The sequence below is a fragment of the Pseudomonas sp. RIT-To-2 genome (assembly GCF_029623465.1).
Lineage (GTDB): Bacteria > Pseudomonadota > Gammaproteobacteria > Pseudomonadales > Pseudomonadaceae > Aquipseudomonas > Aquipseudomonas silvicola.
The window spans coordinates 1-115343 of record NZ_JAPYKM010000016.1 but is presented as its reverse complement, the minus strand read 5'-3'; the positions used below and the strand labels follow the sequence as shown (position 1 = coordinate 115343).

Annotated in this window: 102 protein-coding genes (1 of these 102 running past the window's edge); 60 read left to right on the top strand and 42 right to left on the bottom strand. The window is 64.2% G+C overall.

The annotated features are described in order from the left end of the window. Together purL and QBK88_RS16390 are read left to right on the top strand one after the other, a co-directional pair. Positions 1 to 2031 carry the 3' portion of a phosphoribosylformylglycinamidine synthase gene (purL, locus tag QBK88_RS16395; RefSeq protein ID WP_277962855.1) on the top strand. It extends 1866 nt beyond the left edge of the window, so only the last 2031 of its 3897 coding nucleotides appear in the window; the start codon falls outside the window, past its left edge; the stop codon is at positions 2029 to 2031. 4 nt (positions 2032 to 2035) lie between these two features. Beyond that, positions 2036 to 2347, top strand: a complete 312-nt coding sequence (locus QBK88_RS16390) for a Nif3-like dinuclear metal center hexameric protein (protein WP_277962854.1) — start codon at positions 2036 to 2038, stop codon at positions 2345 to 2347. Between the two features lie 26 nt (positions 2348 to 2373). Here the strand turns inward: QBK88_RS16390 and QBK88_RS16385 are convergent, their stop codons facing one another. From QBK88_RS16385 to QBK88_RS16370, 4 genes are all read right to left on the bottom strand, one after another. Then, complete coding sequence (locus tag QBK88_RS16385; RefSeq protein WP_277962853.1) at positions 2374 to 6669, bottom strand: hemagglutinin repeat-containing protein; 4296 nt, start codon at positions 6667 to 6669, stop codon at positions 2374 to 2376. Positions 6670 to 6693: 24 nt separating this feature from the next. Continuing rightward, a complete protein-coding gene (locus QBK88_RS16380; RefSeq protein ID WP_277962852.1) occupies positions 6694 to 8319 on the bottom strand; it encodes a ShlB/FhaC/HecB family hemolysin secretion/activation protein in 1626 nt (541 codons plus the stop codon). A 152-nt stretch (positions 8320 to 8471) separates the two neighbouring features. Continuing rightward, positions 8472 to 9056, bottom strand: coding sequence for a L,D-transpeptidase family protein (locus QBK88_RS16375; RefSeq protein ID WP_268145088.1), 585 nt, complete (start codon positions 9054 to 9056; stop codon positions 8472 to 8474). A 64-nt stretch (positions 9057 to 9120) separates the two neighbouring features. Then, positions 9121 to 9672, bottom strand: coding sequence for an NUDIX hydrolase (locus QBK88_RS16370; protein WP_277962851.1), 552 nt, complete (start codon positions 9670 to 9672; stop codon positions 9121 to 9123). A 117-nt stretch (positions 9673 to 9789) separates the two neighbouring features. Between QBK88_RS16370 and QBK88_RS16365 the strand changes: the two genes are divergently transcribed. The 5 genes from QBK88_RS16365 (at position 9790) to purT (ending at position 12931) form a co-directional block, all read left to right on the top strand. Further along, positions 9790 to 10389: a CoA pyrophosphatase gene (locus QBK88_RS16365; protein WP_268145086.1), complete on the top strand. Its 600-nt coding sequence runs from the start codon at positions 9790 to 9792 to the stop codon at positions 10387 to 10389. 42 nt (positions 10390 to 10431) lie between these two features. Continuing rightward, positions 10432 to 10956: a gamma carbonic anhydrase family protein gene (locus QBK88_RS16360; protein ID WP_268145084.1), complete on the top strand. Its 525-nt coding sequence runs from the start codon at positions 10432 to 10434 to the stop codon at positions 10954 to 10956. Continuing rightward, complete coding sequence (locus tag QBK88_RS16355) at positions 10956 to 11156, top strand: DUF1289 domain-containing protein (protein WP_176570009.1); 201 nt, start codon at positions 10956 to 10958, stop codon at positions 11154 to 11156. Before QBK88_RS16360 ends, QBK88_RS16355 begins: the two co-directional genes overlap by 1 nt. 53 nt (positions 11157 to 11209) lie before the next feature. Beyond that, complete coding sequence (locus QBK88_RS16350) at positions 11210 to 11677, top strand: preQ0 transporter (RefSeq protein ID WP_277962850.1); 468 nt, start codon at positions 11210 to 11212, stop codon at positions 11675 to 11677. Between the two features lie 72 nt (positions 11678 to 11749). Then, entirely contained in the window at positions 11750 to 12931 is a 1182-nt protein-coding gene (gene purT, locus QBK88_RS16345) for a formate-dependent phosphoribosylglycinamide formyltransferase (RefSeq protein ID WP_158154826.1), read from the top strand. 45 nt (positions 12932 to 12976) lie between these two features. Here purT and QBK88_RS16340 read toward each other — a convergent pair whose 3' ends face one another. From QBK88_RS16340 to QBK88_RS16330, 3 genes are all read right to left on the bottom strand, one after another. Further along, on the bottom strand, positions 12977 to 14290 hold the full coding sequence (locus QBK88_RS16340) for an MFS transporter (protein WP_277962849.1): 1314 nt from the start codon (positions 14288 to 14290) through the stop codon (positions 12977 to 12979). A 210-nt stretch (positions 14291 to 14500) separates the two neighbouring features. Further along, on the bottom strand, positions 14501 to 15736 hold the full coding sequence (locus tag QBK88_RS16335; protein ID WP_277962848.1) for a transporter associated domain-containing protein: 1236 nt from the start codon (positions 15734 to 15736) through the stop codon (positions 14501 to 14503). Between the two features lie 11 nt (positions 15737 to 15747). Then, positions 15748 to 16560, bottom strand: a complete 813-nt coding sequence (locus QBK88_RS16330; RefSeq protein WP_277962847.1) for a cytochrome c biogenesis protein CcsA — start codon at positions 16558 to 16560, stop codon at positions 15748 to 15750. Positions 16561 to 16750: 190 nt separating this feature from the next. Between QBK88_RS16330 and ffh the strand changes: the two genes are divergently transcribed. The 12 genes from ffh to QBK88_RS16270 all read left to right on the top strand — a co-directional run bounded on the left by ffh (position 16751) and on the right by QBK88_RS16270 (position 30327). After that, positions 16751 to 18130, top strand: a complete 1380-nt coding sequence (ffh, locus tag QBK88_RS16325; protein ID WP_158157769.1) for a signal recognition particle protein — start codon at positions 16751 to 16753, stop codon at positions 18128 to 18130. 246 nt (positions 18131 to 18376) lie between these two features. Further along, positions 18377 to 18628, top strand: coding sequence for a 30S ribosomal protein S16 (gene rpsP / locus QBK88_RS16320; RefSeq protein WP_008366201.1), 252 nt, complete (start codon positions 18377 to 18379; stop codon positions 18626 to 18628). 5 nt (positions 18629 to 18633) lie between these two features. Continuing rightward, positions 18634 to 19173: a ribosome maturation factor RimM gene (gene rimM / locus QBK88_RS16315; RefSeq protein ID WP_277962846.1), complete on the top strand. Its 540-nt coding sequence runs from the start codon at positions 18634 to 18636 to the stop codon at positions 19171 to 19173. A 3-nt stretch (positions 19174 to 19176) separates the two neighbouring features. Then, complete coding sequence (gene trmD, locus QBK88_RS16310) at positions 19177 to 19929, top strand: tRNA (guanosine(37)-N1)-methyltransferase TrmD (protein ID WP_027978896.1); 753 nt, start codon at positions 19177 to 19179, stop codon at positions 19927 to 19929. A gap of 43 nt (positions 19930 to 19972) precedes the next feature. Continuing rightward, on the top strand, positions 19973 to 20323 hold the full coding sequence (rplS, locus tag QBK88_RS16305; protein WP_027978895.1) for a 50S ribosomal protein L19: 351 nt from the start codon (positions 19973 to 19975) through the stop codon (positions 20321 to 20323). Positions 20324 to 20411: 88 nt separating this feature from the next. Then, positions 20412 to 20819 (top strand): acyl-CoA thioesterase, encoded by a 408-nt coding sequence (locus tag QBK88_RS16300; protein ID WP_268145066.1) that lies wholly within the window; start codon positions 20412 to 20414, stop codon positions 20817 to 20819. 36 nt (positions 20820 to 20855) lie between these two features. Next, complete coding sequence (xerD, locus tag QBK88_RS16295; RefSeq protein WP_277962845.1) at positions 20856 to 21752, top strand: site-specific tyrosine recombinase XerD; 897 nt, start codon at positions 20856 to 20858, stop codon at positions 21750 to 21752. A 159-nt stretch (positions 21753 to 21911) separates the two neighbouring features. Further along, complete coding sequence (dsbC, locus tag QBK88_RS16290; RefSeq protein WP_277962844.1) at positions 21912 to 22646, top strand: bifunctional protein-disulfide isomerase/oxidoreductase DsbC; 735 nt, start codon at positions 21912 to 21914, stop codon at positions 22644 to 22646. Between the two features lie 131 nt (positions 22647 to 22777). Then, positions 22778 to 24082: a homoserine dehydrogenase gene (locus QBK88_RS16285; protein WP_277962843.1), complete on the top strand. Its 1305-nt coding sequence runs from the start codon at positions 22778 to 22780 to the stop codon at positions 24080 to 24082. Between the two features lie 122 nt (positions 24083 to 24204). After that, complete coding sequence (gene thrC / locus QBK88_RS16280) at positions 24205 to 25614, top strand: threonine synthase (protein WP_277962842.1); 1410 nt, start codon at positions 24205 to 24207, stop codon at positions 25612 to 25614. Between the two features lie 99 nt (positions 25615 to 25713). Then, positions 25714 to 28926, top strand: a complete 3213-nt coding sequence (locus QBK88_RS16275; RefSeq protein WP_277962841.1) for an ATP-binding protein — start codon at positions 25714 to 25716, stop codon at positions 28924 to 28926. A gap of 87 nt (positions 28927 to 29013) precedes the next feature. Then, positions 29014 to 30327, top strand: a complete 1314-nt coding sequence (locus QBK88_RS16270) for an EAL domain-containing response regulator (RefSeq protein WP_277962840.1) — start codon at positions 29014 to 29016, stop codon at positions 30325 to 30327. Between the two features lie 38 nt (positions 30328 to 30365). Here the strand turns inward: QBK88_RS16270 and QBK88_RS16265 are convergent, their stop codons facing one another. Next, entirely contained in the window at positions 30366 to 31022 is a 657-nt protein-coding gene (locus QBK88_RS16265; protein ID WP_277962839.1) for a response regulator transcription factor, read from the bottom strand. A 220-nt stretch (positions 31023 to 31242) separates the two neighbouring features. Here QBK88_RS16265 and QBK88_RS16260 point away from each other — a divergent pair, with 220 nt between their 5' ends. Further along, on the top strand, positions 31243 to 31533 hold the full coding sequence (locus tag QBK88_RS16260) for a DUF3509 domain-containing protein (RefSeq protein ID WP_268145055.1): 291 nt from the start codon (positions 31243 to 31245) through the stop codon (positions 31531 to 31533). Positions 31534 to 31790: 257 nt separating this feature from the next. Here QBK88_RS16260 and QBK88_RS16255 read toward each other — a convergent pair whose 3' ends face one another. Further along, positions 31791 to 32228 carry a hypothetical protein gene (locus tag QBK88_RS16255; protein ID WP_277962838.1) on the bottom strand — a complete coding sequence of 146 codons (438 nt, stop codon included), beginning with the start codon at positions 32226 to 32228 and terminating at the stop codon, positions 31791 to 31793. A 385-nt stretch (positions 32229 to 32613) separates the two neighbouring features. Next, positions 32614 to 33480, bottom strand: coding sequence for a TIGR02285 family protein (locus QBK88_RS16250; protein WP_277962837.1), 867 nt, complete (start codon positions 33478 to 33480; stop codon positions 32614 to 32616). A gap of 140 nt (positions 33481 to 33620) precedes the next feature. Here QBK88_RS16250 and QBK88_RS16245 point away from each other — a divergent pair, with 140 nt between their 5' ends. From QBK88_RS16245 to QBK88_RS16235, 3 genes are all read left to right on the top strand, one after another. Further along, positions 33621 to 34163, top strand: coding sequence for a YaeQ family protein (locus QBK88_RS16245; protein ID WP_277962836.1), 543 nt, complete (start codon positions 33621 to 33623; stop codon positions 34161 to 34163). 44 nt (positions 34164 to 34207) lie between these two features. Further along, positions 34208 to 35917: a single-stranded-DNA-specific exonuclease RecJ gene (gene recJ, locus QBK88_RS16240; protein ID WP_277962835.1), complete on the top strand. Its 1710-nt coding sequence runs from the start codon at positions 34208 to 34210 to the stop codon at positions 35915 to 35917. An 87-nt stretch (positions 35918 to 36004) separates the two neighbouring features. Further along, positions 36005 to 37111 carry an NADH:flavin oxidoreductase/NADH oxidase gene (locus tag QBK88_RS16235; protein ID WP_277962834.1) on the top strand — a complete coding sequence of 369 codons (1107 nt, stop codon included), beginning with the start codon at positions 36005 to 36007 and terminating at the stop codon, positions 37109 to 37111. A 49-nt stretch (positions 37112 to 37160) separates the two neighbouring features. Here QBK88_RS16235 and QBK88_RS16230 read toward each other — a convergent pair whose 3' ends face one another. The 14 genes from QBK88_RS16230 to QBK88_RS16165 form a co-directional block, all read right to left on the bottom strand. Beyond that, positions 37161 to 38777 carry a glucan biosynthesis protein D gene (locus tag QBK88_RS16230; protein ID WP_277962833.1) on the bottom strand — a complete coding sequence of 539 codons (1617 nt, stop codon included), beginning with the start codon at positions 38775 to 38777 and terminating at the stop codon, positions 37161 to 37163. A 1013-nt stretch (positions 38778 to 39790) separates the two neighbouring features. Continuing rightward, a complete protein-coding gene (locus tag QBK88_RS16225; RefSeq protein WP_277962832.1) occupies positions 39791 to 41302 on the bottom strand; it encodes an amino acid permease in 1512 nt (503 codons plus the stop codon). A gap of 103 nt (positions 41303 to 41405) precedes the next feature. Further along, a complete protein-coding gene (locus QBK88_RS16220; RefSeq protein WP_277962831.1) occupies positions 41406 to 42830 on the bottom strand; it encodes a gamma-aminobutyraldehyde dehydrogenase in 1425 nt (474 codons plus the stop codon). Positions 42831 to 42852: 22 nt separating this feature from the next. Continuing rightward, a complete protein-coding gene (locus QBK88_RS16215; protein ID WP_277962830.1) occupies positions 42853 to 43662 on the bottom strand; it encodes an ABC transporter permease in 810 nt (269 codons plus the stop codon). Continuing rightward, on the bottom strand, positions 43652 to 44602 hold the full coding sequence (locus tag QBK88_RS16210) for an ABC transporter permease (RefSeq protein ID WP_277962829.1): 951 nt from the start codon (positions 44600 to 44602) through the stop codon (positions 43652 to 43654). Before QBK88_RS16210 ends, QBK88_RS16215 begins: the two co-directional genes overlap by 11 nt. 1 nt (position 44603) lies before the next feature. Beyond that, positions 44604 to 45632 (bottom strand): ABC transporter ATP-binding protein, encoded by a 1029-nt coding sequence (locus QBK88_RS16205; protein ID WP_277962828.1) that lies wholly within the window; start codon positions 45630 to 45632, stop codon positions 44604 to 44606. Between the two features lie 75 nt (positions 45633 to 45707). Then, a complete protein-coding gene (ydcS, locus tag QBK88_RS16200; RefSeq protein ID WP_277962827.1) occupies positions 45708 to 46859 on the bottom strand; it encodes a putative ABC transporter substrate-binding protein YdcS in 1152 nt (383 codons plus the stop codon). 100 nt (positions 46860 to 46959) lie between these two features. Next, complete coding sequence (locus QBK88_RS16195) at positions 46960 to 48420, bottom strand: gamma-aminobutyraldehyde dehydrogenase (protein ID WP_277962826.1); 1461 nt, start codon at positions 48418 to 48420, stop codon at positions 46960 to 46962. Between the two features lie 135 nt (positions 48421 to 48555). After that, entirely contained in the window at positions 48556 to 49470 is a 915-nt protein-coding gene (locus QBK88_RS16190; protein WP_176570027.1) for a LysR family transcriptional regulator, read from the bottom strand. A gap of 129 nt (positions 49471 to 49599) precedes the next feature. Then, entirely contained in the window at positions 49600 to 50862 is a 1263-nt protein-coding gene (locus tag QBK88_RS16185) for an arsenic transporter (RefSeq protein ID WP_277962825.1), read from the bottom strand. Further along, complete coding sequence (locus tag QBK88_RS16180; RefSeq protein ID WP_277962877.1) at positions 50863 to 52080, bottom strand: MFS transporter; 1218 nt, start codon at positions 52078 to 52080, stop codon at positions 50863 to 50865. Positions 52081 to 52215: 135 nt separating this feature from the next. Next, positions 52216 to 52911 (bottom strand): YoaK family protein, encoded by a 696-nt coding sequence (locus QBK88_RS16175; RefSeq protein WP_277962824.1) that lies wholly within the window; start codon positions 52909 to 52911, stop codon positions 52216 to 52218. Positions 52912 to 52997: 86 nt separating this feature from the next. Beyond that, the gene (locus tag QBK88_RS16170) at positions 52998 to 54299 is read right to left on the bottom strand and encodes a sensor histidine kinase (RefSeq protein ID WP_277962823.1); all 1302 of its coding nucleotides are present in this window, start codon (positions 54297 to 54299) and stop codon (positions 52998 to 53000) included. Next, positions 54265 to 54939, bottom strand: coding sequence for a response regulator transcription factor (locus QBK88_RS16165; protein ID WP_277962822.1), 675 nt, complete (start codon positions 54937 to 54939; stop codon positions 54265 to 54267). Before QBK88_RS16165 ends, QBK88_RS16170 begins: the two co-directional genes overlap by 35 nt. A 132-nt stretch (positions 54940 to 55071) precedes the next feature. On the opposite strand from QBK88_RS16165, the gene QBK88_RS16160 reads away from it, so the two are divergent. From QBK88_RS16160 to QBK88_RS16120, 9 genes are all read left to right on the top strand, one after another. Next, positions 55072 to 57330, top strand: a complete 2259-nt coding sequence (locus tag QBK88_RS16160; RefSeq protein ID WP_277962821.1) for a TonB-dependent siderophore receptor — start codon at positions 55072 to 55074, stop codon at positions 57328 to 57330. Beyond that, on the top strand, positions 57330 to 58076 hold the full coding sequence (locus QBK88_RS16155) for a tetratricopeptide repeat protein (protein ID WP_277962820.1): 747 nt from the start codon (positions 57330 to 57332) through the stop codon (positions 58074 to 58076). Before QBK88_RS16160 ends, QBK88_RS16155 begins: the two co-directional genes overlap by 1 nt. Positions 58077 to 58213: 137 nt before the next feature. Then, the gene (locus QBK88_RS16150; RefSeq protein WP_277962876.1) at positions 58214 to 59836 is read left to right on the top strand and encodes a HAMP domain-containing methyl-accepting chemotaxis protein; all 1623 of its coding nucleotides are present in this window, start codon (positions 58214 to 58216) and stop codon (positions 59834 to 59836) included. Beyond that, complete coding sequence (locus QBK88_RS16145) at positions 59836 to 60369, top strand: chemotaxis protein CheW (protein WP_277962819.1); 534 nt, start codon at positions 59836 to 59838, stop codon at positions 60367 to 60369. Before QBK88_RS16150 ends, QBK88_RS16145 begins: the two co-directional genes overlap by 1 nt. Continuing rightward, positions 60369 to 61628 (top strand): CheR family methyltransferase, encoded by a 1260-nt coding sequence (locus tag QBK88_RS16140; protein WP_277962818.1) that lies wholly within the window; start codon positions 60369 to 60371, stop codon positions 61626 to 61628. The genes QBK88_RS16145 and QBK88_RS16140 overlap by 1 nt, the downstream gene beginning before the upstream one ends. After that, positions 61625 to 62308, top strand: coding sequence for a chemotaxis protein CheW (locus tag QBK88_RS16135; RefSeq protein ID WP_277962817.1), 684 nt, complete (start codon positions 61625 to 61627; stop codon positions 62306 to 62308). Before QBK88_RS16140 ends, QBK88_RS16135 begins: the two co-directional genes overlap by 4 nt. After that, positions 62305 to 64599, top strand: a complete 2295-nt coding sequence (locus tag QBK88_RS16130) for a hybrid sensor histidine kinase/response regulator (RefSeq protein WP_277962816.1) — start codon at positions 62305 to 62307, stop codon at positions 64597 to 64599. Before QBK88_RS16135 ends, QBK88_RS16130 begins: the two co-directional genes overlap by 4 nt. Further along, a complete protein-coding gene (locus tag QBK88_RS16125; protein ID WP_268144939.1) occupies positions 64596 to 65606 on the top strand; it encodes a chemotaxis response regulator protein-glutamate methylesterase in 1011 nt (336 codons plus the stop codon). The genes QBK88_RS16130 and QBK88_RS16125 overlap by 4 nt, the downstream gene beginning before the upstream one ends. A gap of 52 nt (positions 65607 to 65658) precedes the next feature. Next, a complete protein-coding gene (locus tag QBK88_RS16120; protein ID WP_277962815.1) occupies positions 65659 to 66666 on the top strand; it encodes a response regulator in 1008 nt (335 codons plus the stop codon). 57 nt (positions 66667 to 66723) lie between these two features. On the opposite strand, the gene QBK88_RS16115 is transcribed toward QBK88_RS16120, so the two are convergent. Next, complete coding sequence (locus QBK88_RS16115) at positions 66724 to 68196, bottom strand: hypothetical protein (protein WP_277962814.1); 1473 nt, start codon at positions 68194 to 68196, stop codon at positions 66724 to 66726. Positions 68197 to 68378: 182 nt separating this feature from the next. On the opposite strand from QBK88_RS16115, the gene prfB reads away from it, so the two are divergent. The 9 genes from prfB (at position 68379) to QBK88_RS16070 (ending at position 78492) form a co-directional block, all read left to right on the top strand. Further along, positions 68379 to 69474, top strand: a protein-coding gene (gene prfB, locus QBK88_RS16110; RefSeq protein ID WP_277962813.1) for a peptide chain release factor 2 whose coding sequence is annotated in 2 segments (ribosomal slippage) — positions 68379 to 68450 and positions 68452 to 69474 — 1095 coding nt in all. Because the reading frame shifts where the segments join, the coding sequence is not laid out codon by codon here. Positions 69475 to 69557: 83 nt separating this feature from the next. Continuing rightward, a complete protein-coding gene (gene lysS, locus QBK88_RS16105; RefSeq protein ID WP_158155688.1) occupies positions 69558 to 71060 on the top strand; it encodes a lysine--tRNA ligase in 1503 nt (500 codons plus the stop codon). Positions 71061 to 71235: 175 nt separating this feature from the next. Further along, the gene (locus tag QBK88_RS16100; protein ID WP_277962812.1) at positions 71236 to 71940 is read left to right on the top strand and encodes a TetR family transcriptional regulator; all 705 of its coding nucleotides are present in this window, start codon (positions 71236 to 71238) and stop codon (positions 71938 to 71940) included. Positions 71941 to 71970: 30 nt separating this feature from the next. Continuing rightward, entirely contained in the window at positions 71971 to 72519 is a 549-nt protein-coding gene (locus QBK88_RS16095; protein WP_277962811.1) for a hypothetical protein, read from the top strand. 18 nt (positions 72520 to 72537) lie between these two features. After that, the gene (locus QBK88_RS16090; RefSeq protein WP_277962810.1) at positions 72538 to 73815 is read left to right on the top strand and encodes a flavohemoglobin expression-modulating QEGLA motif protein; all 1278 of its coding nucleotides are present in this window, start codon (positions 72538 to 72540) and stop codon (positions 73813 to 73815) included. Then, positions 73787 to 74716, top strand: coding sequence for an alpha/beta hydrolase (locus QBK88_RS16085; protein ID WP_445764948.1), 930 nt, complete (start codon positions 73787 to 73789; stop codon positions 74714 to 74716). Before QBK88_RS16090 ends, QBK88_RS16085 begins: the two co-directional genes overlap by 29 nt. Further along, positions 74709 to 75014, top strand: coding sequence for a hypothetical protein (locus tag QBK88_RS16080; RefSeq protein WP_277962809.1), 306 nt, complete (start codon positions 74709 to 74711; stop codon positions 75012 to 75014). The genes QBK88_RS16085 and QBK88_RS16080 overlap by 8 nt, the downstream gene beginning before the upstream one ends. A 197-nt stretch (positions 75015 to 75211) precedes the next feature. Further along, the gene (locus tag QBK88_RS16075) at positions 75212 to 76900 is read left to right on the top strand and encodes a molecular chaperone HscC (RefSeq protein WP_277962808.1); all 1689 of its coding nucleotides are present in this window, start codon (positions 75212 to 75214) and stop codon (positions 76898 to 76900) included. Beyond that, a complete protein-coding gene (locus QBK88_RS16070) occupies positions 76897 to 78492 on the top strand; it encodes a J domain-containing protein (RefSeq protein WP_277962807.1) in 1596 nt (531 codons plus the stop codon). Before QBK88_RS16075 ends, QBK88_RS16070 begins: the two co-directional genes overlap by 4 nt. 45 nt (positions 78493 to 78537) lie before the next feature. On the opposite strand, the gene QBK88_RS16065 is transcribed toward QBK88_RS16070, so the two are convergent. The 3 genes from QBK88_RS16065 to QBK88_RS16055 form a co-directional block, all read right to left on the bottom strand. Continuing rightward, a complete protein-coding gene (locus QBK88_RS16065) occupies positions 78538 to 79329 on the bottom strand; it encodes an OmpA family protein (RefSeq protein ID WP_277962806.1) in 792 nt (263 codons plus the stop codon). A 47-nt stretch (positions 79330 to 79376) separates the two neighbouring features. Then, entirely contained in the window at positions 79377 to 79778 is a 402-nt protein-coding gene (locus QBK88_RS16060) for a DUF4398 domain-containing protein (RefSeq protein WP_268144922.1), read from the bottom strand. A 294-nt stretch (positions 79779 to 80072) separates the two neighbouring features. After that, positions 80073 to 80417, bottom strand: a complete 345-nt coding sequence (locus QBK88_RS16055) for a pilin assembly protein (RefSeq protein WP_277962805.1) — start codon at positions 80415 to 80417, stop codon at positions 80073 to 80075. A 208-nt stretch (positions 80418 to 80625) separates the two neighbouring features. On the opposite strand from QBK88_RS16055, the gene ppc reads away from it, so the two are divergent. The 5 genes from ppc to QBK88_RS16030 all read left to right on the top strand — a co-directional run bounded on the left by ppc (position 80626) and on the right by QBK88_RS16030 (position 86297). Next, a complete protein-coding gene (gene ppc, locus QBK88_RS16050) occupies positions 80626 to 83274 on the top strand; it encodes a phosphoenolpyruvate carboxylase (protein ID WP_277962804.1) in 2649 nt (882 codons plus the stop codon). A 292-nt stretch (positions 83275 to 83566) separates the two neighbouring features. Continuing rightward, a complete protein-coding gene (gene adk / locus QBK88_RS16045) occupies positions 83567 to 84214 on the top strand; it encodes an adenylate kinase (protein ID WP_277962803.1) in 648 nt (215 codons plus the stop codon). 82 nt (positions 84215 to 84296) lie between these two features. Then, positions 84297 to 84971 (top strand): tRNA (adenosine(37)-N6)-threonylcarbamoyltransferase complex dimerization subunit type 1 TsaB, encoded by a 675-nt coding sequence (gene tsaB, locus QBK88_RS16040; RefSeq protein ID WP_277962802.1) that lies wholly within the window; start codon positions 84297 to 84299, stop codon positions 84969 to 84971. A gap of 163 nt (positions 84972 to 85134) precedes the next feature. Next, positions 85135 to 85431 (top strand): hypothetical protein, encoded by a 297-nt coding sequence (locus tag QBK88_RS16035; RefSeq protein ID WP_277962801.1) that lies wholly within the window; start codon positions 85135 to 85137, stop codon positions 85429 to 85431. Then, a complete protein-coding gene (locus tag QBK88_RS16030) occupies positions 85392 to 86297 on the top strand; it encodes a DUF72 domain-containing protein (protein WP_277962800.1) in 906 nt (301 codons plus the stop codon). Before QBK88_RS16035 ends, QBK88_RS16030 begins: the two co-directional genes overlap by 40 nt. Before the next feature lie 46 nt (positions 86298 to 86343). On the opposite strand, the gene QBK88_RS16025 is transcribed toward QBK88_RS16030, so the two are convergent. Beyond that, the gene (locus QBK88_RS16025) at positions 86344 to 86829 is read right to left on the bottom strand and encodes an LEA type 2 family protein (RefSeq protein ID WP_277962799.1); all 486 of its coding nucleotides are present in this window, start codon (positions 86827 to 86829) and stop codon (positions 86344 to 86346) included. 126 nt (positions 86830 to 86955) lie between these two features. Here QBK88_RS16025 and QBK88_RS16020 point away from each other — a divergent pair, with 126 nt between their 5' ends. Continuing rightward, positions 86956 to 87495: a hypothetical protein gene (locus tag QBK88_RS16020; RefSeq protein WP_277962798.1), complete on the top strand. Its 540-nt coding sequence runs from the start codon at positions 86956 to 86958 to the stop codon at positions 87493 to 87495. On the opposite strand, the gene QBK88_RS16015 is transcribed toward QBK88_RS16020, so the two are convergent. Together QBK88_RS16015 and QBK88_RS16010 are read right to left on the bottom strand one after the other, a co-directional pair. Beyond that, positions 87485 to 87961: a YchJ family protein gene (locus tag QBK88_RS16015; protein ID WP_277962797.1), complete on the bottom strand. Its 477-nt coding sequence runs from the start codon at positions 87959 to 87961 to the stop codon at positions 87485 to 87487. The two genes, QBK88_RS16020 and QBK88_RS16015, sit on opposite strands and share 11 nt — an antisense overlap. Before the next feature lie 4 nt (positions 87962 to 87965). Further along, positions 87966 to 88463 carry a DUF6231 family protein gene (locus QBK88_RS16010; RefSeq protein WP_277962796.1) on the bottom strand — a complete coding sequence of 166 codons (498 nt, stop codon included), beginning with the start codon at positions 88461 to 88463 and terminating at the stop codon, positions 87966 to 87968. Positions 88464 to 88610: 147 nt separating this feature from the next. On the opposite strand from QBK88_RS16010, the gene QBK88_RS16005 reads away from it, so the two are divergent. The 4 genes from QBK88_RS16005 (at position 88611) to QBK88_RS15990 (ending at position 91277) form a co-directional block, all read left to right on the top strand. Continuing rightward, a complete protein-coding gene (locus tag QBK88_RS16005; RefSeq protein ID WP_277962795.1) occupies positions 88611 to 89312 on the top strand; it encodes an OmpA family protein in 702 nt (233 codons plus the stop codon). Positions 89313 to 89402: 90 nt separating this feature from the next. Beyond that, positions 89403 to 90131, top strand: a complete 729-nt coding sequence (locus QBK88_RS16000; protein ID WP_268144905.1) for an OmpA family protein — start codon at positions 89403 to 89405, stop codon at positions 90129 to 90131. 116 nt (positions 90132 to 90247) lie between these two features. After that, complete coding sequence (locus QBK88_RS15995; protein WP_268144902.1) at positions 90248 to 90526, top strand: DUF1145 domain-containing protein; 279 nt, start codon at positions 90248 to 90250, stop codon at positions 90524 to 90526. Further along, complete coding sequence (locus QBK88_RS15990; protein WP_277962794.1) at positions 90519 to 91277, top strand: collagen-like protein; 759 nt, start codon at positions 90519 to 90521, stop codon at positions 91275 to 91277. Before QBK88_RS15995 ends, QBK88_RS15990 begins: the two co-directional genes overlap by 8 nt. A 6-nt stretch (positions 91278 to 91283) precedes the next feature. Here the strand turns inward: QBK88_RS15990 and QBK88_RS15985 are convergent, their stop codons facing one another. Then, positions 91284 to 91748: a CopD family protein gene (locus QBK88_RS15985; RefSeq protein WP_268144898.1), complete on the bottom strand. Its 465-nt coding sequence runs from the start codon at positions 91746 to 91748 to the stop codon at positions 91284 to 91286. A gap of 96 nt (positions 91749 to 91844) precedes the next feature. On the opposite strand from QBK88_RS15985, the gene dinG reads away from it, so the two are divergent. From dinG to QBK88_RS15955, 6 genes are all read left to right on the top strand, one after another. Further along, positions 91845 to 93989 carry an ATP-dependent DNA helicase DinG gene (dinG, locus tag QBK88_RS15980; protein WP_268144896.1) on the top strand — a complete coding sequence of 715 codons (2145 nt, stop codon included), beginning with the start codon at positions 91845 to 91847 and terminating at the stop codon, positions 93987 to 93989. 84 nt (positions 93990 to 94073) lie between these two features. After that, entirely contained in the window at positions 94074 to 96374 is a 2301-nt protein-coding gene (locus QBK88_RS15975; RefSeq protein ID WP_277962793.1) for a beta-agarase, read from the top strand. Between the two features lie 194 nt (positions 96375 to 96568). Next, positions 96569 to 97714, top strand: coding sequence for a serine hydrolase domain-containing protein (locus QBK88_RS15970; RefSeq protein WP_277962792.1), 1146 nt, complete (start codon positions 96569 to 96571; stop codon positions 97712 to 97714). A gap of 114 nt (positions 97715 to 97828) precedes the next feature. Further along, a complete protein-coding gene (locus tag QBK88_RS15965; RefSeq protein WP_268144890.1) occupies positions 97829 to 98833 on the top strand; it encodes an OmpA family protein in 1005 nt (334 codons plus the stop codon). A 24-nt stretch (positions 98834 to 98857) separates the two neighbouring features. Then, positions 98858 to 99505, top strand: a complete 648-nt coding sequence (gene pdxH / locus QBK88_RS15960) for a pyridoxamine 5'-phosphate oxidase (protein WP_277962791.1) — start codon at positions 98858 to 98860, stop codon at positions 99503 to 99505. Positions 99506 to 99706: 201 nt separating this feature from the next. After that, positions 99707 to 100171 (top strand): glycine zipper 2TM domain-containing protein, encoded by a 465-nt coding sequence (locus tag QBK88_RS15955; protein ID WP_277962790.1) that lies wholly within the window; start codon positions 99707 to 99709, stop codon positions 100169 to 100171. A gap of 87 nt (positions 100172 to 100258) precedes the next feature. Here the strand turns inward: QBK88_RS15955 and nhaA are convergent, their stop codons facing one another. The 4 genes from nhaA to QBK88_RS15935 form a co-directional block, all read right to left on the bottom strand. After that, the gene (nhaA, locus tag QBK88_RS15950; RefSeq protein WP_277962789.1) at positions 100259 to 101431 is read right to left on the bottom strand and encodes a Na+/H+ antiporter NhaA; all 1173 of its coding nucleotides are present in this window, start codon (positions 101429 to 101431) and stop codon (positions 100259 to 100261) included. Positions 101432 to 101691: 260 nt separating this feature from the next. Next, positions 101692 to 103302: an NAD(P)/FAD-dependent oxidoreductase gene (locus QBK88_RS15945; protein WP_277962788.1), complete on the bottom strand. Its 1611-nt coding sequence runs from the start codon at positions 103300 to 103302 to the stop codon at positions 101692 to 101694. A gap of 116 nt (positions 103303 to 103418) precedes the next feature. After that, on the bottom strand, positions 103419 to 104096 hold the full coding sequence (locus QBK88_RS15940) for a COG3650 family protein (protein WP_158155743.1): 678 nt from the start codon (positions 104094 to 104096) through the stop codon (positions 103419 to 103421). Between the two features lie 81 nt (positions 104097 to 104177). After that, on the bottom strand, positions 104178 to 104777 hold the full coding sequence (locus tag QBK88_RS15935) for a short chain dehydrogenase (RefSeq protein ID WP_277962787.1): 600 nt from the start codon (positions 104775 to 104777) through the stop codon (positions 104178 to 104180). Positions 104778 to 104880: 103 nt separating this feature from the next. Here QBK88_RS15935 and QBK88_RS15930 point away from each other — a divergent pair, with 103 nt between their 5' ends. After that, positions 104881 to 105828, top strand: coding sequence for a LysR family transcriptional regulator (locus QBK88_RS15930; RefSeq protein WP_277962786.1), 948 nt, complete (start codon positions 104881 to 104883; stop codon positions 105826 to 105828). Here QBK88_RS15930 and QBK88_RS15925 read toward each other — a convergent pair. The 5 genes from QBK88_RS15925 to QBK88_RS15905 form a co-directional block, all read right to left on the bottom strand. Beyond that, on the bottom strand, positions 105813 to 106514 hold the full coding sequence (locus QBK88_RS15925; protein WP_277962785.1) for an ABC transporter ATP-binding protein: 702 nt from the start codon (positions 106512 to 106514) through the stop codon (positions 105813 to 105815). The two genes, QBK88_RS15930 and QBK88_RS15925, sit on opposite strands and share 16 nt — an antisense overlap. Further along, positions 106515 to 107282, bottom strand: a complete 768-nt coding sequence (gene livG / locus QBK88_RS15920) for a high-affinity branched-chain amino acid ABC transporter ATP-binding protein LivG (RefSeq protein WP_268144876.1) — start codon at positions 107280 to 107282, stop codon at positions 106515 to 106517. Then, positions 107279 to 108535 (bottom strand): high-affinity branched-chain amino acid ABC transporter permease LivM, encoded by a 1257-nt coding sequence (locus tag QBK88_RS15915; protein WP_277962784.1) that lies wholly within the window; start codon positions 108533 to 108535, stop codon positions 107279 to 107281. Before QBK88_RS15915 ends, livG begins: the two co-directional genes overlap by 4 nt. After that, the gene (livH, locus tag QBK88_RS15910; RefSeq protein WP_268144872.1) at positions 108532 to 109455 is read right to left on the bottom strand and encodes a high-affinity branched-chain amino acid ABC transporter permease LivH; all 924 of its coding nucleotides are present in this window, start codon (positions 109453 to 109455) and stop codon (positions 108532 to 108534) included. Before livH ends, QBK88_RS15915 begins: the two co-directional genes overlap by 4 nt. 227 nt (positions 109456 to 109682) lie before the next feature. Further along, a complete protein-coding gene (locus QBK88_RS15905) occupies positions 109683 to 110801 on the bottom strand; it encodes a branched-chain amino acid ABC transporter substrate-binding protein (RefSeq protein WP_277962783.1) in 1119 nt (372 codons plus the stop codon). A 375-nt stretch (positions 110802 to 111176) separates the two neighbouring features. Here QBK88_RS15905 and QBK88_RS15900 point away from each other — a divergent pair, with 375 nt between their 5' ends. Further along, positions 111177 to 111485 (top strand): DUF2288 domain-containing protein, encoded by a 309-nt coding sequence (locus QBK88_RS15900; protein WP_268144868.1) that lies wholly within the window; start codon positions 111177 to 111179, stop codon positions 111483 to 111485. A 58-nt stretch (positions 111486 to 111543) separates the two neighbouring features. Here the strand turns inward: QBK88_RS15900 and QBK88_RS15895 are convergent, their stop codons facing one another. Then, positions 111544 to 113811, bottom strand: a complete 2268-nt coding sequence (locus QBK88_RS15895; protein ID WP_277962782.1) for a bifunctional diguanylate cyclase/phosphodiesterase — start codon at positions 113809 to 113811, stop codon at positions 111544 to 111546. 267 nt (positions 113812 to 114078) lie between these two features. Here QBK88_RS15895 and QBK88_RS15890 point away from each other — a divergent pair. Further along, the coding region (locus QBK88_RS15890) for a spinster family MFS transporter (RefSeq protein ID WP_277962781.1) at positions 114079 to 115343 on the top strand (1265 nt) is incomplete at its 3' end.

The window sequence follows — 115343 nt, the reverse complement described above, 5'->3', positions numbered from 1 at the left end:
GCCTTCGACCCGGCCCAGCTCGACCTGGGCGAGTCCATCGAGCGCGTGCTGCACCACCCTGCCGTGGCCAGCAAGAGCTTCCTGATCACCATCGGCGACCGCACCATCACCGGCCTGGTCAACCGCGACCAGATGGTCGGCCCGTGGCAGGTTCCGGTGGCCGACGTCGCCGTCACTGCCACCAGCTTCGACGTGTACACCGGTGAAGCCATGGCCATGGGCGAGCGCACGCCGCTGGCGCTGCTCGATGCCCCGGCATCGGCACGCATGGCCGTGGGTGAGACCCTGACCAACATCGCCGCTTCGTCCATCGCGAAAATCTCCGACATCAAGCTCTCGGCCAACTGGATGTCCGCTGCTGGCCACCCAGGTGAAGACGCGCGCCTGTACGACGCGGTGAAAGCCGTGGGCATGGAACTGTGCCCAGAGCTGGGCATCACCATTCCGGTGGGCAAGGACTCCATGTCCATGAAGACCCGCTGGAGCGACGAGGGCACCGAGAAGAGCGTGACCTCGCCGATGTCGCTGATCATCACCGGCTTTGCCCCGGTGGTCGATATCCGCAAGACCCTGACCCCGCAACTGCGCATGGACAAGGGCCTGACCGACCTGGTGCTGATCGACCTGGGCCGCGGCCAGAACCGCATGGGCGCCTCGATCCTGGCCCAGGCCCACGCCAAGCTGGCCAAGGCCGCGCCGGACGTGGACGATGCCGAAGACCTGAAGGCGTTCTTTGCCGTCATCCAGGGGCTGAACGCCGACGGCCACCTGCTGGCCTACCACGACCGTTCCGACGGTGGTCTGCTGACCACGGTGATGGAAATGGCCTTCGCCGGCCACTGCGGCCTGGACCTGCACCTGGACACCCTGGCCCATGCCAAGGATGAGATCAACGCCATTCTCTTCAACGAAGAGCTGGGCGCCGTGATCCAGGTTCGCCAGGACGCCACCGCCGACATCCTCGCCCAGTTCAGCGCTGCCGGCCTGGGTGACTGTGTGGCCGTGATCGGCCAGCCAGTGAACAATGGCCACGTGAGCATCAGCTTCAACGGTGACGTGCTGTTCGAAGGCGACCGTCGCCTGCTGCAGCGCCAGTGGGCCGAGACCAGCTACCAGATCCAGCGCCTGCGCGACAACGCCGAGTGCGCGGACCAGGAGTTCGACGCCCTGCTGGAAGAAGACAACCCCGGCCTGAGCGCCAAGCTGGGCTTCGACGTCAACGACAACATCAGCGCGCCCTACATCAAGAAAGGCGTTCGCCCGCAAGTGGCCGTGCTGCGTGAGCAGGGCGTCAACGGCCAGGTCGAAATGGCCGCCGCCTTCGACCGCGCCGGCTTCAACGCCATCGACGTGCACATGAGCGATATCCTCGCTGGCCGCGTCGACCTGAACGAGTTCAAGGGCCTCGTGGCCTGCGGTGGCTTCAGCTACGGCGACGTGCTGGGTGCCGGTGAGGGCTGGGCCAAGTCGGCGCTGTTCAACGCCCGTGCCCGTGATGCGTTCCAGCAGTACTTCGAGCGCAACGACACCTTCACCCTGGGTGTGTGCAACGGTTGCCAGATGATGTCCAACCTGCACGAGCTGATCCCGGGCACCGAGTTCTGGCCGCACTTCGTGCGCAACCGCTCCGAGCAGTTCGAAGCGCGCGTAGCGATGGTCGAGGTGCAGAAATCCAATTCGGTGTTCCTGCAGGGCATGGCCGGTTCGCGCATGCCGATCGCCATCGCCCACGGCGAAGGCCATGCGGAGTTTGCCAACGAGCAGGCGCTGATCGAAGCCGATGTATCCGGTTGCGTGGCACTGCGCTTCGTCGACAACCACGGCAAGGTCACCGAAGCCTACCCGGCCAACCCGAACGGCTCGCCGCGCGGGATCACTGGCCTGACCAGCCGCGACGGGCGTGTCACCATCATGATGCCGCACCCTGAGCGTGTGTTCCGTGCCGTGCAGAACTCGTGGCGTCCGGATGACTGGAACGAAGACGCTGCGTGGATGCGCATGTTCCGCAACGCGCGCGTCTGGGTGAACTGAGGCCTTGCACAAGCTTGCCTTCTTCGTCCCGCCCAGCCATGTAGAGGCTGTCAAGGACGCCGTGTTTGCCGCCGGTGGCGGCCGCATCGGCGACTACGACAGGTGCGCATGGCAGGTCCTGGGCCAGGGCCAGTTCCGCCCCATGGACGGCGCAACGCCGTTCCTGGGGCAGAGCGGGCAACTGGAGCGGGTAGAGGAATGGAAGGTCGAGCTGGTGGTAGCTGACGAGTTGATCGAAACGGTGGTGGCGGCGCTCAAGCGCAGCCACCCTTACGAAACGCCCGCCTACGAAGTCTGGCGCCTCGCCGACATCTGACCCCCACAGTGGTAGCTGAGGCCAGGTCAGCCCTCCTTGTGTTTTATTCCCCCTTGCAATGTCTGCTCCCGGTCATGCCCCTTGGTGCGAATCAGCCCCAGGTCTGAGGTCCGGTCTTTGCTGTCCTGTGTGCCGGTAAAGGCATTGAGCAGATTCTGGGTCATTTCCTCCGGCACGATCGACAGTTTGCCCTCGATGCCGAACACATGGTCGTTTCCACTCAAACTGCTGGTGTTCACCGTGCCGCCGCCCAGGTCGACCTGGCCACGTGCGCTGCTCAGCTGTGCGCCGTTGAGTTGGGTGCTGCCTTCGACGTTCAGGGCGATGCCATCCCGGCCGTTGAGCACGCTCTGGGCGCCTGCGGTGTCGCGGGTGGTCTTGCTGGCATCCAGGTGCAGGGTAGGGGCGAAGCCGGGGTCGGCTTTCTGAATGCCCTTGGCGACGTTGCCCGAGATCTTGCCCGCGGCAGGCCCGGCCAGCGCACTGGCACCATTGAGCAGGCCCTGCGGGTTCTGGTCGGCGTTGAGGCGCGCATCCACATCAACCTTGTAGCCGTTGACCTGGTCCTGGCGGCTTTCCACCAGCAGGTCGCCCGCCACGGTGCCCTTGATGGTGTCGGCCTGCACCTGCACGCCGCTTAACCGGGCATCGCGGCGGGTGTCGAGTTGCAGCTGTTCCACCCGCAACTGGCTGTTGTCAAACGTGGTGCTGGCCAGCTTGTCCAGGCCCAGGGTGGCGCGACCATGAATGGCACTGTTGCCTTTGGTGGCCTCAGTGGCGGTAGCGCCGTTGACGCTCAGGCCCACGCCGACCCCACGGTTGTCGCGTTTTTCCTGGGACTCGGCAGCGGTGATCGCCAGGCCGCCCTTGCTGGCGTCCAGGCTCAGGCGCTTGGCGTCCAGTTGCAGCCCCTCAAGCGCGATGGCTTTATCGTCGCTGGCCCCGGCACTGATCTGCGTGGCGCCCGCCACCTGCCAGTGCGCGCCCTTGGCCGTGGTGCTTTGCTCGCGGGTGCGGCCCAGCTCAAGGCTGCCGCCCACGCCACCACCTTTGGCGCCAGATGGCGCCTTGCCGGCCATGCTCAACTGCAGGCCACCGCCATAGAGACTGCCACTGGCCTCGTGGGTGTCGGTACTGGCGGCGACCGTGGCACGCTCACCGGACTTGATATCAAGGCTGGCGACCTTCTGTTCAGTGCTGCCGACCTGGCTACCCTGCATCAGCACCTGCTTGCCTGCCTCGATACTGACCGCCCCGGGCGTGCTGATGTGCGCGCCACGGCCCTGGCTGTCGGCGGTGCTGGCGGTGTTGTACTTGCCGATCACGCTGCCACCCCCGCTTTTTCCAGTCTCCGGCCCAGTGCCCACTTTGACCCAGGATGAGCCGTTGACGGTGGTCTCCTGGGTTGTCTGCTGGTCTCGCGCTTGTTCGAGCGCCACGGCGCCGCCGGCCTTGAGGCTGATGTCGCCCGCTTCACTCTTGAATTGGCTGCCTTCGTAGCGACCGTCTGTGCCCAACTGCACCTGAATGCCGGCCTTGCCCTCGATCAGGCCCGGCACGGCGGTGTGCTGTTGGCCCTGCTTGTCGATGGAGCCACCGCTGCCGACCACTTTGACGTTGAGGTCGGAGCCCGTGTTGGTGTCCAGCCGGGCACGAACGTCCACGTCCAGGCGCTTGAGGCTGTCGTGGGCACGATTGGCGGCAGCGGCCTGGTCATGGCTGCCGGCAGTGATCAGCACCTTGCCTTCGGTGGCCTGGTAACGGGTGCCGACGTCCTTCAGGGCATCGCGCACATTGACCTGTACTTCGCTGCCGCCAAGGCTCGACACCTTGGCGGTCTCGTCGGCCTTGACGCTGTCGCGTTGCAGGTGGGTCACCATCAGGTCTGCACCCAGGCTGGGAGCGAAAAGGTTGTCTTCCACGGCCTGGTTCTGGAAGCGGCTCTGGTCCTCGCCCTTCACCACTTTCTCGATAGGCCGGGTGATGTCGGTATATTCGGCACTGGCGCCCAGCGAAGCGCGGGTGACGTGCCGGTGTTCTTCGGTGGTCACCTTGTCGTTGACGGCCAGCTGGGTGGCTTGCCTGAAGCCCAGGCTGGTCTTGCCCTTGCTGGCCACCGACGAGCCTTCGCTGGTGAAGGTGTCGCCTGTGAGCGCCTGGCTGCCATTGCTGGTCATGACCGTGCCGACGTGAGTGGCTTCGTTCCGGCTTTGCGTGTCTTTCGCGTACCCGCCATCGAAGCTGCTGCCGGCCCGGTCGATGCCGCCGGTCACGCGCAAGGTGCCGTCGCTGGTGGTGAGGGTGCGGCTTTCGCGCTTGGTTGCCTGGCTGGCGAGCAGTTGCTGGTGCGGTGCGTCGATGTGCGTGGCGGTCTCACTATGAACCTTGGCGTCGACCAGCTTCACGGTGCCTTCGCTCTTCAGCTTCACCGTGCCACCCTTGATTTCAGGCGCCACCGGCGTGCTGGTGGCACGGTCGCTTTTGGTGTTTTCAACCTTGTAGCCGACCTCGGCGTAATACTGCTTGCTGCTGTCCTTGCCGTCGCCCGCCTGCTTGGTTTCGCCAGCAGCCACGGCAAAGCCTTGCTGCTTTGCCTGACCGTTGTGTTGCTCGGTGTCCAGGGCCGGGCGCAATTCGATGCCCTTGGGGGCGGTGACGACGACGTCGCCCTTGGCATCAAGGCGCGAACCGATCAGCACGGCCTTGTCGACCACGTCCACGCGCAGGTTGGACGCCGAGTGCATTTCACTGCCTTTCTGGCTGACCTTGGTGGTGTTGTCGCTGGCAGTCTTGCCGAAGAAAAACCCGCCGGCCAGGTCGCCACGGTAGTCGGCCTTCTGCTGACCACCGGTCAGCGCCTGGCTGTCCAGCGTGACACCGCCCGCAGTGCGCAGCGTGCCGTCACCCTGGCTGTGCAGGCGGCTGCCAACGATGGCTACGTCGCCTACGCTGTCGACGTTGACCACGGCTCCCTCCAGCACGCTGGGGCGGTGGGTCTCGTTGGCATCGGTGGTGTTGCTGTCGCCGCGCCACAGGTGCTTGCGGTGGCGCACGGTTTCAAACACCTCCTTGCGGTCCACTACCGCTTCAACGGTGGTGGTGCCCTTGCTGTCCAGGGTCAGGGTCTTGCCTGCCTTGCCGGTGGCGCCGCTCAGGTGCAGGGCGGTGCCGGCCGCCAGGCTCAGGTCGCCCGGAGTTTGCAGGTCGGTGGCCAGGTGTTCGCGGGTGGTCGTGGTGGTGCGCCTGGAGTACTCCTCGGTGGGTATGAACCAGGCCTTGCGGTCTTTCTGTTGGTGGTCGCGGCTCACCTGCTCACGGGCGCGGGTATCCAGGCGCAAGGCCTTGCCGGCCCTGATCTCGATGTTTTCGCCTTTGACCTGCACGGCGGTCAGGCGCAGGTCGGCATTGCTGTCCAGGTGCACATCGCCCTGTGCGGCGCTGACGATGCCCTGGCCCAGGTGCACGTCACCCTGTGCCTTGATCGCCACCCCGTCGCGGCCCACCAGGTGGCTGCCGGGCATCTTTACCCCGGCGCCTTCAGTGGTGCTGACGATGCTGATACGCCCGGCGCGCATGGCGCCCAGCAGGTGGGCGTCGACAGGCGGCGCCGTTGGCGCGGCGGTGCGCAGCAGCGTCCGGTCCGGATAAGCCAGGGTGTTGTGCCCCAGGGTGATGTCCAGTGCGTCCCGGCTGGCCAGCAGGCCGCGGCCATCGATGACCGGGGTGATCAACTCCAGTGCCCCCTGGGGGTTGTTGATTCCGCCTTCACCTACCGCCAGGACTGCCTGGTCATGGCTGGCGGCCAGGCGCACGATGCGGCCGTCCTCCAGTTCCGGAATGCCTACCAGGAAGGTGGCGCGGTTGGTGTTGATGAAGCTGGCACCGTTGGCGCTGATGCCATTGGGGTTGGCCAGGATGTAGTCGGCCCGCTGGCCGAAGATCTCCTGGGGGCCATTGATGCGCGAGCTGCTCATGCCCGTCACTTCGAACACGATGGCGCTGGCGGCCTGGCCCTGAAAATGCCGGTTGGCCTCCAGTACAGGGCCCAATTGCGCCTGGCCGCCCTGCAGGGCGTTGTTGATGATCAAGCCCTGTGCATCAACGTTGTAATCACCGAAGCGGTTGTGGGACGTGCCCTGGGCGTCGGGCATGACGATATCCACCGCGGGAATGCCTTGTTGGTCGACGATCACGGGCATGCCTGCGGGCCCGGCCACAGGGGTAACGCCGTCGCCAAGGGCCGCCAGGCTGGAGCCCAGCAGCGCGCTGGCAATGGCCCAGCGCAAGGGGTTGAGGGGAAATCGAAAGGTGTGCTGATTCACGTTGTTATCTCTTTTATAGATGAGTCAGAAGTCCAGTTTCAGCTCCGTGTTCCAGAAGCCCGGCTCTGAGGAAGGGCCGTCCTTGATCACCATGGCATGGCGATATTCGAGTTTCAGTTCCCCGCCGGGCCAGCCAAGGCTGGCGCCGCCGCTCAGGGCGGCGAGGGCGGGGTACTGGTGTTCGCGGGTGTAGGTGCCCCAGCCGCGGCCGTAGTCCAGGCCCACCTGGGGCGTCAGGGCCAGGCCGCGGCCCAGCGGCAGGGTCACGCCCAGGCTGTTGCGCCACACCAGGGCGCTACTGGCGGCGATGTTGCTGTCGCGAAAGCCGCGCACACTGTTGGGGCTGCTGAGCAGCGCCTGCTCACTGGCGGGCAGGGGGTTGGGGCTGTATTGCGCCTCCAGGCTGCTGTCCCAGCGCCACAGGCGCCCCGGAACAGGCCATTGCCGGGTGCGCATCACCGCCGCGCGCCAGCGCTGGTGGCTGCGGGCGGTCGCATTGAACCAGGGCAGGCCGTGGTCGTAGCCCAGTTGCCCGCTCCAGGTGGCGCGGCCCAGCCACAGCACGTTCAGGTCCAGGCTGGCGCTGGTCAGGTGGTCATCGGCGCGGGCATAGCGCCGGCCTGCGATCCAGCGCTCCTGGCTTTTGCGGGTCAGGCGCAGGCTGGCGCCGACCAGGGTGTGCTGGTCGCGCCACACCGTGCGGTTCAGGCTCAGGCTTTCGCTGGTACCGACGGCTTCGCTACGCGTATGGCTGACCGGTGCGAAAGCCACCTGCTGGCTGCGCGCCAGGCTGGCACCCAGCGTCCAGGGGCCGTAGGGCACGCTGTAATACAGGCCCACGCCGCTGGCATGGTTGGGGGCGGCGCCGACACTGCGGAACAGGCTGACGTGCAGCACATCGTTCACGTGCAGCGGATTGTCGTGGCTGGCCACCAGACTCAAGCCGTGGCGGCCGGTGACAGCATCCCCACCGTTGCCGTACCGCACACCCAGGCCCCAGCGAGAGTGGTGCGCGCGTTGCACCAGCAGGATCCGCGAACCACCTGCCAGTTCGCCTGGCGCGATCTGCGCTTGAAGGTCGATGCTGCGCAGGCGGTTGAGCTGGTCCAGCCCCTGTTCCAGGGCAGGCAGGTGCAAGGGCCTGCCCACCATGTCGGGGAAAGCGCCCTTGAGCGACACCGGCAGGCTGTCGTCATTCAGCTCGATGGACTCGACGAAACCCTCGTCCACCGTTATCTCCAACGGTTCGCCCGCCGCGGGCGGCGCGGCCGGGTAGGCGCGGGCGGCGATGTAGCCACGTTGCACATAGGCCCGGGTGATGGCGGCGAGCATGTGGCGGATGGCGTCGACGCTCAGGCAGGGGCGCACGTAAGGCGCCAGCCGCTGACGCAAGGCGGCGTCGCTGATCAGGTGGTTGCCGCTCAGGCGCACGCCAGGCAAGGGCCAGCATCGGTTACTGCCGTCGTCAGCCTCTGGCGGTCGCCCTTGGGGAGCGGCCTGTACCTGGCGCTGCAGTTGGCGCAGGCGTTCCTCGCGCTCCAGGCCGTCGCGCTCGCGCCGCTGCTGGTCGAGCCAGCGCAGGGTCTCGTCGGCGTAGGCAACCGGGGCGAGGAGGGTGCAGCAGGCCAGCAGGCGGAGGAGGGCACGCATCTTGTTATTCTTCTGAGTGGGTAAATACATCCGATAGGGAAGAATTTACCTATTTACACACTCGTTCGAATTCGGATGCGTCTAGAAAATCTGTAGGAATAATCTGGAACTATCGTTCCATTTTGTTCAAGGGGCTGCCGGCCGGTGCAGGCTCAAGGTCGGATTTCGATCATGGTGCCATCCTTGACCATGCTCCACAGCTCGCGCATGTCCTGGTTTTTCATGGCGATGCAGCCGTCGGTCCAGTCCAGGCTGTTGAAATACCACTCGGGGTAGTCCTCGCTGTCCGGCGTGCCGTGGATCATGATCATGCCACCCGCCGGGACGCCGGCATTGCGGGCGCGTGCCGCGTCGGTGGTGTTGGGGTAGGAGACGTGGATGGCCAGGTTGAAGCGGTCGCTGACCTTGCGCCAGTCCAGCCAGTAGAAGCCTTCGGGGGTACGCATGTCACCCTCGTACTCCTTCGGCCCGCGCGGGCGTTTGCCCAGGGACACACGGTAGGTCTTGAGCGGCTGGCCCTCACTGAGCAGTTGCAACTGGTGCGTCGACTTGATCACCAGCACCTTGTCGACCACGGCGTTGGCGAGATTCTTCGGCACGCTGGGCGTCACCCCGTGCACGGGGTCGATGACGTTGGCGGGCAGTTGCGACACCGGCTTTTTCTCGATGGTGACGGTGAAGGCAGCCGAGGACACCGTGGCGAACGACAGACAGAAGAGGGCAAGCAACCAGCGCATTTAACGATCAATCCTGCAGGTAAACGCACCCCGCTTGCGCCGGTGCCGCGTGACACGGTCGGGTTCAGGTCTGCGCCAGCCCGTGCAGCGGCGGCAGATATTCATTGCGAACCGGGTAGTCGTGACCCAGGCGGTCGGCAAAGTAGCATTCTAAGGTACGGCTTACCGTGGGAAAAGCCAGCTGCGCCCAAGGGACCTCGTGCTGGGCAAACAGGCGTACCTCCAGGCTTTCCTCGCCGACGGCGAAATCCAGGTCGGCCAGTTCGGCGCGGAAGAACACATGCACCTGGCTAATGTGCGGCAAGTCGAACAGGGTGTACAGCGCCAGTTGGCGCACGCGCGCGCAAGCCTCTTCTTCGGTCTCGCGGCTGGCGGCCTGCTCCAGGGTCTCGCCGTTTTCCATGAAGCCGGCGGGCAGGGTCCAGTAGCCGCGGCGCGGTTCGATGGCGCGCCGGCACAGCAATACGCGATCACCCCACACAGGCAGGCAACCGGCGACTATATTGGGGTTCTGGTAGTGAATGAATTCACAGTGCCCGCACACGTACCGCAGGCGGTTATCGCCCTGGGGGATGAGCTGGCTGACCGGGTTGCCGCACTGGCTGCAGAATTTCATCTCGGGCTTCCTGTTCGCTGCGCCTATCTTGGCGCCAGCGGGCTCGCCGAGCAAGGGGGTTGGGCACGGCGCGGCTTTGGTGCATGATTGCCCCAGGGCATCGAAAAGAGAGAGACCATGCTGGACGAGCTACTGCGCCGGATGAGCAGCCACAGGCCACGGACCCTGGAGACCGATCGTCGTTTTCCCGAGGCTGCCGTGCTGATGCCCATTACCCGCAGTGATGAGCCCGAGCTGGTGCTGACCCTGCGCGCCAAGGGCCTCTCCACCCATGGCGGCGAAGTGGCCTTCCCCGGTGGGCGCCGCGACCCCGAAGACCCCGACCTGGTGTTCACTGCCCTGCGCGAGGCCGAGGAAGAGATTGGCCTGCCGCCAGGGCTTGTCGAGGTGCTGGGGCCCTTGAGCCCGCTGGTGTCCAAGCATGGCCTCAAGGTCACGCCTTTCGTGGGCATCATTCCCGACTTCGTCGAATACCGCGCCAATGACGCCGAGATCGCCGCGGTGTTCAACGTGCCGCTGGCGTTCTTCCGCCAGGACCCGCGCGAACATACCCACCGTATCGATTACCAGGGCCGCAGTTGGTATGTGCCCAGCTATCGCTTTGGTGAATACAAGATCTGGGGCTTGTCGGCGATCATGATCGTGGAATTGGTGAACCTGATCTACGACGCGGATATCAGCCTGCACCGGCCCCCTGAACGTTTCACCTCAACCTGAGCGGACCCGCGAGCCGCCACTTGCCTGCCTGAGGACTCACCGATGAAATACCGGCTGGGCGATGCCCGTGTCGAGACGCACCCCGACAGTTGGGCTGCCCCCACTGCCACCCTGATCGGCCGCGTGCGCCTGCAGGAAAACGCCAGCGTGTGGTTCGGCGCCGTGTTGCGTGGCGATAACGAGTTGATCGACATCGGCCCTGACAGCAACGTGCAGGACGGCACCGTGATGCACACCGACATGGGCTCGCCCCTGACGCTGGGGCGCGGTGTTACAATCGGCCATAACGCCATGTTGCATGGCTGCACGGTGGGCGATTACAGCCTGATCGGTATCAACGCGGTGATCCTCAACGGCGCGAAGATAGGCAAGTACTGCATCATCGGCGCCAACGCGCTGATCGCCGAAGGCAAGGAGATCCCCGACGGTTCGTTGGTGATGGGCTCGCCCGGCAAGGTCGTACGCGAGCTGACCGAGGCGCAGAAGAAGATGCTCGAAGGCAGCGCCGCCCACTATGTCCACAATGCCCGGCGCTACGCCCGGGAGCTTGAGCCCCAGGAAGACTGATGACCCAAGAACGCCCCGTCGCCTCGCCCTGTGTGCAGGTGTGTGCCCTGGATGACGACGATATCTGCACTGGCTGCCAACGCACGGCGGCCGAGATCACCCGCTGGGGGCGCATGAGCAACGACGAGCGCCGCGAAGTGCTGGTCAAATGCCATGAGCGCGCCGTGGCCGGCGGCATGATGTTCGTCGCCGGCGCCTGATTTCTCTTGTGGGCGACCGGCCCTGTTCATTGATGGCATCCGCCCGAGGCACCATGCTTTTCCTGCTTTCCTACATTGCCAGCGTCGTGCTGATCAACTTCGCCTTCAGTGCCGCGCCGCACCTGGACATCATCTGGTCGGCCTGGGGCGGGTTGGTGTTCATCCTGCGCGACATGGTCCAGACCCGCTTTGGCCACGGCGCCTTCGTCGCCATGCTGGTGGCGCTGGTGCTGTCCTATGTCACCTCGGACCCGGCCATCGCCGTGGCCAGTGCCACCGCGTTCGGCCTGTCCGAACTGATCGACTGGCTGGTGTTCACGGTCACCAGGCGCCCACTGCACGACCGCCTGTGGATCAGCTCGGCGCTGAGCATTCCGCTGGATACCTTCATCTTCTTCGGCATGATCGGTGCCCTGACGCCGGCGGTGGTCCTCACTGCCCTGGGCTCCAAGTTCGCCGGGGTCACCTGCGTGTGGCTGGCCATGGCCTGGCGGTCGCGTCGCACCACGGCGGCCGGCTGATTGATGTAAAATGCCGCTTCGGTGGGCCGCAGCTGGTGGCCTGCGATAACCCGTTCCCCTTAAGGACCTGAAATGACCCGTATCGGAACTCCACTGTCGCCTACCGCGACGCGCGTACTGCTGTGTGGCTGCGGCGAGCTGGGCAAGGAAGTCGTGATCGAGCTGCAACGCCTGGGCGTTGAAGTGATCGCCGTCGACCGTTATGCCAATGCCCCGGCCATGCAGGTCGCCCACCGCAGCCATGTGATCAACATGCTCGATGGCGCCGCGCTGCGTGCGGTGATCGAGGCCGAGAAGCCGCACTACATCGTGCCGGAAATCGAAGCCATCGCCACCGCTACCCTGGTGGAACTGGAGTCCGAAGGCTTTACCGTGGTGCCGACCGCCCGCGCCGCGCAGTTGACCATGAACCGTGAAGGTATTCGTCGCCTGGCCGCCGAAGAACTGGACCTGCCGACCTCGCCGTACCACTTCGCCGACACCTTCGAAGAGTACCGCAACGCTGTGCAGGACCTGGGTTTCCCGTGCGTGGTCAAGCCAGTGATGAGTTCGTCGGGCAAGGGCCAGAGCCTGATCAAGGGCGCCGACGACGTGCAGAAGGCCTGGGACTACGCCCAGGAAGGCGGCCGTGCCGGCAAGGGCCGGGTGATCATCGAAGGCTTCATCGACTTCGACTACGAGATTACCCTGCTGACCGTGCGTCACGTCGGTGGCACCACCTTCCTGGCCCCGGTGGGCCACCGCCAGGAGAAGGGCGATTATCAGGAGTCCTGGCAGCCCCAGGCCATGAGCCCGGTGGCCCTGGCCGAGTCCGAGCGTGTGGCCAAGGCCGTGACCGAGGCCCTGGGTGGCCGTGGCCTGTTCGGCGTCGAGCTGTTCGTGAAGGGTGACCAGGTGTGGTTCAGCGAAGTCTCGCCTCGCCCCCACGATACCGGCCTGGTGACCCTGATTTCCCAGGACCTGTCCCAGTTCGCCCTGCACGCCCGCGCCATCCTCGGCCTGCCGATTCCGCTGGTGCGCCAGTTCGGCCCGTCCGCTTCGGCGGTAATCCTGGTGGAAGGCAACTCCACCCAGACCGCGTTCGCCAACCTGGGCGCTGCCCTGAGCGAGCCGGACACGGCCCTGCGCCTGTTCGGCAAGCCGGAAGTGGCCGGCCAACGCCGCATGGGCGTGGCCCTGGCGCGTGACGAGTCCATCGAGGCGGCCCGCTCCAAGGCGACCCGCGCTGCACAAGCCGTCAACGTCGAGTTGTAAGCGTGGAGCTGCAAGCCAGGAATCTTTGGCTTGCAGCTTGCAACCTCAGTCCACCAGGCTCAAATCCTCATCCCGCGTTTCTTTCAGGCACAGCACCGCCAGCACGCTGAGCAGTGCTGCCGCTGATACATACCCGCCCACCCAGCTCAGCCCACCCAGGCTCACCAGCTTCTGCGCCGCGAACGGCGCGGCCGATGCGCCGACGATACCGCCCAGGTTATAGGCCGCCGAAGCCCCGGTGTAGCGCACCCGCGTGGGGAACAGTTCCGGCAGCAGGGCGCCCATGGGCGCGAAGGTAAAGCCCATCAGAAACAATTCGATGCTCAGGAACAGTGCCACGCTGGTGGTCGACCCCTGTGTCAGCAAAGGCTCCATGGCAAAGCCCGAAACGATCGCTAGCACGCCGCCGATGACCAGTACCGGCTTGCGGCCGAAGCGGTCGCTCAAGGCCGCGGAGATCGGTGTGGCCAGCGCCATGAACAGCACCGCGAAACACAGCATGCCCAGGAAGCTTTCACGGCTGTAACCCAAGGTGGCCACGCCGTAGCTCAGCGAGAACACCGTGGAGATGTAGAACAGCGCGTAGCACACCACCATGGAGGCCGCGCCCAGCAGCATGGGCCGCCAGTATTGGGCGAACAGTTCCACCAGGGGCAGTTTCAGCCGCTCGTGCTGGGCCATGGCCTTGGCGAATACCGGGGTTTCTTCCAGTTTCAGGCGTACATACAGGCCTACCATCACCAGCAGGGCGCTCAGCAAGAACGGCAACCGCCAGCCCCAGGCGCGGAATTGCTCGTCGCTGAGCAGCACGGCCAGGCTCAGGAACAAGCCGTTGGCGGCAAGAAAGCCAATGGATGGCCCCAGTTGCGGGAACATTCCGAACCAGGCCCGCTTGCCCTTGGGGGCGTTTTCGGTGGCCAGCAGCGCCGCGCCACCCCATTCGCCGCCCAGCCCCAGGCCCTGGCCGAAGCGCAGCACGCACAGCAGGACCGGCGCCCAGGCGCCGATCTGGTCATAGCCTGGAAGCACGCCAATCAGGGTGGTGCACACCCCCATCAGCAGCAACGAAGCCACCAGGGTCGACTTGCGCCCCACCCGGTCGCCGAAGTGGCCGAATAGTGCCGAGCCCAGCGGGCGTGCCAGGAAGGCGATGCCGAACGTGAGGAAGGCCGATAGCATCTGCGCGGTGGCCGAGCCTTGGGGAAAAAATACCGGGCCGATCACCAGGGCCGCGGCCGTGGCATACACATAGAAGTCGTAGAATTCGATGGCGGTGCCGATGAAACTGGCGGTTGCCACCCGGGCGGTGGAATTGAGCGGCTGGTCCGTGCCGCTGGCAGCGTAGGTGCTGGTGCTCATTGCAGAATCCCTGGCAGTCGTGCTCCCGCGCTGGGGCGGGGCGAATTTATTATGGGTGCGGGGCAGGGTGGGCCGCAGGAGGAAGGCCGGTACACCTCCAGGCGGGTAGCAGGGGCGGCGGCAGTTGGCTGGGTAAGCCGGCTTGATTATAGGAAGGGGGGTGGTGGGCGTCCAGACCGACAGGGGTGGCGCCCACAAGGCGCCGCCCCTTCAGGCCAGCTTGGGCAGGCTGCTGGTATGCCAGATAAGCACCCGGGTCACGCGGTTTTCCTCGGCCTGCAGAATCTCCAGCCGGTAGCGGCCGATCTTCAGGCACACCGCGCAGTCAGGAATGCTTTCCAGTGCTTCGGTGACCAGGCCATTGAGGGTCTTGGGCCCATCACTGGGCAAGTGCCAGCCCAGGGTCTTGTTCAGTTCACGGATGGACGCCGCGCCTTCCACCACAAAGCGCCCGTCGGGTTGAGGGTGCACGTGAGGGTTGTCCATGCTGTGTTCTTCCTCGAACTCGCCGACGATTTCCTCGAGGATGTCTTCCAGCGTGACGATGCCCTGCACTTCGCCGTATTCGTCCACCACGATGCCCAGGCGCCGTTGCTGCTTGTGGAAGTTCAGCAATTGCAGGTGCAGCGGGGTGCTTTCCGGCACGAAGTAGGCGTCGTAGCAGGCTGCCAGCAAGGCCTCCATGGTCAATGCACCCTTGGGCAGCAGGTGGCTGACCTGGCGGGTGTTGAGCACCTTTTCCACCTGGTTGATATCGTTGTGGTACACCGGCAGGCGCGTGTGCCGGCTGATGATCAGTTGTTCGGCGATTTTCTCGATCGGGTCGTCCAGGTTCAGGCCGTCCACTTCACTGCGCGGCACCAGGATGTCGTTGACGGTGATGCGGTTCAGCGCCTGCAGGCCGCCGAGCAAGTGCGGGGCATCCGGGGTTTCGTCGTCCTGGTCGCCGTCGGGCTCGGCGTGGTCTTCGTCGTCATGCTGGCGCGCGATGGGCGTGGCGATCGGCGCGAAAGGCTTGAGCAGCAGGCGGGCGATGCCGCTGAACGGCCAGACCAGGGGGTAAAGCAGTTTCAGCGGCAGGCGCAGCAACGAGTTGCCCAGGCCGATGAAGGGTTCGGGGTAGCGGCGGGCCAGCAGGCGCGGCAGGTATTCGCAGAAGGTCACCAGCAGCGCGGCCATGATCAGGCCGCCCAGCCACAGGCCTTTCACGTGCCAGTGGTAGACCGCCAGGAACACCCCCAGCACCACGGCCAGCACGCGGCACAGGGTGTTGCACAGCACCAGGCTTTCCAGTGGGAATGCCAGGCTGGGGCGCTCGCCCACCTTGCGGCGGGTGCGCAGGGCGGCCAGGTGGTTGCGGGCCGTCTCGACGCCCGTGAACATGGCCGACCAGAGCATCGACAGCAGCACGACGCCCAGCATCGAGCCCAACGGGAGATTGTCCATTTACTCGCCTGTCAGATGTGCAGAATGTATTCGCGGACCAGCTTGCTGCCGAAATACGCCAGCATCAGCAGGCAGAAGCCCGCCAGGGTCCAGCGGATGGCCTTGTGGCCGCGCCAGCCCAGGCGGTTGCGGCCCCACAGCAGCACGCTGAACACGATCCAGGCCAGGCATGCCAGCAGGGTCTTGTGCACCAGGTGCTGGGCAAACAGGTTCTCGACGAACAGCCAGCCGGAGATCAGCGACATCGACAACAGCGCCCAGCCGGCCCACAGGAATCCGAACAGCAGGCTTTCCATGGTCTGCAGGGGCGGGAAGTTCTTGATCAGGCCGGCCGGGTGCTTGTGCTTGAGCTGGTGGTTCTGCACCAGCAGCAACAGCGCCTGGAACACCGCGATGGTGAACATGCCGTAGGCCAGGATCGACAGCAGGATATGCGCGAGCATCCCCGGCTCTTCGTTGATCAGCGGCACGGTACCCTTGGGAATGAACTGCGCCACCAGGGTGGTCAGGGCACCCAGCGGGAACAGCAACAGCAACAGGTTTTCCACCGGGATGCGCGTGCAGGCGATCAGCGTCAGGGCAATGACCGCCGCGGAAATCAGACTGGCGGCGCCGAAGAAGTCCAGGCTCAGGCCAAGCGGGGTCATCAGCTGGAATTTCAGCGCGATGCCCTGGGCCACCACGGCCAGGGTGCCGACGAGGTAGAGAAGGCGTTTGTCCACCGTGGCCCGCTGGTTCACGCGGGTGCCGTGGTAGACGGTCGCAGCGGCATAAAGGAAGGCGGCGGCGAGGCTGGGTAGCAAACTGGGTGACAAGGGGAGCATAAGTCCTGTGGAGCAAGCCCGAAAGTCGCTGAGTGTGGCATAGAACCGCTGTCACAAGAAAGACTGGCGCGGCACTGGTGTCCGTGGCGCGGAGTCTTCGCTATAATCGCCGACTGCCCTCGCCGCGCCTCTGCTTAATCACGGGCCAGGCTGCTTAACCTCGGTTCAATTGAGCCTGAAAGGATCGCGCATGTTTGAAAACCTTACCGAACGTCTTTCCCAGACGCTGCGCCATGTCACTGGCAAGGCCAAACTGACGGAAGACAACATCAAAGACACCCTGCGTGAAGTGCGCATGGCGTTGCTGGAGGCCGACGTGGCCCTGCCAGTGGTCAAGGACTTCGTCAACAAGGTCAAGGAGCGTGCGGTCGGCACTGAAGTGTCGCGCAGCCTGACCCCGGGCCAGGCGTTCGTGAAGATCGTCCAGATCGAGCTCGAAGGCCTGATGGGTGCGGCCAACGAAGACCTGGCGCTCAACGCCGCGCCACCGGCCGTGGTGCTGATGGCGGGTCTGCAGGGTGCGGGTAAAACCACCACTGCCGGCAAGCTGGCGCGCTTCCTCAAGGAGCGCAAGAAGAAGACCGTCATGGTGGTGTCGGCTGACGTCTACCGTCCGGCGGCCATCAAGCAGCTGGAAACCCTGGCCAACGACATCGGCGTGACCTTCTTCCCGTCCGATATCAGCCAGAAGCCGGTGGCCATCGCCGAAGCGGCCATCCGCGAAGCCAAGCTCAAGTTCATCGACGTGGTCATCGTCGACACCGCCGGCCGTCTGCACATCGACGCCGAGATGATGGGCGAGATCCAGGACCTGCACGCGGCCATCAAGCCGGTGGAAACCCTGTTCGTGGTCGACGCCATGACCGGCCAGGACGCCGCCAACACCGCCAAGGCCTTTGGCGATGCGCTGCCACTGACCGGCGTCATCCTGACCAAGGTCGACGGTGATGCCCGTGGCGGTGCCGCGCTGTCGGTACGGGCCATTACCGGCAAGCCGATCAAGTTCATCGGCATGGGCGAGAAGAGTGAAGCGCTCGAGCCTTTCCACCCGGACCGTATCGCCTCGCGGATCCTGGGCATGGGCGACGTGCTCAGCCTGATCGAGCAGGCCGAGCAGACCCTGGATAAAGAGAAGGCCGACAAACTGGCCAAGAAGCTGAAGAAGGGCAAGGGCTTCGACCTCGAAGACTTCCGTGACCAGCTGCAGCAAATGAAGAACATGGGCGGCCTGGGTGGCCTGATGGACAAGCTGCCGAGCATCGGTGGCATGAACCTGTCGCAGATGGGCAACGCCCAGAACGCCGCTGAAAAGCAGTTCAAGCAAATGGAAGCCATCATCAACTCCATGACCCCGGCCGAGCGCCGCGACCCTGACCTGATCAGCGGTTCGCGCAAACGCCGTATCGCCATCGGTTCCGGTACCCAGGTGCAGGACATTGGCCGCTTGATCAAGCAGCACAAGCAGATGCAGAAGATGATGAAGAAGTTTTCCACCAAGGGCGGCATGGCCAAGATGATGCGCGGCATGGGCGGCATGCTGCCCGGCGGCGGTGGCATGCCCAAGATGTAAGGAATTGGCGCAGGCCCCGGCCTGCGCCGTTCGCAGTGATGCGAACACTGCTGTAACCCTGCTTCGGCAGGGCCCACGGCCATCGTGATGATGGCTATATAAGGCAAATCGAACAGCCACACTGTATGTGCCGGAAAAAGGCATTTGCAAAAGTCCGGATATTCCTTGAGAATATGCGGCCTTTCGGGCACCCGTGTGCCCGCTGTGCATTATGATTTGCAGCACCGACTACAGGAACGATGTTCAATGCTAACCATCCGTCTTGCCCGTGGCGGCTCCAAAAAGCGCCCATTCTACCAACTGACCGTGACCGACTCGCGCAACCCGCGTGACGGCTCGCACAAAGAGCACGTTGGCTTCTTCAACCCAGTGGCTCGTGGTCAGGAAATCCGCCTGTCCGTGAACCAAGAGCGCGTCAACCACTGGTTGAGCGTTGGTGCACAGCCTTCTGAGCGCGTTGCTCAGTTGCTGAAGGAAGCTGCCAAGGCCGCGGCCTGAGCAATATGAACACGACGCCAGCTACTGCTGATGATTTGATCGTTATCGGCAAGATTTTCTCGGTTCACGGCGTTCGTGGCGAAGTGAAGGTTTACTCCTTTACTGATCCGATAGACAACCTGTTGGACTACAAGACCTGGACGCTCAAGCGCCAGGGCAGCGTGGACAAGCAGGTAGAGCTGGTCAGCGGGCGCTTGCAAAGCAAGTTCCTGGTCACGAAGCTCAAGGGTCTCGACGACCGTGATGAAGCCCAGCTTCTTTCCGGCTACGAAATCTGCGTGCCGCGTAACCAGTTTCCCGACCTGACTGACGGCGAGTACTACTGGTACCAGCTGGAAGGCCTGCATGTCATCGACCAGCTCGGGCAATTGCTCGGGAAGATCGATCACTTGCTGGAGACCGGTTCGAACGATGTGATGGTGGTCAAGCCTTGTGCTGGCAGCCTGGATGATCGCGAGCGCCTGCTGCCCTATACGGAGCAGTGTGTGTTGGCCATCGACCTGGTAGCGGGTGAGATGAAGGTTGATTGGGACGCGGACTTCTAGGCAATGGCGAGCCTGCGCGTAGAAGTGATCAGTCTGTTCCCCGAGATGTTCTCGGCCATCAGCGAGTACGGCATTACCAGCCGCGCGGTGAAACAGGGGTTGTTGCAACTGACCTGCTGGAACCCGCGGGACTACACCACAGATCGTCACCATACGGTGGATGATCGGCCGTTTGGCGGTGGTCCGGGCATGGTAATGAAGATCAAGCCCCTGGAAGACGCGCTGGCCGAGGCCAGGAACGCAGCGGGGGAGTCGGCGAAGGTCATTTACCTGTCGCCGCAAGGCCGCCAGCTGACACAGCAGGGGGTACGCGAACTGGCTGAATCGGAGTCGTTGATTCTGATCGCAGGGCGCTATGAAGGCATCGACGAGCGGTTCATTCAGGCTCATGTCGATGAAGAGTGGTCGATTGGTGACTATGTTCTGTCTGGCGGTGAGCTGCCGGCGATGGTCCTGATCGATGCGGTTACACGACTGCTGCCCGGAGCTTTAGGGCATGCGGACTCCGCGGAGGAAGATTCCTTCACGGATGGGCTGCTGGATTGCCCGCACTACACCCGACCGGAGGTGTATGCGGATCAGCGTGTTCCCGACGTATTGCTAAGTGGCAATCATGCACACATCCGGCGCTGGCGTTTGCAGCAGTCCCTTGGGCGGACCTACGAACGACGTGCCGATCTTCTGGAAAGACGCTCGCTTTCTGGAGAAGAGAAGAAGCTGCTGACGGAGTACCTCCGTGAGCGGGACGATAGTTAACGTATCGATGGTAGATCACAACGATTTACCTTAGGAGCACAGCATGACCAACAAAATCATTCTGCAACTCGAAGCCGAGCAGATGACCAAAGAAATCCCGGCCTTCGCCCCGGGCGACACCATCGTCGTTCAGGTGAAAGTGAAGGAAGGCGACCGCGCTCGTCTGCAGGCGTTCGAAGGCGTTGTCATCGCCAAGCGTAACCGTGGTGTGAACAGTGCTTTCACTGTTCGCAAGATCTCCAACGGTGTTGGCGTAGAGCGTACTTTCCAGACCTACAGCCCGCAGATCGACAGCATGGCCGTGAAACGTCGTGGTGACGTGCGTAAAGCCAAGCTGTACTACCTGCGCGACCTGTCGGGTAAAGCAGCTCGCATCAAGGAAAAACTGGCTTAATAGCCGTTTTACCGATGCAAGAAAAAAGCAGCCTGCGGGCTGCTTTTTTGTGCCTGAAATTTATGCCACCTTCAGACAGGCAGCACCCATGACCCCACGCGATCAAGAGATCCAGCGCCGCACCGAACTGTCGGTCAGCCGCGTCACCAAGGCGGTGTTCCCGCCCACCACCAACCACCACAACACCCTGTTCGGCGGTACCGCCCTGGCATGGATGGATGAAGTGTCGTTCATCACCGCCACGCGCTTCTGCCGCTTGCCGCTGGTCACCGTGTCCACTGACCGTATCGACTTCAATCATCCGATTGCTGCCGGCACTATCGTCGAACTGGTAGGCACCGTGGTCAAGGTCGGTAACACCAGCCTCAAGGTGCGGGTGGAAGTGTTCGTCGAGAGCATGAGCAGCGACGGCCGTGAAAAGGCGATCGAAGGGGTGTTCAGTTTCGTCGCCATCGACGACGACAAGCGCCCGATACCCGTGCTGCCAGGCGTGTAAGGTAAACTGCGGGTTTTCCTCGCCCGGTTCGCCCTGATGCCTGCTGCAGACCACCCGCTCATCGACCAATACCTCGACGCCCTGTGGCTGGAAAAGGGGCTGTCCGACAACAGCCGCGACGCCTACCGCAGTGACCTGACGCTGTTCAATGGCTGGTTGCAGGAACAGGGCGTGGCGTTGCCCCAGGCGGGGCGCGAGCTGATCCTCGACCACCTGGCCTGGCGTGTCGACCAGGCCTACAAGCCACGCTCCACGGCGCGGTTTCTTTCAGGTGTACGAGGCTTCTATCGTTACTTGCTGCGCGAAAAGCTGATCGCCGTGGACCCGACCCTGCAGGTGGAGATGCCGCAGCTGGGCAGGCCGTTGCCCAAATCCCTGTCGGAAGCCGACGTCGAGGCGCTGCTCAAGGCGCCAGACCTCAGCGAGCCCATCGGCCAGCGCGACCGCGCCATGCTGGAGGTGCTGTATGCCTGCGGCCTGCGGGTGACCGAGCTGGTCAGCCTGACGCTCGACCAGGTCAACCTGCGCCAGGGTGTGCTGCGGGTGATGGGCAAAGGCAGCAAGGAACGGCTGGTGCCCATGGGCGAAGAGGCGGTGGTGTGGGTGGAACGCTACCTGCGTGACGGCCGCAATGACCTGCTGGGCGGGCGCCCCAGCGATGTGCTGTTCCCCAGCCAGCGCGGCGAGCAGATGACCCGCCAGACCTTCTGGCACCGCATCAAGCACCAGGCCACGGTGGCCGGCATCGGCAAGTCGCTGTCACCCCACACCCTGCGCCATGCCTTCGCGACCCATTTGCTCAACCACGGCGCCGACTTGCGCGTGGTGCAGATGCTGCTGGGCCACAGCGACCTGTCCACGACTCAGATCTACACCCACGTGGCCCGGGCCCGCCTGCAAGACCTGCACGCCCGCCACCACCCACGCGGCTGAGAGGCGAATACCGCACATCTCTTGTTGCCTTGCCAGTCGGACACGCCCGGCGAATGTGGTAGGCTTGGCCGGTTACCAAAGCGGGCATCGAATGCGGGTCGTTTCCGGACGGCCCACCCAGCACGATTGGCCCCTTCGTCCGCTGCCTCAGGAGTTCCCATGCGCGTGACCCGAATTTTCGCTGCTGCCGCCCTCGCGCTGCTCAGCACCGTCGCCCTGGCCGACGACAAGGCCGAGCAGGCCATCCGCAAGACCCTCGACACGCTGCACCTGGACACCCCGGTGGAAAGCATCTCCGCCAGCCCGCTCAGCGGCCTGTACGAAGTGAAGTTGCAGGGCAGCCGCGTGCTCTACGCCAGCGCAGACGGCAAATTCGTGATGCAGGGCTACCTGTTCCAGGTGCAGGACGGCAAGCCGGTGAACCTCACCGAAGCCACCGAACGCCAGGGCGTTGCGAAGACCATCAACGCCATTCCAGCCAATGAAATGGTGGTGTTCCCGGCCGTCGGCGAGACCAAGTCGCATATCACCGTGTTCACCGACACCACCTGCCCTTACTGCCACAAGCTGCACGAAGAAGTGCCGGCCTTGAACAAGATGGGCATCGAAGTCCGTTACCTGGCCTTCCCGCGCCAGGGCCTGGGTTCCCCAGGTGACCAGCAACTGCAGGCCGTGTGGTGCTCCAAGGACCGCCAGGACTCGCTGACCAAGCTGATCAACGGCAAGAGCGTCGACGCACCCAAGTGCGCCAACCCGGTGAGCAAGCAGTTCGCCATGGGCCAGTCCATTGGTGTGAACGGCACGCCGGCCATCATCCTGGAAGACGGCCAGATGATTCCTGGCTACCAGCCGGCCCCCCAAGTGGCCAAGCTGGCCCTGGGTGCCAAAGGCTGATGGCCGCCTCCGTGTCATCCAAGATCAAGGCCTGACGGGAATGCCCGCCAGGCCGTAAATACCAGGCCGCACGGGTGTGCGGCGGTTTGTCACGGCCGACCCTGCGTCGGCCGTTTTATGGGGAGTTCAGAGTGAAACCGGTCAAAGTAGGCATCTGTGGGTTAGGTACCGTCGGTGGCGGCACCTTCAACGTACTTCAGCGCAACGCCGAGGAAATTGCCCGCCGTGCCGGGCGTGGTATCCAGGTGGCCCAGATTGCCATGCGTTCGCAGAACCCGAATTGCCAGATTACCGGTACCCCCATTACCAACGATGTCTTCGCAGTGGCCACCAACCCTGAGATCGACATCGTCATCGAATTGATCGGCGGCTACACCGTGGCCCGCGAACTGGTGCTCAAGGCCATCGAGAACGGCAAGCACGTGGTCACCGCCAACAAGGCGCTGATCGCCGTGCACGGCAACGAAATCTTCGCCAAGGCCCGGGAGAAGGGCGTGATCGTGGCGTTCGAAGCCGCCGTGGCCGGTGGCATTCCGGTGATCAAGGCCATTCGTGAAGGCCTGTCGGCCAACCGCATCAACTGGGTGGCCGGCATCATCAACGGCACCGGCAATTTCATCCTCACTGAAATGCGCGAGAAGGGCCGCACCTTCGAAGACGTGCTCGCCGAGGCACAAGCCCTGGGTTACGCCGAAGCCGACCCGACCTTCGACGTGGAAGGCATCGACGCGGCGCACAAGCTGACCATCCTGGCGTCCATCGCCTTCGGTATTCCGCTGCAGTTCGACAAGGCCTACACCGAAGGCATCACCCAGCTGACCACCGCTGACGTGAACTACGCCGAGGCCCTGGGTTACCGCATCAAGCACCTGGGCGTGGCCCGCAGCACCGCCGCCGGCATCGAACTGCGCGTGCACCCGACGCTGATCCCGGCCGACCGCCTGATCGCCAACGTGAATGGCGTGATGAACGCGGTGATGGTCAACGGCGACGCCGCTGGTTCAACCCTGTTCTACGGCGCCGGTGCCGGCATGGAGCCTACCGCTTCCTCGGTCATCGCCGACCTGGTGGACGTGGTTCGCGCCATGACCAGCGACCCGGAGAACCGCGTGCCGCACCTGGCCTTCCAGCCCGATTCGCTGTCGGCGCACCCGATTCTGCCGATCGACCAATGCGAAACCGCCTACTACCTGCGCATCCAGGCCAAGGACCACCCGGGCGTGCTCGCCCAGGTCGCCAGCATCCTGTCCGAGCGCGGTATCAACATCGAGTCGGCCCTGCAGAAGGAAGTCGAGGAACAGGACGGCCTGGTGCCCATGATCCTGCTGACCCACCGGGTGCAGGAACAGCGCATGAACGACGCCATCACGGCGCTTGAAGCGCTGGAAGGCGTGGTCGGCCAAGTGGTCCGCATCCGCGTCGAACACCTCAATTAACTGGGAGCGGCAAGCTGTAAACTGCAAGCGGCAAGCGAGGCACCGCACGTTCATGAATGTGCGCGTACCCACTTGCAGCTGGCAGCCTGAAGCTTGACGTTCAAACCAAAGGTTTGAAAAACATGCGCTATATCAGCACCCGCGGCAAAGCCCCGGCCCTGAATTTCGAAGACGTGCTGCTGGCTGGCCTGGCCAGTGACGGCGGCCTGTACGTGCCGGAAAACCTGCCACGTTTCACCGTGGAAGAAATCGCTTCGTGGGCCGGCCTGCCGTACCACGAGCTGGCGTTCCGCATCATGCGCCCGTTCGTCACGGGCAGCATTCCGGACGCCGACTTCAAGAAGATCCTCGAGGAAACCTACGGTGTGTTCGCCCACAACGCCGTGGCGCCGCTGCGCCAGCTCAACGGCAACGAGTGGGTGATGGAGCTGTTCCACGGCCCGACCCTGGCGTTCAAGGACTTCGCCCTGCAACTGCTCGGCCGCCTGCTGGACTACGTACTGGCCAAGCGCGGCGAGCGCGTGGTGATCATCGGCGCCACCAGTGGTGACACAGGCTCAGCCGCCATCGAAGGCTGCAAGCACTGCGAAAACGTCGACATCTTCATCCTGCACCCGCACCAGCGCGTATCGGAAGTGCAGCGTCGGCAGATGACCACGCTGTTCGGCGACAACATCCACAACATCGCTATCGAAGGCAACTTCGACGACTGCCAGGAAATGGTCAAGAACAGCTTCGCTGACCAGAGCTTCCTGAAGGGCACCCGCCTGGTCGCCGTGAACTCGATCAACTGGGCGCGGATCATGGCCCAGATCGTCTACTACTTCCACGCGGCCCTGCAACTGGGCGGCCCGGCGCGTTCGGTATCGTTCTCGGTGCCTACCGGCAACTTCGGCGACATCTTCGCCGGCTACCTGGCACGCAACATGGGCCTGCCGATCAACCAGCTGATCGTGGCCACCAACCGCAATGACATCCTGCACCGCTTCATGAGCGGCAACCAGTATGCCAAGGAAACCCTGCACGCCACTCTGTCGCCGTCCATGGACATCATGGTGTCGTCGAACTTCGAACGCCTGCTGTTCGACCTGCACGGCCGCAATGGCGCCGCCGTCGCCGAACTGATGGACACCTTCAAGCAAGGTGGCGGTTTCAGCGTCGAGCAAGAGCGCTGGACCGAAGCGCGCAAGCTGTTCGACTCCCTGGCGGTCAGCGACGAAGCCACCTGCGAGACCATCGCTGAAGTCTTCGCCCAGACCGGCGAAGTGCTGGACCCGCACACCGCCATCGGCGTCAAGGCCGCGCGCGAATGCCGCCGCAGCCTGGACATTCCCATGGTGGTGCTGGGCACCGCGCACCCGGTCAAGTTCCCTGACGCGGTGGTCAAGGCCGGCGTGGGCAAGGCGCTGGAGCTGCCCGCGCACCTGACCGACCTGCTCAGCCGTGAAGAAAAGTGCACCGTGCTGCCCAACGACCTGAAGGCCGTGCAAGCGTTCGTCAGCCAGCATGGCAACCGCGGCAAGCCGCTGTGACGGACTAGTCCTGCAACACTTAAAGCCCGTCTGCGACGGGCTTTATCTTTTCTACGTGTCAAACTTGACCCTGGGAAACAGGGTATCAAGGGCACGCGCATGAAGCACGCACACCACGCATCGAAACGCTGGCTGGCCGCCTGGCTGGCGTTGCTGTGCCTGGCGTCCTGTGGGCTGGCGCAGGCCGCCCAGAGCTTGCCCTTCACGCTGATGCCGGCCTTCACGCAATTGAGCCCCCTGGTACTGGCGCCCAGCGACCAGCAGTGGTTGCAGCGCCACGGGGTGCTCAGGGTCGGTGTATCGATCACCGACCACGAGCCGGTGGACATCACGGTCGACCGCAACCGTTACCGTGGCATCAGTGCCGACTACCTCAACCTGATCGCCAGCAGGCTTGGCGTTCCCTTGCAGATTCATGGCTTTGCCCGTCGCGAGGAAGCCGTGGACGCCTTGCAGAACCGCGAAATAGACATACTCACCAGTGCCAATGGTTTCGAGCGGCAGGTCCCCGGGCTTGCCTTCACCCGCGCCTACATGCCCGACGATGCGGTGCTGGTGGTGCGCGACACCGGAGCCGCGGCTACGCTGCCCGACGGTGGCAAGGTCGCGGTACTCGATGGTTACACAGACCTGGGGGTGCTGCACGACACGTACCCTGGCAACCAGATCGTGGTTGCGCCGAGCCTGGCCAGCGGGCTGGAGGCGGTGGCGCAGGGGGATGTGCAGGGTTTCATCGGCAATGAAGTGGTGGTGCGCGCCTACAGTGCCCTGCGACCATTCATGGGCCTGCGCATCGCCGACAGCGCCCGCTTGCCCGCGGCCGGCTTCGCCTTTGCCGTGCGCCGTGGCGACAGCCCCTTGCAGTCGATGCTCGACCGGGCGCTGGCCAGTATCGATGAACCCTTGCGCCGGGAGATTCTCGGGCGCTGGACCGCGGGGCTTGGGTCCGACATTGCCCAGCCGCGGGTGCAATTGAGCACCGATGAAGCGCAATGGCGACGAGAACACCCCAAGGTGCGGGTGATTGCCAGTGAATACCCGCCGTATCTGTACCGTGACCGCCAAGGCAACTGGGTGGGCCTCAACCGCGACGTGCTGGCCACCGTGTCGTCCATGACCGGCCTGCAGTTCGAGTTCGTCCCCTCGGGCTCCATCGCCCAGAACCTCCAGGCCCTGCGCAACGGCACCGCCGACATGAGCACCACGCTCTCGGAAAGCCCTGAGCGCAAGGCTTTCCTGGGCTTCAGCCATTCCTTCGGGGGGCAGGGCTGGGTGCTCGTGGTGCGCGGCAAGGGCGCTGCTGTCGCTTCGCTGGACGATCTGGCCGGGCGGGTGCTGGCATTGCCTCGCGAGCATGCGCTTGAGAGCGAACTGCGCCAGCAATACCCGCGCATCCGGCTGCGCCTGGTGGACACCTATGACCAGGCCCGGGACCTGGTGCGCAAGGGCGAGGCCGACGCCACGCTGGACAGCGAAGTCAGTGCCTGGCGTTCGGTGGCCCGCTACCCCCAGGGTGAACTCAAGGTGGGGCGCAGCATCGAGGGCGGCTGGGCGGCGGACCGTTTTGCGGTACGCCTGGCGGAACCGCAATTGCTCAGCATCCTCAACAAGTCCCTGGAAGCCTACCCGGTGGCCGAGTTGCGTGCCGTGAGAATCAAATGGCTGGGTGCGGTGGATGGTCCGGCGCCGGTGTGGCAGCGCATCGCGCCCTGGGTGTGGTGGGCGCTCGCCGCTGCCCTGTTGTTCGGCCTGGTGTCGCTGATGTGGAGCAGCCGCCTGAAAGCGCAGATCCTGCAGCGTGAACGGCTGGAAGCCGAACTGGTGAAGGCCCGTGAGGTAGCCGAGCAGGCCAGCCAGGCCAAGAGCGGTTTTCTGGCAACCATGAGCCATGAAATCCGTACCCCCATGGCGGCTATCATCGGCCTGCTGGAACTGGAGCGCGAGACCACGCGCCTGCGTGGGGGGGAGCCGTCGCGCGCCGTGGACGTCGCCTACCAGTCGGCCCGTGACCTGATCGCGCTGATCGGCGACAGCCTGGACCTGGCCAAGATCGAGTCCGGCAGCGTGCAACTGCTGCCGGAAGCCGTCGAGCTGAGGCCGTTCTTCGAAGCGCTCATCCAGTTGTTCGCTGCCCAGGCAGGCCAACGCGGGCTTGCCCTGGAGCTCAGCCTCGCCGCCGACGCCGAAGGTACCTATCGCTTCGACCCACTGCGCTTGCGCCAGGTGATGCACAACCTGCTCAGCAATGCGTTGAAGTTCACCCAGCAGGGCGGGGTCGGCATTGATGTACAGGCCCTGGCCGATGGCCAGTTGCAGGTGACAGTGCGCGACACTGGCGTGGGTATCGACAACGAGCAGCAGCGCCGGCTCTTCAAGCCATTCGTGCAGGTAGGTGGCCAACCGGACGGGCAGGGCACGGGGTTGGGCCTGAGCATCTGCAAGCAACTGGTCGGCCTCATGGGCGGGCAGATCGAGTTGAGCAGCGTGGTTGGCGAGGGCACCCAGGTGGTGTTGCTATTGCCCTTGCCACGCATGGCCGCCTTGCCTGAAACCGCGATAGCCCACACGCCGGCCGAAACACCGACGCGGGCGTTGCGGGTACTGGTGGTGGACGACCTGTCGGCCAACCGCCTGGTGGTGGGCCAGCAAGTCGCCTTTTTCGGCCACGCCGTGCACACGGCCAGCAGCGGCGAAGAGGCGTTGGCCTGGTGGCGCGACCACCCCGTGGACGTGGTCATCACCGACTGCCGCATGCCGGGCATGAGCGGCTATGCCCTGGCGCAGGCCATTCGCCGGGCAGAAGCCGAAGCGGGGCGGTTGCCGGTGCCGATCTTCGGCTGCAGCGCCAATGGCCAGGCACAGGAGGCCGAGCGCTGCCGTGAGGCGGGCATGAACCAGTTGCTGGTCAAACCCCTGGAGCTGCAAGCGCTGGGCCGGCTGCTGGCTAGCCTGGGTGTGCCGCCAGCCTTCGACATGGACACCTTGCGGCGCATGACCCAGGCCGATGGGCAGGTAATGCGCCGTATGCTCGAAGAACTGCTGCGCAACATCGCCCAGGAGCAGGAAGGGCTCGCCACCGCCGTGTCCAACGCCGACTGGTCGGCATTGCGGGCGTCGCTGCACCGGCTCAAAGGCGTGGCCTGCCTGATCGACGCCGGGCCCATGGCCAAGGCTTGTGCGGCCCTGGACGCCACTGCCCGGGCGCAAGCCCCGGCGCCACTGGGTGAGCAATGGCTTGCCCTGAAAGCGCGCCTGGACGCGTTAGCCCAGGATATTGCGCATCAACTTTGGGAAATGTCCTACTCAGAATAGGACTTGTCCTATGTGTCTCGCCTGTTACAAGGCCTAGAGTGTGCCGCAAGCGTCGCCACCCCAGTGGCGTGATTGAGAGATAGGCACATGCACGCACTGAAAGTCCTGATTCTTGAAGACAGCCCGTTCCAGCTGATGGCACTGCACCAGATGCTCAATGCCAGCGGGGTGTTCGACGTCTTGACCGCCGACACCGTCGAGGGTGCGCTGGGCTCGCTTGAGCGGCGCGGGCCGGTGGACGTGGCCATCTGCGACCTGCAACTGGAGGAAGGTGACGGGTTGCAGGTGATCCGCCACCTGGCGCGGTACCGGCAAGCGCGTGCGCTGATCATTCTTTCCAGCCTGGGGCGCGACCTGCTCGACGGCGTCGGGCAACTGGCTCGGCACCTGGGGCTGCAGGTGCTCGGCGTGCTGGAGAAACCCGCCAGCCCGGCGGTGCTGCATGAACTGCTGCAAGGCTATGACCGAAACGCCGAGCAGCGGGCCATGCCGCTGGTTGAGGTCGACGAACTGGTGGCGCTGGACGAACTCACGGTGGACCGCCTGCCGCAGTTGCTTGAACAGTGGCAGCCGTACTTTCAGCCCAAGGTGGCCCTGGACGGCCGGTTACTGGGCGTCGAGGCGTTGGTGCGCTGGGAGCATCCGGCTCTGGGGCTGTTGTCGCCGGCCAGCTTTCTGCCGTTGGTGAGCTACGCCGGTTTGCTGCCGCACCTCAGCTGGCACATGCTCGACTGCGCGCTGGCCTTGAGCGCGTCAGTGCGCGACGAACAGGGCGAGGCCTTGCCGGTAGCCGTCAACGTGCCCACCTCGCTGATCGAAAGCGAAGGGTTCGTGGAGCGGCTCAGGGGCTTGCTTCAGCCCCTGGGCCTGCCGGCGTCGGTATTGACCCTGGAGATCGTCGAAAGCCAGCAGGCCTGCACCAGCAGCGTGGCGCTGGAGGCTTTGCTGCGCCTGCGTTTGCTGGGCTGCGGGCTGGCCATCGATGATTTCGGCATGGGGGATTTCAACCTGCAACGGCTGCTGGCCCTGCCGTTTTCCGAGGTGAAGATACCCAGCCAGTTCGTGCGTGGCGTGGCCGAGGACGGCCGCAAGGCGGCAGTGGTGGCCGGTGCACTGATCATGGCTCGGCGCATGGGCCTGGCTGTGGTGGTGGAAGGCGTGGAAACCGCCAGTGACTTCCTGGCGCTGGAAACCCTGGGCCAGCCTGCACTGCAAGGCCATTACGTGGCCAGGCCCATGGCCGGCCCGGCATTGCGCACCTGGATGGGCACCCACGAGGCCAGCCAATGGCCCCGCCCCGGTGAGACCGGGGGAAGTTCGGAAACAGAACACCACAGTGTAGCTGCTGAACCGCGGCGGCTGCTTCCCGAGTTTCGCCCGGTCCCACAGGGGAATGAATGAGCTCCCGATCGGCCTCCGGATGGTTGGCTTCCGTGAAGTCAGGCCAGGCCATGTTCCTGAAGGTAGATGAACAGCGCCGCATCATTGGCCACCCCCAGCTTGCGCATGGCACTGACCTTCTGGGCGCTCACCGTCTGCTTGCTGCGGTTGAGCTGCTGGGCTATTTCGCCTACCGACAGGCCCCCGGCCAGCAGCCGGGTCACCTCCAGCTCCCTGGGTGACAGGGCTTCACGTTCGAACAGGCGGTCGGGCCGCGTTTCGCCCTCCTGCAGCAGTACCTGGCTCACCGACTCGGCGATGAACACCTTGTTGCGGCGCAGTTGCGCGATCGCCTGGGGCAGCTCGCTCACCAGGCTGGCCTTGCCCAGCACCCCGCGTACGCCGGCTTCGAGCATCGAGCGGAACAGGCCACCGTTGGTGAGCATGGTCACTACCAGGATCGGCAGCGTCGGCCAGCGCCGGTGAACCGTCTCCAACAGCCGCAGGCCGTCGTTCTGGTGCTCGGCGGGCATCATGAAATCGGTGATCAACAGATCGCACTCGCCTTCCTCCAGCCATTGGGTCAGTTGCGACGGCGTGCTGGCTTCACCCACCACCACCAGGTCAGGGTCCTGCTGCAGCACGGCGCGTAGCCCGATCCGAAAGATAGGGTGGTCGTCGGCGATCAGAATGCGCAAGGGCGGGGGGGTATTCACGATAGAGCTCCGTGTCGAGGGTGTCAGTCTGGCACATCCCGAGGCAATTACTTGCCCCCCATGCGCCCGGGGGGCTGGCTTTTTAGGTATTTCAACTGTCATATTCCACGGGCAAGCTGAAAACGCACCTTCACTCCCCGTCGGGCACGTTTAGAACTTTTTGCCCTTACGGCGGGTCATTGATAGACACCTTGATTTCGAACAACTGAGTGGTGATCGAATGGAAAATATCAACGAGTTGCTGACTGAAGCACTGACGCCCTACCACGTGGACGTGGTCGATGTGGGCGGCCCGCTTGAATGCCGGGTGATATTGCGCGATTCGACCGGCGCTCTGGTACTGGATCGGCACTTCAGCCGCCGCCAGTTCGCCGATACGCGTGCCTTGATCGACGTGGTCGACGGCCTGCACCGCGACCTGATGGTCGCCGAGGGGCGCCTGCAACCGTGCATGTTGGCGGCCATGGCGGCCAGCGCGCAAGCGCCTGTCGCTGGCGCGGTGATGAATTAGGGGAACCTTCAGCCTGCACCACGTTCACATCTGGTAAGGGCAGGGGGGCTGGCATTGTGCTCCGGTGCCTGCCACCTGTCGTACTGGCCCAGCAGTTGGGCCATGTTTGACCCCGGGTAGCCTCCCCACTGCCCGGGGTTTCTTTTTTTGCCTGCGATCAGCGTGCTTTATATTTTGAACCTTGAATGTTTGGGATGAGGCGGTAACGACAGCACCCGCTATCCTATTTTGAATGCTCATTCTCCAATGGTTTTTAATTAATCTTCTGGCGGGGCGAGTAAATCGTAGTTGAAGTTTCTAAGAAATTCTTCTGTTTCTTCGATGTTTGGTTGCACTTTTCCACTTTCTAAAGATAAATATTGTTTTAGGGCGGCATTAACTTTATTTTCAGTATTTAAAGGGAAGATTGCAAGCGTAAAATTCCCCTCCCAGAACGCCGGTTCGAAATATTCTCGCCATTTGTCTCGGCTGCAATCAGGGCCAGTATCCTGAAAAGGAAGATCAAAGAGAGTGTCCACGCATAATTCGATATTAGTGCCAGATGTGTTAAGTTTTTCGATTTCTAAATCATATGTCTTGGCAATGGTCTTGAAATCGATTTGTTTATCTGCAACGGGGTAACCTAAGTAATTTCCTAATTCTTTTTCTTCTTGGTACCAAAAAAACGAAAATACAAGATAGTCATAATTGAGCATTTTTTTATCTCCGATGTTTTGATTGCTTTCTATTGTTATTTACTTCCTTGTTTGGAGGTTTGCAAGGAAAATGTTTGTGCAGTATATGTAGGGGTGTACACGTATTTTTTCGTAAGTGATAGGGTTCATTAGGGAGCTCAGCTTTCTGCGTAAGTCTCAAGTGTTCTTAGGGTTGAGTTTCTCGACAGTACCCATAGTTGACCTAAGATCTGTATGAAAACAATATTTCAGGCGAACGAACCCCTGCAGGAACTGGCTTGCCAGTGAGCTTTTAAGCTCGCTGGCAAGCCGGCCCCGACAAAAAGGTGGCGGCCTGAAACATAGTTTTCACGCATAGCGTGATTCGCAGCTATCAATTCACCGTTGCAGGACTTTTAACACAAACCTAACGCACGACAGCCTCGGTAAAGAAACGCTGGGCGTCACGCAGGTAGTCCGCCCGGCTGGCCGGGTCCAGCCACTCGGCGTAATAGCCCGGCAGGGTGGTGGTACGCAGCCTGGCCAGCAATTGATTCAGGCGCTGGATCACCGCTCGGCCCTGGACGGTGTTGGTGCAGGCCACGTAGACGTTCTGGTAGCGCGGCACACCCAGTATCGGCAGGAATTCGAGGTCTTCCCCGGCGATCTGTTCCTGAGGCGCCAGGTACAACACTTCCGGCCAGTAGCCCAATACGCCGTCCAGCCTGCCCCGTTGCTGCATCTGCAGCAGGCTGGCCACGGCGTCGTTGCCGTGGTGGGCATTGATCGCTGCGGGCGGGGCGTCAGCCAATACCCGGTCAATGGCGCCGCCATAGCTGCGCTCCGCCACCCGGCCGACTTTGATGTTCGGGCTGGCCAGCAACGCTGGCAGGTCAAGGGCGCCGTGGTGCATGAAACCGTTGAAACCATGGCGGTCCTGATGACGGATGATCAGGCCATTGGTCAGGGTGGCGAACATGGGGATGGAGTACACCGCCGTCTGGCTGCGGTCGGCTGTCCACAGCAGTTCAGGGTCGCAACTGAGCGCTGGCTCCTGCAGCATCTGCAGGGCCCGTGCCCGGTTGACCCGGACCACGCTGTGGTCATGGTCCGGCAAGGCCTGCATCAGCAATGGCAGCACTCGGTCCACCGCGCCTTCGCCGGCGCGTGGTCCGGTTTCGATGGTCAGCGGTGGCAGGTCGCGCACCAGCCAGGTCAACGGTTCCCCCGCCCGGGCGACCAGCGGCAAGGCCAGGCACAGCAACAGCGTCAACACTCGGCGGCGACCTTCCATGATGCGGGCTCCGGAACAACTGAATGCAGTGTTTAGCACAGGTCTGCGCCTGTTCGGTAATGTTGTCGGCTATCGGCCTTAGTTGATTAGGCCACGATCGGTTAGACTGTGCGACTTTTCCTCGTAGCAAGAAGCCCCTCATGGCCCAGCCCTCCACGACCTACAAATTCGAACTCAACCTGACCGATCTCGACCGAGGGGTCTACGAAAGCGTCAAGCAGACCATTGCCCGTCACCCGTCCGAGACCGAAGAACGCATGGCCGTGCGCCTGCTGGCGTATGCCTTCTGGTACAACGAGCAGTTGTCGTTTGGCCGCGGCCTGTCCGATGTAGACGAAGCGGCGCTGTGGGAAAAAAGCCTGGATGACCGTGTGGTGCACTGGATCGAAGTGGGCCAGCCTGACGCCGACCGCCTGACCTGGTGCTCGCGCCGTACCGAGCGCACCAGCCTGCTGGCTTACGGCAGCCTGCGCGTGTGGCAGACCAAGGTGGTGGACGCGGTGAAGAACCTGAAGAACGTCAACATCGCCGCCGTGCCCCAGGAAGTCCTGGAAACACTGGCCAAGGACATGCCGCGCGCCATCAAGTGGGACGTGATGATCAGCGAAGGCACCGTTTTCGTCACCGACGACCGCGGCCAGCACGAAGTGCAACTGGAATGGCTGATGGGCGAGCGCGGCTGAGCCGTACCGCCCGTTCCGATTTTTGCCCCTGAATAAGAAGCCCCATGCGTATCGAACCGCGTCAACTGCCTGCCATCCTGCCGTTTCTCGGTGACCTTCCGCCCTTGCTCACCCGCTTGTACGCGGCGCGCGGGGTGCAGTCGGAGGCCGAGCTGGACAAGAGCCTGGCGCGGCTGATCCCGTATCAGCAGCTCAAAGGCATCGACGCGGCCGTGGACCTGCTGGTGCACGCCCTGGCCCAGCGCCAGCGGATCCTCATCGTTGGCGACTTCGATGCCGATGGCGCCACCGCCAGCAGTGTTGGCGTGCTGGGCCTGCGCCTGCTGGGCGCGGCCCATGTCGACTACCTGGTGCCCAACCGGTTCGAATACGGCTATGGCCTGACGCCGGAAATCGTCGCCGTGGCCCTGCAGCGCCAGCCCGACCTGCTGGTGACCGTGGACAACGGTATTTCCAGTGTCGACGGCGTGGCCGCTGCCAAGGCCGCGGGCCTCAAGGTACTGGTCACCGACCACCACTTGCCAGGCCCCGAATTGCCGGCCGCCGATGCCATCGTCAACCCCAACCAGCCCGGCTGCGAGTTTCCCAGCAAGTCCCTGGCCGGTGTCGGGGTGATTTTCTATGTGCTGATGGCCCTGCGCGCACGCCTGCGCAGCCTGGGCCATTACGACAGCAAGCCGCAGCCCAACATCGGCGAGCTGCTCGACCTGGTGGCTCTGGGCAGCGTCGCCGACGTGGTACCCCTGGACGCCAACAACCGCATTCTGGTGTACCAGGGCCTGGAGCGCATCCGTGCTGGCCGCGCCCGTCCGGGCCTCAAGGCGATTCTGGAGGTGGCCAAGCGCGACCACCGGCGCATCACCTCCACTGACCTGGGGTTCATCCTCGGCCCGCGCCTGAATGCTGCCGGCCGCCTGGATGACATGAGGCTGGGCATCGAATGCCTGCTCAGTGACGACATGGGCCTGGCCCAGGCCATGGCCGCGCAACTGGATGAGCTGAACCAGGACCGCAAGTCCATCGAGCAAGGCATGCAGCGCGAGGCCCTGGCCCAGCTCAAGGACTTGCCCCTGGAGGACATGCCGTTCGGCCTGTGCCTGTTCGACGCCGACTGGCACCAGGGTGTGATTGGTATCCTGGCCTCGCGGCTCAAGGAGCGCTACCACCGGCCCACCATTGCCTTTGCCGATGCGGGTGAAGGCATGCTCAAGGGCTCGGCGCGCTCGGTACCCGGTTTTCATATCCGCGATGCGCTGGACGCCGTGGCGGCGCGCCAGCCGCAACTGATCAGCAAGTTCGGTGGCCATGCCATGGCCGCAGGCCTGTCCCTGCCCGAAGCCAACTTCCCGGCGTTTGCCCAGGCCTTCGACGAAGAAGTACGCCGCCAGTTGCAGGAGGACGACCTCACCGGCCGCCTGCTGACCGACGGCAGCCTGGCCGTGGAAGAGTTTCACCTGGAACTGGCCCGCGCCCTGCGTCACGCCGGGCCCTGGGGCCAGCACTTCCCCGAGCCGCTGTTTCACGGCGTGTTCCAATTGGCCGAGCAGCGGGTGGTGGGCGAGCGGCACCTGAAGGTGGTACTCAAGAGCGAGTGCGGTTCGGTGAAGCTGGACGGCATTGCCTTTGGCGTCGACCGCGAGGTCTGGCCCAACCCTACCGTGCGCTGGGTGGAACTGGCCTACAAGCTGGACGTCAACGAGTTCCGTGGCCAGGAAACGGTGCAGTTGCTGATCGCCCACATGGAGCCGCGTTGAAATCACGCTGAACCCTGCCCAAGGTGAGGTTGTCGACTAGGCTCTAGACATTGTCTGCGCCCGACCCCAAGCCTTGAGAGGTGCCCCATGAGCGTGCTGCTTGAACCCTATACCCTGCGTCAACTGACACTGCCCAACCGTATCGCTGTCTCCCCCATGTGCCAGTACTCCAGTGTCGATGGCCTGGCCAACGACTGGCACCTGGTGCACCTGGGCAGCCGCGCCGTGGGCGGTGCTGGCCTGGTGTTCACCGAAGCCACCGCCGTGACCGCTGACGGCCGTATCACCCCTGAAGACCTGGGTCTGTGGAACGATGAGCAGATCGAGCCACTGCAACGCATTACTCGCTTCATCACCTCCCAGGGCGCCGTGCCGGCGATTCAATTGGCCCATGCGGGGCGCAAGGCGAGCACCTACCGCCCCTGGCTCGGCAAGTCCGGCAGTATTCCAGTGAATGAAGGTGGCTGGGTGCCGGTGGGGCCGTCGAAGATCGCGTTCGACCCTCGTCACACCGCGCCCACCGCGCTGGATGAAGGGCAGATCCAGGAAATCATCCTGGCGTTCGTCGAGGCGGCAAGAAGGGCACTGGAGGCCAACTTCAAGGTGGTGGAAGTGCATGCAGCCCATGGCTACCTGTTGCATCAGTTCCTGTCGCCGATCAGCAACCAGCGTCAGGACAGCTATGGTGGGTCGTTTGAAAACCGCATTCGCCTGACGCTGCAGGTCACCGAGGCGATTCGCACCGTCTGGCCCGAGGAATTGCCGGTGTTCGTGCGCGTGTCGGCTACCGACTGGGTCGAGGACGGCTGGAACCCGGATGAGACCGTTGAACTGGCGAAGCGCCTGAAGGCCCTGGGGGCGGACCTGGTGGATGTGTCGTCGGGCGGTACTGCGGCCAATGCCGAGATCCCGACTGGGCCGGGTTACCAGACCCGCTTCGCCGAGCGTGTGCGCAAGGAGGCGGGCATTGCCACGGGCACCGTCGGCATGATCACGGAACCTGCCCAGGCCGAGCACATATTGCGCACCTGCCAGGCCGACATCATCCTGCTGGCCCGCGAACTGCTGCGCGACCCCTACTGGCCGCTGCACGCCGACGACGACCTCAATGGCCGCCAGGCTACCTGGCCCGCCCAATACCAGCGCGCCACCCACCGCGACCAGCCGATCCACGAGTCAGACCTGCGCGATTGACAGCACCGTTGCGGGACCGGGCGAAGCTCGGTCCCGCAGAGGGCTACCGTCAGGTGTACTTGCGTTTTTCCGGCGCGGGCGGGAAGTACTGGTACAACCAGGTCTCGCTCAGCGTGCGGTCCTGGGTGCGGATGAACAGGCGCATTTCCACCGGCTCGACGCTGTCACTGGTGGGGTACCAGTCGAACGTCACGCGGTAGCCCTTGTCCGGCAGTGCCAGAATGTTGAAGTCCTGCACCTTGCCGCTGGACACGGTCACCACCGGCTCGATGCCGGTACCTTCCGGCAACCGCTCCAGGCCACCGCCCTTGAAGTCCACGGCAAAGCGTCGTGCCCAGACTTCCGGGTAGTGCTCGCCCGGTGCCCAGCCTTCAGTAAACCCACCCATGCCTGAACGGGTCGCGTGCACCCGCGCCAGCGGCGTACCCACCGGTGGCAGGGCGCTCCAGTACAGCTTGTAGCCGAAGTTCAGGGCGTCGCCAGCCTTGACCGGTTGCTTGGGCGTCCAAAAGGCCACGATATTGTCCAGGGTCTCGCCCGTGGTAGGGATCTCCATCAGGCTGACCGCACCTTCACCCCAGTTGGTGGTGGGCTCGACCCACAGGCTGGGGCGCTTGTCGTAGCCGTCCACGGTGTCTTCGTAGCTGGAAAACTCGTGGTCGGTCTGCACCAGGCCGAAGCCCTTGGGGTTGTTGTCGGCGAAGGCGTTGAACTGCAGCGTGGCCGGGTTGTTCAGCGGGCGGCAGATCCACTCGCCATTGCCGCGCCACATGGCCAGGCGGTCGGAGTCGTGGATTTGCGGGTGGATGGTGTCGCACATGCGTCGCTCGTGAGTGCCGCAACTGAACATGCTGGTCATCGCCGAAATACCCAGTTGCTCGATATCGGTACGGGCGAACACATGGGCGTCGATGGCCATCACTACCTGTTGTGCCTGGCAGTCGATGTCGAACTTGTAGGCGCCCGTCGCGCTGGGTGACTCCAGCAAGGCATAGACGGTGAAGCGAGTACTTTCCTTGTCCGGGGTTTCGAACCAGAACTTGGTGAAGTCGGGAAATTCCTCGCGCTTCCTGGCATAGGTATCGATGGCCAGGCCGCGGGCCGACAGACCGTATTGGCCGGTGGAGTCCACCGCGCGGAAATAACTGGCGCCCAGGAAAGACAGGATGTCGTGCTTGTCCAGTTCCGGTGCCTTGAACATGCGGAAACCGGCGAAGCCCAGGTCGCCCTTGAGCTGCTTGGTGTCCACCCCGGTGTTGTCATAGCGGAACAGCGGCGGGTGGAAGTGCACCTCGCGCGCCTGCTGCTTGCCCGCATCGACACTGTACATGCGCACGGGCAGCTTGAAGCCCATGCCCACGTGGAAGAACTGCACGTCCAGCTGGCCCTTGTTGTCGTACCAGAGCGAGTGCTTCGGGTCGTACTGGATGGCGTTGAACTGCTGTGGCGTCATGTTCGCCAGGGTAGGCGGCAACACCTGCTTGCGGTCGGTATAACCCTGGGTGGCCAACTGCCGCGCCTGGGCTTGCAGCAAATCGAAACTGAATGGCTCGGCATCGCCGTCGGCGGTGGCTGCCATCGCCTGAGCGGCCAGCAGCCCGGTGCCGGAAAGGCCGGTATAGGCGGCGAGCGCCATGGAGGCCTTGAGAAGGTGCCTGCGGTGCATAAGTAACCCTGTCTGCAAAGAATCCGGGCCACCTCCTGGCAGCCTGGCTGGATCGAGATAAAGGTCTGGACATGCCCTCGGCCAAACACAACCAACCCCTAACAGATAACAAAGTGGGCGGTCGGTTCGCAAGGAGAGGTGAAAAAAGTCGTTCGGGTTTGTTCGGACTGCATGGTGAACGGGCCAAATAGCGTCGAGAGCGGCTTGACGTGTCGCTTGGGAAAATTCCTACAAATACGCCGGATTCTTCCTCGTTTTTCTCCTTGAGTGACCCTGAATACTCGCTGCTTCGGCACTCGAACCAGAGAGGATAAGGTTGATGCCCAGGGTTAGATCGACACGGGTCACCGTGACCGGCCACGTCGTTTTTGATCAGAACTTCGGTGGTTGTGGGGATATTTATCTGTATTGGCGCGAGGTGAGCGTGCCGACAGTGGAAGGTGACGCACCGAAGCGGCCGAGGCAACCGGGTTATGTGTGTGCGAGGATTTATGACGGTAGCGGCTGGTGCGAGCTGCACCTGGGGCGGCTGGTGCCCTATGAGTACCGCAGTTGCCTGCGGGTGACCCACCGCGGCAAGGTCACGGACAGGGTGAAGTGCATGGTCCAGGGGTGGCGCGGGGAGTGTGCGGACTACAGCGAGGACTCGAGCGGCTTTCGGTTGAGCGCGCAGGAGCTGCCCTAAGGCAGCACGCCGCCCGGTCCCACAGCGTTGCGCGTGCTGCTTTTGAAGGACCGGGCGAAGCTCCGGAAGCGGCCACCGCGGTGGTTCAGGCCTACCGCGGCGCCTGTTTCCCGAGCTTGCGCCCGGTCCCACAGCATTGCACGTGCTGTTTTTTTATGGGACCGGGCGAAGCTCGGGAAGCGGCTACCGCGGTGGTTCAGGCCTACCGCGGCGCCGGTTTCCCGAGCTTGCGCCCGGTCCTACTGGATTGTGCGGCTGTTTTTTGTGGGACCGGGCGAAGCTCGGGAAGCGGCTACCGCAGTGGTTCAGACCTACCGCGGCGCCTGGTCTACAGGGTTGCTCGTGCTGCTTCCGTGGGGCCTTGATGCCCGATTTTCCAGGCGTCGCCTGCGGGCGCGGTGCCGTGGTCGTAGGGTTTGGCCAGCCACATGTACAGCAGCCCCAGGCCGATCACCACCGCGGTGGTCACCACCATCGCGTAGTTCACGTACCAGGTAGCGTCCGGGGTGCGCGGCCAGGCCATGTTGATGATGGCGCCCACGCCGTACACCAGTGCACCGACGTTCACCAGCAACCCCCAGCGCCCCAGGTTGAACTGGCCACTGGGCTTCCAGCCGCGCAGGCGGGCGTACAGCGCGCCCAGCACGATCATCTGGAAGGCCAGGTAGATGCCGATCGCCGCGAAGCTGACGATGGTGGCCACGGCGTCCTGCAGGAAGAAACCAAGAATGATGATCAGTGCCGGCAACACGCCCGCCACCAGCAGCGCGTTGACCGGCACCTGGGTGGTGGCCGACAGGCGCTTGAGCAACCGGCTGCCGATGACCATCTCGTCACGGGCGTAGGAGTACAGCAGACGGCTGGCGGCAGCTTGCAGGCTGATCACGCAGGAAATGAACGACACCATCACCACGGCCATCACCACCCGCGAACCGACGCTGCCAAACGCGTTGTTCAGTACCGTAGTCACCGGGTCCTTGTCGGTCCCGTTGATGACCGCCTGCATGTCAGGCACGGCGAGGATCAACGCCAGGCAGGCGAACATCGCCGAGATGCCGCCGATGTAGATGGTCATGCGCATGGCCACCGGAATGCGCTTGCTGGGGTTGGGGGTTTCCTCGGCCACGTCGCCGCAGGCTTCGAAGCCGTAGTACAGGAACATCCCTGCGAGCGAGGCGGTCAGAAAGGCCGGCAGGTAGGAGCCGTCGACGCGGATGTCGAAGGTATTCCACAGTACGCTGAATGGCTGGTGGCGTTCGAAGATCAGCAGGTAGATACCGACGATCAACGCGCCCAGCAATTCGCACAGGAAGCCGAACATGGCGATGCGCGCCAGCATCTTGGTGCCGCTGAGGTTGACCAGGGTGGCCAGCAAGGTCAGCACCAGGGCGATGACGATGTTGGTGGTGTTGCTTGGTTCGAAGCCCAGCATCACCGCCAGATACGGCCCGGCGCCCACGGCCACGGCGGCGATGGTCACGCACAGGGCGATGGAGTAGATCCAGCCCACCATCCACGCCCAGCGCTTGCCCACCAGGCGCCTGGCCCATGGGTACACGCCGCCGGAAATCGGGAATTGCGACACCACTTCGCCGAAGATCAGGCACACCAGCATCTGGCCCAGCCCCACCAGCAGGTAGGCCCAAAACATCGGCGGCCCGCCTGCGGCCAGGCACAGGCCGAACAGGGTGTACACGCCCACCACGGGCGAGAGGTAGGTGAAGCCCAGGGCGAAGTTTTCCCACAGGCTCATGCTGCGGTTGAAGTTGGAGGTGTAGCCCAGTTGCCTGAGCTGCTCGGCATCGTGGTCGACGGCTGCCATGTCAGGGGTGACGCTCATGTGTGTGCTCCGAAAGAATCGGCAGATTCAGGTTGCAGGGTGCCCGTGGGTGGTGCCCGAAAGGCACACCCCGGATCATTGTTGTATGAGGTGCGGGAGGCGATCAGTGCTTGAACATGACGTGCCGCACAGTGGTGTAGTCCTCAAGGCCGTACATGGACATGTCCTTGCCATACCCCGACAGCTTCTGCCCACCATGGGGCATCTCGCTGACCAGCATGAAATGCGTGTTTACCCAGGTGCAGCCGTATTGCAGGCGCGCGCTCAAGCGGTGGGCGCGGCCCAGGTCACGGGTCCATACCGAGGAAGCCAGCCCATAGTCCGAATCATTGGCCCAGCCCAGCACCTGCGCTTCGTCGTCGAAGCGCGTCACCGACACCACCGGCCCGAACACCTCGCGGCGCACGATCTCGTCGTCCTGCTGGGCGTCGGCCAGTACCGTGGGCTGGAAGAAGTAGCCATTGCCGTCCACCGCCTTGCCGCCGGTGACCAACCGGATGTGCGGCTGCGCCACGGCGCGCTCGACGAAGGCGGCTACCCGATCACGGTGCTGCGCGGTGATCAGCGGGCCCAGTTCGGTCGTCGGGTCGTCCTGCAGGCCATGCTTGATGCTGCTGACCGCGGCGCCGAGCTTTTCCACGAACTGCTCGTAAATGCCTGCTTGCGCATAGATACGGCACGCCGCGGTGCAGTCCTGGCCGGCGTTGTAGAAACCGAAGGTGCGGATGCCTTCCACGGCTGCGTCGATGTCGGCATCGTCGAAAATGATCACCGGCGCTTTGCCGCCCAGTTCCATGTGCATGCGTTTCACGCTGTCGCTGGTGCTGGAGATGATGTTCGAGCCGGTGGCGATGGACCCGGTCAGCGACACCATGCGCACCTTGGGGTGCGTGACCAGCGGTTGGCCCACGGTGTGGCCCCGGCCGAACACCAGGTTCAACACCCCGGCAGGGAAAATGTCGTTGGCCAGTTGCGCCAGGCGCAGGGCGGTCAACGGGGTTTGCTCGGACGGCTTGAGCACCACCGTGTTGCCTGCGGCCAGGGCTGGGGCGATCTTCCAGGCCACCATCATCAACGGGTAGTTCCATGGCGCGATGGAGGCGATGACACCCACGGGGTCCCGGCGGATCATCGAGGTGTGCCCCGGCAGGTATTCACCGGCCGCCGAGCCGCTCATGCAGCGGGTGGCGCCGGCGAAAAAGCGGAAGACGTCGGCGATGGCCGGAATCTCGTCATTCAACGCCGCGCTGTAGGGCTTGCCGCAGTTGTCCGACTCCAGCTTGGCCAGCTCTTCGCCGTGGGTTTCAATGGCATCGGCCAGTTTGAGCAGCAGCAGGGCGCGGTCTTTCGGCGGGGTCTGCGACCAGCCATCGAAGGCAGCATCGGCGGCGCGTACCGCCGCGTCCACCTGGCCTTCGGTAGCCTCGTTGATTTCGATCAGCACCCGGCCCAGGGCCGGGTTGAACACGGCCTGTGCCGGGCCTTCGCCGGTCACCAGGTGGCCGTTGATCAGCAGTTGCGTTTGCATGGTCTGTTCCCCTGTGCAGGTGTTATTTGCCGCCGCTGCCAGCCACGCTTTCACCGCCACGTGTCAGGTAGTAGGCGCCCAGGATGGGCAGCATGGTCACCAGCATCACCAGCATGGCGACCACGTTGGTCACCGGTACGTCGCGTGGGCGGCTGAGCTGGTTGAGCAACCAGATCGGCAGCGTGCGCTCGTGGCCGGCGGTGAAGGTGGTGACGATGATCTCGTCGAATGACAGCGCGAACGCCAGCATGCCGCCGGCCAGCAGCGCCGAGCCCAGGTTGGGCAGGATGATGTAGCGAAAGGTCTGCCAGCCGTCGGCGCCCAGGTCCATGGATGCTTCGATCAGGCTGTGGGAGGTGCGGCGCAGGCGGGCGATGACGTTGTTGTAGACGATCACCACGCAGAACGTGGCGTGGCCGACGATGATGGTGAACATGCCCGGTTCGATGCCCAGGCGCTTGAACGCGGCCAGCAAAGCGATACCGGTGATGATGCCGGGCAGGGCGATGGGCAGGATCAGCATCAGCGAGATACCGTCCTTGCCGAAGAAGTCGCGCCGGTACAGCGCCGCCGACGCCAGGGTGCCGAGCACGATGGCGATCAGCGTCGCCACGCACGCTACCTGCAGCGACAGCTTGATGGCCTCCAGCACGTCGGTGCGGGCGAAGGCCACGCTGAACCACTTCAGGGTGAAGCCCTGGGGCGGAAAGCTGAAGGCCGCGTCTTCGGTGTTGAAGGCGTACAGGAAGATGATCAGGATGGGAAAATGCAGGAACACCAGCCCGCCCCACGCGGCGAGGCGCAGGCCCCAGGAGGCTTTGTCAGAGTGCATCGAAGGCCCCCAGGCGTTTGACGATGGACAGGTACACCGCGATCAGCACGATGGGCACCAGGGTGAACGCCGCAGCCATGGGCATGTTGCCGATGGCCCCTTGCTGGGCGTAGACCATGCTGCCGATGAAGTAGCCGGGCGGGCCGATCAGTTGCGGCACGATGAAGTCGCCCAGGGTCAGGGAAAACGTGAAGATGGAGCCGGCGGCGATGCCGGGTACCGACAGCGGCAGCACCACTTGCAGGAAAGTCTGGCGCGGTGTCGCGCCCAGGTCCGCGGAAGCTTGCAGCAGCGAGGGCGGCAAGCGTTCCAGGGACGCCTGGATCGGCAGGATCATGAACGGCAGCCAGATGTACACGAACACCAGGAAACGCCCCAGGTTCGACGTGGACAGCGTGCTGCCGCCAATGCCCGGCAGGCCCAGCACGGCTTGCAGAACCGGCCCCAGCCCCAGGTGCTGGACAAACCACTGGGCCACGCCACCCTTGGCCAGCAGCAGGGTCCAGGCGTAGGCCTTGACGATGTAGCTGGCCCACATGGGCATCATCACCGCGATGTAGAAGAACGCCTTGGTCTTGCCCTGGGTGTAGCGCGCCATGTAGTAGGCGATGGGGAAGGCCACCACGGCGCTGGCGATGGACACCGCCACGGCCATGCCGAGGGTGCGCTGGATGATGTCGAAGTTCGACGGGTTGAACAGCGCGGCGAAGTTGGCCAGGGTCAGGTCAGGGGTGACCGTCATGCTGAAGTCGTCGAAGGTGTAGAAGCCTTGCCACAGCAGGTTCAGCAACGAGCCCAGGTAAATGGCGCCGAACCACAGCAGCGGCGGCACCAGCAGCAATGACAGGTACAAGTTGGGCTTGCGGTACAGCAGGGTCCACAGCCGCCGAAGGGGCGGTACGTCAACCGTTGGTGCAGGTTTTTCCAGGACCAGGCTCATGTCACAGGCCCTCGGTTTCACGCAGCACGGTCATGGCGTCCCGCGCCCAGCGCGCATTCAGGCGCTGGCCGGGTTGCAGGACGATGCTCGGTTCCTGCCACTGGTTGTTCGCCTGGCTGATGGCGATGAGCTGGCCGTTGTCCAGCTTGAGTTCGTAGCGGGTCGAACTGCCCTGGTACTGAATGTCATGCAGCAGGCCGTTGACCTGTATTTCGTGGGGCGTGGCCACTTCGCCGAAGCGGATGTGCTCCGGGCGGATGGAGAAAGGCAACTCGCTGCCGGTCAACTGCCGCGCCGTTTCGCCGCGCAGCACGTTGGAAGTGCCGACGAATTCAGCGACAAAGGTAGTGGCCGGTTTCATGTACAGGTTGCGCGGGCTGTCGACCTGCTCGATGCGGCCTTTGTTGAACACCGCCACCCGGTCGGACATGGACAGGGCTTCGGTCTGGTCGTGGGTGACGAAAATGAAGGTGATGCCCAGCTGGCGCTGGAGTTTCTTCAGCTCGCCCTGCATCTGCTCGCGCAGTTTCAGGTCCAGGGCCCCCAAGGGTTCGTCGAGCAGCAACACGCGGGGACGGTTGACCAGTGCCCGGGCCAGGGCCACGCGCTGGCGCTGGCCGCCCGACAATTGCACCGGCTTGCGCTCGCCGTAGCCACCCAGGGCCACCATGTTCAGCGCCTCCTCGGCCCGGCCAAGGCGTTCCTGCTTGCCCACACCCTTCACTTTCAGGCCGTAGGCCACGTTGTCGCGCACGTTCATGTGCGGGAACAGCGCGTAATCCTGGAACACGGTGTTCACGTCACGCTGGTAGGGCGGCAACCCGGCCGCCTCGGCGCCATGAATGCGGATGGAGCCGGCGCTGGGCTGCTCGAACCCGGCGATCAGGCGCAGGCACGTGGTCTTGCCCGAGCCGGACGGGCCGAGCATGGAAAAGAACTCGCCGTCCTGGATATCGATGGAAACCCGGTCGACGGCCTTCACCTCGCCGAACACGCGGGAAACCTGGGTGAACTGGACTGCAAGCGTCATGATGCGCTACTCCGAAAGGTACGGCAGACACCGTCGTAGCCGCAGCCTTGGGCAGCGGCTACACGAATGGGGGCCTCAGCGGCCGCCCATGATCGCGATGTAGTCCTGGGTCCAGCGGCTGTACGGCACGAACTTGCCGCCCTCGGCCTGCGGGGTTTTCCAGAAGGCGATCTTGTCGAACTGGTCGAAGCCGTTGGTCTTGCAGCCTTCGGCCCCCAGCAGTTCGCTGCCCTGGCAGGCGGCCGGTACCGCTGGCAACGAGCCGAACCAGGCGGCCACGTCCCCTTGCACCTTGGGTTGCAGCGACCAGTCCATCCACTTGTAGGCGCAGTTGGGGTGCGCCGCTTCGGCGTGCAGCATGGTGGTGTCGGCCCAGCCGGTGGCGCCCTCCTTGGGAATGGTCGAGGCCACGGGCTGGTTGTCGGCTTTCAGGCCGTTGACCATGTAGCCCCAGGAGCTGGACGCCACCACGCCCTCGTTCTTCACGTCGCTCATCTGCACGGTCGCGTCATGCCAGTAGCGGTGCACCAGGGCGTGCTGGGCCCGCAGCAGGTCGAGCACGGCCTTGTACTGGGTTTCGGTCAATTCGTAGGGGTTCTGGATGCCCAGCTCGGGCTTGGCGCTCTTGAGGTACAGCGCGGCGTCGGCGATGTAGATCGGCCCGTCATAGGCCTGCACACGGCCCTTGTTGGGCTTGCCATCGGGCAGGTTCTGCGCGTCGAACACCACGCCCCAGCTGGTGGGCGCGGTCTTGAAGGTGTTGGTGTTGTACAGCAGAACATTGGGCCCCCATTGGTAAGGGGTGCCGTAGGTCTGGCCATTGACCACGTACCAGGGGCCGTCCTTGAGACGCGGGTCGAGGTTCTTCCAGTTGGGGATCAGCGCCGTGTTGATCGGCTGTACGCGCTTGCCGGCCACCAGCCGCAGGGAAGCATCGCCCGAGGCGGTCACCAGGTCGTAACCGCCCTTGGCCATCAGGCTGACCATCTCGTCGGAGGTGGCCGCGGTCTTGACGTTGACCTTGCACCCAGTCTCTTTCTCGAACCCGGTCACCCAGTCATAGTTCTTGTCGCTTTCGCCCCGTTCGATATAGCCCGGCCAGGCAACGATATCCAGCTGCCCCTCGCCGGCACCCACCGCCTTGAGCGGTTCGGCGGCCTGCAGGCTGGCGCTGGCCAGCAAGGCGGTGGTCAAGGCGCTGAGCAATGCAGTCTTGTGCTGGTGCATGGTAACCCTCTTCTTCAAATTATGGTCGGGGCAGTAGCGAACCGGTGAAGCGGCCTTCAGCAGGCTGATTATTAGCGTAGTGGTGTGTGGCGTTTCGTGGTCAGAGGTGCTCCCCATGGCGGGCCATGATGTGGCGCACAACGCTGTAGTCGTGCAGTGAATCGCTGGACAGGTCCTTGCCGTAGCCGGACCGTTTCAGGCCGCCATGGGGCATCTCGCTGGCCAGCATGAAATGGCTGTTGATCCAGGTGCAGCCGTATTGCAGCCGCGCGGCGACTTGCAGGGCCTTGTCCAGGTTGTGGGTCCATACCGAAGAGGCCAGGCCGTATTCGGAGTCGTTGGCCCAGTCCACTGCCTGGCTCAGTTCGTCAAAACGGGTGACGGTGACCACCGGCCCGAACACTTCGCGCTGCACGATCTCATCGGTTTGCCGACAGCCGGCCAGCAGCGTCGGCTGGTAGAAAAAACCGGGTCCCGAATGCACGGCGGCCCCGGTGATACGCTCGATGTGCGGCTGGCTCAGGGCGCGTTCCACAAAGCTGGCCACCCGGTCGCGCTGGCGCGAACTGATCAGCGGGCCCAGCTCGTTGTCGGCGTCGCGCTTGCTGGCAAAGCGCAGCTTGCCAACCGCGGCGCCCAGTTCGCTGACCAGCCGGTCATGGATGCCAGCCTGGGCATACACGCGGCAGGCGGCGGTGCAATCCTGGCCGGCGTTGTAGTAGCCATAGTTGCGCACGCCTTCGACCACGGCCTGCAGGTCAGCATCATTGCAGACGATCACCGGCGCCTTGCCGCCCAGTTCCAGGTGCGTGCGCTTGAGGGTCCTGGACGCGGCCTGCAGGATCTTCTGGCCGGTGACGATATCGCCAGTCAGCGACACCATGCGCACCTTGGCATGGCCCACCAGGTGGCTGCCCACGCCCTCACCGCCACCGCAGACAATGTTCAGCACACCGCGCGGCAGAATCTGCGCCAGGGCCGGCGCCAGTGCCAGGATCGACAGCGGCGTGTGCTCGGACGGCTTGAACACCAGGGTATTGCCGGCGGCCAGGGCCGGCGCGATCTTCCAGGCGGCCATCATGATCGGGTAATTCCACGGCGCGATGGAGGCCACCACGCCGATGGGGTCACGGCGCACCATGCTGGTATAGCCGGGCACGTATTCGCCGGCCAGCTGGCCGGTCTGGCAGCGTACGGCGCCAGCGAAGAAACGGAACACATCGACGGTAGCGTTGAGGTCGTCCTGGCGTGCCAGGTGCAAGGGCTTGCCGCAGTTAAGCGCTTCCAGGCGGGCCAGGTGGTCGGCCTGCCGGGCCACGGCGTCGGCGATTTCCAGCAGCAGGTTGGCGCGTTGCTGCGGGGTAGTGCGCGACCAGCCGGCAAAGGCGTAGTGGGCGGCCAGGATGGCACTTTCCACTTGCTCGGCGCTGGCCTCGGCGATGTGGGTCAGCACCTCGGCGGTGGCCGGGTTGATGATGGCCTCCACTCGGCCGTTGCCGGCCACCAGCTCGCCGTCGATCAGCAGCGCGGTACACAGCTCGGGGAGGGAAGTGCCAGCCATTCTGCGAGGTCTCTGTTCTTTTGGGCTCACGGGCAGGTTCCTGGGAAACGGCCCGGGCACGGATTGTCTCGGTGGGTAGAGACTAGTGCGCGGGCGGGTGGGCGACAAATTCTAAATACTGAATGCAGCGTTCGATTAAATCGATACCCGGCGGCCGTTGTGAGGTTGCTCGCGGGCCACGGTCAGGAACGGGTCCACCAAGGCCGGCCGCGCCGTGCCACGGCGCCAGGCCAGGCCCACGTCGAGGGTCTGGGTGAGGTCGGCCAGGGGCCGCGCCTCGATGATGTCGCCCTCCAGCGACCAGGGCCGGTAGGTCATGTCCGGCTGTATCGACACCCCCAGGCCGGCCGCCACCAGGCTACGCACGGCCTCGGTGGAGGCGGTGCGCAGGCTGATGCGCGGTGTCAGGCCCGCGCCGGTCCAGATGCGCTGGGCGTTGTGGTCCATCTCGTCGACGTTCAGCTGGATCAGCGGTTCGCGGGCCACGTCGGCCAGGTTGATGCTGTCGTGTTCCAGCAACGGGTGCTGGGCCGGCAGCCACAGCCGATGGGGCGAGTGGGTCAGCACTTCGGTTTGCAACGCGTGGCGGTCCTCCAGGTTGGAGAGGATCAGCACCCCCACGTCGATCTCGCCGCTGACCAGCAGGTGCTCGATGTAGGGGCGCTCGTCTTCCATCACCCGCAGCTCGACGTTGGGGTAGGCGCGCTGGAAGCGGGTCAGCAGGTCGGCCAGGTAGTACCCGGCCACCAGGCTGGTCACGCCGATGACCAGTTGGCCAGCCACCTGGTCGGTGCTCTGTTGCAGGCTGCGCTTGGCGTTGTCCACGGTGGCCAGGATCAGGTGCGCCTGGCGCAGGAACTGGTGGCCCTGGTGGGTCAGCGTCATGCCCTTGGCGTGGCGGTTGAACAGGGTCACGCCGATTTCCTGTTCCAGTTGCTGGATGGCCAGGGTCAGGGTTGACTGGGAAATGAACACCGCCTGGGCGGCGGCCGAGATCGAACCGGTCTCGGCCACGGCGATGAAGTGGCGGATCTGGCGCAGGGTCATCATGGCGGGCTTGCTCGGTAGTGAGGGGCGAACTGCATTGAACGGTCACGCCGCGCACCCTCTGCGACCCGGCGAGCGCGGCGCGGCCGGAATCGAGTGTATATCTTTTTTTTCGAAGGCTGGCCGCTTCGCTCAGGCGGGTACGGCGGTCAGCAACACCAAAGCCGCCAGGAGGGCAGGTGGCATGACCAGCGCGCCCAGGCGCAGGAAGCCCAGGGCACTGACATGGCCGCCCTCACGCCGCACCGCGATCAACCACAGCAACGTCGCCAAGGACCCTGTGACCGACAGGTTCGGCCCCAGGTCCACGCCAATCAGCAGCGCCGCGGTGGCCTGGGTGGGCAGCGGCGCTATGTGGTTCATGGACCCGGCGATCAGCCCCGCGGGCAGGTTGTTGATCAGGTTGCTGGCAATGCCCACCAACAGTCCACCGGCCCAGCTCGCCTGCACGGGCGCCCGCTGTGCCAGGTCGGCCAGGGCGTGGGCGAGGTGGGCGGTCACGCCGGTCTGGGTCAGGTCGGCGACCAGCACGAACAAGCCCGCCACCAGCGGCAACACCCCCCACGCCACGTGGCGCAGCACCGGCACCGGGCTGCTGCGCTCCAGCAGGTGCACGCCCAGCAAGGTAGCCAGGCCGGCGCAGAACGTTGGCAGGCCCAGTTGGGCGTCCAGGGCCGAGGCTAGCAACAGCACCACCGCCGTCAGGCCGATGCCCCAGGCGGTCAGGCGGGCGCTGGTACTCAGAGGTTGCACGTCGAACTCGGTGGCCAAGGGCTGGCGCAAGGCTTTTCGCTGGGTTAACCGCAACACCCCATAGGTCATGCCGATGGCCGCCAGCGACGGCAGGCTGAAATGCCACAGCCAGGTCAGCAGCGGCGGCATGTGGCTGCCGAATACCACCAGGTTGGCCGGGTTGGAAATGGGCAGCACGAAGCTGGCGGCGTTGGCGATGAAGGCGCACACGAACAGATACGGCAGGGGCTCGGCGCGTGCCGCGCGGGCCGCGGCATACACTGCCGGCGTCAGCACCACCGCGGTGGCGTCGTTGGACAGCAGCACGGTCACCAGGGTGCCTACCAGAAAGACCAGGTCGAACAGACGCTGGCTGGAGCCCTTGGCATGCCGCGCCGCATACATCGCCAGCCAGTCGAACAGGCCTTTCTGCCTCGCCAGTTCAGCCAGCACCATCATGCCGATGAGGAACAGATAGACATCACCGCCTTTGGCCACCGCGAGCAGGGCGTCTGGCCAGGGAATCATCCCGGTTGCCGTCAGCAGCACCGCGGCACCGGCCGCCCAGGCGTACTCAGGCGAGCGCCACGGGCGCAGCAGAATGCCCAGGGTAGCGAGTATCGCCACCCCCCAGATAATCAATTGGCTTGTGGTGAAGGGCATTCAGCGGGCTCGGGCAAGGGGGGCGGTGGAAACCCGGGTAGGGTGCTGCAGTGTCTCCGGCATCTTCAACCACAGCAATAGCAGCGCCACGGCCGCCACGCCAGCCAGGGTCAGAAAACCTGCGCTGTAACCGGCCCACTGCACCACGGTGCCGGCCAGACTGCCGCTCAGCGCGGCACCCAGCCCGAAGGCCGTGGTCACCGCGCCGAGGCTGACGTTGAAGTGGCCGGTGCCCTGGGTCAGGTCCTTGACCATCAAGGGCAACAGCGCGCCGAACAGGCCGGCACCGATGCCGTCGAGCATCTGGATAGCCACCAGCCAATACGGGTCATCGGACAGGGTATAGAGCACCCCGCGCACCGGCAGAATCAGGAAACCGGCCAGCAGCAACGGCTTGCGCCCCCACTGGTCAGCGCGGGCACCCACTAGCCAGGCCATGGGAACCATCACGAGCTGTGCAGCGATGATGCAGGCAGAGGTCAATGGGGTGGCGAGTGTCAGGTCCTGCAGCGAAAGCTTCTGGCTCACCAGCGGCAGCATGGCGGCGTTGGCCAGGTGAAACAGCGCACAACACAGGGCTAGCAACAACAGGGGGCGGTTACCCAGCAACACATCGATCGCCGAGGGTTGGGCACGGTGCTGATGCGCCGGGTCGTCCAGCCCGCGGGCCTGGGCATGGTCAATGGCGGCGGGGTCCACCTGCCACACCGCCAGCACACTGGCCAGGGCCATGAAGGCCATCAGGTAGAACACGGCCACCGGGCCCAGCCAGAACGCCAGGCCCCCGGCCAGCAACGCCGCGACGGCGTTGCCCGCATGGTTGAAGCTTTCGTTGCGGCCCGTACGGCGGGTAAACGCCCGGGGGCCCATCAGCCCCAGGGAAATCGCAGCGATGGCCGGTGCGAAGGCTGACGCTGCCACGGCGCTGAGTGCCTGGGCCATGGCCACGGCGGTGAACGAAGACGTCCAGGGCAGCACGAGGCAACTGCCGGTCACCAGCAGCGCCGCCACCGTCACGACCGCGCGCTTGGCCACGGTGCCATCCACCAGCGCGCCCGCGGGCGTTTGCGCCACCAACCCGGCCAGGCCTGCCAGGGTCATGACCCAGCCGATCTGCGCGGCGTTCCATTCGTGAACAGCCAGCAGGTAGATGGCGAGGTAGGGGCCCAGGCCGTCGCGCACGTCAGCCAGAAAGAAGTTCAGCGCATCCAGCGCCATGCCGTTACGACGGGACGAAGGGGTGGGCAAGGTGGCGGTCTCCGGTGGGAATGGGCCGGGTCTAGAGCAATGACCGGCGCTGCGCGGCATTGGTTCACCGTGCGTTTCCGGTCGGCGTTGGTCGCCCCATTGAGTTCACTGTTGCGCCAGTTCGCCCCGGCCCTCATAGGTCATCACGCACGTCCAGGCGGCCACCGCCACCGGTACCACCAGGCACCACAACCCCACTGCCAGGTACAGCAGCGCCGAGCCGATGCAGCCCAGGGTGAAACCCAGCAGGTTGCGGCCAATCGGCCCCAGACGCTCGCGCACGACAGCGCGTTCCCGGGTATCGCGCAGGCTCATGAGCGAAAAGATATCGATGGCCGCCTGGGTCACGTTGCCGGTCATGAGGGTGGTGGGCGGCGCGGCCTTGAGGTGCTGGCGCGACAGCGCGTTCTGGATGGCCATGGCCGCCACGCCGACCATGCCGGTGGCCAGCGCGGCCACCGAATCGCCGTCATTGAACGGCCCCAGCCAGACCGCGCAGCCCATGAATACCCCCAGCAGCAGGGTATGGGCCACCATCAGTACGTGCAGTGAAGCCAGGTTGCGTTGGTTGAGGGCGACGGCGGCAAGGTGGGCAAGGCCTACCACCAGGATAAACACCGGCAGCGCCAGCAGCTTGGCCAGCGCTCCCGAGGTGCCATGAACAATGCTCACGCCCAGGGTGACGAAGTTGCCGGTAACATGGGCGGTGAACAGCCCTTGCAAGGCCAGGAAGCCGACGGTATCGACGAAACCGCCGTTGAAGCTCAACGCCGGGGCAACGGTGGGGTGCAGGGCGCGCATGGTCGTTCTCTGAGGGCTAGGGGGCCAGGCCATTCTGCTGCCCAGCTCTTTCAGGAACAATTATCCAGAAGGTGAAATGATTGTTTCTATTCCGGGGATGGTGCGCAGTCCAGCCGAAAGCAGGTAGGGCCAACCTCCGGTGATTGCACGCTGATGCGCCAACCCTGGCTCAGGCATATGCGCTTGACCAGCGACAGCCCCAGGCCGAGGTTGTCGACGCTGGGGTGCGGGCCGCGCGTGAACGGCAGGAAGATCGCCTCGTGCTGGTCAGCGGGCACGCCTGGGCCGTTGTCCTGCACCTCGACCCAGCTATCACTGACCCTCAACCGAATCTCACTGCCGGTCCCTGCGTATTGCAAAGCGTTGCGCACCAGGTTGCCCAACACCGTGCGCAGCAGTGGCAGCGGGTAGTCGGGCGCCATGGGCGAACAGGCCACCGGCTCGACCGACAGCGTCAGCCCCAGGCGCTGCGCCCGTTCGCGTGACAGCGCCCATTGTTCGTCCACCGCCTGTGCCAGGCTGGCACGGGGGAACCCCAGGCAGTCGCCTTCGCCGCGGGCGAGCATCAGGTAGGTGTCCAGGCGCTGGCGCATGTCTTGTATCGACGCTTCGATACGCTGCAGTTGCGCGTCGGCAGGGGTGCTCAGGGGCTCTTCGTCGCGCAGCACTTCGCAGGCACTCAGGGCGGCCATCATGGGGGTGCGCAGTTCATGGCCGACGTCGGCGGTGAACAGTCGCTCTCGCTGCAATGCCAGCTCCAGGTGGTTATAGGTCTCGTCGAAGGCGCGTGCCACGGTGCCGATTTCGTTCGCGGGGAAGTCCGTGGCCAGGCGGCTGCACGGCGGCAGGCTGGCGCGCATGGTCATGCGCGCGGCCAGGCGCTCGATGGGCCGTACCAGGCGCCGGGTGGTCACCAGCCCCAACAGCACGGCCAGTACCACCAGGCCGCCGAGGCTGATGAGGCCCACCATCACCAGGGTGGTCTGGGTATGTTCGTAGTCGGTGTAGTCGCGCATCAACAGGAAGCGCTGGTTGTCCTCATCCAGCACACGCACGTGCCACAGCCGCTCGCCGCGCATCAGTTTGTAGAAGCCGGGTGCCAGTGGCCGCAGGTCGGGCGGGAAACGCTGCGAGCCAGGCGCGCCGACGAAGAAGCGCCCGGGCCGGCCCTCGCCGCCGTTGGCGACTTCCTCGCGTACCCGCTCGATGGCGATGCCCATGTCGATTTCCTGCAGGCTCATCTCCAGGCGGTTGAGGCTGAAATTCGACAGGCCCAGCACCAGCGCGCCGGTCAGCAGGCTGACCAGGCCATAGATCAGAATCAGCCGGCGGCCCAGGCTGTGGCGGCGCCCTTCACGCATCGGCGGCCAGCCGGTAACCGATGCCATGCACGGTGCGCAGCAGCGCCAGGGGAAACGGTTTGTCGACGACGTGACGCAGTTGATGGATATGAGTACGCAGGCTGTCACTGTCAGGTGGCGAATCGCTCCACAGCAGTTCTTCCAGTTTGCGCCGGGCTACCACGGCAGGGCTGGCCTGCATCAGGGCCATCAGCAGGCGCAGGGGCGCCGGCGGCAGTTTCAGCGCCTGGCCGGCGCGGGTCAGGGCCAGGGTGGTGGTGTCCAGGCACAGGTCGCCCACCTGCAGCACGGTTTTCTGCGCCGGGCTGGCGCGCAACAACACCGCGTTTACCCGCGCCGCCAGTTCCGCCAGGGCGAACGGCTTCACCAGGTAGTCGTCAGCCCCGGCCTCGAAGCCTTCCAGGCGGTTCTCCAGGGTGTCGCGGGCGGTGACCATGATCACCGGAATGCGCCGCCCGCTCTCTTCACGCAGGTGCCGGCACAGGCTATAGCCGTCCAGACGCGGCAGCATCAGGTCGAGCACGATCAGGTCGAAGTCGCCGGTCCGGGCCAGTTCCAGGCCCTGCGCGCCGTTCTCGGCGCAGTCGACGATGTAGCCACGGCGGCTCAGGTAACGAGTGATGTTGTCGAGGATAACCAGGTCGTCTTCGATGACCAGAATGCGCATGGGGGCCACATGTAATAAGTGTGTCGAAGGTGAAATCTTCTTAACAAGATCTTGAGAAGGGTTATCGCACAATGCGCAAAAGCGAATCGTTGTTGTTTACTTTAACCTGCTGGCCCCTCTCGCGAGAACCCCATGAGCCGTCAATCCGCCCAACCACCCCGCCTGGACATCACCCTGGGCATGGCCGTCGCCACCCTGAGCAGCATGACCTACGCCGCCGACCAGGTACCCAATACCTTGCAACTGGGCTCCACGGTCATCGACGCGACCCAGGACAACGCCGCGCCGTACCAGACCGAGAAGTTGTCGAGCAGCAAATTCACCGAAGCGCTGCGCGATACGCCGCAAAGCATCAGCGTGGTGCCCAAGCGCGTGCTGGAAGAGCAGAACGCCCAGGACCTCAAGGACGTGCTGCGCAATGTGCCGGGCATCACCTTCAACTCCGGTGAAGGCGGTGGCGGGGTAGGGGACAGCATCAACATTCGCGGCTTCAGCGCCGACGGCAACATCTACCGTGACGGCGTGCGCGACCCGGCCAAGTACACCCACTCCGAACTGTTCAACACCGAGCAGGTGGAAGTGCTCAAAGGCTCCAGTGGTTCGGGCTGGGGTGTGGGCGCCATTGGTGGCGCGGTGAACCTGGTGACCAAGAGCCCGGAGCTGAAAAACTTCGACACCCTGGACGTTGGCGTAGGCACCGCCAACTACAAGCGCTCGACCCTGGACATCAACCACACCATCGACGGCCTGGGCGACGGCGCGGCCTTTCGTCTCAACGTGGTGGGCTACAAGGGTGGCGTGGCCGGCCGCGACTGGATTCAGCGCGAGCGCAACGGTTTCGCGCCATCGCTATCCCTGGGCCTGGGCACCGACACCCGTTTCACCATCGCCTACGAATACCTGCATGACAACGGCAACACCGACTATGGTATCCCGACCGTCGACGGCCAGTACGGTGGCAGCCCGCACCGCCTTGGCAGCTGGAGCAGCTACTGGGGTTGGCGCAACCTGGACAAGGAAAACAACGAGTCCCACCGCTTGAACCTCAAGTTCGCCCACGACTTCAATGACAATGTCACCTTCGACAACCAGCTGACCTATTTCCACCTGGACCATGACTATTTCGTCACTACCCCAGGCGGCACCTACTACGGCGCCAACAGCCCTGCGCCGGGTGTGCAGGTCAACAAAGGCGTGTACCGTCGCAACATCAACACGCCGCTGCGCAACCAGACCAACGCCACCTGGAGCGACCAGAGCAACCTGACGTTCCGTTTCGATACCTTTGGCATCGGCCACACCCTGGTCACCGGTATCGAATACAGCAAGCAGACGCTGCAGTCCGACACCGGCAAACTCACCGCCGCCGACGCCGCGCAGATGGGCAGCCTGACCTCCGCCAGCAATGACTGGTCGAAGTACCCGTATTCCGCTGACAGCTACATCAGTTCCGAGATCGGCGCCGAGCAGATCGACAAGGCCTTCTACGCCCTCGACACACTGAAGTTCGACGAGCAGTGGGAGCTGCACCTGGCCGCCCGCCAGGACCATTACGACTCGCGCATCACCAGTAGCTATTCGCGCAGCAGCCAGACTGCGGCCTGGGTGGACAATGGCACTTCGTCGGCCTCCGAGAAACTCACCAGCGTGCACACCGCCCTGGTCTACAAGCCGGTGGAAGAGGGCAGTATCTACCTCAGCTACGCCAACGCCCGCCAGCCCAGCAGCCTGACGGCGGTCGCCCAGACCGGCACCAGCACAGGCGACAGTACCCAGCGTGGCAAGACCATCGAACTGGGCACCAAGTGGGACGTGCTCAACGAAAACCTCAGCCTGACCGCGGCGGTGTACGAGACCAAGCGCAACCTGACCTACACCGACGATGACACCGGCGCCACCCTGAACGTGGGCGGTGAGCAGCGCGTGCGTGGCCTGGAACTGGGGGTGGTGGGCAACATCACTGACAAGTGGTCGGTGTACGCCGGTTACGCCTACCAGAACAGCAAGACGCTCAAGGCTGCCAATGACTCGTCCGAGGATGGCATCGGCATCGCCAACACGCCCAAGCACACCATCAGCCTGTGGAACACCTGGAAACTGCCTGGTGACAACACCTTCAGCTACGGCGTGCGCTACGTCGACACCGTCGACATCTACACCGGCACTGGCACCGGCGCGGATTCCACCACCTCGTCGCAGTTCAAGACCACCGTGCCCGACTACGTGGTTCACGACCTGGCCTTCACCCACGCCATCAACAAGAACATCGATGTGCGCCTGAACGTCACCAACCTCTTCGACAAGCGTTACTACACCGAGTACAACAGCCGCGGCTACGGCCTGCCGGGCGATGGCCGCGGTGCGACCGTCACCGCCGAGTATCGCTTCTGATGCTGGCCGACCCGGTCCTGCGCCTTGGCGTGCAGGATACCTGTGCCGTTGCCCGCCTGCTGCTGGACCAGGCTGCCGCGGGTAACCTGGAGGCCCAGGCGCGCCTGGGCCAGGTGTTGCTCGACGGCCACGGCATCGCGCGCGATCCGGTGCTGGCCCTGCGCTGGTTCCGGATCGCGGCAGCGCGTGGGCACCTTGCGGCCTTGAACATGGTCGGCCGTTGCCTGGAGCTGGGCTGGGGTTGCGCCCCTGACCTGCCCGGCGCGGCGCGCCAGTACCGCGCCGCTGGCGAGCGCGGGTTGGACTGGGGCCAGTACAATTACGCCAACCTGCTGAGCCAGGGCCGCGGCGTGGCCCGTGACATGCCCCAGGCGTTGGCGTGGTACCAGCGCGCCGCCGACGCCGGGCATGCCAAGGCCATGAACCTGGTGGGGCGTTTCCATGAGGAAGGCTGGGTCAGCGAGGCCAACGCGGAGCTGGCTTTCAGCTGGTTTCAACGTTCGGCACTGGCCGGGGACTTTCGCGGGCAGTGCAGCTACGCCGCCATGCTGGTGCGCCGCGGCAACCCCGAAGAGGCGGCGAAGTGGGTCATGCGTGCAACGCGCACGGCCACGCCAGCGTTTCTGCGCACCATTCGCGAGGCCGTGGCCTCCCTGCCGGCGGCGTTGTTCGCGCCGGTCATCGACGCCATCGACCATCGCCTGGCCTGCGGCAGTGTCCCTGTGGGGGCAGGTGAGACGGGGTAGCGGTTCTGCGTGAAGGCGCGCCGCAGTGTGTCGGAAAGAAGTACGAAAGTAGCTAAAAACGACACAGTCAGCAGGGTTATCGCTGGGCTATACTCGCCCCATTTCGCCGGTAGACGTAGCACTCTCGAGGGATGACTGTGAAGAACTGGACATTGCGCCAACGGATTCTGGCGAGTTTCGCCGTGATCATCGCCATCATGCTGTTGATGGTGGTCGCTTCCTACACGCGCCTGAAGGCTATCGACGATGCCCAGCAGACGGTGCGTAACGACAGCGTCCCGGGTGTCTATTACAGTTCGATGATTCGCAGTGCCTGGGTGGACAGCTATGTCTACACCCAGCAACTGGTTGGCCTGAGTTACCAGCGCGAGTACGTTACCGCTGACGAAGAACAGTACAAGAGTTTCGCCAGCCGCCTTGCCGAGCAGATGGCCAACTACCAGAAAACCGTGTTCGACCCGGAAGACAAGGCCAATTTCGATGAGTTCGCGCGCCTGAACGGCGAATATGCGCAGGTGCTCGCCAAAGTGCTGGATGCCTACCACCAGAAGCACTTCACCCAGGCGCAAGACCTGCTCAATGATCAACTCACCCCGGCCTGGACCGCTGGGCGCAAGCAGCTCAACACCCTCATCGAGCGCAACCGCGACGCGGCCGAGCACGCGTCCCAGGCCAGCTCGCAGGCGGTCAGCGACGCCAAGCTGACCATGGGCATCGCGCTGTTGCTGGCGATCATCGCCGCAGGTATCTGCGGCCTGTTGCTGATGCGCGCGATCATGCAGCCAATGCAGAAGATCGTGAAGATCCTGGACACCATGCGCAACGGTGACCTCAGTACCCGCCTGGACCTGTCGCGCCGGGACGAGTTCGGCATGGTCGAAACCGGCTTCAACGACATGATGACCGAGCTCACCGCCCTGGTCTCCCAGGCCCAGCGCTCCTCGGTGCAGGTCACGACCTCGGTGACCGAAATCGCCGCTACTTCCAAGCAGCAGCAGGCCACCGCCACGGAAACCGCCGCCACCACCACCGAGATCGGGGCTACCTCGCGGGAAATCGCCGCCACCTCCCGGGACCTGGTGCGTACCATGACCGAGGTGACCTCCGCCGCCGACGCTGCCTCGATGCTCGCCGGTTCCGGCCAGCAGGGGCTGTCGCGCATGGAAGACACCATGCACCAGGTGATGGGCGCCGCCGACCTGGTCAATGCCAAGCTGGCGATCCTCAACGAGAAGGCCAGCAACATCAACCAGGTGGTGGTGACCATCGTCAAGGTCGCCGACCAGACCAACCTGCTATCCCTAAACGCTGCCATCGAGGCCGAGAAGGCGGGGGAGTACGGCCGCGGCTTCGCGGTGGTCGCCACCGAAGTACGGCGCCTGGCCGACCAGACCGCCGTGGCCACCTACGACATCGAACAGATGGTGCGCGAAATCCAGTCGGCGGTATCAGCCGGTGTGATGGGCATGGACAAATTCTCCGAGGAAGTGCGCCGTGGCATGTTCGAGGTGCAGCAGGTCGGTGACCAGCTGTCGCAGATCATTCAGCAGGTTCAGGCGCTGGCGCCGCGGGTGCTGATGGTCAATGAAGGCATGCAGGCCCAGGCCACCGGGGCCGAACAGATCAACCACGCGTTGTCGCAACTGGGCGACGCCAGCAGCCAGACCGTCGAGTCCTTGCGCCAGGCCAGCTTCGCCATCGACGAACTGAGCCAGGTGGCCGCAGGGCTGCGCGGTGGCGTCTCGCGTTTCAAGGTCTGATGAGCACCCCCCTGCGGCCCAACGTGGCTGCGCCTGCCGCGCAGGGCAAACTGTTCCTGGTGTTCCGGGTGGGAGACCAGCGGTTTGCCTTGGCTGCTACCGATATTGGTGAGGTGCTGCCCTGCGTGCCTCTCAAGCCGGTGCCCCAGGCGCCGGCGTGGGTGGCTGGCATCTTTTCTCACCGCGGCCGCGTGGTGCCGGTCATCGACGTAGGGCAGTTGATGTTCGGTGTCCCGGCATCGCAGCGCACCAGCACCCGCCTGGTGCTGGTGCATTACGCCGCCGGTGCGATGCAAGGCGACCAGCGCCTGGGGCTGATTCTCGAGCACGCCACGCAGACCTTGCGCTGCCCCGCGCAAGACTTTCGCCCCTATGGCGTGTCCAACCGGGAAGCTCCTTACCTGGGGCCGGTGCGCGAGGATGAGCAGGGCCTGCTGCAATGGGTAGGCGTTCAGGATCTGCTCGATGAGCGCGTGCGCGAACGGCTGTTCGCTCCGCAATTGGCCGAGCAGTTCATGGACGGGGAAGGGTAATGGAGCACGACCCACGTTTTTTCAAGTACCTGCGTGACCGCATCGGGCTCGATGTGGCTTCGGTGGGTGCGCCCATGATCGAGCGCGCGGTACGCCAGCGTTGTGCGGCCAGTGGGGCCGCCGACCTGAACGCCTACTGGGGGTTGCTGCAGCTCAGTGGTGCGGAACAACAAGCCCTGATCGAGGCGGTGATCGTTCCTGAAACCTGGTTCATGCGCTACCCGGAAACCTTCAACGCCCTGGTGCGGGTGGCCCAGGCGCGCCTGGTGGAGCTCAAGGCGGCCAGGCCGCTGCGTATTCTCAGCCTGCCCTGTTCCACCGGCGAGGAGCCCTATTCCATTGCCATGGCGCTGTTCGATGCTGGCATCAGTGCCGCGTTGTTCACCATCGATGGCGTGGATATAAGCCCGATCTCGGTGGCCAAGGCCCAGCGCGGCGTGTACGGTCGCAACTCGTTTCGCGGCACCGACCTGACGTTCCGTGATCGCCATTTCGACGCCGTGGACGATGGCTATCGTCTGCTTGAACGGGTGCGCCACCAGGTTCGCCTGCAGGTGGGCAATGTGCTTGACCCGGCCCTGCTCAAGGGCGAGGCACCTTACGATTTCGTGTTCTGCCGCAACCTGCTGATCTATTTCGACGTGGACACCCAGCAGCGCGTGTTCGAGGTGCTCAAGGGCTTCAATGACCCGGACGGCGCGCTGTTCATCGGCCCTGCCGAGGGTAGCCTGCTGGCTCGCCTGGGCATGCGCCCGCTGGGCGTGGCCCAATCGTTCGCCTTCGTGCGCGCCGAGGTACCGCCCGTGGAGCCCGTGCCCACGCCGACGCGTGCGGCGCCGCCGCCTCGGCCGCTGGCACCGCCGGTGCGTTCGCGCCCGTCGCCACCACTGCCACCGGTGCCTCAAGTGAAGCCGCCCGCGGCCGAAAAAGCAGTACAGGTGACGCTCGAACAGATCGCCAGCCTGGCCAACGAGGGCAAGCGCCTGGAGGCCATGCAGGCCTGCGACGCCTACCTCAAGCACCATGGGCCTGATGCACAGGCATTCTATTGGCTCGGTTTGCTCAACGATGTCGGTGGCGATGCGCGCAAGGCCCAGGATTTTTATCGCAAGGCGCTGTACCTGCAACCGCAGCACCCTGAAGCACTGGCGCACCTGGCCATGCTGCTGGCCGCCCAGGGCGACAGCGTGGGCGCCCGCCGCCTGCAGGAACGCGCCGCGCGCAGTGAACGTACCGCCGACAGTGAGCGTAAACGATGATTGGCCTGGCTTCGCTGGATGTCATCCAAGGGGATGGCGAAGCGATTGACGATTGCTGGAACCGCATCGGTATCCACGGTGACAAGTCGTGCCCTCTGCTGGCCGACCATATCCATTGCCGTAACTGCCAGGTATACGCGGCCGCGGCCGTGCGCCTGCTGGACCGCTATTCCCTGAGCCGCGAAACCCTCCACGGTGAGGTCGCCCAGGCGCCGGGGCAGGTGGCCTCGCGCTCGCTGGTGGTGTTCCGCCTGGCCGAAGAATGGCTGGCCCTGGCCACCCGCTGCCTGGTCGAGATTGCCCCGGTGCAGCCGGTGCATTCGCTGCCGCACCAGCGCTCGCGGGCCTTGCAGGGCGTTGCCAACGTGCGCGGTGCGCTGGTGCCCAGCCTGTCGCTGGCCGAGTTGCTGGGCGTGGACGTCAGCGTCAGCCCGGCGACGTCCACGCGCACCGTGCCGCGCCTGTTGATCCTGGCCGCGGCCGGCGGTTCGGTGGTGGTACCGGTGGACGAAGTGGACGGCATTCACCGTATCGAGCTCGGTGAACTGGACAAGGCTTCACAGTCGGCGGGGCAGGCCGGCACGCGCTTTACCCGCTCGGTGCTGCCCTTCAAGGGGCGCAGTGTACGGGTGCTGGATGAAACCCAGCTGCTTGATGCTGTTTCCCGGAGCCTGACATGACCCCAGAGCAAATGCGCGATGCCTCGCTGCTGGAGCTGTTTGCCCTGGAAGCCGAGGCCCAGACTCAAGTGCTCAGCGCCGGGTTGCTGGAACTGGAACGCAACCCCACCCAGGCCGAACAGTTGGAAGCCTGCATGCGGGCGGCCCACTCGCTCAAGGGCGCGGCGCGCATTGTCGGCGTCGACGCCGGCGTCAGTGTTGCCCATGTGATGGAGGACTGCCTGGTCAGCGCCCAGGAAGGCCGGCTGCTGCTGACGCCGGAACATATCGACGCGCTGTTGCATGGCACCGACCTGCTGATGCGCATCGCCAGCCCCGAGGGCGCGCCCACCGCCGAAGACATCGCCGCCTATTCGGTGCGCATGACCGGCTTGCTCGACCCCTCGGCCGCGCCGCCCCCTGCGCGCCCGGCCGCGCCACCCCAGCGGGCCCCCGAGCCGACGCCGGTAGCGTCTCAAGCCCTGCCGGAGCCCGAACCGGAAGTGCTGCCCGAGGCGGCGCCAACCCCGGAGCCGCGCAAGGCCAAGGGCGCGGTCGACGGTGGCGAGCGGGTGCTGCGTGTCACCGCCGAGCGGCTCAACAGCCTGCTGGACCTGTCCAGCAAATCGCTGGTGGAAACCCAGCGCCTCAAGCCTTACCTCGCCACCATGCAGCGCCTCAAGCGCATGCAGGGGCAAAGCCAGCGGGCCCTGGACGGCCTGCGCGAGCATCTGCAGGCCACCGAGCAGACCGACGAAGTCTACGAAGCGCTGACCCTGGTGCAGGGGCTGCTCGCCGAGACCCAGCACATGCTGGTGTACCAGACCAGTGAATTGGACGAGTTCGGCTGGCAGGCCAGCCAGCGTGCCCAGTTGCTCTATGACACCGCCCTGGCCTGCCGCATGCGACCTTTCGCCGACGTGCTCGGTGGCCAGGGGCGCATGGTGCGCGACCTGGGCCGCTCGCTGGGCAAGCAGGTGCGCCTGGATATCGAAGGCGAGAAGACCCAGGTCGACCGCGACGTGCTGGAAAAGCTCGAAGCGCCGTTGACCCACTTGTTGCGCAATGCGGTCGACCACGGCATCGAAAGCCCTGAACAGCGGCTGCTCGCCGGCAAGCCCGCCGAAGGCCGGGTGCTGCTGCGCGCCGCGCACCAGGCCGGCCTGCTGGTGCTGGAGTTGAGCGACGATGGCGGTGGGGTCGACCTCGAGCGCCTGCGGCGCAGCATTGTCGAACGCAACCTGTCGCCCGCCGAGACCGCCGCCCAGCTCAGCGAAGAGGAATTGCTGACGTTCCTGTTTCTGCCGGGCTTCAGCCTGCGCGACAAGGTCACGGAGGTGTCCGGCCGCGGCGTGGGCCTGGACGCCGTACAGCACATGATGCGCCAGTTGCGCGGCTCGGTGGTGTTGACCCAGGTCCACGGCCAGGGCAGTTGTTTTCACATCGAAGTACCGCTGACCCTATCGGTCGTCCGCAGTCTCGTGGTGGAAGTCGGCGAGGAAGCCTACGCCTTTCCGCTGGCCCATATCGAACACACGCTGGACCTGCCCGCCGAGGACATCGTCCAGCTCGAAGGGCGCCAGCATTTCTGGTACGAAGGCCGGCACGTGGGCCTGGTAGCCGCCAGCCAATTGCTGCAGCGCCCGGCTGGGCAGGGCGGGGGGGATTCCCTGAGGGTAGTGGTTATCCGTGAGCGCGACGCCATTTATGGCGTGGCGGTGGAGCGCTTCATCGGCGAGCGCACCCTGGTGGTGCTGCCCCTGGATGCACGCCTGGGCAAAGTCCAGGATATTTCCGCCGGCGCCCTGCTGGATGATGGTTCGGTGGTGTTGATCATCGACGTCGAGGACATGCTGCGCTCGGTCGAGAAACTGCTCAACACCGGGCGCCTGGAGCGCATTGACCGGCGCAACCAGCGCGGCGTCGAGCAGGCGCGCAAACGCGTGCTGGTGGTGGATGACTCGCTGACCGTGCGTGAACTGCAGCGCAAGCTGCTCAGCCATCGTGGCTACGACGTAGCCGTGGCGGTGGATGGCATGGACGGCTGGAACGCCCTGCGCGGCGAAGATTTCGACCTGCTGATCACCGATATCGACATGCCGCGCATGGATGGTATCGAACTGGTGACCCTGGTGCGCCGCGACAGCCGCCTGCAATCGCTGCCTGTGATGGTGGTGTCCTACAAGGACCGTGAAGAAGACAGACGGCGTGGCCTGGACGCTGGAGCCGACTACTATCTGGCCAAGGCCAGTTTCCACGACGACGCCCTGCTCGACGCCGTGGTGGAGTTGATCGGGAGTGCCCAGGGATGAAAATCGCCATCGTCAACGACATGCCCATGGCCGTCGAGGCCTTGCGCCGGGCCGTGGCGTTCGAGCCGGCGCACCAGGTGATCTGGGTCGCCGCCAACGGCGCAGAAGCCGTGGCGCGCTGTGCCGAGCAACTGCCCGACCTGATCCTGATGGACCTGATCATGCCGGTCATGGACGGCGTGGAGGCCACGCGGCAGATCATGGCCGCCACCCCCTGCGCCATTGTCATCGTTACCGTCGACCGCCAGCAGAATGTGCACCGTGTCTTCGAGGCCATGGGCCATGGCGCCCTGGACGTTGTCGACACCCCGGCGCTGGGCGCCGGCAACCCTCGCGATGCGGCCGCGCCGCTGCTGCGCAAGATCCTCAACATTGGTTGGCTGATAGGCCAGCGCGGCACCCCCGTGAAGGCGGTGCCCACGCCACTGCGCAGCGGTACCCAACGCAGCGGGTTGGTGGCCATTGGCTCGTCGGCCGGGGGGCCGGCGGCGCTGGAAGTGCTGCTCAAGGGCTTGCCGAAAAACTTTCCTGCCGCCATTGTGCTGGTGCAGCATGTGGACCAGGTGTTCGCCGCGGGCATGGCCGACTGGCTGGCCGGGGCCTCGGGCCTGAACGTGCGGCTTGCCAGGGCGGGCGAACCGCCGCAACCTGGCGTAGTATTGCTAGCGGGTACCAACCACCATATCCGTCTGCTCAACGACGGCACGCTGGCCTACACGGAGGAGCCGGTGAACGAGATCTACCGCCCTTCCATCGACGTGTTCTTCGAGAGCGTCGCGCGTTTCTGGCGCGGTGACGCGGTGGGCGTGCTGCTCACGGGCATGGGCCGTGATGGTGCCCAGGGCCTCAAGTTGCTGCGCCAGCAGAATTTCCTGACCATCGCCCAGGACCAGCAAAGCAGTGCGGTGTATGGCATGCCCAAGGCGGCAGCGGCCATTGATGCGGCGGTGGAAATCCGCCCACTGGAGCGTATTGCTCCCAGACTGACGGAAATTTTTCAGCCATGACTCCAAGTAGCACGCCATGCCGACGTAAAGGCAGTGACCAGGTGGACAACGCATGATTGACCTGCAGATCGAAGAGTTCAAGGCCACCGACGAGAACAAGGCCATGGTGCTGCTCGTCGACGACCAGGCCATGATCGGTGAGGCGGTGCGGCGTGGCCTGGCCAGTGAAACCAACATCGACTTCCATTTTTGCGCCGACCCGCACCAGGCCATCGAGCAGGCCGTGCGCCTCAAGCCCACGGTGATCCTGCAAGACCTGGTGATGCCCGGCCTGGATGGCCTGACCCTGGTGCGCGACTACCGCAACCACCCGGCCACCAAAGACATCCCCATCATCGTGCTGTCCACCAAGGAAGACCCGCTGGTCAAGAGCGCGGCGTTCTCCGCCGGGGCCAACGACTACCTGGTCAAGCTGCCGGACACCATCGAGCTGGTGGCGCGCATTCGTTACCACTCGCGCTCCTACCAGACCCTGCTGCAGCGCGACGAAGCCTACCGAGCCTTGCGCGTCAGTCAGCAGCAGTTGCTGGACACCAATCTGGTGCTGCAGCGTTTGATGAACTCCGACGGCCTGACCGGCCTGTCCAACCGCCGCCACTTCGACGAATACCTGGAGCTGGAGTGGCGCCGCGGCCTGCGGGATCAGACCCAGCTGTCGCTGCTGATGATCGATGTCGACTACTTCAAGTCATTCAATGACAGTTTCGGCCACCTGGACGGCGACGAGGCCCTGCGCCGTGTCGCCGATGCCATCCGCGACAGCTGCAGCCGCTCCACTGACCTGCCGGCGCGGTACGGCGGCGAAGAGTTCGCCCTGGTGCTGCCCAACACCTCGCCGGGCGGTGCGCGGCTGGTGGCGGAAAAGCTGCGCCAGACCATCATTGCCCTGAAGATCCCGCATATCTCACCCAGCGAAGGCTCGCACCTGACCGTCAGCATCGGCCTGTCCACCCAAGTGCCGCAGGCTGGCACCCATTGCCGGCAGTTGATCTCCGCGGCTGACAAGGGCTTGTACCAGGCCAAGCACAACGGCCGCAATCAGGTGGGTATCAGCGACTGAACCGGCGAGTCGGCAGGGGGCCATCGCCTGGTCCCCTCGCGGTCGGGCGTTGGTATTTCACGGCTGTACCGCCTGGTCGGCCGCGCTGTAACTGAAAGGCGAGCCGGCGAGCTGGGTCAGGTCCAGTTTGACGATGGGAAGCCATACGTTATTGCGGTCCTTGAGCTTCTGTTGAAAGACTTTCGCCTCCGCCACATAACCCGTTTTGTAGAAGATCGCCTCCATCGGCAGTGTGGCGCCCTTGCCTTGGCCCCAGTCGGCGACCATGACCTCGTTCCATAACGCCTCCATGTTCGCCGGGCGTTGTTCGCGCACGGTGATGCTGGTCTGGAACTGCGCCGGGTCATCGGTGCTCAGCGAGCATTGGTAGTCGCGGTTGGGGAGCGTCCTGGTGTAGGCGTACCACTGTGCGGGCGTACTGACCCCTAAAGCGGTGCATGACCCCAGGGTGCGTGCCCTGAGCGCACACCCCCGGTCACCGCGCGTACCCACCAGGGTGCCAGAGTCGTAGGCGTAGATGCACAGGTATTGCGGTGCTACCTGGGGTGCTTTGACATCGGCCTGGGGCTTCAGGATGAAGCCGCTGTTGTGGTAAAGGCTGGAGACATGCGCGTCCAGGCGCATGTAGGAAAATGACACACCGCCCAGTCTGGTTGCCGCAGGGCTGGGGTCCCAGGGGTCGTAGGCGCCGTTTTCGGTGGAGCGGATGACGATACCGTTGCAGTAATAGGCGGGTTTGTTGCCTGCGCAGCTGGCGGCCGTGTCGCGGTAGCGGGCATTGAGTACGGCAGCGTAATCGGTTGTGATTGGCCGCGGGTTGCCAACCGCCAGTTGCAGGATGGAAGAGGTGATAGAGGTAGTGCTACCCGCCGGTTGGTAAATGTAGGTCAGTTGGGCATATTGATCAGTACTGCGGGTCACTTGTGCCTTGGGTATCTTGAACGTCAGCAGCGTGGGCTGGTTGACCGTTTTGAGCACAGGGCTGAAAACGGCTGCCCCGCGCCACACCAGTTGCACGGTGTCGCCGGCGCGCATGGCGGGGTAATAGACCTCGACGGTGATCGGTCCATCGAGCGTGGTGGGGTCCAGTTGGTCGTTCGGGGCCTCTACCACCCGGAACACGGGCGATACCTGCTCGCCTCGCACCTGGATACTCAGCGGTGTCGCCCCGGGACGGCGTACCACGGTGCCGGTGCTGTAGTAATAATTGACCGATACGGTGCGGTTGATGTTTTCCACCCAGTTGGCCTTGGGGAAATTGAACGTGACCGGGTCGCTGTTTTTCAGGGTTCTTTCTACGGTCGAATGGGTGGCGATCCCTGTGAGCACGGTATAGAGCTTGTCGCCCTTTTTCATCCCGGGTACCTGCACGGTGACAGTGACCGGGCCAGTGAGCGCCTTGGCGTTGAGCGTACCATTGGTGACATCGGTGGCGCTGAGCTCCGCTGCACTGGCGGCTGGGCCGGCGGCGATCAGGCTCAGCAGCAGAGTCAATGACAGCAACAGGCGGTGATAGCTAAGGGAGAGCATGGCGGGAACTCCATGTTGTAAGTGGATCCAACTTATGGCCGCGTTGCTGCGCTCCGCAACTGTAAGATTTGACAGTGGCATGCACCGCACCCCGATCGATGGCCCCAATCCAGGCTGCCCAGGCGGCGCGAGTGCGTTATACTCTCCGGCTTTTGACACGTTACGTACGAGTGCTGCCCGCCATGGAAATCAACCCGATCCTGAACACCATCAAGGACCTGTCCGAGCGCTCCGAAACCATTCGGGGGTATCTTTGACTACGATCAAAAGCATGAGCGTCTGACCGAGGTCAACCGCGAGCTTGAAGATCCGGCAGTCTGGAACAACCCCGAGTATGCGCAGAACCTGGGTCGCGAGCGTTCGCTGCTGGCCCAGATCGTCGACACCCTGGACGAAATGTCCGCGGGCCTGGCCGATGCCAAGGACCTGCTGCTGATGGCTGCCGAGGAAGAAGACGAAGGCGCCGTAGCCGACGTCAGCGAAGAAGTCGACCGCCTGCGCGAGTCGCTGGAAAAGCTGGAATTTCGTCGCATGTTCAGCGGCGATATGGACGCCAACAACGCCTACCTGGACATCCAGGCCGGCTCCGGCGGTACCGAAGCCCAGGACTGGGCCAACATCCTGCTGCGCATGTACCTGCGCTGGGCCGACAAGCGCGGCTTCGACACCACCATCATGGAGTTGTCGGCGGGTGAAGTGGCGGGTATCAAGGGCGCCACGCTGCACATCAAGGGCGAGTATGCCTTTGGCTGGCTGCGCACCGAGATCGGCGTGCACCGCCTTGTGCGCAAGAGCCCGTTCGACTCGGGCAACCGCCGCCACACCTCGTTCTCGGCCGTGTTCGTGTCGCCGGAAATCGATGACAACATCGAAATCGACATCAACCCCGCGGACCTGCGCATCGATACCTACCGCTCCTCGGGTGCCGGTGGCCAGCACGTGAACACCACCGACTCGGCGGTTCGTATCACCCACGTGCCGACCAACACCGTGGTCAGCTGCCAGAACGAACGTTCCCAGCATGCGAACAAGGACACCGCCATGAAAATGCTGCGGGCGCGCCTTTACGAGCAGGAAGTGCAGAAACGCAACGCCGCCTCCCAGGCCATGGAAGACAGCAAGTCGGACATCGGCTGGGGCCACCAGATTCGTTCGTACGTACTGGATGCCTCGCGCATCAAGGACCTGCGCACCAACATCGAACGCAGTGACTGCGACAAGGTGCTGGACGGCGACATCGACGAATACCTGGTAGCAAGCCTCAAGCAAGGCCTGTAAGGCGAGCGCCCTGCGGGGCGCATTCGCCCGCGATCCCCGCCGCAAGGCGGGGGCAACAAACCCGTGATGGAATTTTTCAAGACATGAGCGACCAACAACTCGACCCGCAAGCCCTGCAACAGGAAGAAAACTCCCTGATCGCCCTGCGCAAGGAAAAGCTTGCTGCCGAGCGCGCCAAGGGCCAGGCCTTCCCCAATGACTTCCGCCGTGACAGCTATGCAGCCGACCTGCAGAAGCAGTACGTCGACAAGACCAAGGAAGAGCTGGAAGGCCTGGCCATTCCGGTCAAGGTTGCCGGTCGCATCATGCTCAACCGTGGCTCGTTCATGGTGATCCAGGACATGACCGGTCGCATCCAGGTCTACGTCAACCGCAAGACCTTGCCGGAAGAAACCCTGGCCGCGGTGAAAACCTGGGACATGGGCGACATCATCGCCGCCGAAGGCACCCTGGCCCGTTCGGGCAAGGGTGACCTGTACGTGGAAATGACCAACGTGCGCCTGCTGACCAAGTCGCTGCGCCCGCTGCCGGACAAGCACCACGGCCTGTCCGACACCGAACAGCGCTACCGCCAGCGTTACGTTGACCTGATCGTCAACGAAGACGTGCGCCAGACCTTCCGCGTGCGTTCGCAGGTCATCGCCCACATCCGCAGCTTCCTGATGAAGCGTGACTTCCTGGAAGTGGAAACGCCGATGCTGCAGACCATTCCGGGTGGCGCGGCGGCCAAGCCGTTCGAAACCCACCACAATGCGCTGGACATGCCGATGTTCCTGCGTATCGCCCCGGAGCTGTACCTCAAGCGTCTGGTGGTCGGCGGTTTCGAGAAGGTCTTCGAGATCAACCGCAACTTCCGTAACGAAGGCGTTTCGACCCGGCACAACCCCGAGTTCACCATGCTCGAGTTCTACCAGGCCCACGCCGACTACGAAGACAACATGGACCTGACCGAGGAGCTCTTCCGCGAGCTGGCCCAACTGGTCCTGGGGACCACCGACGTGCCTTACGGCGACAAGGTGTTCCATTTCGGCGAGCCGTTCGTGCGCCTGTCGGTATTCGACTCGATCCTCAAGTACAACCCGGAACTGACCGCGGCTGACCTGACCGACATCGACAAGGCCCGTGAAATCGCCAAGAAAGCCGGCGCCAAGGTGCTGGGCTTCGAAGGCCTGGGCAAACTGCAGGTGATGATTTTCGAAGAACTGGTCGAGCACAAGCTGGAGCAGCCGCACTTCATTACCCAGTACCCGTTCGAAGTGTCGCCGCTGGCCCGTCGCAACGACGACAACCCGAACGTCACCGACCGTTTCGAGCTGTTCATCGGCGGCCGTGAAATTGCCAACGCCTACTCCGAGTTGAATGACGCGGAAGACCAGGCCGAGCGCTTCATGGCCCAGGTGGCCGACAAGGACGCCGGTGACGATGAAGCCATGCACTACGACGCCGACTTCGTCCGCGCGCTGGAGTACGGCATGCCGCCAACGGCCGGTGAAGGCATCGGCATCGACCGCCTGGTGATGCTGCTGACCAACTCGCCGTCGATCCGCGACGTCATCCTGTTCCCGCACATGCGCCCGCAGGCCTGACCGCAGTCGAACAAGCCGCCCCTCGGGGCGGCTTTTTTATGGGTACAATTCACAGATGGCCAAGCAGACAACTGCCTGCCTGCAGGCGCCCTCCGCGGGCGCGGGGCTAGGCCGGTTGCTGCATCGGCACCGACGGATCGGTTTCAACAAGAGGAATAGGGTAGTGACTCCTGCAATGGCTCAACAAGGTGCTGCCGGTGTAGCGACAGCAGTGGCGGAAAGTGTCCAGTATCAGGGCCGCAAGGCCAGCCGCCAAGGAAGTGAACAGCGTCGTCAGGAGATTCTCGACGCGGCCATGCGCATTGTCGTACGCGATGGCGTACGTGGGGTTCGGCACCGGGCCGTGGCGGCGGAAGCCGGCGTGCCGCTGTCGGCCACCACCTACTATTTCAAGGACATCGAAGACCTGCTGACCGACACCTTCGCCCAGTATGTGGAGCGCAGCGCCGCCTACATGGCCAAGTTGTGGGCCACCACCGAAGACCTGCTGCGCAACACCATGGCGCGCAACGATGGCAGCCCCGCTGCCCGCGCCGCGCTGGCCGACGATATTGCCCGCATGACCGCCGATTACGTGCACCGCCAGTTGCTCAACCGACGCGAGTACCTGATGGCCGAGCAGGCGTTCCGCCAGGAAGCCTTGCTGAGCCCGCGCCTGGCCGAGCTGGTGCGCTCGCACCAGCAGATCCTGTTGCAGGGCACCTGCCAGTTGCTGGAAGTGCTGGGCTCGCGCGAACCCCATCAGGACGCCAAGGTGTTGACGGCCATCATCGGGCGCATGGAATATCAGGGCCTGCTCGACGGCGATGCCCCGATGGCCGACGACGACATGCTGGCCATCCTCAACCGCTACATGCACCTGGTGTTGGCCTCGGCCTGACCTGGGCCCCATCATCCCAAGGAGTGCTTGATGAAAGCCTGGCGCCTGTTGCTGATCGCCGTATCGTCGTTGCTGCTGGGCGGTTGCCTGGTCAGCTTCGACGAACCGCTGCCTGCCGGGCAGACGGCCCCCGCGGCACTGGTGGGCCACTGGGTGAGCAAGGACGCCTGGGGCCAGCACCTGAGCCTGCGCATCAAGCGCCAGGGCACGGACCATTACACCGCCATCAGCACCCCGGCGGGCCAGGCCCGCGACGTCGTCGATTTCACCGTGGCCGGCCATGGCAGCCGGTGGTATGCGTCGGCGCGAATGCCAGCCGAATACGGGGGGCAATACGCCCTGGTGGGGTTCGAGTTGACCGATGATGGCGCGCTGGTGGTGTATAACCTCGATGTCGAGCGCATTCAGCAGGCGTTGCAGCAGCACGCCCTGAACGGCGCTACCGTGGAAACGAAGGACGGTGAAGGTGTGCGGGTCGCCAGTGACCTGCCCCAGGTGTTCGCCTACCTGGACGATCCGGCCAATTCGGACGTCTTCGTGGAAATGGCCCGCTATACCCGGGCCCCGTCAAAACGCTAGTCAGACAAGGAGTTGCCGGTGGACGAGTACCAGCAGACGATACGTGGCCTGTCCGATCGCATCGTGTTGGCCCAGGCACCTATCCGGGTGCTGGACGCAGTAAAGTGGGATGACAGCATCCGCCAGGAGTTTCTCAAGGCCAAGGGCAAGGCCATGCCGGCCGTGGACCGCGCCTATTACCAGAGCCGGCCGCTGTCGTTCGACTCCAGCGCCGTGAAGCTGGAATTCCAGAACATCGAGCGCGACATCACCCGCCAGCTCGGCCAGTTCAACCCCGTGGGGCAGATCATGCGGCGCATGTGCAAGGAGTACCGCATGGTGGTGCGCATGCTCGAAGCGCGTGGCACCGAGGACTTCGGCCTGATCTCCCAGGAGCTGTATGGTGCGGCGTCCGACGCGTTCCATGCCGGTGACCCGACGCTTGCCGACCTGGGCCTGATGCTCTCCGACTACCTGAACAACATCGACGGCCGGGGTGACCTCAAGGACGAACCCAAGACCCTCACCGCCAAGGACGCCGTGGCCATGCTGCAAAGCCGCCTGAACCGTACCTTCGGCGAGGCCGAGGGGACCATCCGGGTGTTCGAGTCCGACGGTATTGTCGCCGACGCCGCAGCGGGTGCCGACTACATCAAGATCCGCAGCGACGCCCTGTTCAACGAACGTGATGTACGCGCCCTGGAAGTACATGAAGGCCTGGTGCACGTGGGCACCACCCTCAACGGCCAGAACCAGCCGATTTGCACCTTCCTGTCCAAGGGCCCACCCTCGTCGACCGTGACCCAGGAAGGCCTGGCCATCCTGATGGAAGTGATCGCCTTCGCTTCCTACCCCAGCCGGCTGCGCAAGCTGACCAACCGTACCCGAGCCATTCACATGGTGGAGGAGGGCGCCGACTTCCTGCAGGTTTTCGAATTCTTCCGCGAGCAGGGCTTTGGCATGCCGGAGAGCTACGGCAACGCCAGCCGCGTGTTCCGCGGCTCGGTGCCCACCGGCCTGCCGTTCACCAAGGACCTGTCCTACCTCAAGGGCTTCATCATGGTCTACAACTACATCCAGCTGGCGGTGCGCAAGGGCAAGCTGGAGCAGATCCCGCTGTTGTTCTGCGGCAAGACCACCCTGGAGGACATGCGCACCCTGCGCCAACTGGTGGACGAAGGCCTGGTGGCGCCGCCCAAATACCTGCCCGAGCAGTTCCGGGACCTCAACGCGCTGTCGGCGTGGATGTGTTTCTCCAACTTCCTCAACCACCTGAGCCTGGATCGCATTGAAGCGGATTATTCGAACATCCTCTGAGGCGCTGCTGCGCGCCCTGGCCGTGCTGGCGTTGCTGGCCAGCCTGGGCGGTTGCAGTTCGCTGCTGTTCTACCCGGCCAAGGACCAGCCGTTCACACCGGCCAAAGCCGGCCTGGTGTTCCGCGACGTGACCATTACCGCCGCCGACGGTACCCGCCTGCATGGCTGGTGGTTGCCGGCCAAGGCCGGCGTGCCGGTCAAGGGCACGGTACTGCACCTGCACGGCAACGGTGGCAACATGGCTTGGCACCTGGGCGGCAGTTGGTGGCTGCCGGAGCAGGGCTATCAGGTGCTGCTGCTGGACTATCGCGGCTACGGGCTGAGCGAGGGTGAACCGAGCTTGCCGGCCATTTACCAGGACATCGACGCGGCCTTCGCCTGGCTGGGCCAGCAGCCCGAGGTGCAGGGCAAACCCCTGGTGCTGTTGGGGCAGAGCCTGGGTGGCGCCATGGGCATTCATTACCTGGCCGATCACCCGCGCCAGCGCGAGCGCCTGCAGGCACTGGTGTTCGATGGTGTGCCGGCCAGTTACCGCGGCGTGGGCCGGTTCGCCCTGAGTACGTCCTGGCTGACCTGGCCCCTGCAGGTGCCGTTGTCGTGGCTGGTGCCCGACGGTGACAGCGCGATCTACGCCATCGAAGCGCTGAAAGGCACGCCCATGCTGTTCTTCCAGAGCATGGATGACCCCATCGTACCCCTGGCCAACGGCATCGAGCTGTACAAAAAGGCGCCGCCCCCGCGTGTGCTCCAACTGACCCGTGGCGGCCACGTGCAGACCTTCGCCGACCCCACCTGGCGCACGGTGATGCTGCGTTTCCTGCAAGACCCCTCACACTTCAACGGCCTGCGCCGCCTGGGCGAAGTGCCCAACTACCCCGAGCCCGAGCCGCCCCATGAATGATGAACGCAATGCCATCCCGTTGATCCTCACCGGGATCGGCAGCATCTTCGCCACCGTGGCCTGCCTGTGGTATTACGGCTACCTGCACTTCGCCAAGCCCGAAGATGCCTTGCTGCTGAGTGATTTCACCCTGCTCAAGACGATACCGGGCGAGGACTACAAGGTATCCGCCACCCCGGCCGACGAAGTAGCCCAGTGCATCGACGGCATCCTGGTGCTGTTCGATACCCGGCAGAAGGGCCTGAGTGGCGTGCTGGTGGACAGCCGGAAACAGGCGGTGCACTGCACCACGCCGTAGCGGCGGTCGCCAGGCCGCGTCCCGGACGCCGCGCAGCACCTGGCGCAGCGCGTGTCCCCCGACGCGACAGGTCCGCTGCCACAGGGTAAAGATCATTAACGCCCGCGGCGCATTGCGCTACCATCGCGCCCCTGTCTCAAGATGATGGCATGCATGGTGGCCTCACCATGGCTGCCCCTGGAAAAGGAGTTCTGCCCATGATCGTCGGCATCGACCTCGGCACCACCCACAGCCTGATCGCCGTCTGGCGCAACGACACCACCGAGCTGGTGCCCAACGCCTTGGGCAGCGTGCTGACCCCAAGCGTCGTGGGCCTGGACGATGAAGGCCGGATTCTGGTCGGCCAAGCCGCCAAGGAACGCCTGCACACCCACGCCGCACGCACTACCGCGCTATTCAAGCGCTACATGGGCAGTGCCCAGGAAGTACGCCTGGGCGAGCGCCTGTTCCGCCCCGAAGAACTCTCGGCGCTGGTGCTCAAGAGCCTCAAGGAAGATGCCGAGCGCGCCTTTGGCGAGCCGGTGACCGAAGCGGTGATCAGCGTGCCCGCCTATTTCAGCGACGCCCAGCGCAAGGCCACGCGCATTGCCGGCGAACTGGCCGGGCTGAAGGTCGAAAAACTGATCAACGAGCCCACGGCAGCGGCCCTGGCCTACGGCCTGCACCAGAAGGACAAGGAAACTTCGTTCCTGGTGTTCGACCTGGGCGGCGGTACCTTCGACGTGTCGATTCTGGAGCTGTTCGACGGCGTGATGGAAGTGCGTGCCAGCGCCGGCGACAATTTCCTCGGCGGTGAAGACTTCGACAGCGTGCTGGTGGAGCACTTCGTGCGCCAGCACGCTGACCTGCCCCCCTTGGAAAACGTGCGCCAGGCGCTGCGCCGTGAAGCCGAGCGGGTGCGCAAGAGTCTGGGCCAGCAAACCAGCAGTGACTTCGTGCTGCGCCTGGGGGGACGCGAGTGGGTACACGCTGTCACTCAGGACCAGTTGGCCGACCTGTACGCGCCCTTGCTCGAACGCTTGCGCGCGCCCATCGAACGGGCCCTGCGCGATGCCCGCATCCGCGTCAGCGACCTGGACGAAGTGTTGCTGGTGGGCGGTACCACCCGCATGCCGCTGGTGCGCAAGCTGGCAGCCGGGCTGTTCGGGCGGTTCCCGTCCATCACCCTGAACCCCGATGAAGTGGTGGCCCATGGCGCTGCGGTGCAAGCGGCGCTCAAGGCACGCTCGGCGGCACTGGAAGAGGTGGTGTTGACCGATGTCTGTTCCTACACCCTGGGCATCGAGGTGTCGCAGACCATCGGCCAGCGCCAGGAAGGTGGCCATTACCTGCCGATCATCGAGCGCAATAGCGTCGTGCCGGTCAGCCGGGTGAAGACGGTGCATACCCTGAGCGACAACCAGGAGCACGTACTGGTGAAAATCTACCAGGGCGAGAGCCGCCTGGTGAAAGACAACGTTGCCCTGGGCCAGCTGGATATTCCGGTGCCCCAGCGTGCCGCCGGTGAAGTGGCCCTGGACGTGCGGTTCACCTACGACAGCAACGGTATCCTCGAAGCCCAGGTGAGCATCCCGCTGACTGGCGAGCAACACGCCCTGGTGATTGAAAACAACCCTGGCGTACTCAGCCCTGCCGAGATCCAGCAACGCCTGCAAGCGCTGTCGCAGCTCAAGGTTCACCCCCGCGACCAGCAGGTGAACACGGTGCTGGTGGCCCGCCTCGAGCGCCTTTACCAGGAAAGCCTGGGCGACGCGCGCCAGCAGATCAATTACTGGGCCAGCCAGTTCCAGCAGGCACTGGACAGCCAGGACGAGCGGCAGATCCGAGAAATGCGCCAGCAGTTGAATGAGCGCCTGAAGGAAGTGGACCAGGGCCTGTGGCAATGAGTGACGTCTATCTGGATTGCTGGGGCGTGCTGCAACTGGATGAAGAGGCCGATGAGCGCAGCATCAAGCGTCAGTATGCGCGGCTGCTCAAGGTCCACCGGCCAGATGAAGACGCCGAGGCCTTCCAGCGCCTGCGCGAAGCCTATGAGCAAGCGATGGGGATTGCCCGCTGGCGGTCCGAGGCCGATGAGGATGAACGGGCGCCGGTGGTTGCGCCGGCCCTGGCATCACCCTCTGAACCCAGCACCCCGCCGGTCGAGCCAGCGGCGCCCAGCGAAGCCGGTGCATCGACGCTGCTGGACCAGTTGGGCACCGATAACCTCGCGGCCCGTTGGCGCCAGGCGCTGGAGCAGCACTGCGACCAGGCTTTCGAGCAGGGGCTGGCACTGCGTTGCCTGATGGCGAGCCCGGCCTCTGCCACGTGGCTCGCCTGGGGGCTGGGGGAGCGTCAGTGGCTCACGCCATTTCAGCGTATCCAGCTCAACGATGGCCAGCAGCGCGCCCTGGTGCAGGCCGCGTTCGCCCAGTGCCGGGGTATCCTGCAGGGGCATTTGCAGGCGGGGGATGAGCGCCCCTTTCTGGCCGAGCTGCAACGGTGGGCCGCGCAGCCCTGGTTGAGTGCTTTCGACCGGCGCCTGGACCTGCAGGCCATGGTGCTGGAGTTGTTCCACCAGCACAGCCACTGGAGCGCGGCCTTGTTCGACCGGGTGTGCCAACTGTTTGGCTGGGACGTGCGCCAGGGTGTGATCCCCCAGCCCGCCTGGGTATTCCACGCCCTGATCGCGCGAAGCGAGGAGCAGGCCTGGTGGCAACGCCTGTGTGCGCTGGCCGAGGCCGAGAACCCTGAGCATCGCAGCGACCGCCTGGCGGCGCGGCTGTTGTTGACACCGTTGTCGCGGCGCCAGCAGATCGCTATGACTCGCACGTTCATCTTGGCGGACTGGCAGGCTTGCCACGACCTGGCCAGCCAGCTCGTCCACCAATACCCGCGTTTGCTGGGCCAACTGCCCCACGAGGATGCATTTTTCTGGCAGCCGCTGATGCCCCGGCCGTTCGATGAAAAAGATCTGGCAAAACTCTGGAGCGGGGCCTTCGTGGTGTCCATGCTGCATCTGCTGGCAGGGCGCAGCAGTGTCGGCGACTGGGGCGCACAGGTGTTCGCCAGCCTCTTCATCAGCCTGCTGCTGATTGCCGTGGCACGCTGGGGCATGAACTTCTGGGCGTGGACGGCGGATCGCTGGTTGGGTGCGGACGTCTGGCTCACCGAGCGCCTGGTGCCGGCGGCCTTCAATCGGGATGGCCAGGCCTTGCTGATGCGCCACGGGCTACCGTGGTTGGCGCTGGCAGGTTATGTGTGGTTGAACCTGGGGGTTCTGGGGCTGGCGACGATGCTTGCCATCGGTATCCGTGAGCGGTTGAAGGCCCCGACGCCGGACCAGGCCGTGGACTGGCTCAAGCCGTGGCGTGTGCTGTCAGCGGTATTTGGCTGGGATCGGGTGCAGACGGTGACGGCATGGGCCATGATCGCGGTGATCGTCGCGGCGCAGTTGCTGCACCCTGTCTACCCGCTGACCACCGGCCTGCGCCCCTGATACAAGTGTGCCGGCCCTGGGGCCGGCACGTTGGGCGCAGCGCGATCAGTTAGCGGAGCTGATCGAGGAGCGCGGTGCCACGGGCTGGTTGTCGTTGGAAATGGTCACTTCCACGCGACGGTTCATGGCACGGCCAGAGACGCTGGTGTTGTCGGCAACCGGGTAGTCCTTGCCGTAGCCTTGGGAAACCACGCGGCTTGGGTCCACGCCCATTTTCACCAGTGCGGTGGCCACGGAGCCTGCACGGCGGTCGGACAGGCTCTGGTTATAGGACGAAGTACCGGTGCTGTCGGTGTAGCCTTCGACGATCACCTTGCGGTCCGGGTTCTGTTGAAGGAACTGGGCCAGTTTGTTGACGTTGGTGATGCCGGTGGATTTCAGTTCGGCCTTGTTCACGTCAAACAGCACGTCGCCAAAGGTGACCACGGTGCCGCGGTCGGTCTGCTTGGCGTTGAGGCTATCCTGCAGTTGCTTGATCTGCGCGTCACGGGCATCCAGGCGGGCCTGGGCGCGCTGGGCAGCGGCATTCTTCAGGTTGGCCTCGGCGGTACGCAGGGCGATGGTCTGCTTGGCCACTTCCACGCGCTGGCTGGTCAGGTAGGCCAGTTGGTCCACGTCGCGGCTGTCGTCATGGTTCAGGAAAGCCTTGTCGGCCTTGTCCATGTAGTCGGACGCGTCCTTGGTTTCCAGAGCGGCCACCTGGCTGGCTTTCGGGTTGGCCTGCAGGGCCTGGAAGTTGGTGCGGGCCTGCTCCAGGTTAGGGTTGGGCTTGGTGGCGCAGGCAGCAAGTGCCACGCTGGCGGCCAACAGGGCAGGGATCATCAATTGTTTACGCATGGTCTTCATCCTTTGATCGAATACGAGTGGCGATGGCTGAGCGCGGCTTACTGCTGCTGCACGCTGCGCTGGCCTTCTTCACGCAGGTCCTGGACCCCGGCGCGAGCGTCCTGCACAGCCTTCTCGGCCTTGGCGGCCTGGGCTTTGCGCTCGGCGACGCGGGCATCCCACTCGGCCTGTTCGGCGAGCATGCGGGCCTTGTCGTATTGCTTGTCATGCATGGCCAGTTCGGCCTCTTTGAATTTGTCCTGCGCCGCTTTCATCTCCACGGCGGCGAATTCGGTACCGCCAGCGCTGACGGCGCTGTTGACCGCCGACTGGGTGACGGCATATTGCTCGGTCGGTGGCTTGCCGGCGCAGCCGGCGAGGATGAAGCTGGTACCCAGCGCCAGGGCAGCCAGTTTCAGCCCACGCAGGTGTTTGGAAGTTTTGGCAGTGCTGGTCATCATGATTGCAACTCCATTGGCTAACTCCTGAAAAACGTCGCCCAAGACAGATCATCCTTGCGAGCCCACGACAGGGGGGCCGAAGCCACGATTCGAAGGGTTTTTCTGTGATGGCTTAATGGCTCCGACCAAACCGATTTTTAATTGGTTCACTCGAATTTTGCGAAGAGTCGGAAATTCTTGACTGCGGGGGCAGGGGATCTGGCGTGTTCTTTTCCCCCGCTTCGCCCGGCCCCCCAGAGGAGGGACCTGCTATCCCGGCAGGACCGGGCGAAGCTCGGAAACCAGGCGATGCACTCAGTGCTGAGGCTCGTCAGCCTTGGCGGCCATGTCATGCAGGTAGCGCCGTGACAGCGCCAGGAACCGCGGGGTAGGGCCCACGTCCTCATACAGCGGGTCGCCTTCCTCGTCGGTGGCGATCACCTTCTGCCCCTTGATGTAGGGGAAGCTGCCCTCCAGTTCTTCCAGCGCCGCGCCAATCAGTTCACCCAGCAACTCCTCGGGGTGGTGCTTGGGGTACATCTCGGTGATCGCCGCCAGCCGGGCCGCCGACTCCATGTCCAGGTGGATGTTGTAGCCGGTGGGGCTCAGGCGTCCCTTGGCGTTCTGTTCCCAGTGTTGCGCAAGCTCGCGGATTTTCATGTCGACCTCATTGATCAGTCTGTTCGGGGCCATGGTTTGAGCGTAGCCCCGATCGGCCTTTTGAACACAGGTGGCCGTTGCCCTTGTCAGAATCGAGCGCGCTGGGCACTCTTGGGGGTAGAGCGGTTTTTCCTGTGCTTGTTCAATGGCTAGGTCGACAAACCTGCGATGGGCGGCACCCCGAACAACAATCAAGGAGACTGTGCCGATGACCGAGATCGATGCGCGCCTGCGCGAAGATGTGCACCTGTTGGGCGAGTTGCTGGGCAATACCATTCGCGAGCAGTATGGCGAGGCGTTCCTGGACACCATCGAGCGTATCCGCGCCGATGCCAAGGCCGACCGCAACAGTGGCCCGGACAACGGCAAGACCGCCACCGAACAGTTGAGCACGCGCCTCAACGATCTCGACGAGCAGCAATTGCTTCCCGTGGCGCGGGCCTTTAACCAGTTTCTCAACCTGGCCAACATCGCCGAACAGTACCAACTGATTCGCCGCCGCGACGAAGACCAACCGCCGCCCTTCGAAAACGTGGTGCTGGCCCAGTTGCTGGAAAAGCTCAAGCAGGCCGGCCACGGCGCCGAGTCCCTGGCCCGGCAGGTGGGCCGCCTGGAGATCGAGCTGGTGCTCACCGCGCACCCCACCGAGGTAGCGCGGCGCACCCTGATCCAGAAATACGACGCCATTGCCGCGCAGTTGGCCGCCCAGGACCACCGCGACCTGGTGCCCGCCGAGCGCGAGCAGATCCGCCAGCGCCTGCAACGGCTGATCGCCGAGGCCTGGCACACCGAGGAGATCCGCCGCACCCGGCCCACCCCCGTGGATGAGGCCAAGTGGGGGTTCGCGGTAATCGAGCATTCCCTGTGGCACGCGGTGCCCAACCACCTGCGCAAGGTCGACCAGGCGCTGCATGCCGCCACCGGCCTACACCTGCCCCTGGAGGCCGCGCCCGTGCGGTTTGCTTCGTGGATGGGCGGCGACCGCGACGGCAACCCCAATGTCACCGCGCCGGTCACCCGCGAAGTATTGCTGCTGGCCCGCTGGATGGCCGCCGACCTGTTCCTGCGCGACGTCGACCACCTGGCCGCCGAGCTGTCGATGCAGCAGGCTAGCCAGGCCTTGCGCGAGGCCGTAGGTGACAGCGCCGAGCCGTACCGCGCATTGCTCAAGCAACTGCGCGAACGTCTGCGTGCCACCCGTAACTGGGCCCAGGCTTCATTGGCGCAGGCGCAGCCAGCTCCCGCCGAAGTGCTGAGCAACAACCGCGACCTGCTGGCGCCGCTGGAGCTGTGTTTCCAGTCCCTGCACGAGTGTGGCATGGGCGTGATCGCCGATGGCCCGCTTCTGGATTGCCTGCGCCGGGCGGTGACCTTCGGCCTGTTTCTGGTACGCCTGGACGTGCGCCAGGACTCGTCGCGCCATACCGCGGCGCTGAGCGAAATCACTGATTACCTGGGCCTTGGGCGCTACGCCGATTGGGATGAAGAAACCCGCATCACTTTCCTGCTGCAGGAGCTCAATAGCCGTCGCCCCTTGCTGCCCGGCTACTTCAAGCCGGCGGCCGAGACCGCCGAGGTGCTGGCCACCTGTCGCGAGATCGCTGCGGCACCTGCGGCTTCGCTGGGGTCCTATGTCATCTCCATGGCGGGCGCTGCCTCGGATGTGCTGGCCGTGCAATTGCTGCTCAAGGAGGCCGGTGTGCAACGGCCCATGCGCGTGGTGCCGCTGTTCGAGACCCTGGCCGACCTGGACAACGCCGGCCCGGTGATCGAGCGGTTGCTGCTGTTGCCGGGGTACCGCAGCCGCCTGCATGGCCCCCAGGAAGTGATGATCGGTTACTCCGACTCGGCCAAGGACGCCGGCACCACCGCTGCCGCCTGGGCGCAGTACCGGGCCCAGGAAAACCTGGTGCGCATCTGTCACGCGCAGAACGTCGAACTGCTGCTGTTCCATGGCCGTGGCGGCACGGTCGGCCGTGGCGGCGGCCCGGCGCACGCGGCGATTCTGTCGCAGCCGCCGGGTTCGGTGGCCGGGCGTTTCCGCACCACCGAGCAGGGCGAGATGATCCGTTTCAAATTCGGCCTGCCGGACATCGCCGAGCAGAACCTCAACCTGTACCTGGCCGCCGTGCTGGAGGCCACACTGTTGCCGCCGCCCCCTCCGGAGCCGGCCTGGCGCGCGCTGATGGACGAACTGGCAGCCGATGGCGTCAAGGCGTACCGCGACGTGGTGCGCGAAAATCCGCAATTCGTCGAATATTTCCGCCAGTCCACCCCGGAACAGGAATTGGGCCGCCTGCCCCTGGGCAGCCGCCCGGCCAAGCGCCGCCAGGGCGGCATCGAAAGCCTGCGGGCTATCCCGTGGATCTTCGGCTGGACCCAGACCCGCCTCATGCTGCCAGCGTGGCTGGGGTGGGAAGCGGCGTTGAGCAAGGCCCTGGAGCGCGGGGAGGGCGAACTGCTGGCCAGCATGCGTGAGCACTGGCCGTTCTTCCGCACCCGCATCGACATGCTGGAGATGGTGTTGGCCAAGGCCGATGCCGACATTGCCCGCTTCTACGACGAGCGCCTGGTGCAGGATTCCCTCAAGCCGCTGGGTGCGCATTTGCGCGACCTATTGTCGCAGGCGTGCGCGGTGGTGCTGGGCCTTACCGGCCAGTCGCAACTGTTGGCCCATAGCCCGGAAACCTTGAAATTCATCAGCCTGCGCAACACCTACCTCGACCCTCTGCACTTGCTGCAGGCCGAGCTGTTGGCCCGTTCCCGCGGGCGTGAAGCAGCTCAGGACAGCCCTCTGGAACAGGCACTGCTGGTGACCGTGGCCGGTATCGCCGCTGGTCTGCGCAATACCGGCTGAGGCTGGCGAAGGGCCGCTGGCGCGTCCACTATCTGTGAGGGGACCGTGCCGTCACACAGCACCGGGTCGCAACCGCCAGCGGTTGCACCCGGCGCCACCGGCAAGGGGCGTGCGCATGGGACGCAGGTTGTTCCTGCTTTGGACGGCTTGTGTGGCTGTGGCACGCTGTGTATCTTGATCAGCCTTTTGGCCGTTTTTGTGGCCACCAACCGATTTTGGGATTGGCTTCAAGCAGTTAGCTGCGCTGAGGCGGGTCTGACGATTTCCATATAAAAAGTTGAGGAGCACATCGATGCGCGTAATTCTGCTGGGGGCTCCCGGGGCCGGCAAAGGCACTCAGGCCAAGTTCATCACTGAAAAGTTCGGCATTCCGCAGATCTCCACCGGCGACATGCTGCGTGCCGCGGTCAAGGCCGGCACTGAACTGGGCATCAAGGCCAAGAGCGTGATGGACGCCGGTGGTCTGGTCTCCGACGACCTGATCATTGCCCTGGTCAAGGAGCGCATTGCCCAGGCCGATTGCGCCAAGGGTTTCCTGTTCGATGGTTTCCCGCGCACCATTCCTCAGGCTGAAGCGCTGGTGAGCGCCGGCGTCGCGCTGGACCACGTGGTCGAGATCGCCGTCAAGGACGAGGAAATCGTTCAGCGCATCGCCGGCCGTCGTGTCCACGAAGGCTCGGGCCGCGTCTACCACATCGTCTACAACCCGCCGAAGGTGGCTGGCAAGGACGACGAGACCGGCGAAGACCTGGTTCAGCGCAAGGATGACACCGAAGAAACCGTGCGCCACCGCCTGGCCGTGTACCACGAGCAGACCGAGCCGCTGGTGGCCTTCTACCAGAAGCTGGCCGCTGCGCAGGGCAAGCCGATCTACAACCACATCGAAGGTGTGGGCTCGGTAGATGCCATCACCGCCAAGGTGCTGGCGGCACTGAGCTGATCGAAACCTCGATCAATTGACGGCCCGCTTGCGGGCCGTTGACGTTTATAATGTTGCACTTTTTTTTCTGATGGATTGCCCGATGACCACCTTGCTGGCCCTGGATACCGCTACCGAAGCTTGCTCCGTTGCTCTGCTGCATGACGGCAAGGTGCTGAGCCACTACGAAGTGATTCCGCGCCTGCATGCGCAGAAGTTGCTGCCCATGATCCAGACGATACTGGGCGAGGCGGGTATTGCCCTGTCGGCGGTGGATGCCATCGCGTTCGGCCGTGGCCCGGGTGCGTTCACCGGGGTCCGCATCGCCATCGGCGTGGTCCAGGGCCTGGCCTTCGGCCTGGACCGCCCGGTGCTGCCGGTGTCCAACCTGGCGCTGCTGGCCCAGCGCGCCTTGCGCGAGCAGGGCGTGCGCCAGGTGGCGGCCGCCATCGACGCGCGCATGGACGAGGTGTACTGGGGCTGCTACCAGGCCGACGGCGATGAAATGAGGCTGCTGGGCGATGAGGCCGTGCTGGCCCCGGAAGCCGTCAGCCTGCCGGCTGGCGCCCAGGGCGACTGGTACGGTGCCGGTACCGGCTGGGGCTACGGTGAGCGTCTGGCCGTCCAGCCCGCGGGCTTCGACGCGACCTTGCTGCCCCATGCACTGGATCTCATTACCCTGGCCAAGGGGGCGTGGGCCCGGGGTGAAGGCGTTGCCGCCGACCTGGCGCAGCCAGTGTACCTGCGCGACAAAGTGGCTACGCCAAAAGCCCGTTGAGCGACGAGTGGCGCCGCTAACTGCTCGTTTTTTGAGCAGTTCATCGGCTGAACGTCACCAAGGGTAAACCTTTTCCGAGAACTGTGGTCTAGTTATCACTAGGGCATTTGCCAACCCTACGGGGTGCCGCTAAATTGCCATCATCGGACAAGAGTCAGCAGTCATGCGTGTAGACGGTTATTCGTCGAGTTCCTACCCCATCAAACGCAAGCCCCGCAAGGCGCAGGCGCGGGTGGACGACGCCGATGACCTGGAAGGCGAATTCGAAGTTCAGCCGTCTGCCCAGCGCAGTACCTCGCGCAGCGCTGGCGCCACCAGCAACGTACCTGCCCGCCAGCAAGACATGATATTCCCGCGCTCCATGAGCCGCCGCGTGGCCACTGCCCTGACCAGCTACCTGACGACCTCCACCTTCGTGGAATGGGATGGCGAAGTGCTGGGCCTGGACGTGCACATCTGACAGTGTCGGCGTTACCGTACTACCTCGGTTGTCCTTCCTGGAGCGAGCTGGCCTGGCGCGACCACCTGTACCCGGCCGATGCCAAGCCCACCCAGTTCCTGCAGCTGTATGGGCAGGTATTCAATGCCGTCGAAGGCAACACCACCTTCTATGCCCAGCCGGCTGCCAGCACCGTGGCGCGTTGGGCGCAGAGCATGCCCGAGCACCTGCGCTTCACCGCCAAATTCCCCCGCGAGATCAGCCACGGCGGCGACCTGCGTGAGCGCCTGCCCGCAGCCCATGACTTTACGCGCCTGCTTGAACCGCTGGGCGCCCGGGTGGCGCCCTACTGGTTGCAGCTTCCGGCTACCTTTGGCCCCGAGCGCCTGGGCGAACTGGTGGCGTTCCTGGACGACCTGCAACGCCCGGTCGCCGTTGAGGTTCGCAACCGAGCATTTTTCGCCCGTGGCGATGAAGAGCGAATGCTCAACCGTTTGCTGATGGCGCGCCAGGTGGAGCGCATCTGCCTGGACCCGCGGGCACTGTTCAGTTGCACTGACCAGACGGCCGCAGTGCTCGACGCCCAGTTCAAGAAACCCAAGGTGCCACCGCGCCCGACGGCATTCAGCCAGAGTCCGCAGGTGCGCTTTATCGGCCACCCGACCCTTGAGGCCAATGACCGGTTTCTGCTGCAGTGGGTGGCGAAGATCGCTGAGTGGATAGAGGAGGGGCGCACGCCTTATATTTTCCTGCACACCTCCGACAACCACCGCGCGCCGCTGCTGGCGCGACGCTTTCATGAGCAGCTGATGGCGCGGTTGCCGGGGTTGCCAGCGCTCCCGGAAATACCGCGAGAGCCGGTGGCGGAGCAGTTGGGCCTGTTATGACTTTGCTGCTGCACACCCTGTGTGCCCGGGCGAAGCGCTGCGATCCTTAATGACGTATCAACTCTTTTGCCACCACCTCGCCACTGCGGCGCAGTACTACCTCCCGACCAAACACCAGCCCTGTCTTCAACTCGCCCTCCAGCCGGTAGGGAATAGGCCGGTCCGGATGGCGCAGCAACTTCACCACGTCGCGCAGGTGTTCCCACAGGTTGGTGCGCACCGGCACGTCGAAGGGTTCGCTGGAGTGGCCGTCCACACTCAGCCATTCGTCGTATTCGCCATCGGCCAGGAGGATGCCGGCCAGGTACACCCGGTAGCGCAGGCCGCTGACCGTCAGGCTGTCGTCATTGGGGTTGTCGATACGAAAATGCAGGACGAAGCGCTGTTGCATCAGCTTGGCCTTGACCACCTGCACGCTCACCAGGTGCACCTCGGGGTCTTTGCCGTCGTCGGCGAACCAGCTGGCGCAGCCGCTCAGGCCCGCCCCCAGGCCCAGGCAGACGATGACCCAGCGCAATGTCCTCAAGACCATGGCCAATCCCTCGTGATGCCTTGAGTCTAACAACCCTCGGCCGACTTGTTGGCAAAAACGCGGATAGTCCATACTGACAGTCATTAATGTCGAAGCGCCATTGCCCAGAGGGGCAGGAGGCACACTATGGGGCTGTTCGAAATCGTCTTTCGGGGCGAATTGGTCGCGGGGGCGCACCTGGCCCTGGTCAAGGCCAACCTGGCAAAACTGTTCCAGGCCGATAGCACGCGCATCGATGCGCTGTTCAGCGGCCGGCGACTGGTGCTCAAGAGCGACCTGGACCCGCAAGCCGCGGAAAAATATCGCGCTACCCTGGAGCGCGCTGGCATCGTGGTGGCGATCGAGCCCGTGCCGGTGCAGGTCGAGGAAATAGAAATGGCGCCGCCACCGGATGCGCCGGGCTTCCAGCGCCGGCCCTCGAACAAGCTGGAGCAGCCTTGGGTGCCGCGGGACTGCTATATGGCCGCGTTTGCAGACGTCCAGGCGCCAGCCTACGACGTAGCCGAGGTGGGCGTCGACCTGCAGGCGCAAAAGCCAGCCGTGCAGGCGCCGCAGGTGAACCTGGCGCAGTTCAGCCTCGCGCCGGCAGGCAGCGACATGGGCCAGGCCCGCGGACCGGCGAAGCCGCCGGCACCGGACACCAGCCATTTGAAGCTTATACCGTGAGGTAGCTGGCGCAGCACTTCTTGAATTTCTGCCCACTGGCGCATGGGCATGCATCGTTGCGGCCGGCCTTGAAGGGCACGGTGGGGTCGATGAAATACCAGCGCCCGGCGTTCTGCACGAATGAGGACCGCTCGCGGTGGCTGTGCTCGCCCGTGGCGTCATGCCAGCGTGCGGTAAACGTGACAAAGGCGTGCTCGGGCTGGCCGCCGAAAACCTCGGCGCTTTCCACCGTCAGCCCCAGCCAGGTGCTCTGGGCACTCCATTCGGCGATGGCCTGGCGGTCCAGGCCGGGCTGCTGCACCGGCAGGGTGGTGGCCACCAGGTAGTCGATCAGGCCCAGTACGTAGGCGCTGTACCGCGAGCGCATCAAGGCCTGGGCGTCGGGGGCCGGCAGGCCGGCGTGATAATGGCCGCAGCAGGCGCTCAGCAGGTTGCCGCTGCCGCAAGGGCAAATACTCGTGCTCATCGGGTTACCACCAATACTTCCCAAAATTTTCCGGGTTGGCCCAGAACCGCGCGTTCAGCCAGTCGGGGACTTGCTTGTATTCGCGCAGATCATAGGTGAACAGCGTCAGCACCTGGTCGTCGCGCTGGAAGCGCTCGCTGGCCTGCAGCGCCAGGGCGTAGAAATCGGTCTCCTGCCAGCCGCTGGCAGCCAGGTCCACCAGCACCGCGATGCGGCTGGCGTTGAGGTTGCGGATGCCCCCCAGCAACTCTTGGCCCGTGCGCTTGGGCATGTGTTCCAGGCAGTCCACTACCACCGCGAGGTCGAAGCGCTGCCCGGCGACTTCGGTGGGCAGGGTGCCGGGCGCCGCCTGGGCGACGATCGTGTCAGGGTGGGCTTGCCTGAAGGCCGTCAGCGCCGGGAAGTCGGCCGCGCCTACCAGCAACAGGCGGGGCGGTGCATAGCGGTCCAGCAGGGCCGCGAGCGCCTGTTGCGGCGTGCGCGCAGAAAAGCTGTCAGTCATTGAGCATCCTCGATCAGAACTGCCAAGGATAGGCCTGTTCGCGCTGGCGGCCTAGCCTGTATGGCTTATTGCTGGCGCATCTGCAAACTGCCGTCTTTACTCCCATTGCATCGGTTATCCGCCGATTCCCCTTAGGAGAGAGACCTGATGAGCATAGTGAGTAAGGCATTACCTTTGGTACTGCTAGCCAGTGTGTTGACTGGTTGCGCAGGGTTGCAGAAAACCGACTGGCCCAAGTGCGCGGCGGTGGGTGGTGTTACCGGTGCGGCGTTGGGCTCTATCCAGAATTCGACCTTTGCCGGGTGGGGTGTGCTGGTGGGCGGCGGCGTGGCCGCGGCCTATTGCTGGGTGCATGGCGATGGCGACGAGGACGGTGATGGTGTGCCGGACAGCCGTGACAAGTGCCCGCACACCCCTCATGGCACGCCGGTCGATGCCACCGGTTGCCCATTCCCGGCGCCAGCGCCGCCACCTGTTGCCGAGCCTGCCCCGTTGCCCAAGCAGGAAGTCATCGTCATCCGCGATGTGCACTTCGAGTTTGACTCGGCGCGCTTGACCGGGCCTGACAAGGTGGAACTGGACAAAGTAGCCACCAAGCTCAAGACCGAGGCAGCCTCCACCCAACTGACCGTCACCGGCCACACCGACAGCGTCGGCAAGCCCGGGTATAACCAGAAACTGTCGCAGCGCCGGGCTCACTCGGTGGTCGATTACCTGGTCAGCGTCGGCATTCCACGGGCCAGTTTCGTCTCCATCAGTGGCGCCGGGGAAACCCAGCCTGTGGCTGACAACAAGACAGCAGACGGGCGCGCCCAGAACCGCCGTGTGGAGATCCGCCTGGACCGCTGAAAACGGTAGGGTTGGCGGCTTGTGAACTCTCACGGGCCGGTCTTTACTCCTGTGTGACCGGCAAGGGCCGGTGACACAGGAGCATTTCATATGAGATCAATCTGGCGGGCAGCACTCCCCGTTCTTCTGGTCAGCAGTGTTCTTTCCGGTTGCGCCACTACCAGTGATGGCAGTGCCCCGCTCAATCAAAGGAACTGGCCTATCTGCAGCGTCATCGGTGGTGTGGCAGGGGGTGGCCTGGGTGCCATCAAGAGTTCTTCGTGGGCCGGTGGCCTGGGGGTTCTGGGCGCTATAACCGGCGGCCTGATCTGTTTTGCCCAGGATGGCGACGAGGACGGCGATGGCGTGTTCGACCGTCGCGACCATTGCCCCGGCACCCCACCCAATACCCCAGTCGACCACATGGGCTGCCCGTTGCCGCAGTACCCGGCGACTGCCAAGGCGCCCGAACCGCCGCCACCGCCACCTGAAGAAGTGATTACCCTGAGCGATGCAGGCAACGTGCTCTTCGCCTTCGATTCGTCGGCGCTGACGGCCGAAGCCCGCAGCCAGCTCTCGGCGCTGCTGGGCAAGCTCAAGGCCGCCGATGTGGTCAGCATCAAGGTCGTGGGCAACACCGACAGCAAGGGCAGCGACGCCTATAACCAGAAACTCTCGGAGCGGCGCGCTGACAGCGTGGCTCGGTTCCTGATCAGTCAGGGCATACCGGCCGGCAAGGTGACCAGCGAGGGTGATGGCGAGCGCAAGCCAGTGGCTGACAACAGCACCGATGAGGGCCGGGCGCAGAACCGCAGGGTAGAGCTGCATATCAACCGCTGACGAAGCTGCCAGCGGTTAGCTGCAAGCTGCAAGCTGATGGGCGTTGCCTTTAGCTTGCAGCTTGCAGCTCCCCCCGTTACTGTGCTGGCAAACAACAATCATTCCGGGGAAAGGACATGGCATTGCTCTGGGGCCTGGGCAAGGGCCTGACGGTACTGTTCTGGTGGGTGGTACTGTTGAACCTGTTCATGCCCGCTACTTATCCGTTCAACCTGCTTATCAACATCGCCGGTGCCGCGTTGATGCTGTTGCATCTGCTGGAAGTGTTGCTGTTCCGGGCCAGTCTGCGCGGCCGCAGCCATCCCTGGTTTGACCGCCTGCAGATCCTGCTGGTGGGTATTTTTCATGTCCGTTCAATCCCGACCCGGTCGGTGCAGGAGAGCAACAATGCGTAGGCTGTGTCTGGTAGCGGCGCTGTTCACGCCTTTGGCGATGGCCGATAGCCTGAGTGTCGAACCCCATTCCCTGATGCGACTGCCGGGCAAGGACGGGGTGCTGACCCTTGACCGCCTGGTGATCGAGGATTACGCCACCCTGTTGGTGCCCGACAACCTGGTGGAACTGAAGGTGGGCGAGTTGCAACTGGGCCATGAGGCGCGTATCGCCATCGTGCCCGGTGCCCAGCAATTGCGTATCGAAGCCCGCCATGCGGCGCTGGGGGAGGGCAGCCAGATCCTCGCACGCGGTGCGCCGGGCACCTATGAGAAGGACGCCCTGCCGGGCCGTGACCTGCAGTTGCAATTGCAGTCGCTGCAAGGCGCGCAGCTGTCGGTGGACGCCCGTGGCGGCGCTGGCGCGCCGGGCTATTTCGGCCTCGATGGCGGCAGCGGTACCGAGCCGGGTTGCCTGTGGGGTGAGGCCGGCCACGGCGCCAATGGGCTCAATGGCGGCAATGGCCACGATGGCGCCGCGGGGGCGCAGGTGCACCTGCAACTGCCGCGTGACTATCCGGCCGAGGCTATCAAGGTGCAGGTCGACGGTGGCGCCGGTGGCCAGCCGGGTGCGCCTGGCAAGCCTGGCCCGGGCGGCAAGTCCAAAGGGTGCTTTGTCTACGACACCGCAGGCGGCAAGGCCGGCCGGGCTGGCCAGCCGGGCGAACCGGGCGTGGCCGGCCGCGCGGGCGCGCTGACGGTCCAGCGTCTCTGACGGCTGTCAGAACGGTGGTCGCGCCGCGGCCACCGCCACCACCACGAAGCCAATGATCAGGTTGATACCCACCAGCCGGCGAATCTGCGCCAGGCTGGTGGCGCCTGTCTGCCAGTCTTCGGCTTTCACCGCTTGGGTAAAGGTAGGCAATTGCAGGGTGGTGATGCGCACGAACAGCGCCACCATCACCAGGTACAGGCCCATCATCACCTGCACATAACGCGGCGCGGTCTCGAAACCGCTGAAGCTGATCTGGATCATGCCGATGCCACTTATCGGAAGAATCAGCACCGCCAGCCAGACCCAGAGAAAAAAGCGTCGGAAAACTTCCGCCCACAGCTTCATCCGTGCTGGCCCTTCCAGCGCTGTAACCACCGCCGGGCGCAGCACCAGCCAGGCGAAGAACATGCCGCCGACCCAGATCAGCGCTGCCCAGACATGCAGGGTGTAGAGGGGAGCAAAGGCTGCCATGTGGATCTCCGTTCAGCGCGCGAGGATTTAGCGGGGTATGATAGCGGCCCAAATCGAAACACTGAAAATTTATCCAGGCGTTCATGCCCCAGAACCATGATCAGTAACGAACTCAAATCCCAGATCCAGGGCGCCTATTCGCGTTTCCTCGAAGCCAAGAGCCTCAAGCCCCGCTACGGCCAGCGCTTGATGATCGCCGAAGTCGCCAAGGTGCTGGGCGACATCGACTGCGACGACGAAGGGCGACGCTCGGGCGACTGTGCCGTGGTCGCGGTCGAGGCAGGCACCGGTACCGGCAAGACCGTGGCGTACAGCCTGGCCTCGATACCGGCTGCCAAGGCGGCGGGCAAACGCCTGGTCATCGCCACGGCCACGGTCGCGTTGCAGGAGCAGATCGTCTACAAGGACCTGCCCGACCTGATGAAGAACAGCGGGCTGAGCTTCACGTTCTCGCTGGCCAAGGGACGTGGCCGCTACCTGTGCCTGTCCAAGCTCGACGTACTGCTGCAGGAAGGGCACGCCCAGACGGCCACCGCTCAGTTGTTCGAGGAGGAAGGCTTTCGCATCGAGGTGGACGAGGCCAGTCAGAAGCTGTTCACCAGCATGATCGAGAAACTGGCCGGCAACAAATGGGACGGTGACCGCGACAGTTGGGCCACCGCGCTGGAAGACAAGGACTGGGCGCGGGTGACCACCGACCACAGCCAGTGTACCAACCGCCATTGCCCCAACTTCCAGCAGTGCGCCTTCTACAAGGCCCGCGAAGGCATGGGCAAGGTGGATGTGATCGTCACCAACCACGACATGGTGCTGGCCGACCTGGCCCTGGGCGGCGGCGCCGTGCTGCCTGACCCGCGCGACACCATCTACGTGTTCGACGAAGGCCACCACCTGCCGGACAAGGCCATCGGCCATTTCGCCCACTACACGCGCCTGCGTTCCACCGCCGACTGGCTGGAAAGCACGGCCAAGAACCTGACCAAGTTGTTGGCCCAGCACCCGTTGCCGGGCGATCTGGGCAAGCTGATCGAACAGGTGCCGGAGCTGGCCCGCGAGATCAAGACCCACCAGCAGTTCATGTTCAGCGCCTGCGAACAGCTGGCCGACTTCCGTGCGGGTGAAGACATGGAAGGCCGCGAGCGGCCACGCCATCGCTTTGAAGGCGGCGTGGTGCCTGAGCACATCCGCGAAATCGGCATCGAGCTGAAGAAGGGCTTCGCCCGGCTCAACGATCTGTTCACCCGCCTGACCGAATTGCTCAAGGAAGGCATGGACGGTGAGAAAAGCATCGGCATCGCCAGCCACCAGGCCGAGGAGTGGTACCCGCTGTTCGGCAGCCTGCTGTCCCGTGCCCAGGGCAACTGGGAGCTGTGGACGGCCTTCACGGCCGAAGACCCGGAAGACAGCCCGCCCATGGCGCGCTGGCTGACCCTGGCCGACAGCGGCGCGATGTTCGACATTGAAGTCAACGCCAGCCCGATTCTGGCGGCCGAGATGCTGCGCCGCACCCTGTGGAATGTGGCGCACGGTGCCCTGGTGACCTCGGCGACACTGACCGCGCTGGGCAAGTTCGACCGCTTCCGCATGCGTGCCGGCCTGCCCAAGGCAGCGGTCACCGCTGTGGTACCGAGCCCCTTCCACCACGCCGACGCCGGCGTGCTGAGGGTGCCCGACCTGCGCGCCGACCCCCGTGACGCGGCGGCCCACACCGCGGCGATCATCCGCGACCTGCCGGGCCTGGTCGAGGGTTCGCGCGGCACCCTGGTGCTGTTCTCCTCTCGTCGGCAGATGCAGGACGTGTTCGACGGCCTGGACCGCGACTGGCGCCGCCAGGTGTTCATCCAGGGCAACCTGTCCAAGCAGGAAACCCTGAACAAGCACAAGGCCCGCGTCGATGGCGGCGAGTCCAGTGTGCTGTTCGGCCTGGCCAGCTTCGCCGAGGGCGTCGATTTGCCGGGTGCCTACTGCGAACACGTGGTCATCGCCAAGATTCCCTTCGCGGTACCGGACGACCCGGTGGAAGCGGCGCTGGCGGAGTGGATCGAAGCCCGTGGCGGCAATCCGTTCATGGAAATCGCCGTGCCCGACGCTTCACTCAAGCTGATTCAGGCCTGCGGCCGTCTGCTGCGGACCGAGCAGGATCGCGGCACCATCACCCTGCTGGATCGCCGCCTGGTGACCCAGCGCTACGGCAAGGCGATCCTCAACGCCCTGCCGCCATTTCGCCGCGAAATTTCCTGAAGCGGGCAGGGCTACAATGCCCTGTTACGCTGTCTATACACCTGATCGAGGCCGACACCGGCCATCAAGGAGAGCTGGAACCCCATGATTCGCCGTTTGTTGCCCGTTGTATTCGCAGTGTTGTTCACCACCCCGCTGATGGCAGCGCCGGGTGCCCAGCAGACGCTGTTCAACTTCGTTCGTCCTGCCGACGTGGTGCAGGTAACGACCGCGGATGCCAGCCTGCCGCAGTACAATGCCGAACAGACGGCCGAAGGCGAAGTGTTGCGCCGGGTGACCTTCAGCCCTGTGCCCGTCCCCAGCCTCACCCTCAAACCGCAGACAGGTGCCTGGGATTGGTCAGCTGATGGTGCCATGACCCTGCGCGCGCAAAGTGCCATGGACTGGGCCGTGACCCTGTACGTGAAAATCCAGAGCAACGACGGCAAGACCCTCACCAGTCGCATCGACCTGCCAGCCGGCCCGGCGCAGACGCTGGTCATCCCGTTGCACGCCAGCTCGCCCTTGAGCCAGGGTATGCGCGCCGCGCCGCCGATGCCCTGGGTGCAAGATGGCCAACGTACCCTGCTGGCCAGCAGTGAGGGCGAGTTGACCGCCAGCCAGGTGGTGTCGGTGACCTTGTCCATGGACAAGCCAGCCGTGGCGCAGAACATCCTCCTGGAACGCTTCGGCGTGGTGGAGGGCGATGCCCTGCAGAAAGCCGCTTATACCGCTATCGTCGACGAATACGGCCAGTTCAGCCGTGGCCGCTGGCCGGAGAAGGTTACCAGCGATGACCAGCTCAAGACCGCGGCCACTCGCGAACAGCAGCAGCTCAACGGCTGGCTGGCCGAGCGCGAGAAGGCGCCGCTGGACAAGTTCGGCGGCCTGACCCAGGGCCCGGCTTTCAATGCCAGCGGCTTCTTCCGTACTGAAAAGCGCGACGGCCGCTGGTACCTGGTAACCCCGGAAGGCCACCCGTTCTACTCCCTGGGCGTCAACGCGGTGACCGCCGATGGCGACCGCACCTACGTGCAAGGGCGCGAATGGATGTTCACCCACCTGCCCAAGGCTGATGAGCCCGAGGCCCAGTACTACGGCCAGAGCAACAACCAGGACGGCAATGGTTCATCCGTGGGCCGTGGCTTCGGCAGCGGGCGCTGGTTCGATTTCTATGGGGCCAACCTGCAGCGTACCTACGCCGAGCCTTGCACGCCGACACCGCAGGCCCCATGCCAGCCCCGGCCGTTCGACGCCATTCGCTGGCAGAAACACACCCTGGACCGTCTGCAAGCCTGGGGTTTCAATACCGTGGGCAACTGGAGTGCACCGGCCCTGGAAGGCAACCAGCGCGTGCCTTATGTATTGCCGCTGTCGATCGTCGGTGACTACGCCAGCATCAGTACCGGCATGGACTGGTGGGGGCGCATGCCCGACCCGTTCGACCCGCGTTTCGCCATGGCCACCGAGCGTGCCGTGGCCATTGCCGCCCGCGACCACCGTGACGATCCGTGGCTGATCGGCTACTTCGCCGACAATGAACTGGCCTGGGCAGGCCCCGGCAACGACCCCAAGGCCCGTTACGCGTTGGCCTACGGCACGTTGCGCCAGACCACCGACGTACCGGCCAAGCGCGCCTTCCTCAAGCAGTTGCGTGACAAGTACCGCAACCAGGAAGGCCTGTCCAAGGCCTGGGGCATCAACCTGCCCGCCTGGGAACTGATGGAAGACCCTGGTTTTGAAGCACCGCAGCCCAACCCCGAACACCCGGAAATCGAGGCTGACCTCAAGCAGTTCCAACGCGTTTTCGCCGACACCTACTTCAAGACCATTTCCGATGCCCTGAAGTGGCATGCGCCCAACCATCTGCTGCTGGGTGGCCGCTATGCCGTGTCCAGCCCCGAGGCCGTGGCGTCCTGCGCCCAGTACTGCGACGTGCTGAGCTTCAACTTCTATACGCCCAAGCCACAGGATGGCTATGACTTCGCGCGCTTGCGCGAGCTGGACAAGCCGGTGCTGGTGTCCGAATTCACGTTCGGCTCCCGTGACCGCGGGCCGTTCTGGCCGGGGCCGATGGAAGTGGCCAGGGAAGAGGACCGCGGCAACGCCTACGCCACCTTCCTGAAGGCGGCGCTGCAAGAGCCGACGATCGTCGGCGTGCACTGGTTCCAATACCTGGACCAACCGGTGACCGGCCGTTTGCTGGATGGCGAGAACGGCCACTTCGGCCTGGTGGGTGTGACGGACGTACCCTACCAGGGCTTCGTTGGCGCGGTGCGCAAAAGCAACCTCGACAGCCTTGACCAGTTAGCCAAGGCGTTGAAAACCGCCCCGGCCCCTGAAGCCGGCGGCAAGAGCGCCGAGCATGGCCACGCCGAGGGCCACCGCGGCGGCGGTCACCCTTAGCGAGACCCTGCTGCAACTGTCCTGGTGTGAGGGCCGGCAAGCCAGCCCTCACGAAAGACATTGGCCTGAGCCCAGGCAAAACCTTCCCGGTAAGCAGAAAGTTACCTACCACCTGGCAAGCACCTGTTCACAAACGCCTCAAGGGCTGGAACAATGCCTGCCACTTTGTTCAATGCTGTTCAGGGAGCGGTCGGGTGCAGATTCAAGGTCATTACGAGCTTCAGTTCGAGGCAGTGCGCGAAGCTTTTGCCGCCCTATTCGACGATCCCCAGGAACGCGGTGCCGCGCTCTGCATCCAGGTGGGTGGGCGCACGGTCATCGACCTGTGGGCCGGCACCGCCGACAAGGACGGCCAGGAGGCGTGGCACAGCGATACCATCGCCAACCTGTTCTCTTGCACCAAGACGTTCACCGCGGTCACGGCGCTGCAACTGGTGGGCGAGGGCAAGCTGGACCTGGACGCCCCCGTGGCTCGCTACTGGCCGCAGTTCGCCGCAGCCGGCAAGGAAAGCGTCACGTTGCGCCAGTTGCTCTGCCATCAGGCAGGCTTGCCTGCGTTGCGCGAACTGCTGCCCGCCGAGGCCTTGTACGACTGGCAGGTGATGGTCGACGCCCTGGCCGCCGAGGCGCCCTGGTGGGAGCCCGGCACGGGCCACGGCTATGCTGCCATCACCTACGGCTGGCTGGTGGGTGAGTTGCTGCGCCGTGCCGATGGCCGCGGCCCTGGCGAGTCCATCGGCGCCCGCGTGGCGCGCCCCCTGGGCCTGGACTTTCATGTCGGCCTGGCCGATGCAGAGTTCCATCGCGTCGCCCACATCGCCCGCAGCAAGGGCAACATGGGGGATGAAGCCGCCCAGCGCCTGTTGCAGGTGACCATGCGTGAACCCACCGCCATGAGCACCCGCGCCTTCACCAACCCGCCGTCGGTGCTGACCAGCACCAACAAGCCGGAGTGGCGGCGCATGCAGCAACCGGCCGCCAATGGCCACGGCAACGCCCGCAGCCTGGCCGGCTTCTACACCGGCTTGCTGGATGGCAGCCTTCTGGAAGCCGAACTGCTCAATGAATTGACCCGCGAACACAGCATCGGCCCGGACAAGACCCTGCTCACGCCCACCCGTTTCGGCCTGGGCTGCATGCTTGACCAACCGGACCTGGCCAATGCCACCTTCGGCCTCGGTGCCAAGGCCTTCGGCCATCCTGGTGCCGGTGGTTCCGTCGGTTTCGCCGACCCTGAACATGACGTGGCCTTTGGCTTCGTCACCAACACCCTGGGCCCCTATGTGCTCATGGACCCCCGCGCGCAGAAACTGGTGCGGGTACTTGCCACTTGTCTATAAATTGATCGAATCGACCGACGGGCGTCCCGTCACGGTCGATTCAACTACTATCAATCAATGGTTTAAGCGGGTTTGTTAACCCGGTTTGTATCAACCTCATTTTGTGGAAAGCTTATGTACTCCAATAAATCCATCGCGTTTGCCCTGTGCCTGGCTGTGACCGGCTGCGCCCAGACTCCACAGAACAACACGGCTGCCAACGGCGGTGGTTTCAACTGGTGGCCTTTCGGCGCCAACGATCACGCGGTAGACAAGGATGTGGCAGGCGCAATCACCGACAAGGTCGCCAAGGATGAAGCCAAGGCCGCTGCGCCGGCGCCTGCGGCTGCTCCGGTAGCTGCCGCTGATACCGGCAAGCACTGGTGGTGGCCGTTCCCTTCCACCGCTGCCACCCCGGCCGCCGCCACCCCTGCCGTCGCCGTCGTGCCCAAGATCGACACCAAGATGACCCAGGCCTGGCTGGACAGCTACGAGCCGAAAGTGCGTGAAGCGGTCAAGGGCAGCAACTTCCAGGTCGAGCGTCGCGAAGACGTGCTGGTGGTCATCGCGCCGGTGGACGGCAGCTTCAACCCCAAGCGTCCTGAACTGCTGCTGCCGGTCACCCTGAGCCCGATCACCAATGTCGCCAAGGCCGTCGAGACCGACCCCAAGACCGCCGTGCTGGTGCTGGGCCACGGTGACGCCACGGGTGCCGCCGATGTGCAGCAGATCAGCCAGCAGCGTGCCCAGTCCATCGCCGCCATCTTCCACCTCAGCGGCCTGGACCGTAAGCGCCTGGCCATGCGTGGCATGGGTTCGGTGATGCCACGCGCGGCCAACGACAGCCCTCAGGGCCGTGCCCTGAACCGCCGTGTCGAAATCCTGCTGACCCCTCAGGAAACCATGGTTGCGCTGGTCGCGAAGTACAACTCGCCGACCCCGCCCGTGGCTGAAATGGTCGCCGTGCAAGACGTCAAGCCAACCCCGGCCGCCGCCCCTGCCAGCAAGAAAGCCGCTGCCAAGAAAGCACCGGCCAGCCACAAGGCACCGGCCAAGGCCACTACCGCCAAGAAAAAGGTCACCCCTGCCAAGGCAGCGGCGCCCGCCAAGAAGGCCACTGCTGACCAGGCCAAGAACTAAGCTGACAGTTTAAGGAAGCGCGCGATGACCCAGCCCCTGGCTGATATGCGCCGTGACTACACCCGTGACGGCTTGACCGAGGCAAATGCCCCGGTCGAGCCGTTTGCGTTGTTCACGCGCTGGTTTGAAGAAGCGGTGAAAACCGAGCAGGCACCGGTCGAAGCCAATGCCATGACTCTGGCTACCGTTGACGGCGAAGGCCGGCCCCATTGCCGAGTGCTGTTGCTCAAGGCCCTGGACGCCCAGGGTTTCACCTTTTTCACCAACTACGAAAGCGACAAGGGCCGCCACTTGCAGGCCAACCCGTTCGCGGCCATGACCTTCTTCTGGCCGACCCTGGAGCGCCAGGTGCGTATCGAGGGGCGGGTCAGCAAGGTCAGTCATGAAGAGTCCGACGCCTACTTTCAGGTGCGCCCGTTGGGCAGCCGCCTCGGGGCCTGGGCTTCACCGCAGAGCCGGGTGATCGCCGATCGTGCCGAGCTGGAGGGCCTGCTCAAGGCTACCGAGCAGCGTTTCAGCGATGGCCAGCCCCATTGCCCCGAGCACTGGGGTGGGTACCGCCTGGTGCCGGAGCGCATCGAGTTCTGGCAGGGGCGCTCCAGCCGCCTGCATGATCGCCTCAATTATCGCCTGACCGACCAGGCCTGGCAGCGTGATCGCCTGGCTCCCTGATCGACGCGGCTGACCTTTTCCTCTCCGCTGTTGTCCAGACGGTATGGCATGATTGCCTGACAAGCGTGCCTACCGTCGACCCTCCCTGGCTGCTCGAGCGGCTGTACGTCGGCTGAATGGACGCAAATTATTACAGCTGGTGTCGTGACAGTCTGCGAACCCCAGCGTTTAATGGGTATACAAGTCCCACGGAGAAAATTCATGCGTAAATCTGCACTGCTCCTTGCCTGCTTCACCACTACGTCCCTGTTCCTGGGCGGCTGCGTCTCTGACCTGTCGGGTGATAGCTATTCGCGTGATGAAGCCCGTCGCGTGCAGACCGTGCGAATGGGTACCATCGAATCGCTGCGCCCAGTGAAAATCGAAGGCACGAAGACCCCGATCGGCGCTGGCGCCGGCGCGGTGGTCGGCGGCGTCGCCGGTAGCGCCATCGGTGGCGGCCGCGGCAGTATCATCACTGCTGTCATAGGCGCGGTGGCTGGCGGCCTGGTAGGCTCGGCAGCGGAAAGTGGCCTGACCCGCACCCAAGGTGTTGAAATCACCGTGCGCGAGGACGACGGCAGCATGCGCGCCTATGTCCAGCAGGTTCAGGAAAACGAAATCTTCCGCGTGGGCGAGCGTGTTCGCATCATGTCGGTGGACGGTACCAGCCGCGTGACTCACTGATTCTCGCGGCAATGAGAAAACCCGGCCTCGGCCGGGTTTTTTCATTCTTGGCCCAGGGGCGGCCACACCGGTCGGGGCAGCCCTGCGCTAACGCTTCGGGCTGGCCATGGCGGTGACTGCATAACCAATGAACGCCGCCAGGATCGACCCCGCCAGAATCCCCATGCGGTCCTCGCCAGCGAACGGGCTTGCGCCTGGCACGTACGCCAGCGAGCCCACGAACAGGCTCATGGTGAAGCCAATACCGCAGAGGATCGACACCCCCAGCAACTGCTTCCAGCTGGCGCCGCCCGGCAGACTTGCCAGGCCGGCCTTGATGGCCAGCCAGGTGAGCCCGAACACGCCCAGCGTCTTGCCCACCAGCAGCCCGGCAGCGATGCCCAGCGGTACGTGGTGGGTGAAGCTTTCCAGGGTTACACCCGCCAGCGGTACGCCGGCATTGGCGAAGGCGAACAGCGGCAAGATGCCATAAGCCACCCAAGGGTGCAGGGCATGTTCCAGCGTGCGCGACGGCGAGGTTTCCGCGTGGCGGGTACGCAAGGGGATGCAGAACGCCAGCGTTACCCCGGCCAGCGTCGCGTGCACGCCGCTCTTGAGCACGCACACCCACAGGATCGCGCCGATGATGAGGTAGGGGGCCAGCTTGATCACGCCCAACCGGTTCATGGCGATCAACGCCACCAGGCAGGCCGCCGCCAGCATCAGCGCCAGGCTCGAGAGGGTGCCCGAGTAGAACAGCGCGATGACGATGATGGCGCCCAGGTCATCGATGATCGCCAGGGTCATCAGGAACAGCTTGAGCGATACCGGCACACGCTTGCCCAGCAAGGCGAGCACGCCCAAGGCAAAGGCGATGTCGGTGGCCATGGGAATGGCCCAGCCGGCGACGGCTGCGGGGTTGTCGCGGTTCATGGCCCAGAAGATCAGCGCTGGCACCACCATGCCGCCAATGGCCGCCGTGCCCGGCAGTACCACCTGGGACATCTTGGACAGCTGGCCTTCGAGCACCTCGCGCTTGACCTCAAGGCCGATGATTAGAAAAAACAGCGCCATCAGCCCGTCGTTGATCCACAGCAACAGCGGCTTGGCGATCTGCAGGCTGCCTACTTGGGCCACCACCGGCGTGTCGAGGAAGCTGTTGTACAGGCCTGACAGCGGTGAATTGTTGATGAACAGCGCCAGCACGGCGGCCGCGATCAGCAGCAGGCCACTGGCGGCTTCCAGCTGAAAAAAACGTGTCAAAGTATTGCGCAGAGGCACGAGCGCTCTCCATCCTGAGTTCCAAGGGGCACACCCTAACCCGTACCGTCAGTTGTTAAAACAAAAGTTATATTCGTTTTTGTTATAACGATTTTAGTGGGTTGGGCGGGGCGGAGGAAGCTAACAGAAGGGAAGGAAAGAGGGATTAGGACGCGTCTGATTCGGTTGTAGGAAAGCGTGCAGAAACTGCAGCATTACGCGCCCTTGCCGGACCGAGCTTGCGCCCGGTCCCACAGGGAGGGGGCAGAGCCCCCGAACGGCTAGTCCAGCCCCAACATGCTGCGGGCCACTGCCTCGGCAATGCGAATACCGTCCACGCCTGCTGACAGAATACCGCCGGCATAGCCTGCACCTTCACCCGCCGGGAACAGCCCCTTCATGTTCAGGCTCTGGTAATCAGCACCACGGGTGATGCGCAGCGGCGACGAGGTGCGGGTCTCGATGCCGGTCAGGATCGCATCGGAACGGGCGAAACCGCGAATCTGCTTGTCGAACGCCGGCAGCGCCTCGCGGATCGCTTCGATGGCGAAGTCTGGCAGCGACAGGGCCAGATCGCCCAGGGAAACCCCAGGCTTGTAAGACGGTTCAACCTCACCCAGCGCCGTGGACGGCGTGTTGGCGATGAAGTCACCCACCAGTTGCGCAGGTGCCTGGTAGTTGCTGCCGCCCAGCAGGTAGGCCTTGGATTCCAGCTGTTCCTGCAGTTCGATACCCGCCAGCGGGCCGCCCGGGTAGTCGACTTCCGGGGTGATGCCCACCACGATGCCGGAGTTTGCATTACGTTCGTTGCGCGAGTACTGGCTCATGCCATTGGTGACCACGCGGCCCGGCTCCGAGGTCGCCGCCACCACGGTGCCGCCCGGGCACATGCAGAAGCTGTACACCGAACGGCCATTCTTGGCGTGGTGCACCAGCTTGTAGTCGGCAGCGCCGAGTTTCGGGTGGCCGGCGTACTTGCCCAGGCGCGCCTGGTCGATCAGCCCTTGCGGGTGTTCGATACGGAAACCGATGGAGAACGGCTTGGCTTCCATGAACACGTTGCGGGCGTGGAGCATGCGGAAGGTATCACGGGCACTGTGGCCCAGTGCCATGACCACATGACGCGAGGCGATCTGCTCGCCGTTTTCCAGCACCACGCCTTGCAACTGTTCGCCGTCGATCAGCAGGTCGGTAACCTTGTGCTCGAAGCGGATCTCGCCGCCCAGGGCCTCGATCTCCTGGCGCATGGTTTCCACCATGCCGGTCAGGCGGAAGGTGCCGATGTGCGGCTTGCTGACGTAGAGAATCTCTTCCGGCGCGCCGGCCTTGACGAACTCGTGCAGCACCTTGCGGCCGTGATGCAGCGGGTCTTTGATCTGGCTGTACAGCTTGCCGTCGGAGAAGGTACCGGCACCGCCCTCGCCGAACTGCACGTTGGACTCAGGGTTCAGCACACTCTTGCGCCACAGGCCCCAGGTGTCCTTGGTGCGCTGGCGCACTTCCTTGCCGCGCTCCAGCACGATCGGACGAAAGCCCATCTGCGCCAGCAGCAGGCCAGCGAAGATACCGCACGGGCCGAAACCCACGACTACCGGGCGTTCGGTGAGGCCTTCGGGGGCGTGGCCCACTACCTTGTAGCTAACGTCCGGCGCCGGGCCGACGTTGCGGTCGTCGGCGAATTTTGCCAGCAACGCGGCTTCGTCGCGCACGTTCAGGTCGATGGTATAGATGAATTGCAGCTCGCTGTTCTTCTTGCGCGCGTCGTAGCTGCGCTTGAACAGGGTGAAGTCCAGCAGGTCGGCGTCGGCGATCCCCAGGCGCTGCACGATGGCCGGGCGCAGGGCCTCGTCCGCGTGGTCCAGGGGCAGTTTCAGTTCGGTGATTCGTAACATGACAGGGTCCAATATCCGGGCCACAGGGTTGACCCGGCAGCTTTGCACTAACCGGCCATTATAAGCGTTCGCAGGGGGTTGCCGTCAGGTTTTAACTGCCCGACGGCAATTATTGCTCAGTCGTCCCGGGCGCCACCGAAGTAGGCGCAGCCCCGGTAGGGCTGGTCGTTGACACGCAATTCGGCGGTCATCTGCTGCACGCTGCCGGTGGCCGGGTCCACACAGCGCTGGGGCGCTACCCACAGCTCAACGCGCAGGCCGTTGGCCTCGGTGCTCAAGCTCAGGCGCCCGTCGGGCAGTTGTTCCTCAACGTAAGGCACGGCCAGCTTGGGTTGGTCGGCACGGCTCAGCTCCAGGCCCTTGCCGCTGGCCCGCAGCTCCCATTGGCTGGGATCCTGGCCGGCGGCGCGCAGGGTCAGCAACTTGAAGTTCGGGTCCTTGCAGCTGGCAGTGGAGCGCTCCAGGCGGTAGAACTGATGCAGGTCAATGGTGCCGTCCATGCCGCCGGTCTTGCTGGCCTCGAAGCGGCCGCGCACATCGGCGTAGACCTGCCCGGACTGGCCGACGATGCCGTCGGCCTCCTGCAGCACGCCGGTGTGGCCGATGTCGGTCACGGCGTAATGACGCTGCTCGCCGCAAGGCTGGAACAGCAACTGGCCGTTGTTGCCCATCAGCACACCCTGCATGCGGGTCATGCCGGCAGTGGACGGTTGGGTTGGTGTGGACGCGAACATCTGGCAACCGGCGAACAGCGGCAGCAGGGCACAGCACAACAGGGAACGGGCAACGCGCATCGGGGGCCTCCAGGTCAATGGCGGGAACCCTAGCACAGCAAAAGTGAAAATTGTGCCCGCTGCGGGTGCTGGGCCGTGGCGCTAGCCGACGATGAACACTTGGCCGGTCTGCAGGCCTTCCACGCTTTTCGCATAGGCCAGCGCCACATCGGCGGCTGGCACCGGTTTGTACCCGCGGAAATAAGGCGCGTAGCTGCCCATGGCCTCTTCCAGCACCGTGGGGCTCACGGCGTTGATGCGCAGGCCACGCGGCAGCTCGATGGCGGCGGCGCGGACGAAGGCGTCCAGTGCGCCGTTGACCATGGCCGCCGAGGCGCCCGTGCGGATCGGGTCGCGGTTGAGGATGCCGGAGGTCAAGGTGAACGAAGCGCCATCGTTGGCGAACTCGCGGCCGATCAGCAGCAGGTTCACCTGGCCCATCAGCTTGTTCTGCAGGCCCAGGCTGAAATCGTTGTCAGCCATTTCACCGAGGGCCTTGAAGGTGACGCTGCCCACGGCACTGACCAGGGCGTCGAAGCGGCCGACCTGTTCGAACAGCTGGCGGATGGAGGCCGGCTCGGCGATGTCCACCTGGAAATCGCCGCTGTTGCGGCCAATGCGAACCACGTCGTGACGCTGGGCAAGTTCGGTGGCAACGGCGGAACCGACGGTGCCGCTGGCACCGATCAACAGGATCTTCATGGGTGTTTCCTCGCAGAGGGGGTGTTCAGACAGTCTAGAGCTTTTGTTATTTGCGATAATCCTGCCAATAGGCAACCTTGGGTTTTCGTGAGGAAACAATCGAATGAGTGAACTCGACGATCTGGCCGCCTTCGCCATGCTGATCGAGGCCGGCAGTTTCACCCGTGCGGCGCACCATCTGGGTTGGAGCAAGGGGCAGTTATCCAAGCGCATCAGCGCCCTGGAGGCCGGCCACGGTGTGCAACTGCTGCACCGCAGCACACGGCGCCTGAGCCTGACGGCAGCCGGCGCGGCCCTGCTCCCCGAAGCTCAAGCCCTGGTCGCGCAGATGGCCCGGGCGCGTCAGGCGCTGGCGTTGCTCAAGGATGAATTGGCCGGGCCCGTGCGCCTTACGGTGCCAGTGTCCCTGGGGGAGGCGTTCTTTGAAGGGTTGTTGCGGATGCTGGCACGCGATTACCCGCAACTGACCGTAGAACTGGACCTGAGCAACAGTTACCGCGACCTGGCCCGGGAGGGCTTTGACCTGGCCATTCGCGAGACCGTGGCCAATGACGAGCGGCTGGTGGCGCGGCCATTGCTGACGATGCAGGAGATTACCTGCGCCAGCCCGACGTACCTGGCCGTGCACGCGGCGCCGCGGGTACCTCAGGACCTGGTCGAGCATGCCTGCCTGCTCAATACCCATTACGGGGGGCGAGAGGAGTGGCGCTACCACCAGCGCCACGAGCTGATCCGGGTGGCGGTAGCGGGGCCGTTTGCGAGCAATCATTACAGCTTGCTGAAAAAGGCAGCCCTGGCGGGGGCGGGCGTAGCACGGCTGCCGTCGTACCTGCTGCACACGGAACTGGAAGAGGGAAGCCTGGTGGCATTACTGGCCGAGTATGAAACGGCGAGTACACCACTGTATCTGGTGCACCCGTACCGGGGCGGCATGCCCCGGCGGGTGCAGGTAGTGGCGGATTACCTGATGGCCTGGGCAACCCGCTGCTACGCGGACCGCGGCGAACCTGCCAGCACCGCCGACGCGCCCAGGTGTCAGCCGCCCAGGTAGGCCTCGCGCACCTTCGGGTCTGTCAGCAGGGCTTCACCGGTACCCTGCATCACCACCCGACCGTTTTCCAGCACGTAGGCACGGTCGGCGATTTTCAGGGCCTGGTTGGCGTTTTGCTCCACCAGGAACACCGTCACGCCATCCTTGCGCAACTGTTCGATGATGTCGAAGATCTGCTGGATGATGATCGGGGCCAACCCCAGCGACGGCTCGTCGAGCAGCAACAGTTTGGGCTTGCTCATCAACGCGCGGCCGATGGCGAGCATCTGCTGTTCACCGCCCGACATGGTGCCGCCGCGCTGGTTGAAGCGTTCCTTGAGCCGCGGGAACAGCTGCAGCACCTTGTCCATCTGCTCCTGGTAGTCGCCCTTGTCTGTGAAGAACCCGCCCATGGCCAGGTTTTCTTCCACGGTCAGGCGGGCGAACACCCGGCGGCCCTCCGGCACCACGGCGATGCTCTTGCGCATGATGTCGGAAGACTCCTGGCCCACCAGTTCTTCACCCAGGTAACGGATGCTGCCCGAATGGGCGCGGGGCGAGCCGCACAGGGTCATCAGCAAGGTCGATTTGCCAGCACCGTTGGCGCCGATCAGGGTGACGATCTCGCCTTGCCTGACCTCCACGTTGACGCTGTGCAGCGCCTGGATCTTGCCGTAGAAGGTGGAAACGTTTTCGAACTGCAGCATTTACGCTTCCCCCAGGTAGGCTTTGATGACTTCAGGATTGTCGCGGATCTGCTCGGGCGTGCCGTCGGCCAGGGGCGTGCCCTGGTTGATCACCACGATGTGGTCGGAAATGCTCATGACCAGCTTCATGTCGTGCTCGATCAGCAGCACCGTGGCGTTGTGCTCCTGGCGCAGGGTGGCGATCAGCGCCTTGAGGTCGTCGGTCTCGCGCGGGTTCAGGCCGGCCGCCGGTTCGTCGAGCATGAGGATGCGCGGGCGCGTCATCATGCAGCGGGCAATCTCCAGGCGCCGTTGCTGGCCGTAGGCGAGGGTGCCGGCAGGGCGGTTGGCGAATTCCGTGAGGTTGACTTTTTCCAGCCAGAACTCGGCGTATTCCATGGCCTCGCGCTCGCTGCGGCGGAACGCCGGCGTCTTGAACAGGCCCGAGAGGAAGTTGGTGTTCAGGTGCCGGTGCTGGGCAATCAGCAGGTTTTCCACGGCGGTCATGTCCTTGAACAGCCGCACGTTCTGGAAGGTGCGCACCACGCCCTTGCGGGCGATCTGGTGGCCGGGCATGCCCTGGATGGGCTGGCCGTCCAGCAGGATGGTGCCGCCGCTGGGCTTGTAGAAACCGGTCAGGCAGTTGAACACCGTGGTCTTGCCGGCGCCGTTGGGGCCGATCAGGGCCACCACCTGTTTTTCCTTGACCGACAGGCCAACGCCATTGACGGCCAGCAGGCCGCCGAAACGCATGCTCAGGCCGGATACTTCAAGAATGTTCTGCGTCATTTTCGCAGCTCCATGTGGGGGCGCTGCATGGGCAACAGACCTTGAGGACGCCAGATCATCATCAGCACCATCATGGCGCCGAACATCAACATGCGGTAATCGCTGAACTCACGCATCATTTCCGGCAGCAGGATCATCACGATCGCCGCCAGGATCACGCCCAGTTGCGAGCCCATCCCACCCAGCACCACGATGGCCAGGATGATGGCCGATTCGATGAAGGTGAACGACTCCGGGGTGACCAGACCTTGGCGCGCGGCGAAGAAACTGCCGGCGAAACCGGCGAAACTGGCACCCAGGGTGAAGGCCGAGAGCTTGATGATGGTGGGGTTCAGGCCCAGCGCGCGGCAGGCGATCTCGTCTTCACGCAGTGCTTCCCAGGCACGGCCGATGGGCATGCGCAGCAGGCGGTTGATGATGAACAGCGCGGCCAGGGCCAGCAGCAGGGCCACCAGGTAAAGGAAGATCACCTTGCCCACCGGGTTGTAGGTCAGCCCGAAGTACTCGTAGAACGTTTGCGCGCCGTCGGCGGCGGAACGGTCGAACGACAGCCCGAACAGGGTCGGCTTGGGGATGTTGCTGATGCCGTTGGGGCCGCCGGTGAGGTCGGTGAGGTTGCGCAGGAAAAGGCGGATGATTTCACCGAAGCCCAGGGTCACGATGGCCAGGTAGTCACCGCGCAGGCGCAGCACCGGGAAGCCCAGCAAGAAGCCGAAGGTGGCCGCCGCCAGGCCCGCCAGCGGCAGGCAGATCCAGAAACTGAAGCCGTAGTAGTGCGACAGCATCGCGTAGGTGTACGCACCCACGGCATAGAAACCCACGTAGCCAAGGTCCAGCAGCCCGGCCAGGCCCACGACGATGTTCAGGCCCAGGCCCAGCATCACGTAGATCAGTACCAGGGTGGCCAGGTCGACCGCACCGCGCGAGCCGTAGAATGGCCAGATGAATGCCACCACGATCAGGCCCAGGATCACCCAGCGCTGGGTCTTGGGCTGCGTGAAGAAATCACCGGCCTTGGCAGGCACCAGTGGCAACCGCGGGGAGCTTTTCCATGCCGAGCTGATCTGCCGGTTGAACAGCACCCGCACGAACATCAGCACCGAGCAGGCGGCGATGATCAACAGGGTCGTGGTGCTGGCACCCTGGACGATCAGGTGGATGCCATCGATGGACAGTTTCAGGCCCAGCACCGGGTAGGCCACGGCCCACACCAGCAGCGCGCTGAAGAACGCCGAATTGAGAGTCTTGTTCATACTTTTTCAACCTCCGGACGGCCCAGAATGCCAGTCGGCCGGAACAGCAGCACCAGAACCAAAAGACCGAACGCCACCACATCCTTGTACTGGTCGCCGAACACGTCGGCGCCAAACGCTTCGGCCACACCCAGTACCAGCCCACCGAGCATGGCGCCCGGAATGCTGCCGATACCGCCGAGCACGGCCGCGGTGAAAGCCTTGAGGCCCACCAGGAAGCCGGCGTTGGGGTTGATCACCCCGTATTGCATGCTCAACAGCACCGCGGCGATCGCGGCCAGGGCCGCGCCGATGACGAAGGTCAGGGCGATGATGTTGTTGGTATTGATGCCCAGCAGGTTGGCCATCTTCATGTCCTCGGCGCAGGCGCGGCAGGCGCGGCCCAGGCGCGAACGGGAGATGAACAGGGTCAGGCCGAGCATGGCGATGAGGGTCACAACGAATACCACGATCTGCATGTAGGAGATCAGCACTTCCTGTGCCCCCCCTGGCCCGAAGCTGAAATTGCCGGGGATCAGGTTGGGGATCGATTTGTCCTTGGAGTCTTGCGAGAGCAGAACCGTGTTCTGCAGGAAGATCGACATGCCGATGGCCGAAATCAGCGGGATCAGCCGGTTGCTGCCGCGCAGGGGGCGGTAGGCGATCCGTTCGATGCTGTAGCCATAGGCACTGGTGACGACGATGCTGGCGCAGAACGCCGCGGTCATCAGCAACGGTACGTTGTCCAGGCCCAGCATGGCCAGGCCGGCGATGGCGATGAACGCCACGTACGAGCCGATCATGTAGACCTCGCCATGGGCGAAGTTGATCATTCCAATGATGCCGTAGACCATCGTGTAGCCGATGGCGATCAGGGCATACGTGCTGCCAACGGTGAGCCCGTTAACCAGCTGTTGGAAGAAGTGATAGATGTCAGGCATTACCGCGCGCTCCTAAAAACCTGATACGCATTTCACTGGTGGAGTCATTTTCCTGCTCGCACGGGCGGTCGGAGCCGCGGGTGCAAAGCTTTATGCCAGCGAACCGCTGGTGACGGTTTTGAGATTTTCAGGTGAGCCGCCTTCCGGATCGCGGAAACCCGGCCCATTACCTCGTAAAACAAAGCCCACTGCTTGCGCAGTGGGCTTCATCGGTTTTCAAAGAGCGTTTACTGAGGGCTGACTTCGGTCTTCGGCTTGCCGAAGTGCCATTCGTAGACCACGAACTTGAAGTCCTTCAGGTCGCCCTTGGCGTCAAAGCTCAGGTCGCCCGTAGGGGTCTTGAAGGTGCCGGCGTGGATGGCCGCGGCCACCTTGGCGGTGTCTTCGCTCTTGGCGGCTGTGATGGCGTCGGCGATCACTTCCACGGCCGAGTAGGACGGGAACACGAACGGGCCGCTAGGGTCCTGTTTCTTGGCCTTGAAGGCATCGGCCAGGGCGACGTTGGCCGGGTCCTGGTCAAAGGACTTGGGCAGGGTCACCAGCAGGCCTTCGGCGGCACCCTGGGCGATCTGCGAGATGGACTCGTTGCCCACGCCCTCAGGGCCCATGAACTTGGCGTTCAGGCCTTTTTCCTTGGCCTGGCGCAGGATCAGGCCCAGCTCCGGGTGGTAGCCGCCATAGTAGACGAAGTCGACGTTGGCCTGCTTGAGCTTGGCGATGAGCGAGGAGAAATCCTTGTCGCCGGCATTGATGCCTTCGAACACCGGTACCTTGATACCGTCTTTCTCCAGCGTGGCCTTGACGGCGGTGGCGATGCCTTCACCGTATTGCTGTTTGTCGTGGATCACGGCGACCAGCTTGGGTTTCACGAACTTGGCGATGTAGTTGCCGGCGGCCGGGCCCTGGGCGCTGTCCAGGCCAATGGTACGGAACACCATCTTGTAGCCGCGGTTGGTGATGTCAGGGCTGGTAGCGGCGGGGGTGACCATGATCACGCCTTCGTCTTCGTAGATGTCCGAAGCGGGCTGGGCGGAGCTGGAGCAGAGGTGGCCGACCACGAACTTGACGCCGTCGTTGACCACTTTGTTGGCGACCGCGACCGCTTGTTTCGGGTCGCAGGCATCATCGTATTCAACCGCTTCGAGCTTCTTGCCGTCGACGCCGCCCTTGGCGTTGATTTGCTCGATGGCCATTTCCGCGCCGGCGAACTGCATGTCGCCGTATTGGGCAACGGCGCCGGTTTTCGGGCCGGCGATACCGATCTTGATGGTGTCGGCAGCGAACGAATGGCTGGCAACCCCCGCCAGGACCATCGCGGCGAACAGCTTGGAAATCTGCTTAGTCATAGTGCTCCACTCTACTGTTGTATTTTTTATAGTCTTGCGGCGAATGCTGCAGGACCGGGTCTTGTCGAAGCGGGCGTCGCGTGTTCCCACGACTGCCCGAAGCGAACGGAAAAACACCCCGATCGGCCCCCGGTAACTGTACCGGTACAGTGTAGAGCGCCGCTCGATCCATTGAAAAGCTGGCGCCTGGGGGCAAATGGCCAGGGTGTCGCTTTATCGACAGGAAGTTACAGAATAACGGCGGCGCAAACCTGTGCAGCAGGTTGTCATCCTTGGCTTTTCCGAACTCGCCATCAATCACGCAATTGAAACCGGGTTTTTCCATGGCAATCCGGGGCGTTATCATTGCCCCCGATATTCTTTTTGGTGAAACCCATGACTGAACAACCTAGCACCCTCTATGCCAAGCTGCTCGGCGAGACCGCCGTGATCGGATGGCAGGAGCTGCAACCCTTCTTTGCCCGCGGTGCCCTGTTGTGGGTCGAGCCTGCGCTGGATTTGGTCGCCGCTGCCGAGGCCGTGGCCACGGACAATGGGGCTGAAGTGAAGCAGTGGATGGACGCTGGATTGCTCGCCAAGGTGTCTGAATCGCAGGCGCTGGACTGTGTGGAGCGTGATCCGACGTTGTGGGCGGTGGTGGTATCGCCTTGGGTGCTGATCCAGGAAAGGGCACAGGCAGACTGATGGCACCGTAATGGTGCGCTGATGCGTGCGGCCACCCTTGCAGTCGCTGGCGCGTGACCTATCGGGCAGGGCGGGCCACGGGTGGCTCAGCGAACAGGTCGCGTACCACGCGCTCATCGCTGCCACGGCTGGGTACCGGTTGGCTGAACACCATACCGTTGGCATTGTGGTGTTCGTTCAACTGGTCGAGCACCGGCCGTAGTTCGCCAAGCGACACCGGCCTGCTCAACAGGTACCCCTGCACGTAATCGCAGCCATAGTTGGCCAGGAATTCATACTGTTGCACGGTCTCGACGCCTTCGGTTACTACTTGCAAGTGCAGGGTGTGGGCCATGACGATGATCGCCTGCACAATCTCCATGTCGGCGGCCGAGCGCGGAATGTCCTGAATGAACGAGCGGTCGATCTTCAGGGTGTCCAGCGGCAGGCGCTTGAGGTACGCCAGGGAAGAATAACCGGTGCCGAAGTCGTCGATGGACAGCGACACCCCCAGCGCGCGAATCTGATTGAGCAGGCTGATGGTGGTGGCGATGTTGCCCATCAGCGCGTTCTCGGTCACTTCCAGCTCCAGCCGCTGCGGTGCGACCCCGGCGTCGGCCAGGGCCGAGCGGATTTCGCCCACCAGTTCCTCCCGGGCCAGGTTCAAGGCTGAGCAATTGACCGTGATCTTCAACTGTTCGCAGCCGTTGCGGCCCAGGTGGGCAAGGTCTCGGCACGCCCGCTGCAACACCCAGTTGTCCAGCTCGGCGATAAGCCCGTTGGTTTCGGCAATGGAGATGAACCTGTCCGGGCTCAGCAGCCCGTGCTGGGGGTGTCGCCAGCGGATCAGCCCTTCGAGCTTGGCGACCTGCCCACTGCGCAGGTCGAAGATGGGCTGGTAGAACAGGTCCAGTTCGTTGCCCGCGCGCAGGGCGTAGCGCAGTTCCTCTTCCAGTTGCAGTTCCAGGGTGGCTTTGGTGCGCAGGTTGGTGCTGAAGAAGTGCAGCGCATTGCGTCCCGCGCCTTTGGACTGGTACAGCGCAAGGTCGGCATGCTTGAGCAGCTCTTCGCAGGTGTCGCCATCGTCCGGGAACACGCTGATGCCGATGCTGGTGGTCATCACCATGCGCCGTCCGGCCAGGTCGATGGGTTCCTTCATCTTCTGCATGATGCGCTGCGCCATGTGGCGGGCTTCGTCGCGGTTGTTCATGGCGATCAGGATGCAGAATTCGTCGCCGCCAAAGCGCGCCACCACGTCGGCATGGCTGCGGGTGGCGCTCTTGATATGGCCAGCGATGACCTTGAGCAGGTCGTCGCCGGCATCATGGCCAAGGCTGTCATTGATGCGCTTGAAATGGTCGATATCCAGAAACATCACCGCCAGCATGCCGCCGTTGAGCTTCTGCTCGATCAGCTTTTCGCCGAACAGCTGGTTGAAGCCGCGGCGGTTGATCAGGTTGGTGAGGGCGTCGTAGTGGGCCACCTGTTGCAGTGAAACCCGCGCCTGGTCCAGTTGGCTGAGCAAGGCATTGACCCGGCGCAGGTCGTGCTCCTTGCTTTGCAGTTTCTTGTCGGCAAGCGCCGCGCTGAGGCTGCTGGCGATGATCAGCAAGGTGATGAAGGCCACGGTCAGGCCCAGCTCCAGGCTGTTGTCGACCATGGGCGCATGCAGGGCCGCACCCTGGGGAACCGCCATCACCAGCGACCACATGCCCAGGAAGTGCGTGGCAACGATGCCAGCACCCATCAGCAGGCTGGCGCTGTATTTGAGCAATTGATGGAAGGTGCCGCTGCCGGTGCGAAAGTGCCGGGCCAGTATCAGGGCGGCGAAGCTGGCGACGATGGCCACCACGATCGACAGGCTGAACAACCCGGGCTGGAAGTACTGGGTGGCGGGAGAGCGCATGGCGATCATGCCCACGTAATGCATGCCGGCGATGCTCAGGCCGATGCCGATGGCGCTCTTGATATAATCGAACAGGCTGATTGTCTCGCGGCTCAGGGTGTTCATGGCCAGCAGGCCAGCCACCAGGGCGATCAGCAGTGATACCACGGTCACCGGCAGGTCGAAATGCATTTCCACCGGCGTTTCGAACGCCAGCATGCTGATGAAATGCATGGCCCAGATGCCCCCGGCCAGGCACAGCGCGCCTATCCAGCGCCATTGGTGTCGGGCACTTGGCCGTTCCACGTGGCTGATGCGCTCGGCCATGTCCAGGGTGGCGAAACTGCCCGAGCAGGCCACCAGATACGCCAGCAGTACCAGGAAGGGGTTATGGCTGCAGTTCAGCAGGATCTGCCCGTGTTCCGGCAATTCGCCTATAAAATGAAAACCCAGCCAATCCATAGCGTGCCTCTGAGCAAACGCTCCCGTGCCACCCGAGGGTGGCGAGTTAGCCACAGTATAGAAGGTGGCTATCGAGTAGTGGCAAAGTGCTGCTGAACATTTCGGAATCGATACCATAGCCAGCCGCGATAAACGGCCCCTGCCATCGAGACCTTTACCGACCCTGCCATGATAGACCACCATCACGAGACTTGATTCAGGGGACAATCTTCCATTCACGTTCTAGATTGCATCAGGCCCTTAACAAGAATAATAGCGAGTGCCATCATGCTTTCACCTGCCCAGGCGCCCCATGCATGGCGCATCCTGTTCCTGCTGTTTCTCGCCAACCTGTTCAATTTTTTCGACCGCACCATCCCGGCCATCATCATTGAGCCGCTACGCATGGAGTGGCACCTGAGCGATTTTCAACTGGGCATTGTCGGTACTGCCTTTACCATAGTCTATGCAGCGGCGGGCGTACCCTTGGGGCGCATGGCCGACCGCGGGTCACGGCGCGGCATGATGGGCTGGGGGCTGGCGGTGTGGAGTGCGCTGACGGCAGTGAACGGTTTCGTCGGCGGTTTCTGGACCTTCCTGCTGGTGCGCATGGGCATCGGGATTGGCGAGGCCAGCTATGCGCCGGCGGCCAATTCGCTGATTGGCGACCTGTTTCCACCACAGCGCCGCGGCCGTGCCATGGGGATTTTCATGCTGGGGCTGCCGTTGGGTCTGCTGCTGGCGTTCTTTACCATCGGTGCCATGGTCGAGTTCTTTGGCAGTTGGCGCGCGCCGTTCTTCGTGGCGGCGATACCGGGCCTGGTGCTGGCGCTGTTCATGTTCACCATTCGCGAACCCGCACGCGGCGCCGCCGAGGCCGAACCGGTGTCCCAGCAGCCGCTGGACAAACCACTGCGTCGCCTCCTGGCCATCCCTACCTTCTGCTGGCTGGTGCTGGCGGGCCTGGCGTTCAACTTCGCCACCTATGCCTGCAACAGCTTCATGGTGCCGATGTTGCAACGCTACTTTCACCTGCCGTTGCACCAGGCTGCCGTTTCGACCGGCGTCATCGTCGGCGTCACCGGCCTGGTGGGCCTGACCCTCGGTGGTTGGGTAGCGGACAAGGTTCAGCAGCGCTTGGCCAACGGCCGCCTGGTGCTGGCTGCCAGTTGCATGGTAGTGGCTGCCAGTGCCACCGCCTGGGCCCTGGCGGCGGGGCGCATCGACATTGGCCTGTTCGTGACGGTGTTCGGCCTGGGCTGGTTCTTCAGCTACGCCTTCTATACCTGTGCCTACACCGCCATTCTGGAAGTGGTGCACCCGCGCATGCGTGCCACGGCCATGGCGCTGTTCTTCGCCGGGCTGTATCTGTTGGGCGGTTCCATGGGGCCGGTGGTGGCGGGTCTGCTGAGCGACCGCTTTGCTCGCCAGGCCATGGACGAAGCGGGTGCCGAGCAAATGAGCGAGGCGTTCAAGGCGGTGGGGTTGCATGACGCGATGTTCGCCATTCCGGTGGCGCTGGTGCTGACCCTGGTATTTCTGGTGTTGGCGGC

Coding starts and splice junctions, on each gene's coding strand:
- QBK88_RS16380 (WP_277962852.1), bottom strand. CDS start 8,319: ATGCGTGCCCTCCTCCGCCTGCTGGCCTGCTGCACCCTCCTCGCCCCG.
- QBK88_RS16365 (WP_268145086.1), top strand. CDS start 9,790: ATGCTGGACGAGCTACTGCGCCGGATGAGCAGCCACAGGCCACGGACC.
- QBK88_RS16205 (WP_277962828.1), bottom strand. CDS start 45,632: ATGACGCTTGCAGTCCAGTTCACCCAGGTTTCCCGCGTGTTCGGCGAG.
- QBK88_RS16015 (WP_277962797.1), bottom strand. CDS start 87,961: ATGAGCACGAGTATTTGCCCTTGCGGCAGCGGCAACCTGCTGAGCGCC.
- QBK88_RS16165 (WP_277962822.1), bottom strand. CDS start 54,939: ATGCGCATTCTGGTCATCGAAGACGACCTGGTTATCCTCGACAACATC.
- QBK88_RS15975 (WP_277962793.1), top strand. CDS start 94,074: ATGATTCGCCGTTTGTTGCCCGTTGTATTCGCAGTGTTGTTCACCACC.
- QBK88_RS15985 (WP_268144898.1), bottom strand. CDS start 91,748: ATGGCAGCCTTTGCTCCCCTCTACACCCTGCATGTCTGGGCAGCGCTG.
- thrC (WP_277962842.1), top strand. CDS start 24,205: ATGCGCTATATCAGCACCCGCGGCAAAGCCCCGGCCCTGAATTTCGAA.
- QBK88_RS16055 (WP_277962805.1), bottom strand. CDS start 80,417: ATGAAAATCCGCGAGCTTGCGCAACACTGGGAACAGAACGCCAAGGGA.
- ydcS (WP_277962827.1), bottom strand. CDS start 46,859: ATGCACCAGCACAAGACTGCATTGCTCAGCGCCTTGACCACCGCCTTG.
- QBK88_RS16130 (WP_277962816.1), top strand. CDS start 62,305: ATGACCCCAGAGCAAATGCGCGATGCCTCGCTGCTGGAGCTGTTTGCC.
- QBK88_RS16370 (WP_277962851.1), bottom strand. CDS start 9,672: ATGAAATTCTGCAGCCAGTGCGGCAACCCGGTCAGCCAGCTCATCCCC.
- QBK88_RS16030 (WP_277962800.1), top strand. CDS start 85,392: ATGGGATGGCGAAGTGCTGGGCCTGGACGTGCACATCTGACAGTGTCG.
- recJ (WP_277962835.1), top strand. CDS start 34,208: ATGCGTATCGAACCGCGTCAACTGCCTGCCATCCTGCCGTTTCTCGGT.
- QBK88_RS16255 (WP_277962838.1), bottom strand. CDS start 32,228: ATGCTCAATTATGACTATCTTGTATTTTCGTTTTTTTGGTACCAAGAA.
- QBK88_RS16005 (WP_277962795.1), top strand. CDS start 88,611: ATGAGCATAGTGAGTAAGGCATTACCTTTGGTACTGCTAGCCAGTGTG.
- QBK88_RS16075 (WP_277962808.1), top strand. CDS start 75,212: ATGATCGTCGGCATCGACCTCGGCACCACCCACAGCCTGATCGCCGTC.
- QBK88_RS16235 (WP_277962834.1), top strand. CDS start 36,005: ATGAGCGTGCTGCTTGAACCCTATACCCTGCGTCAACTGACACTGCCC.
- QBK88_RS16125 (WP_268144939.1), top strand. CDS start 64,596: ATGAAAATCGCCATCGTCAACGACATGCCCATGGCCGTCGAGGCCTTG.
- ffh (WP_158157769.1), top strand. CDS start 16,751: ATGTTTGAAAACCTTACCGAACGTCTTTCCCAGACGCTGCGCCATGTC.
- QBK88_RS16020 (WP_277962798.1), top strand. CDS start 86,956: ATGGGGCTGTTCGAAATCGTCTTTCGGGGCGAATTGGTCGCGGGGGCG.
- QBK88_RS16330 (WP_277962847.1), bottom strand. CDS start 16,560: ATGCTCCCCTTGTCACCCAGTTTGCTACCCAGCCTCGCCGCCGCCTTC.
- QBK88_RS16070 (WP_277962807.1), top strand. CDS start 76,897: ATGAGTGACGTCTATCTGGATTGCTGGGGCGTGCTGCAACTGGATGAA.
- QBK88_RS16140 (WP_277962818.1), top strand. CDS start 60,369: ATGGAGCACGACCCACGTTTTTTCAAGTACCTGCGTGACCGCATCGGG.
- QBK88_RS16220 (WP_277962831.1), bottom strand. CDS start 42,830: ATGCAAACGCAACTGCTGATCAACGGCCACCTGGTGACCGGCGAAGGC.
- QBK88_RS16210 (WP_277962829.1), bottom strand. CDS start 44,602: ATGAGCCTGGTCCTGGAAAAACCTGCACCAACGGTTGACGTACCGCCC.
- QBK88_RS16180 (WP_277962877.1), bottom strand. CDS start 52,080: ATGGCGCTGGATGCGCTGAACTTCTTTCTGGCTGACGTGCGCGACGGC.
- QBK88_RS16215 (WP_277962830.1), bottom strand. CDS start 43,662: ATGCACTCTGACAAAGCCTCCTGGGGCCTGCGCCTCGCCGCGTGGGGC.
- tsaB (WP_277962802.1), top strand. CDS start 84,297: ATGACCACCTTGCTGGCCCTGGATACCGCTACCGAAGCTTGCTCCGTT.
- QBK88_RS16100 (WP_277962812.1), top strand. CDS start 71,236: ATGGCTCAACAAGGTGCTGCCGGTGTAGCGACAGCAGTGGCGGAAAGT.
- QBK88_RS15945 (WP_277962788.1), bottom strand. CDS start 103,302: ATGTTACGAATCACCGAACTGAAACTGCCCCTGGACCACGCGGACGAG.
- QBK88_RS16350 (WP_277962850.1), top strand. CDS start 11,210: ATGCTTTTCCTGCTTTCCTACATTGCCAGCGTCGTGCTGATCAACTTC.
- rpsP (WP_008366201.1), top strand. CDS start 18,377: ATGCTAACCATCCGTCTTGCCCGTGGCGGCTCCAAAAAGCGCCCATTC.
- QBK88_RS15915 (WP_277962784.1), bottom strand. CDS start 108,535: ATGAACAAGACTCTCAATTCGGCGTTCTTCAGCGCGCTGCTGGTGTGG.
- QBK88_RS16275 (WP_277962841.1), top strand. CDS start 25,714: ATGAAGCACGCACACCACGCATCGAAACGCTGGCTGGCCGCCTGGCTG.
- QBK88_RS16035 (WP_277962801.1), top strand. CDS start 85,135: ATGCGTGTAGACGGTTATTCGTCGAGTTCCTACCCCATCAAACGCAAG.
- QBK88_RS16065 (WP_277962806.1), bottom strand. CDS start 79,329: ATGCGTAAACAATTGATGATCCCTGCCCTGTTGGCCGCCAGCGTGGCA.
- livG (WP_268144876.1), bottom strand. CDS start 107,282: ATGACGCAGAACATTCTTGAAGTATCCGGCCTGAGCATGCGTTTCGGC.
- QBK88_RS15930 (WP_277962786.1), top strand. CDS start 104,881: ATGAGTGAACTCGACGATCTGGCCGCCTTCGCCATGCTGATCGAGGCC.
- QBK88_RS16270 (WP_277962840.1), top strand. CDS start 29,014: ATGCACGCACTGAAAGTCCTGATTCTTGAAGACAGCCCGTTCCAGCTG.
- QBK88_RS15935 (WP_277962787.1), bottom strand. CDS start 104,777: ATGAAGATCCTGTTGATCGGTGCCAGCGGCACCGTCGGTTCCGCCGTT.
- QBK88_RS16095 (WP_277962811.1), top strand. CDS start 71,971: ATGAAAGCCTGGCGCCTGTTGCTGATCGCCGTATCGTCGTTGCTGCTG.
- QBK88_RS16195 (WP_277962826.1), bottom strand. CDS start 48,420: ATGGCTGGCACTTCCCTCCCCGAGCTGTGTACCGCGCTGCTGATCGAC.
- QBK88_RS16230 (WP_277962833.1), bottom strand. CDS start 38,777: ATGCACCGCAGGCACCTTCTCAAGGCCTCCATGGCGCTCGCCGCCTAT.
- QBK88_RS15925 (WP_277962785.1), bottom strand. CDS start 106,514: ATGCTGCAGTTCGAAAACGTTTCCACCTTCTACGGCAAGATCCAGGCG.
- pdxH (WP_277962791.1), top strand. CDS start 98,858: ATGACCCAGCCCCTGGCTGATATGCGCCGTGACTACACCCGTGACGGC.
- QBK88_RS16155 (WP_277962820.1), top strand. CDS start 57,330: ATGCTGGCCGACCCGGTCCTGCGCCTTGGCGTGCAGGATACCTGTGCC.
- QBK88_RS15955 (WP_277962790.1), top strand. CDS start 99,707: ATGCGTAAATCTGCACTGCTCCTTGCCTGCTTCACCACTACGTCCCTG.
- QBK88_RS16250 (WP_277962837.1), bottom strand. CDS start 33,480: ATGGAAGGTCGCCGCCGAGTGTTGACGCTGTTGCTGTGCCTGGCCTTG.
- QBK88_RS16025 (WP_277962799.1), bottom strand. CDS start 86,829: ATGGTCTTGAGGACATTGCGCTGGGTCATCGTCTGCCTGGGCCTGGGG.
- lysS (WP_158155688.1), top strand. CDS start 69,558: ATGAGCGACCAACAACTCGACCCGCAAGCCCTGCAACAGGAAGAAAAC.
- QBK88_RS16245 (WP_277962836.1), top strand. CDS start 33,621: ATGGCCCAGCCCTCCACGACCTACAAATTCGAACTCAACCTGACCGAT.
- QBK88_RS16135 (WP_277962817.1), top strand. CDS start 61,625: ATGATTGGCCTGGCTTCGCTGGATGTCATCCAAGGGGATGGCGAAGCG.
- QBK88_RS16080 (WP_277962809.1), top strand. CDS start 74,709: ATGAATGATGAACGCAATGCCATCCCGTTGATCCTCACCGGGATCGGC.
- dsbC (WP_277962844.1), top strand. CDS start 21,912: ATGCGCGTGACCCGAATTTTCGCTGCTGCCGCCCTCGCGCTGCTCAGC.
- QBK88_RS16185 (WP_277962825.1), bottom strand. CDS start 50,862: ATGCCCTTCACCACAAGCCAATTGATTATCTGGGGGGTGGCGATACTC.
- QBK88_RS16060 (WP_268144922.1), bottom strand. CDS start 79,778: ATGATGACCAGCACTGCCAAAACTTCCAAACACCTGCGTGGGCTGAAA.
- QBK88_RS16355 (WP_176570009.1), top strand. CDS start 10,956: ATGACCCAAGAACGCCCCGTCGCCTCGCCCTGTGTGCAGGTGTGTGCC.
- QBK88_RS15900 (WP_268144868.1), top strand. CDS start 111,177: ATGACTGAACAACCTAGCACCCTCTATGCCAAGCTGCTCGGCGAGACC.
- QBK88_RS16010 (WP_277962796.1), bottom strand. CDS start 88,463: ATGACTGACAGCTTTTCTGCGCGCACGCCGCAACAGGCGCTCGCGGCC.
- QBK88_RS16225 (WP_277962832.1), bottom strand. CDS start 41,302: ATGAGCGTCACCCCTGACATGGCAGCCGTCGACCACGATGCCGAGCAG.
- dinG (WP_268144896.1), top strand. CDS start 91,845: ATGATCAGTAACGAACTCAAATCCCAGATCCAGGGCGCCTATTCGCGT.
- QBK88_RS16260 (WP_268145055.1), top strand. CDS start 31,243: ATGGAAAATATCAACGAGTTGCTGACTGAAGCACTGACGCCCTACCAC.
- QBK88_RS15940 (WP_158155743.1), bottom strand. CDS start 104,096: ATGCGCGTTGCCCGTTCCCTGTTGTGCTGTGCCCTGCTGCCGCTGTTC.
- rplS (WP_027978895.1), top strand. CDS start 19,973: ATGACCAACAAAATCATTCTGCAACTCGAAGCCGAGCAGATGACCAAA.
- adk (WP_277962803.1), top strand. CDS start 83,567: ATGCGCGTAATTCTGCTGGGGGCTCCCGGGGCCGGCAAAGGCACTCAG.
- rimM (WP_277962846.1), top strand. CDS start 18,634: ATGAACACGACGCCAGCTACTGCTGATGATTTGATCGTTATCGGCAAG.
- QBK88_RS16300 (WP_268145066.1), top strand. CDS start 20,412: ATGACCCCACGCGATCAAGAGATCCAGCGCCGCACCGAACTGTCGGTC.
- livH (WP_268144872.1), bottom strand. CDS start 109,455: ATGCCTGACATCTATCACTTCTTCCAACAGCTGGTTAACGGGCTCACC.
- QBK88_RS16175 (WP_277962824.1), bottom strand. CDS start 52,911: ATGCGCGCCCTGCACCCCACCGTTGCCCCGGCGTTGAGCTTCAACGGC.
- QBK88_RS15965 (WP_268144890.1), top strand. CDS start 97,829: ATGTACTCCAATAAATCCATCGCGTTTGCCCTGTGCCTGGCTGTGACC.
- QBK88_RS16335 (WP_277962848.1), bottom strand. CDS start 15,736: ATGGACAATCTCCCGTTGGGCTCGATGCTGGGCGTCGTGCTGCTGTCG.
- QBK88_RS16115 (WP_277962814.1), bottom strand. CDS start 68,196: ATGCTCTCCCTTAGCTATCACCGCCTGTTGCTGTCATTGACTCTGCTG.
- trmD (WP_027978896.1), top strand. CDS start 19,177: ATGGCGAGCCTGCGCGTAGAAGTGATCAGTCTGTTCCCCGAGATGTTC.
- QBK88_RS16190 (WP_176570027.1), bottom strand. CDS start 49,470: ATGATGACCCTGCGCCAGATCCGCCACTTCATCGCCGTGGCCGAGACC.
- QBK88_RS15995 (WP_268144902.1), top strand. CDS start 90,248: ATGGCATTGCTCTGGGGCCTGGGCAAGGGCCTGACGGTACTGTTCTGG.
- xerD (WP_277962845.1), top strand. CDS start 20,856: ATGCCTGCTGCAGACCACCCGCTCATCGACCAATACCTCGACGCCCTG.
- QBK88_RS15990 (WP_277962794.1), top strand. CDS start 90,519: ATGCGTAGGCTGTGTCTGGTAGCGGCGCTGTTCACGCCTTTGGCGATG.
- QBK88_RS16360 (WP_268145084.1), top strand. CDS start 10,432: ATGAAATACCGGCTGGGCGATGCCCGTGTCGAGACGCACCCCGACAGT.
- QBK88_RS15895 (WP_277962782.1), bottom strand. CDS start 113,811: ATGGATTGGCTGGGTTTTCATTTTATAGGCGAATTGCCGGAACACGGG.
- QBK88_RS16160 (WP_277962821.1), top strand. CDS start 55,072: ATGAGCCGTCAATCCGCCCAACCACCCCGCCTGGACATCACCCTGGGC.
- QBK88_RS16340 (WP_277962849.1), bottom strand. CDS start 14,290: ATGAGCACCAGCACCTACGCTGCCAGCGGCACGGACCAGCCGCTCAAT.
- QBK88_RS16375 (WP_268145088.1), bottom strand. CDS start 9,056: ATGCGCTGGTTGCTTGCCCTCTTCTGTCTGTCGTTCGCCACGGTGTCC.
- QBK88_RS16170 (WP_277962823.1), bottom strand. CDS start 54,299: ATGGCATCGGTTACCGGCTGGCCGCCGATGCGTGAAGGGCGCCGCCAC.
- QBK88_RS15905 (WP_277962783.1), bottom strand. CDS start 110,801: ATGACTAAGCAGATTTCCAAGCTGTTCGCCGCGATGGTCCTGGCGGGG.
- purT (WP_158154826.1), top strand. CDS start 11,750: ATGACCCGTATCGGAACTCCACTGTCGCCTACCGCGACGCGCGTACTG.
- QBK88_RS16145 (WP_277962819.1), top strand. CDS start 59,836: ATGAGCACCCCCCTGCGGCCCAACGTGGCTGCGCCTGCCGCGCAGGGC.
- QBK88_RS16120 (WP_277962815.1), top strand. CDS start 65,659: ATGATTGACCTGCAGATCGAAGAGTTCAAGGCCACCGACGAGAACAAG.
- QBK88_RS16000 (WP_268144905.1), top strand. CDS start 89,403: ATGAGATCAATCTGGCGGGCAGCACTCCCCGTTCTTCTGGTCAGCAGT.
- ppc (WP_277962804.1), top strand. CDS start 80,626: ATGACCGAGATCGATGCGCGCCTGCGCGAAGATGTGCACCTGTTGGGC.